Source organism: Paraburkholderia phymatum (assembly GCF_038900715.1).
GTDB lineage: Bacteria > Pseudomonadota > Gammaproteobacteria > Burkholderiales > Burkholderiaceae > Paraburkholderia > Paraburkholderia phymatum_A.
This window is the reverse complement of the sequence record NZ_JAYMRZ010000018.1, coordinates 56230-171572: the sequence shown is the minus strand read 5'-3', so window position 1 is coordinate 171572 and position 115343 is coordinate 56230. Positions and strand designations below refer to the sequence as shown.

Here is a 115343-nt window from a genome sequence, read left to right as displayed (position 1 = left end):
GGTGCGGATCACGAAATCGCCGATGGGCACGATGAGGCCCGTCGACTCGGCGACGGGAATGAACTCGTTCGCGGGAATCAGACCGTGCTGCGGATGGTTCCAGCGCACGAGCGCTTCGAAGCCGGTGATGCAGCGGCGCGCCAGATCGATTTTCGGCTGATACGCGAGGAACAGCTGCTGGTCGGCGAGCGCGACGCGCAGTTGCTGCTCCCACTTCATCAGATGGTCCGCGCGATGCGACAGATGCGGCGAGTAGAACTGATAGCAGTTCTTGCCCGCGTCCTTCGCGCTGTACATCGCGAGGTCGGCCTTCTTCAGCAGATCGATTTCGCTTTCGTTCGCCACCGAGTAGAGCGCGATGCCGATGCTCGCGTGCAGCACGAACGAACTGCCGCGCACTTCGAAAGGCTTCGCGAACACGTCGGAGATCACTTCCGCGAGCATCACCGAGCGCTTCTCGACATCGTCACCCTTGAGCACGACGACGAACTCGTCGCCGCCGATGCGCGAGAGGGCGCCCGCATCGGCGACGGCATCGGCGAGACGCGCGGCCGTCATCTGCAGCACGATGTCGCCCGCGTTGTGGCCGAGCGTGTCGTTGACGGTCTTGAAGTTGTCGAGGTCGATGAAGAGGATTGCCAGGCGGCCGACGTTCATCGGCTGCGCCACGTCGTGACGCAGGCTTTGCAGCGTCGAGTAGCGGTTGCGCAGGCCCGTGAGCAGATCGAACTCGACGAGATGCGTCATCTCGCGCTCGCGTCCGAGCAGCTTGCCGATCAGACCCGTGGCGACCGCGAAGAAGCCGAGCATCGCGAGCGAAATGAAGCTCGCCATCAGCAGATAAACGTTGCGCGTGTGGTTGTAGTCGGCGAACTCTTCGGCTTGCGACAGACCGACCAGCACGCCGAGCGGATAGCCGTCGATATGCCGGTACGACACGATGCGCGTGACGTTGTCGATCGAATCGACGTAGGTGCCCGACACGTGCTCCGAAGTCGGATAGACGCCCGTCGCCGTGAACACGCCCGGCGAGCTTTCGGAATTGCCCGTGCGGCGCGCGAGTACGGCGCCGCTGTCGGAGATCACGGCGATCACGCCGTCGCGCCCGATGGCCGCGTTGTTGTAGAAGTCGGTCGTGAAATAGCTCGGGTCTTCCGACACGACCACGACACCCGCGAACGTGCCGTCGGGATGATTCAGGCGGCGCGTCATCTGCAAGGTCCAATGGCCCGATACGCGGCCGAGCACCGGCTTGCTGATGAAGAGCTGATCGTCGTTCTCGTGCTCGTGAACCTTGAAGTGCTCGCGGTCGGAGAGATCGATCGGCTTCGGATTGGTTTCCGAAGTGTTCGCGATGAGCTTGCCGCGCTCGTCGATCAGCGACACCTGTACGAGCGTTTCGCTTTGCACGACGCCTTTTTCGACCGTGCTCGTGAGATCGAAACGGCCCGGCGATTTTTCGAATTCGTATTTGACGAAGCGCGTGATCTGATCGACCTGGTGAATGGCCTTCACCGTATGCTGTTCGAGCGCCGCCGACAAAATAGCAGCCGACGCCATCGCCTCGCGATACGTCGTGTCCTTCTCAACCGACAGGCGCGCGAAGATCACCGTCCACAGCAGCACGAGCACCAGCACGCCGAGCGCGGGAATCGCGAGCAGCGCACGCCGGCGCGTACCGGCCGGATCGAGACGGTGCCTGACGTCGCGCGCGGAAGAGAGGCGGAACTGATTCATCGGATAGACCGTGACCCTGTGCGTTGCGGCTGTGCTTGCGTTTCGGTGCTTGCGTTGCGAACGACTGCGCGAATGTTAAAACCGGCTGCATCGAATGGGTTGATATGCCGCAACTGCTGCGGGAAGCAGGGCGTGGTGGCGAGCCAGACCACCCGGTTGGTCAACGGTTACGTTTTTGATATTACTGAATGGCCAATAATTAAGAAAGGCCTCGCGCATCGGGTATACGCTGGGCTCGGTGGGCATGCGAACGAATCATGCGCGCATTGCCTCTGCTGGCCTGACAGGCGCGCCGGGCGGGCGTTTGAAAGATTGAGTCGAAAGCGTCCGGTGTTTCAGGAATCGCGTGAATGGATCGGCAACAGCCATTATGGCAACGAGGCCATTCATGCTGCCTGCATGAATGGCCTCGAGTGTGTGCAATTGGCTTTTTTGTATCGGTGTTTGTGCTTTTCTATCACACCGATTTTTAGAAAATTCAGATGACGCGCGAATGTCAATTCCGGCAACAACGCGAACGGTTGTAGCGCGAACGGTTACTGCGTTTATGGCAGCCTGAAAGTGCCGTCGACGATCGTCACCGATGCGCCGCCAATCCACGTCTTCCCTGCCGCGTCGTCGTAGCGAACGTAGACATCGCCCGCGCGGCCTAGCGCCGTGCCCTGGCGCACCGTGTATTGCGCACCGGGCCGGCGGTTCTGCTGCGTGAGCAATCCTGCCAGCGCGGCGTTTGCGCTGCCCGTCACAGGGTCTTCCCCAATGCCGAGGCCGCCGCCCATCATCAGGCAGCGCACCTCGAAGGTCGCGGGGCCATTCGTATCGTGCGGGCCGTACGCCGCGATGCCGTGCGCGCCGACCGTCTTCGCGACACGCTCGAACAGTGTGGCATCCGGATCGAGCGCGAGACACGCATCGGCAGAATTCATACGGACGACGAGCCATTGCGGGCCGTTATCGACACCGTAGGGCTGCGCCGTGTAATCGATTGCATCGCTGCGCAACGCTCGGGCGAGCGCCGGGTATTCGCTTTCGGCGAGCGGCGTCACGCGTGCGGGCGGCGCGGCGAAAGCCCACACGTTGCGTTGGCTATCTTCTTCCGTCAATTCGATCAGGCCCGCAGCGCATTGCTGGACCATACGTCCCGGTTGCATCGGCCGATTGCCGGCCTCGCGCCACGCGTGCGCAGTGCCGAGCGTCGGATGGCCGGCGAACGGCAGCTCGCCGCGCGTCGTGAAGATGCGCACGCGATAATCCGCCGACGGGTCGGTCGGCTTTAACAGGAAGGTCGTTTCCGACAGATTCGTCCAGCGCGCGATCGCTTGCATCTGTTCGGCGTCGAGTCCGTCCGCATCGAAAACCACGGCAAGCGGATTGCCTTTGAACGGCGCCGACGTGAACACGTCGACTTGTTTGAAGCGAACGGTTTTCTCTTGCATCGTTTGTTTCCTGTTCGGTGTTCTGCATGGTTGCGTGTTGTGCCGGCACAACTTCAACTGGGCGGCCAGCGCGACAGTGACGCCACAAAAAAACACGCCGTCGATGACGCGTTCACGTCATCGACGGCGTGCCGGCGTCGAAGCTGCGATGAAGGCGCTCGCAACGAGCGCCCATACATGCGATACGCGCCGCTTATTGCACCTCGGCGATCAGCTCGATCTCGACACACGCGCCGAGCGGGATCTGCGCGACGCCGAATGCCGAGCGCGCATGCTTGCCGCGCTCGCCGAACACATCGGCGATCAGCTCCGATGCGCCGTTCGTCACGATGTGCTGCTCGGTGAAATCGAGCGTCGAATTGACGAGGCTCATCAACTTGACGATGCGCGTCACGCGGTTCAGATCGCCGACGTGCGCGTGCAGCGTCGCGAGCAGATCGATTGCGATCGAGCGCGCCGCGGCCTTGCCTTCTTCGGTCTTCAGCGTGTCGCCGAGCTTGCCCGCCCACACCTTGCCGTCCTTCTTCGCGATGTGTCCGGACAGATACACCGTGTTGCCGCTTTGCGCGCTCATCACGTAAGCGGCGGCGGGTGCGCCTGCTACGGGCAGTTCGATGCCCAGTTCCTTCAGCTTGTCATACACATTCGATTGAGCCATGACGTGTCCTTGTCGGTGAATGGAAAGAGTCGTTCGCGATGCGCTTACACGCGCGCGCGAATCAGTTCAGCGAGACGCGCAATGCCCTCGTCGATCTTCGCGGGCGGCACGGTCACGAACGACAGGCGCAACGTGTTCTGCTGCGCGTCGTTCGCGAAGAACGGACCGCCCGGCACGAACGCGACGTTTTGCGCGACGGCTTCTTCGAGCAGCTTCATCGAGTCGATATGCTTCGGCAGCGACACCCAGATGAACATGCCGCCTTCCGGACGGTTCCACGTGACGCCTTCGGGCATGTAGCGCTCGAGCGAACCGAGCATCGCCTCGCACTGGTCGCGATACAGCGCGCGAATTTTCGGCACGTGCGTATCGAGGAAGCCGTCCTTCACGACTTCATGCACGATGCGCTGCGTGAAGCTGGGCGTGTGCAGGTCGGTGGCCTGCTTGGCCTGCACGAGCTTGAAGTGCAGTTCTTCGGGCGCAATGATGTAGCCGATGCGCAGACCCGGCGCGAGCACCTTCGAGAACGAGCCGAGATGCACGATGTGATCGGGCGCCATCGACAGCATCGTCGGCAGCGGTTCGCCCTTGTAGTCGAGCGCGCCATACGGATCGTCTTCGATGACGGGGAAGGGCGCCGATTTCGCGAACTCCGCGAGCGCGCGGCGGCGCTCGACGGGCAGGCGTCGTCCCGTCGGATTCTGGAAGTTCGGCTGCGCGTAGAGAAGGCGCGCGCCCTTCGTCAGTTCCGGCGTGAGACCTTCGGGGATCAGGCCGTTGGCGTCGGTGGGCACCTGCACGTAGCGCGGCTCGTACATCGAGAACGATTGCAGCGCGCCGAGGTACGTCGGCGTTTCGACGAGCACGGGGCTTTCCGGGCACACCAGCACCTTGCCGAGCAGATCGAGCGCCTGTTGCGAGCCCGTCGTGATCAGCACCTGCGACGGACGGATTTGCGCGCCGTTCACCGAGTAGCGTCGCGCGACCCATTCGCGCAGCGGCATGTAGCCTTCCGTCGCGCTGTACTGAAGCGCGGCGGCGGGCGAATCGCGCAGGATGCGGTCGGAGGCCGCGCGCATTTCCTCGGCCGGGAACGTAGCCGGCGAAGGCAGACCGCCCGCGAACGAAATGACCTCGGGCCGCTCGGTGACCTTCAGGATTTCGCGGATCGCCGAGCTGGTCAGCTTGCGAGCGCGTTCGGATAATTGCCAGGTCGGGGCATTGAGGTCGCTTTGATTCATGGGTCTCCTCGTCGGTATGGCTTGAACAGGTGGTCGGTCAAAAAAGCGATTATCGCGCGAACTCGTCAGACGGCGCGAACGGGCCGTGCGGCCGTGCGCACGGCAGTCTTGCGGCCGAGCATCACGGTGGCGATCACGGCGGCGGCGAAGATCCACGTGATGGGCGCGACGTCCTCGCCGAAGAAGAGGGCCGAAAACGCCATCGTGAAGAAGATCTGCAGCAGCTGAACCTGGCCGACGCGCGCGATGCCGCCCATCGCGAGGCCCGCGTACCACGCGAAAAAGCCGATGAACTGCGAGAACAGCGTCACGTAGCCGAACGCGAGCCACGTCTTCAACGCGACGGGGCCGGGATGCGTGACGTGCTGCTCCCAGCCGAGCCACGCAACGGGAATCAGCAGGAACGGCGCGGACACGGCGAGCGCCCAGCAGATCACCTGCCAGCCGCCCATCTGCCGCGCGAGCCGCGCGCCTTCCGCGTAGCCGAGCGCGCCGATGCCGACGGCGATGAGCATCAGCAGGTCGCCCGCCTGGAATGCGCCGCCGCCCGCCTGCAACGCGAACGCGACGGCGATCGCGCTACCCGCGACGGCGCTCGCCCAGAACGCCTTCGACGGCCGCTCGTGCGACAGCCACGCCGCGTAGATCGCGACGCACAGCGGCTGCAAGCCGTTGACGACGGCGCCATGCGACGCGGGCACGCTCTTCATCGCCCACGCCGAGAACACGGGAAACGCGATGATCACGCCGAGCGACACGACAGCGAGGGCCTTGAGCTGCGGCCAGGTCGGCAGCTTTTCACGGCGGATCGCGAGCAGCACGGCAGCGGGAACGGAAGCGGCGAGCGCGCGCCCCAGGCCGTTCAGCAGCGGGCTGAATTCGGCGACGACGATGCGGGTCATCGGCAGTGTCAGGCTGAAGATCATCACGCCGATCAGGCCGAGCAACATGCCTTGGGTTTCGCGCTTCATTGTTTCCGTCTCTCCATGCGTGTGGTTATTTGAGAGTGCGCAGGCCGCTCGGGGTTTCGATTTCGGCGACGAGGGAGGGCGCGCCGTCCGTGCTTTCGAGCGCGATCAGTTGCTCCGCGCCGAGCCACTGCAGTTGCTGCGCGACGAGATCCGCGCGCGGATGCCAGCCCTTCAGCGACTTGAGCAGCAGGCCCGTTTCCGGCAGCACCGTCGACGGATGGCGCGGCGTGTCCCATTGAATCAACGACGGCACGATGCCGTCGCCCGCGCCTTGCCATGCGGGGAACGCGCCGTCGTCGGCGACGGTGAGGCTCCACGTCAAATCGCCGCGCGTCATCGGCACGACAGTAGGGATGCGCTGCGGATACTGCTGTTGCCACAGCGCGAGATGCTTCGGCCGCTCGACGCGCGCGACCCAGTGCGACAGATACGGACCGTCGGCGAGCCGCGCGTGCGTCGCGGGATCGTCGAGCGCGAACAGGCGTGGCCGCGCGTTCGCGGTGTCCTGAGCATCGGGATCGATCGCGATGACTTCCAGATACGCGCCGCCCCACAGGTTGAGCAGCCGGTTGTGCGTGCGCATCGACGGATGCGCGCCGCCGCCCGACGGCGCGATGCCGAGCGTATCGGCGACGTATTGCGTGCCTTCGTCGAGCGTGCGGGCGGAAACAACGAGATGGTCGAGTTGTAGCGTGTGTGCGGTCATGGCTGCAAGGGGACGGTCGGTCGGCTGGGAGCCGCTACGGCAGGCAACTGTCTGCCGGATGCCGGGCCACCAGGGTTAATTGTAAGAATAACCGTTCGGCGCGGCCGGACCATGCGCAGTGCGGCAAGGCCGGTATCGGCGGGCTTTGCGCCGCCGTCCGATAAAGCGGGCAATGGGAAAACAGCAGCAGCGTCGAATCAAATGTACCGGCAGTGACCGGCACAGTAACGGTACAATCGGCTCGATACTGTTCGGTACAGTTGTCCGGTCACATCGCCGACCGTTCGACCGCGCATGCCGTTCAGCGGCTGCGGCCTGTTGCGCTCGTTCCGCGACGGCCGCCAGGCCTGTTTTCCGTTGCCGTTTCCGACGTTGCCCTTGCAGCGCATAGCTGGAGTCCGCCATGTCCGTCCCGCTCGACCTGATTCCCGCCCCCCACGACGCGTCGGCGCTCACGCTCGTCGATCAGCTCGTCCAGTGGGCGCGCCGCCGCATCGAAGAGCGCGTGTTCCGCCCCGGCATGCGCATGCCGTCGATCCGCAAGCTCGCGCTCGACAAGGGCGTGTCGCGCTTCACGGTCGTCGAGGCGTACGAGCGGCTCGTCGCGCAGGGCTATCTGGATTCGCGGCGCGGCTCCGGCTTCTACGTGCGCGAGCGGCTTGCGGGCCCGGTGCCCGTCGAGCGCCGTCTTTCGTCCAATGCCGCGGCCGATGCGGCGCCCGCGCCGAGCACGATCGACGTCGTCTGGCTGCTGCGCAACATGCTGCACACGTCGACGCGTCCCGAGCGCGGACCGGGCCTCGGCTATCTGCCGTCGCGCTGGCTCGACGGCGAGCTGATCACGGGCGCGCTGCGCACGCTCGGCCGGCAAAGCGGCGCGCAGATGCTCGGCTTCGGCACGCCGCAAGGCTTCTTGCCGCTGCGCCAGCAGTTGCAGACGCGGCTCGAAGAGCTGGAGATCGGTGCGTCGCCGGAACAGATCGTGCTCGTGTCCGGCATCACGCAGGCGATCGACCTGATCGCGCGGCTCTACGTGCAGCCGGGCGATACCGTGATCGTAGGCGATCCGGCGTGGTTCCAGATGTTCGGGCGCTTCGCGTCGCAGGGCGCGCGTCTCGTCGGCATGCCGTACACGCCGGACGGCCCCGATCTCGACGCGCTCGAAACGCTCGTGCAGACCTGGCGCCCGAAAATGCTCGTGATCAACTCGGTGCTGCAAAATCCGACGGGCACGTCGCTGACGGCGGCGCAGGCGTTCCGCATCTTGCGGCTTGCGGAGGAATACGACTTCATCGTCGTCGAGGACGACATCTACGGCGACCTGTGTCCGCCGGGCTTCGCGGCGACACGCCTCGCGAGCCTCGACCAGCTGCGGCGCGTGATTTACCTTGGCAGCTTCTCGAAGACGCTCGCGGCGAATCTGCGGGTCGGCTTCATGGCGTCGTCGCTGGACGTGGCGAAGGCCGTCACGGACCAGAAAATGCTCGTCGGCATGACGACGCCCGAACTGAACGAGCGCGTTCTGTACAAGATCCTGACGGAAGGGCACTACCGGCGGCACGTCGAGCGGCTGCGCGCGCGGCTCGACGGCGTGCGCGACAAATCCGTGCGGATGCTCGAAAAGACGGGGCTGCGCCTGTTTCTGACACCTGCGGCGGGCATGTTCGTGTGGGCGGATACGGGCGTCGACGCCGATGCGCTCGCGGCCGCCGGCCACGAGGAAGGCTTCTTGCTGACACCGGGAAGCCTGTTCTCGCCGCAGCAGTCGCCGACCACGTGGATGCGCTTCAACGTCGCGAATTGCGGCGATCCGGCGCTGCCGGCGTTTTTGTGCGGCTATCTGGACAGCGTCGCGCGCCGCGCTTCATGACATGAAGCCTCTTGAATCGGCGGCGCGCGACCCCATCTGAGCGCGCAACGTCCGTGTCGCGCGCCGCCGGCACGGGCATCGTCTGCTTCGAATCAACCTGCAACAGAAAGGGAAAACGACCATGGCACAAGAAACCATGAGCTTCCAGGCAGAAGTGAAACAGCTTCTGCACCTGATGATTCACTCGCTGTACAGCAACAAGGAAATCTTCCTGCGCGAACTGATTTCGAACGCATCGGACGCGGCGGACAAGCTGCGCTTCGAAGCGATCGCGAACAACGCGCTGTACGAAAACGATCCGAACCTGCGCATCCGCGTGTCGTTCGACAAGGCGGCGCGCACGGTCAGCATCGACGACAACGGCATCGGCATGAGCCGCGACGAAACGATCTCGCATCTCGGCACGATCGCGCGTTCCGGCACGAAGGAATTCTTCGGCAAGCTGTCGGGCGACCAGCAGAAGGATGCGGCGCTGATCGGCCAGTTCGGCGTCGGTTTCTATTCGGGCTTCATCGTCGCGGACAAGATCACCGTGGAGACACGCCGCGCCGGCCTGCCGGTCTCGGAAGGCGTGCGCTGGGTGAGCGCGGGCGAGGGCGATTTCGCGGTGGAAACGATCGAGCGCGCGCAACGCGGCACGACGATCACGCTTCATCTGCGCGCCGACGAAGACGAACTGCTGTCCACGTACAAGCTCAAGTCGATCATCCAGAAGTACTCGGATCACGTCGCGCTGCCCATCCTGATGCAGAAGGAAGAGTGGGACGCCGAGAAGAGTGAGATGGTCGCGAAGGACGAAGACGAGACCGTCAACCAGGCGAGCGCGCTGTGGACGCGCGTGAAGAACGACATCACCGACGAGCAGTACAAGCAGTTCTATCAACACCTGTCGCACGATCACCAGGACCCGCTGACGTGGACGCACAACCGCGTCGAAGGCCGCAGCGAGTACACGCAGCTGCTGTATGTGCCGGCGCATGCGCCGTTCGATATGTGGAACCGCGATCATCGCGGCGGCCTCAAGCTGTATGTGAAGCGCGTCTTCATCATGGACGACGCCGAGCAATTGCTGCCCTCGTATCTGCGTTTCGTGAAGGGCGTCGTCGATTCGAGCGACTTGCCGCTGAACGTGTCGCGTGAATTGCTGCAGGAAAGCCGCGACGTGAAGGCGATCCGCGAAGGCGTGACCAAGCGCGCGCTGTCGATGCTCGACGAGCTGGCGAATTCGGAAGAAGCCGCCGGCAAGGAAAAGTACGCGACGTTCTGGAAGGAATTCGGTCAGGTGCTGAAAGAAGGCATCGGCGAGGACTTCTCGAACAAGGAGCGCATCGCGAAGCTCGCGCGCTTTGCATCGACGCATAACGACTCGTCGGAGCAGAGCGTGTCGCTGACGGATTACGTCGCGCGGATGAAGCCCGAGCAGACGAAGATCTACTACGTGACGGCGGATACGTATCAGGCCGCGAAGAACAGCCCGCATCTCGAAGTGTTCCGCAAGAAGGGCGTCGAAGTGCTGTTGCTGACGGATCGCGTCGACGAATGGATGCTGTCGTTCCTGCAGGACTTCGACGGCAAGCCGCTGCAAAGCGTCGCGCGCGGCGACCTCGATCTCGGCCAGCTGAACGACGAGGAAAAGCAGGCGCAGGAGAAGGTCGGCGAAGAGCTGAAGCCGCTCGTCGAGCGCATGAAGGAGACGCTCAAGGACAAGGCGAAGGACGTGCGTCTGACGTTCCGCCTGACCGATTCGCCGTCGTGCCTCGTCGCCGACGAAGGCGAGATGAGCGGCTACCTGCAGCGCATGCTGAAGGCTGCGGGCCAGAACGCGCCGGCGATGCACCCGATTCTCGAGGTGAATCCGGAACATGCGCTGGTGAAGAACCTCAGCGCCGACAACGCGAATTTCGACGACTGGTGCCATCTGCTGTTCGATCAGGCGTTGCTGGCCGAAGGCGGCTCGCTCGAAGACCCGGCGAGCTTCGTGAAGCGCACGAATGCGCTGTTGCTGGCGCGCTGATGCGCGTTCCCCGATAAGGGGCGAAGAGAGGAAATGCGCTGCTTCGGCAGCGCATTTTTTTTGCGTGCGCCGTATGCGCGGCGATGTGCGCTTAGCGCTGTGGCGACGCGCTATTCAGCTTGCGCACCTGAGCAAGCACCGACCCCGCGAGTTCCTTCGCTTCGGCGCATGCATGCGCATCGCCGAGCACGTGCGCGGCGATCTTGCCGATGGCCGCGCTCGTGTGCTTCGTCGTGTGACGCTGCGCGAGCGCGGAGGCGGCGAGTTCCTTCTCGATCTTCGATGCGGCCGAGCGCTTGAGCACGATCGCGGCGAGATGCGCGACGCGGTCCGACGTGGCTTTGTCCTGAGCGGTCAATTGAAGCTCCCTGGTGATGGATAAAAGGCCGTGCATGAGTGCGCGGCGCTCGCCGGTTATCTTCATCGATCGGCGGGCGGTTTGAACGGCGAACGGTCCGAACCGCGTGGCGGAACGGTCGGTGAATTCATGCGGACATGGCGTCTCGAAGGCCTGCTTTTTCTGGCGACCCTATAATGCCGGCCATGTCTATTCGTTTCGATGCTGCCGACGCCCATTGGCGCGTCGCGCCCCTTCCAGGTTTGTCGACCGATCAAAAAGACTGGCTCACGCGCGGCGGTTCGCTGACGGCGCACTTGCGCACGCTCGGCGCGGTGGTCGTGCGCGTGACGCGCGAAGCCGTCGATCTGCCTTATGAAGACGAGTACGCCGCACTCGGCATCGCGCCGCGCACGCCTGTGTGGGTGCGCGAAGTGGCGTTGTCGGTGGACGGCACGCCGTTCGTCGCCGCGCACAGCATTGTGCCGCTCACCGCGAGCACGGGCGTCTGGCAGGCGATGCGGCGTCTGCGCACGCGGCCGCTCGCGGAGCTGTTGTATAGCGACAGCAGCGTGTCGCGTTCGTCGCTGGTGAGCCGGCGCGTGACGGCGCGGCATCCGCTGCATCGGCTCGCGTCGAAACAAACAGGCGACGCGCGCGTGCATGCGCTCGTCGCGCGGCGTTCGGTGTTCGAGCGCTATGGCGAGCCGCTGATGGTCACCGAATGCATGCTGCCCGCGCTGTGGGTAAAGCTCGCGATGCGCGACGATGGGCGCGCATTCGGGCAGATCGCGCAGCCCGTGCCGCGCGATCATGGCCAGGCGCTCGATCACACGGCATCGCGCGCCGACGTGAACGCAAAACGCGTCGATAAGCGTGCCGACAGGCGTGTCGACAAACGCGATGAGGCACGCTGATGCTGCGCGGCTTTCCTCCCGTCGTCGCCGAAAGCACGCATACGCTGATACTCGGCAGCTTTCCTGGCGAAGCGTCGCTCGCGGCGACGCAGTACTACGCGCATCCGCGCAATCAGTTCTGGCGTTTGCTCAGCGCAGTGATCGGCGAACCGCTGCCCGAACTCGATTACCCGACTCGCCTCGAACACCTGTTGAAGCACGGCGTCGGCGTGTGGGACGTGCTGGCCGCCTGCACGCGCGAAGGCAGTCTCGATGCCGCGATCCGCAACGCGACGCCCAACGACTTCGCATCGCTGCGCGAGTACGCGCCGAAGCTCGCGAAAGTCTGCTTCAACGGCAAGACGGCGGGCCGCTTTGCGACCGTGATCGGCGCTGCCGGCTACGAAACCCTCGTGCTGCCGTCGTCGAGCCCAGCGAATGCTATGCTCTCGTTCGACCAAAAATTGCGCCTGTGGCGCGACATCCTTACATGACGAAACTGATCAAGCGCGCTTCGGCCGAGGCGCGTGCTTTCCGCAACAAAGAATCCGCAGTCTCGAAGCAAAGAATCTCGCGCGCGAAAACGCGTGCCGCGCGTGACGAAGACGACTTCGCCGGCGTCGCGAAGGCCTCGATGATCGAAGCGCCGCGCAAGCCGCGCTTTGCGCCCGTCACGTTCTCGGAAGAGGGCGGCGTGCGCTATCTGCACTTCGGCACGGAATGGGTGCAGGGCGCGATGCGTCTGTCGAAGCCCGATCACATCGAACTCGAATACGCGCAGCAGATGATGGCCTGGCTGCTGTTTCTCGAAACGCCCCAGCGCATCGTGCAGCTCGGACTCGGCACCGGCTCGCTGACGAAGTTCGCGCACCGCTTCCTGAAGCGCGCGCAGGTCGAAGCCGTCGAACTGAATCCCGCTGTCGTGATCGCGGCGCGCACGATGTTCGGCCTGCCCGCCGACGACGCGCGTCTCAGCGTGCGCGAGACGGACGCATGGGAGTTCGTCAACGACCGCGCGAACCACGGCACGGTCGGCGCATTGCAGATCGATCTGTACGATGCGACGGCGCGCGGCCCGGTGCTCGACAGCGTCGCGTTCTATCGCGCGGCGCGCGCGTGTCTGGCGCAAGCGGGCATCGTCACCGTGAATCTGTTCGGCGATCATCCGAGCTTCGTGCGCAACATGAAGCGGCTGAACGAAGCCTTCGACGGACGCGTCGTCGCGTTGCCGGAAGTGCACGACGGCAACCGCATCGCGATTGGGTTCTCTGGGCCCGCTATCGACGTGCCGTTCACGCAGTTGCAGGCGCGCGCGAAGCTGCTCGAAGCGCAGCTCGCGTTGCCGGCGCGCAAGTGGGTCAAGGGCTTGCAGGAATCGACGGGCCAGAACGGCACGTTCGCGGTCTGACGCGCTCCGGCATTCGAACGGAAAGGAACGCAACAAGCGACGCCAAAGCGAACGGCGTAGGCCCCGCACTGGTGCAACGCCTGCGCGCAACCGCCGTGCCATCGACGGCACGGCGGCATCAAGGCGGCTATGCAATGCGGCTCTGGCTCAACGGCACCCAAATCGACGGGAGATAAAGCCGCCCGTCCAACGAAGCGGCAGAAGTTTCCGCTTTAGTCTGCCGCCCCACATTCCCCGACGATTCTCTATTGACAACACCGTTGCGTTTAGGGTCAGCCCTGCTTGACCGGTCGTTCGCCACTCCGATACTCTTTCGATGCTTTCGGGGAGCCTGAGCTGTTACCCACAGCCGGGTCCATCTGCCCGCCAAACACGGGCCACAATTCAATAAAAGGAAAGAGGAGACGTCATGGCTCACGACGCCGCCGCCAACAAGGCCAGCAAGCACTGGCTCTGGCTGTTGCTGCTGCCCTGGATCGCGATGATCTGGGTGCCGTCATACAACAAGGTCGAACCGCAACTGTTCGACTTCCCGTTCTTCTACTGGTATCAGCTGCTGTGGGTGCTGATCAGCGCCGTGATCACCGCGCTGGTGTACTTCAAGACGAAGACCCGCTCGAAGGGAGGCGCACGATGAATGCAATCGCAACCTTCGTCTTCGTTCTGTTCTTCATCGGCGTCACGATTCTCGGCTTCGTCGCGGCCCACTGGCGGCGCGGCGACCTCGCGCACCTGGAAGAGTGGGGCCTCGGCGGCCGGCGCTTCGGCACGGTCGTCACGTGGTTCCTGCTGGGTGGCGACCTTTACACCGCGTACACGTTCATCGCCGTGCCGGCGCTCGTGTTCGGCGCGGGCGCGACGGGTTTCTTCGCGCTTCCCTATACGATCCTGATCTATCCGTTCGCGTTCGTCGTGTTCCCGAAGCTGTGGAGCATCGCGAAGCGTCATGGCTATGTCACGTCCGCCGACTTCGTCAACGCGCGCTACGGCAGCCGCATGCTGGCGCTCGTCGTCGCCGTGACGGGCATCGTCGCGACGATGCCGTACATCGCGCTGCAACTGGTCGGCATCGAAGTGGTGATCGGCGCGCTCGGCTTCGATACGACGGGCTTCGTCGGCGATCTGCCGCTGATCATCGCGTTCGCGATCCTGGCCGCCTACACGTACACGTCGGGCCTGCGCGCGCCGGCGATGATCGCCGTCGTCAAGGACGTGCTGATCTACATCACGATCGGCGCCGCGATCATCGTGATTCCGCCGCAACTCGGCGGCTTCGGCCACATCTTCAGTGCGGTGCCGCCCGCCAAGCTGCTGCTGAAGGCGCCGGACGTGTCGAGCCTCAACGGCTATAGCGCATACGCGACACTGGCAGTGGGATCGGCGCTCGCGCTCTTCCTGTATCCGCACTCGGTGACGGCGATTCTGTCGTCGTCGTCGGGCAATACGATCCGCCGCAACATGGCGATGCTGCCCGCATACTCGCTCGTGCTCGGCCTGCTCGCGCTTCTCGGCTTCATGGCGCTCGCAGCGGGCGTGAAGGACATGCCGGAGTTCGCGCCGTACTTCAAGGCCTTCGGTCCGAACTTCGCGGTGCCGGCGCTGTTCCTGCACTTCTTCCCGTCGTGGTTCGTCGGCGTCGCATTCGCGGCGATCGGCATCGGCGCGCTGGTGCCTGCCGCGATCATGTCGATTGCAGCGGCGAACCTGTACACGCGCAACATCCACAAGGAGTTCGTCAACCGCAACATGACGCACGAGCAGGAAACGAACATCGCGAAGCTGGTCTCGCTGATCGTGAAGGTGGGCGCCGTCGCGTTCATTCTCGGCCTGCCGCTCACGTATGCGATCCAGCTGCAGCTGCTCGGCGGCATCTGGATCATCCAGACGCTGCCCGCGATCGTGCTCGGTCTCTACACGCGCGTGCTCGACTATCGCGGTCTGCTGCTCGGCTGGGCGGCGGGCATTGCCGTCGGCACGTGGATGGCGATCTCGCTGAAGCTCGCGGGCTCGATCTACACGATCCACATCGGCGGTCTGGCGATTCCGGGTTATGCGGCTGTCTGGTCGCTGATCGTCAACCTCGTGGTGTCGATCGTTGTCAGCATTGCCGTGCGTGCAGCGGGCATGAAGCACGCTGAAGACCGCACGCGGCCGGAAGATTATCTGGACCATCCCGTCGAAAGCTGATCGCGCCGTTTGCGCGGTCCGCATCACACGAAGCCCGCAGCCGATGCTGCGGGCTTTTTCGTTCGCGCGGGGCGGCCCGGCGGTTTCCTGCCGACGCTGCTCACATCGTTTATGCTCGTTTGGTGGCTTCGATCCGACGAGAGATAACCGATGGCTCTAGCCGACCCGCATTCGAATCCGTCACGCAAGCGCAGCGACAAGCCGCCCGTCTCGAGCGACGCCGTCACTGCGCGCCTCGCGCCGCGCCGCACGCGCATCGGACGGATCGCGCGCGCGATCACGTCGCCGTACTATCGCTACCGGCACGCGAAGTTCTTCCATAGCCTGCGCGTGGGTCTCGCGATGCTCGTGTCGATTCTCGCGACGACGGGCATCGACATTCCGCATGGCATCTGGTCGTCGGTGACGCTGCTGGTGGTGATCGGCGGGTTGCAGCATCACGGCAATATCCGCAAGAAGGCGGCGGAGCGCGCGGCGGGCACGCTGCTCGGCGCGGCGCTCGGGCTCGCGCTGATCCTGCAGCAGAACCTGTTCGACTCGCTGCCGCTCACGTATGTGCTGATGTCGGTGATTGCCGCCGTCTGCGCGTGGTTCGCGATCGGCACGGCAGGTTACGTCGCGCTGCTGACGGCAATCACGATGTGCATCGTCGCGGGCCACGGCGACAACATGATCGACACCGGTCTGTGGCGCACGCTGAACGTGCTGATCGGCATCGTGATCGCGCTCGCGTTTTCGTTCGCGCTGCCGCTGCACGCAACCTATTCGTGGCGCTATCTGCTCGCCGACAACCTGCGCGAGTGCGCGCGCCTCTACACGCGAATGATGACGGGCGTGCCCATCGGCAGCGACGAGCAGGTGGCCGCGTTCATCCGCATGGGCAAGCGTCTCGTGCAACTGCGCTCGCTGATGCCGTCGGTGGCGAAGGAAATCGACTTGCCGATTGCGCGGCTCGACGACATCCAGCGTCTGCATCGCTCGATGCTGAGCGCGCTGGAGATGCTGTCGACGGGCACGCTCGCGCACGCGGAAATACGCGAAGCGTTTGCGCGCGAGTGCGGCGACGAGACGAACGCGGTGCGCCTGACGCTGCTTGCGAGCGCGCGTGCATTGCGTTTCGCGGGCGCGACGCAGTTCGGGATGCCGGAGGCGGTTTCAGCGGAGACGCTGGCTTGCCCGCCTGCCGAAGCGACGGCGACGGCGACGGTACAAAGCGTCGAGAATATGACGGGTGCGCAGGCTTCGCGCAAAGAAATGGCCCCTGAATTGCAGGGGCCATATTGGCTCGCGCAGCGCTTCGCGGAACAGGCCGAGCACATGCGCGCGTTGCTCGCTGCTGCCGAGCCGAACTGGAATATCGAAGGCGGGGACCGCGAGCATGCCGCGCGCTGATCCGCTTACCGGCTCGATATTCGGCGTCGGGATCAGCTCGGGTGCTTGTCGCCTTCGTGCGGGTTCGTGACCATCCACATCACGCCGAATTTGTCGATGGCCATACCGAAGCCGGTGCTCCAGAACGTTGCCTGCCACGGCATCACGACGTTGCCGCCTTCCGAAATCGCCTTGAACGTCTTTTCGCCTTGCGACGGATCGTCGACGGTGATCGACAGGCTGTAGCCCGAGTGCGTCACGGGCGTTCCGTCGCAATTGCCATCCGACGCCATCAGTTCCGTCGAACCGATTTTGATCGTCGAATGCATGATCTTTTCTTCGGTGCCGGGGCGGATCGGCTGCTCGGGGCTCGGCGGCGCATCCTTGAAGCGCATCTGGAACAGCACTTGCGCGCCGAGCTTTTCACCATAGAACTTCAGCGCTTCTTCACAGCGGCCATTGAAAAACAGATAGGGTTGGACTTGCATCGATGTCTCCACTCAATTGACATGTCGTTCCATGCGAACGCGCAGCGACGCATTCGTGTCAACGATTGTAGTCGTCGCGGGAGCGTCGAATGTGAAACTGTGTTGACCGAAGCAATGCGCGCGGCGGGCTGACAGTGTGAGAAGAACTCGCAAGACGGCGTGCGGAAAAAGCGCATAAAAAAACGCGCGCAGCCTTGCGGGCCGCGCGCGCTTTTGTTGCGCAGTGAAAGGAGGCGACGCCGATCAGCGCAGCGCGTCGATCACCTTTTCGAGCTTGATCGCGTCCGCGGCAAACACGCGGATGCCTTCCGACAGCTTTTCGGTCGCCATCGCGTCTTCGTTGACGAGGAAGCGGAACGACGGCTCGTCCGTCGGCACGCGCGCGATTTCGGCGTTCTTGCTGGCTTCCGGCGACAGCTTGCGCTCGACCTTGTCGGTGCTGTCGTGCAGCTTTTGCAGCAGATCAGGGCTGATCGTCAGCAGATCGCAGCCGGCCAGTTCGGTGATCTGGCTCGTCGTGCGGAAGCTCGCGCCCATCACTTCCGTCGGGTAGCCGAACTTCTTGTAGTAGGCATAGATGCGGCGCACCGACTGCACGCCCGGATCGTTCGCGCCGCCGTCACGCGCTTCGTCCCAGTTGCTGCCGGCGCTCTTCTTGTACCAGTCGTAGATGCGGCCGACGAACGGCGAGATCAGCTGCGCGCCCGCTTCCGCGCACGCGACGGCTTGCGGCAGCGAGAACAGCAGCGTCATGTTGCACTTGACGCCTTCCTTCTGCAGCACCTCGGCCGCGCGGATGCCTTCCCATGTGGACGCGAGCTTGATCAGCACGCGCTCGCGGCCGATGCCTTGCGCTTCGTACATCTTGATGAGTTCATGCGCCTTGTCGATCGACGCTTTCGTGTCGAACGACAGTCGTGCGTCGACTTCCGTCGATACGCGGCCCGGGACGATCTTCAGGATTTCGGTGCCGAAGGCGATCAACAGGTGGTCGATGATTGCGCTGACGGGCTTCGACGCGTGGTCGCGCACCGTCTTTTCGAGCAGCGGCTTGTATTCGTCCTTCTGCACGGCCTTCAGGACCAGCGACGGGTTCGTCGTCGCGTCCTGCGGCTTGTATTGCGCGAGTTGCTGGAAGTCGCCGGTATCCGCGACGACCTTGGTGTATTGCTTGAGTTGATCGAGTGCAGTAGTCATGTCGAGCCTTCGCTTCGGGGCGCACGCGCGCCATGGTCCAGGGAAATGATGACGCCGCGCGAGGCCGCCGGCAGCCCGCAAACGGCCACGCATGAGCGTCACCGGCAGTGTCCACGCCGCAAGCCGGAAATGTTACCGTGGAACGCCGCCCGATACTTCTATTCTATGGCGGATTGGGTGATGCTGGTTTGACAGGTACGCCCGCCCGTCCGTTCGCGCCACGGCCCTAGGTGCTTTCCGCCTTTGGAGCCGGCTGTCGCCTGGCCATGCGGTCTTGCATGCGCGCCCAGCGGACGCGCGCCATCATGCGCGCCGCGCGTTCAGCACGAATTGCGTGACGAGGCCCGCGACGAGCCCCCAGAACGCCGAACCGATCGACAGCAGCGTGAGCCCCGAGGCCGTCACCATGAACGTGACGAGCGCGGCTTCACGCTGCCTTGCGTCCTGCATCGCGTTCGTGAGCCCGCTCATGATCGAGCCGAACAGCGCGAGCGCCGCGACGGACACCACGAGCGCTTTCGGCAGCGAGCCGAAGAGGGCCGCGATCGTCGCGCCGAAGATCCCCGCGATCAGATAGAACATGCCACACCAGACGGCCGCCATATAGCGCTTCGAGCGGTCTTCGTGCGCTTCGCGGCCCGTGCAGATCGCAGCCGTGATCGCGGCGAGATTCACGCCGTGCGAGCCGAACGGCGCGAGCAACAGCGACGCGACGCCCGTCGTCGCGATCAGCGGCGCGGACGGCGTCGGGTAGCCATCGGCGCGCAGCACGGCGATGCCGGGCACGTTCTGCGAGGCCATCGCCACGACGAAAAGCGGAATGCCGATGCTGACGATCGCCGACAGCGAGAACGCGGGCACAGTCAGTACGGGCACGGCGAACGCGACGCGGAAAGCGCTGAAGTCGAGCAGGCCGAGCGCGCCTGCAACGGCCGTGCCGACCACGAGCGTCGCGGGAATCGCATAGCGCGGCGCGAAACGTTTGATCGCGAGGTAGGTGAAGAACATCGCGAGCACGAGCGCCGTCTGGAATTGCGCGGCGCGAAAAATCTCGATGCCGATCTCGAACAGGATGCCCGCCAGCAGCGCCGCCGCGATGCCCGCCGGAATCTTTTTCATCAGCGTATCGAACCAGCCCGTGAGGCCCACGACCGTCAGCAGCAGCGCGCAGACAATGAATGCGCCGATCGCTTCGGGATACGCGACATGCGGCAGCGACGACACGAGCAGCGCCGCGCCCGGCGTCGACCACGCGATCACGATGGGCGCGCGAAAGCGCAGCGACAGTCCGATCGTGCACAGCGCCATGCCCATCGACAGCGCCAAGATCCACGAGGAAATCTGCGCATCGGTCAGATGCGCGGCGCGGCCTGCCTGGAACATCAGCACGAGCGAGCTCGTGTAGCCCGTCATCATCGCGACGAAGCCGGCGACGAGCGCGGACAGCGACGTGTCGGTGAATGGCCTGAGCGGGGCGCGCGTGGCCGTGGAGAAATCGGGGGAAGAAGGGGTGGTCATCCTGCGTGTCTCTTATCGTGCGTTATGGTGGTGCGTTATGGTGGTGCGTTATGGCGGTGCGTTATGGCGGTGCGTTATGGCGGTGCGTTATGGCGGTGCGTTATGGCGGTGCGTTGTGGTGGTGTGTTGTGCGAGGTGCATCAATGGGCGATGCGTTGTTGCAGCGCCGTTGACGCGCGGCGCGCCAACGAAGCGCGAGCGGGCGCGCTGCGTCCGCTATCGTCGCCCCGAGTTCGGACGTCGAAGACGGGTGGAGCTTACTTGCTTAGCACGCGCATCGCGGTTTCGAGCCCGGCGAGCGTGAGCGGGTACATCCGGTGGCCGAGCACCTCGCGGATCACCGAAACCGATTGCCGATACTCCCACAAGCCTTCGGGCTCGGGATTGAGCCACGCGTGATGCGGGAAATGATCGGCGATCCGGCGCAGCCACACGGCGCCTGCTTCGGCGTTGTTGTACTCGACCGAGCCGCCCGGCTGCAGCACTTCGTACGGGCTCATCGTCGCGTCGCCGACGAAGATCAGTTTGTAGTCGGGCGTGAACTTGTGCAGCATGTCCCACGTCGCGAGCCGCTCGACATGCCGGCGGCGGTTGTTCTTCCACAGGAAGTCGTAGACGCAGTTGTGGAAGTAGTAGAACTCGAGGTGCTTGAACTCGGCCTTCGCGGCCGAGAACAGTTCTTCCGTGCGCTTGATGTGATCGTCCATCGATCCGCCGACGTCGAGCAGCATCAGCACCTTCACGTTGTTATGCCGCTCGGGGACCATCTTCAGGTCGAGCCAGCCGGCGTTCGCGGCCGTGCTGCGGATCGTGTCGGGCAAGTCGAGCTCTTCGGCGGCGCCTTCGCGCGCGAAGCGCCGCAGCCGGCGCAGCGCGACCTTGATGTTGCGCGTGCCGATCTCGACCTGATCGTCGTAATCGCGATACGCGCGCTGGTCCCACACCTTGACGGCCGTCCGGTTGCCCGACGAGTCGCCGCCGATGCGAATGCCCTCCGGGTTGTAGCCGCCGTTGCCGAACGGCGACGTGCCGCCCGTGCCGATCCATTTGCTGCCGCCTTCGTGACGGCCTTTCTGTTCGTCGAACAGTTCTTTCAGGCGCTCCATCAGCTTGTCGAGGCCGCCCATCTTTTCGATCTGCGCCTTTTCTTCGGCGCTCAGGTCGCGTTGCAGCTTCTTCTTCAGCCAGTCGAGAGGGACGTCGAATGCGAGATCGGATTTCTGCGCGACGCCGTTGAAGTACGCGCCGAACGCCTGATCGAACTTGTCGAAATACTGTTCGTCCTTCACGAGCGTCATGCGCGCGAGGTAGTAGAACTCGTCCAGCGACGGCTGGATCACGCTTTCCTTCAGCGCTTCGAGCAGCGTCAGGTACTCCTTCACGGAGACGGGCAGCTTCGCGGCGCGCAGCGTGTAGAAAAAGTCGATCAGCATGCCGTCGTCTCCGGGGCTTTCCGCGTGGATGCCTTCTATCAGCGGTCAATCAGCGGTTGTTGCGGTTCATGAACACGAGCCGCTCGAAGAGGCTCACGTCCTGCTCGTTCTTCAGCAGCGCGCCGTGCAGCGGCGGCACGATCTGCTTCTGGTCCTTCGAGCGCAGCGCTTCGGGCGGAATGTCTTCCGCGAGCAGCAGCTTCAGCCAGTCGAGCAGCTCCGACGTGGACGGTTTCTTTTTCAGGCCCGACACGTTGCGCAATTCGAAGAAGCTTTCCATCGCGGCACGCAGCAGGTCCTGCTTGATGCCGGGATAGTGGACTTCGACGATCTGCTGCATCGTTGAGGGATCGGGGAACTTGATGTAGTGGAAGAAGCAGCGGCGCAGAAACGCGTCGGGCAGTTCCTTCTCGTTGTTCGACGTGATGATGACGAGCGGCCGGTGCTTCGCCTTCACGAGCTCGTGCGTCTCGTACACGTAGAACTCCATGCGGTCGAGCTCGCGCAGCAGATCGTTCGGGAACTCGATGTCGGCCTTGTCGATTTCGTCGATCAGCAACACGGACTGCTGGTCCGAGTCGAACGCTTGCCACAGCACGCCCTTGACGATGTAGTTGCTGATGTCCTTCACGCGCTCGTCGCCGAGCTGCGAATCGCGCAGACGCGAAACCGCGTCGTATTCGTACAGGCCCTGTTGCGCTTTTGTCGTGGACTTGATGTGCCACTGCAGAAGCGGCATGCCGAGAGCCGCCGCGACTTCCTCAGCGAGCATGGTCTTGCCCGTGCCCGGCTCGCCCTTGATGAGCAGCGGGCGCTTGAGCGTCATCGCGGCGTTGACCGCGAGCTTGAGATCGTCGGTGGCGACGTATTGCGATGAGCCTTCGAAACGCATGACTGGACGCCCGTTCGGGAAAAATTCCAGTATAAGTCAGAAGCCCTGTTGTGCTGAATCGCGCTCCAGTATGGTGTCAGCCGCGTCGCACGGTGCGCGGAACGCGTGTCCGGATGCTCGGGCGATGCGGTGTAAGGTGTCGTGCGGTGTCGTGCGGTGTCATGTGCGGTTCGCCTCAGTGCCCGAAAAAGCGGCAGATGTGTGGTCGAGGCGCGCGTGAACTGGCGATCGAACCCTGTCGCGCAGCCTGCGTGAGCAGCCTGTTCGGCCTGCGGCAATGTGCCGCGCCCCGACGAACGTCGAATGCGCTAAGACGCCTGAGGCGTGCGCTGCGCGCCGCTCGCTGCGGCGCTTGGGCGGCAAAGGGCGCGGGCTCCCGTCCGGTGGACGCCCGGCGCGGCGTCGCGGTACAATTGGGCCGATTTTTTTGGCCTGCGTGGCAACCCGACAAGTAAAACGGCGCAGGTCGTCGCCTTTTCGGGCGCCCGTTTCCCCTCAAGCCAGGTTAGAAGAGCTATGAACAAATTCGTCGGCAAACATGTCGTGATCGCAGCGATGTCGGTGCTCGCGGGCTTAGCGTCAACTGTGCAGGCAGCGGATATCGTCGGCAATGCCAAGGCGGGCCAGGGCAAGGTCGCGATGTGTATCGGCTGTCACGGTATTCCTGACTATCGAACGGCGTACCCCGAGGTGTATCGGGTGCCGATGCTGGGCGGCCAGAACCAGACCTACCTCGAGAACGCGCTGCACGCGTACAAGAAGGGCGATCGCCATTTCGAAACGATGCACGCTGTCGCGACGTCGCTGTCCGATCAGGACATCGCCGACATCGCCGCGTACTACGCGTCGCAGACTTCCTCTTCGAAGAACAATCCCGACAAGTGATCGTCGTCCCGACCAGGGCGGCTCATTTGCTCGTCCGGTTCGCGGGTCGCAATCAGATTGCATGGGACGGTAGCAAGCGCAAAAGCGCCCCCGTCGACACAGGAGAATTCATGAAGAAGCACCCACACGCACTTCATACGGTGGTCAAGGCGGCTTGCGCGACGCTCGCGCTGGCCGGTTTCGTCGTCGCTTCGAATGCGGCGCACGCGGCGGATGCCGGCAACGGCAAGGTGCTCGCGGAGAGCCACAACTGCGCGGCCTGCCACGGCCCGAACCTGAACAAGCCGGTGAGCCCCGAATATCCGAAGCTCGCGGGCCAGCATGCCGACTACATCTACTGGGCGCTGCGCCAGTATCAGATGGGCACCGGCAATCCGCATCTCGGCCGCAACAACGCGATCATGCAGGCGCAGGTGCAAAGTCTCTCGCAGGGCGACATGAAGGACCTCGCGGCCTACATCGAATCGCTGAATGGCGATCTCGTGCAGAAGAAGTAATCGGCACGCAATCTGCTGACGGCTCACGACAAAGCAAACACCCCGCATGCGCGGGGTGTTTGCTTTGGTGCGACGGACGTCGCGCGTGACGTGACGAGACTCGGCGCGTGCGCGTCAGGCGCTCAATCGCGCGACGCGCGGCGCTCGATACGTTGCAGATAGGCGTCCGTATCGGGCGGCGTGTTCGTGCGCTGCGCTTCCCAGATCGTTTCGCCGAGGCATTCCATGATCGCGTGCTGCGCGTCGTGCGTCGAGCCGAGGCGCGCGGCGAGGCGGTCGTGTGCCGCGCGGATGCCGGGCGGCTGATCGATCGACAACTGCTCGCTGATGGCCAGATGCATCGACAGATGCAGGAACGGATTGGTCTGTCCGCGCTCGGGCGAATAGTCCTGTGCCGATGCGGCGTCGGGGTCGGCCAGCTCGGCGTGATATTCGGGGTGCTCGACGATCCAGTCGGCGGCGATGGCTTCGAGCGGCGTCAGGATCTCACCCGCGCGCTGCTTGCGCCAGGTGTCGGTGAAAAAACGGCGGACTTCGTCGCGGCTGGGATTGAACATCGATGGACTTCGGGCGGTAAGGGCGAGTGGAGCCGGATGCGGCGAGGCGCGCATGGCAGACCGTCGACGACGGACCACACACGCGAACGCTCATTTTACGCCGCGACCGTGCTGCCCGCTGACGGACGGCTCGGGGAGGCAGGGCTGGGCTGGGCGGGGCACGGTTGCGGGTGAAATACGCTCGCTGCGAAACGCGAAACGCGAAACGCGAAACGCGAAACGCGAAACGCGAAACGCGAAACGCGAAACGCGAAACGCGAAACGCGAAACGCGAAACGCGAAACACGAAACACGAAACACGAAACACGAAACACGAAACACGAAACGCGAAAGCTCAAAGATCGGGCGGCGGCGTCTTCTGCTTGAACTCGCACAGCGGCTCGATCACGCAGTGCCAGCATTCGGGCCGGCGCGCCTTGCACACGTAGCGCCCGTGCAGAATCAGCCAATGATGCGCGTCGTGTCTGAACTCGGCCGGTGTGAACTTTTCCAGCGCCAGTTCGACGGCGCGCACGTCCTTGCCGGGCGCAAGCCCCGTTCGATTGGCAACCCGAAAGATGTGCGTATCGACGGCGATCGTCGCATGGCCGAACGCCGTATTCAGAATGACGTTCGCCGTCTTGCGGCCGACGCCCGGCAGGCTCTCCAGCGCGTCGCGGTCCTCGGGCACTTCGCCGCCGTACTGATCGAGCAGGATGCGGCACGTCGCGATCACGTTCTTCGCTTTCGTGCGATAGAGGCCGATCGTCTTGATGTAATCGGCGACACCTTCCTCGCCCAGGTCGAGCACTTTCTGCGGCGTATTCGCGACGGGAAACATCCGGCGCATCGCCTTGTTCACCGATACGTCCGTTGCTTGCGCGGACAACATTACGGCAATCAGCAACTCGAACGGCGTCGAGTACTCGAGCTCCGTCGTCGGATGCGGATTGAGGCTCTGAAGCGTCTCGTAGATCGCGCGTCGTTTGTTCGCATTCATTCGGCGAGGTCAGGGCTTGTCAGGTTGATCGTTGTCTGGCTTGGGTGCCGATTCGGCGTCGTCGCGCGCAATGCCGAGCCGCCGACGACGCGCTTCAGCTTCATCGATCTGCGCCTGTGTGTCGGCGCTCACGTTCGTCGTGTTCTGCGGCCCCAAGCCTTGCGCCGCGTTTTCTTCCTTCTTCTTGCGCGCGCGTTCGAGCGCGGCCTGGATGATCGCGCGTTTTTTCGCTTCGGCGTCGTTGGCGGGAGCGCTTGCGGGTGTTGGCGCGGCAACGCCTTCCGTCGTTGCAGCCGGTGCTTCTGTTGGGCGCGAGCCAACGGTCGGCCCCGGCGGTTCGGCGGCGGCCGCTGCACTCGACGCGCGCCTTGCCGCTGCGCGCGCTTCGGCCGCATCGCGTTCGGCGGCGAGGCGCGCCTGGCGACGGTCGTGGCGCGCGCGTGCCGCGTCGGCCTCTTGCTGCGTCCACGCGTCCCAGCCCGTCTTGTCGCCCGTGACGGGAATCATCGCGATGCAATCGACGGGGCAGGGCGGCACGCACAGGTCGCAGCCCGTGCACAGTTCGGCGACCATCGTGTGCATCTGCTTCGGCGCGCCGACGATGGCATCGACGGGACAGGCCTGCGTGCACAGCGTGCAGCCGATGCACAGGTTCTCGTCGATGAATGCGACAGGGCGCGCTCGCTCGACGCCGTTCTCGGGATTGATGGGGATCACCGGCTTGCCGAGCAATGCGGCAAGCCGCGCGACGCCTTCGGCGCCGCCTGGCGGACACTGGTTGTAGTTCGCTTTGCCGTCCGCGATCGCTTCGGCGTAGGCGCGGCAGTCCGGATAGCTGCACTTCGTGCACTGCGTCTGCGGCAATAAATCTTCGATGCGGTCGGCGAGTGTTTGGGATTGTGTCACGGTCAAGACGTGGGACTTCGTGGGGCTTGCTGTCACAGATTGCTCGCGTTGCTGTCACGCGCGCCCCGATGGGTGCGACTTCAACGGTGCGACAAATTCAGTTCAGAAACTCGCGCTGAAATTCAAACACTGCGACAGCATAGATCGTGCGCGAACCGCATTAATGTTCTCAATAATGTTCTCAAAATTGAGAGCGTTGCGGCGAGAGCAATCGGCAATCGGTCAAAAGCACATTATCGCCGATTTCCCCAGTTGTTATTACTGAAGCATGTGCCATAATCAAAACGCTTTTCAGTATGACCGCAGGAGGGTGTTCCACCAACCAGCCCGCGCAGCGCCGCCGTTGCAAGGCCATGCAAGAGGACGGCGGGCGATCCGGATAACGCGGCTCACAAAGCACATGCCACCATGAATCAGCCGAAAATCAAAAGAGATCCTGAAGGCACCCGTCGCCGCATTCTGCTCGCGGCGGCCGAAGAGTTTGCGAATGGTGGGTTGTTCGGCGCGCGCGTCGATCAGATTGCCCGCCGCGCGGAGACCAATGAACGCATGCTGTACTACTACTTCGGTAGCAAGGAGCAGCTATTCACGGCGGTCCTCGAGCACGCATTCAGCGCGCTCACGGAAGCAGAGCGCACATTGGATCTCGCAGGCGTTGCGCCTGTCGAAGCCGTGACGCGTCTCGCGCATTTCGTGTGGGACTACTATCGCGACCATCCGGAATTGCTGAGGCTCGTGAACAACGAGAATCTGCACGAGGCGCGTTATATGCAGAAGTCCACGCGCATCCGTGAAATGATTTCGCCGATCGTCGCCACGCTGGGCTCGATTCTTGAACGCGGACAGCGCGCGGGGCTCTTTCGCACCAACGTCGATCCGCTGCGTTTTTACGTGACGCTCTCGGGCATGGGCTACTACATCGTGTCAAACCGCTTCACGCTCGAAGCGACGCTCGGCCGCGACTTCAGCTCCGCCGGCGAGCGCAGCGAAGTCATGCAGATGAATACCGAGATCCTGCTCGCGTATCTGATGCGGCGTTAAGTTTTCGTCCCAACGAAAAAAACGGCCTCGTGAGAGGCCGTTTTGCTATCTGCCAGCATTGCGCCAATCGGCGCATTGCTGGTGACTCGTCGCGTCAGGCTTCGACGTGCTCTTCCGTCTTGCGCGCGCTCCTCGCGCTGTGTTCGAGGATGAAGTCGCGCAGTTGCGGATAGATGATCGTGCGCCAGCGGCGGCCCGAGAAAATGCCATAGTGTCCGCACTTTTCCGCCGTGAAATGGCGGCGGCTCTTCTCGGGAATGCCTGTGCACAAATCGTGCGCGGCGCGCGTCTGGCCGTCGCCGGAGATGTCGTCGAGCTCGCCTTCAATCGTGAATAGAGCCGTCTTCTTGATGTCCTGCGGACGCACGGGTTCGCCGTCCACGACCCATGTGCCCTCCGCAAGACGGAACTCCTGGAACACGACTCTGATCGTCTGCAGATAGTACTCGGCGGCCATATCGAGCACCGCGTTGTATTCGTCATAAAAAGTGCGGTGTGCTTCGGCATCTTCTTCGTCGCCGCGCAGAAGGCTTTGATAGAAGTCCCAGTGCGACGCCGCGTGGCGTTCCGGATTCATCGCGACAAAGCCGGTGTGCTGCAGAAAGCCCGGGTACACCTTGCGGCCGAAGCCGGGATAGTTCGAAGGCACGTTATAGATCACGTTGTTTTCGAACCATTCATACGAATGCTGGGTCGCGAGCGAATTGACGGACGTGGGGCTCTTGCGAGCGTCGATCGGGCCGCCCATCATCGTCATCGTGCGCGGCGTGTCTTCGCCGCGGCTCGCCATCAGCGAGATGGCGGCGAGCACGGGCACCGTCGGCTGGCACACGGAGATCACGTGCAGGTTCTTCGCGCCGATGTGGCGGACGAATTCCTGGATGTACGCGATGTAAGTGTCCAGATCGAACGAGCCGTCTTCGAGCGGCACCATGCGCGCGTCGATCCAGTCCGTGATGTACACCTTGTGGTCCTGCAGAAGCGTGCGCACGGTGTCGCGCAGCAGCGTCGAATGGTGGCCCGACAGCGGCGCGCACACCAGCACGACGGGCTCTTCCTTCAGTTGCGTGACGGCGTCGCTGTCGTCGGAATAGCGCTTGAAGCGCAGCAGGCGGCAGAACGGCTTTTCGACGATCGTCTGCTCGACGATCGGAATGTTGCGGCCGTCCTTGACGATCTGATGCAGGTTGAACTCTGGCTTTTCGTAATCCTTCCCGAGGCGGTACAGCAGCTCGTAGCCGGCGGACAGGCGCGTGGCGCCTGGCACGTAGGCGAACGGACTGGCCGGATTCGCAAACGATTTCGAAGCAGCCTGAGCCCAGGCGGTAAGCGGGCTGAGGAGTGCCCGCTGGAATTCGTGAAATTGGTAGAGCATGGGGGCTCCGGCGTTAAGCGGTTCGCGCCCGGCAGCGTGTTTTGGAGCGCGGCGACGAGGCGGGCCGTTTTTGGTTACGTTGGAATTTGTTAGTGGCGAATGGCGACGATTATCGGCCGTCTGCTTGATTCGATGATATAGAAGGCATACGATTTGTGCAATGCAACAACAGTTCGTTAGCGCACGCTTCGCATGTCATATCCACGTCATCGTCAAAGCGCGTGTTTTCTTTAGACGACAGGTGACGATTGCATACCAGCATCTGGCGTGCCAGCCGGCGGTTCCCGGCCTTGTCCGTCGTGGGGCGGCTGGCCCGCCGCGCTTGCCATGCCTTGTTCGTGCTTCATCAGGTTCAGCCCTGTATGAACGAGGGCCACATGGGAAAACCCTTGTGGAAAATTACCGACAAGCCGTCCGGAAATGGGATCGTATTCCTCGGCGAGCAGCCCGACATCGTTGGCGAGCGCCAGCAGCCGCTCGTACATCTCGCGCGCTTGCGCGACACGCCCCTGTAGCGCGAGGTTGTCGACCATCCAGAAACTGCACGCGAGAAACGTCCCTTCGCCGGGCGGCAGGCCGTCGTCGACTTCCGTCGTGCGGTAGCGCAGCACGAGGCCGTCGTGCAGCAGATGCTTTTCGATCGCGTCGACGGTGCCCGCGACGCGCGGGTCCGACGGCGGCAGAAAGCCGAGCAGCGGCATCAGCAGCACGCTCGCGTCGAGCGCGTCGCCGCCGTAGGTCTGCGTGAACGCGTTGAGTTCCGGATTCCAGCTCTTCGCGCAAACATCCGCGTGAATGCGCGCGCGCGTCGCGCGCCAGTCGTCGAGCGGCGCGGGCAGATCGAACGCTTCCGCCGATTTGACCGCGCGATCGAACGCGACCCACGCCATCACCTTCGAGAACGTGAATTGCTGACGTCCGCCGCGCGTTTCCCAGATGCCTTCGTCGGGTTCTTCCCAGATCGTTTCGAGGTGCTTGAGCATCGCGCACTGCACGTTCCACGCGGTTTCGTCGGCCTGCAAGCCGCCGACGCGCGCCAGATGCAGCGCGTTCATCACTTCGCCATACACGTCGAGCTGCAACTGGCCGACGGCGTTGTTGCCCACGCGCACGGGCTTCGAGCCTTCGTACCCCTGCAGCCAGTCGAGTTCGAACTCCGGCAGCCGGCGTTCGCCCGCCAGGCCGTACATGATCTGCAACTGTTCCGGCGAGCCCGCCATCACGCGGCCGAGCCACGAGCGCCATGCGCGCGCTTCGTCGTAGTAGCCGCCACGCATCATCGCGAGCAGCGTGATGGTCGCGTCGCGCAGCCAGCAGTAGCGGTAGTCCCAGTTGCGCGAGCCGCCCATCCGCTCGGGCAGCGACGTCGTCGGCGCGGCGACGATGCCGCCCGTCGGCTCGTAGGCGAGCGCCTTGAGCGTCAGCAGCGAGCGACGGATCGCGGGCGCGTATTTGCCCTCGACGGTGCCGCGCGCGGCCCATTCGAGCCAGTAGTTCTCGGTGCGGGCGAGGGCAGTATGCGGATCGTGCGCGGGCGGGACGCGCAGATGCGACGCCGAATAGGTGAGCGAGAACGGCACGCGCTCGCCTTCGGAGACGGTGAACTCGGCGACCGTCTTCATGTTCTCGCCGCGCAGATCGACGGGCGTGCGCAGCGCGACGGTGTCAGGGCCGGCGATCGCCTTGATGCCGCTGTCGCGCGTGAGGCGGCTGACCCATGGAATCGAAAAGCCGTAGTCGAAGCGCAGCACCAGTTCCATGCGCATCTTCACGGTGCCGCGCTTGCCGACGACGATGCGGATCATCTCCGACCAGCCATTGCCGGGCGGCATGAAATCGATCAGCGTCACGGCGCCATCCGGGGTCTCGAAGTCGGTTTCGAGGATCAGCGTTTCGCCGCGATAACGGCGGCGCGTCGAGCGCGCGTAACCGGGCTGGCCCGGCGTGCCGTCGCCGCCCTGGTGCTCGTCGTGGGCGCGCTGCGCCGGGGCTTTCGTGCGTTGTGCCGCGGATTTCGTGTGGGTTTTGCCGGCTTCGCTTCGGGCTGCTTGCGCGGGAGGCTTTCCGGCTTGTCTTGGGACGGGCTTTTCGTCCGGCTTCGGCTTCGCGCTTGCGTCCGATGTCGTGCAGTCCGATTCTTCTTCGTGCTGTTGCGCAGCGGCATGCGTGTCGTCGCGGGAGGCATCGGAGGAATCGGCAGCATCCGTGTCGGCGGCCGGCGCGATCAGCCAGCGGCCGTTGTCGTCGGTGCCGAGCAGGGCGGCGAAGCAGGCGCCCGAATCGAAACGCGGCCAGCAAAGCCAGTCGACGGAGCCATCGCGGGAAACCAGCGCGGCCGTATGGCCGTCGCCGATGAGTGCATAGTCTTCGATACGTGCAGGCATGATAAAGCGGTCTATAGCGGTCGGTCAGCGTGTAATAAATACGCTCCCGCACAGCGCCAGACGGTGCGCGAGCGTCGTTGTTACCTGACTCGCGCGATACGTTTTGGTTCGTACACCAGCGAGCATTTCGAGTATTGGCAATCTGCGTATTGGGTGCTTACAATCGATTCGAACATGACTTCTGACGAATCGCAGCCCACCGGCGCCCGGTGTTGCAGCATGCAGCACAGTGCCGATTTCGAGGAAATAAAGCCATGCTGAGCCCGTCGAAATCCGACTGCATCACGATTCTCTCCGCTGCGAGTGAACTGCCTGACGACTCGCTCCTGCCACTCGACTTCCGCACGCTCGGCCTTACTCGCAACGGGATGGAAACGGCCGCGGCATTTCTGATCGAACGCGCCTGCTTCAAGCGCCATAGCGAAGCCGACGGTCATTATGCCGTCGGTGGGCTGTCATTGCAGGGACGCTGGCGCCTCGACCAACTTTCGAACGGTTGACGCACGCTAGCGCCCGCCGCGCTGCCGCGAAAGACATGCGACGAGCATCCGGACCGTGCAACAGGCGGTCCGTGCGTCGACACGCGTGTCGATGCGCGCTGCGTCTGCGCTGAGATTCGTTCGACACCGCGTGCGCTTGCAGCGCCGCAGGCGTTCGCCTCGCGCAAGCTCGCCATGCGTGAAGAATCGAAGCAAAGCAAAGCAAACCAAGGCACTCCGCGTGGGCGCCCGCCCGCACGCTTCAGAAGTGCATTGTGCCGCCGACGCCGAACAGCCCGATCAGGCCGATGATGATCAGATACAGCGCGACGATGTAGTTGAGCAGACGCGGGACGATCAGGATCAGAATGCCGGCGATCAGCGCGACGAGCGGGCCAAGGGTGACATGGATGTTCATGGCGACTCCTTTGTTGGACTTGACTGCTGTGAGCGACAACCTGCGCGCGCCCGCGTGACTGTGCGATCGCGAGCAACGCTTCTATACTTGCCCCAACTACAACATCGACGACCAGCCCCCGCCACGAGGGCGCGCAGCGCGACGGCCGCCGTCGCCATGCAGCCGTCACGATAACGGCACGATATCGGCACGCTTCGATCGAGCCGCGCGGCAGACCAGCGACACGCACAATCCGAATAACCCGTCTCGCCAGGAGGTCGTCATGCAGCGTCGTACACGAGGAGTAGCGTGTGCCGTGCCACAGTCTTTCAATTGCCCGGTTTCCCTACGTTCGGCCGGCTCTCGCTCCCGTCCCGCAGTACGTTCGATGATAAGAGGATTGACACTCATGGTATCGATTGCCTCGCTTGCCTCGTTTTCCTCGCTTGCCGGTACGCAGGCCTTCGCGCAAGGCACGGCCGCCGCGCCCGCCGACGGCGTCTACGATCTGATCGTCGGCACCTATACGGGGCCGAAGAGCGAGGGCATCTACGTCTACCGCTTCGATACGAAATCGGGCGACGCGACGCAGGTATCGTCGATCAAGACCGACAACCCGTCGTATGTGATCGCGACGCGCGATGGCCGCCATGTCTATTCCGTCAACGAGCAGCCTGGCGACAACGGGCCCGCGACGCAGCGCGGCGGCATCAGCGCGTTCGCCTTCGATGCGAAGAGCGGACAGCTGACGTTCCTGAACCGCGTATCGTCGGATGGCAACGATCCGTGCTATCTGAGCATTTCGCCCGACGGTAAATATCTGACAACTGCCAACTATTCCGTTGCCGCGAACCCAGGCGGCAGCTTCGCCGTGTTTCCGCTGCAGGCGGACGGCCAGGTCGGCGCATCCGTGCTGACCGTGCACCACGAGGGCGGCGGTCCCGTGAAGGGGCGCCAGGACAACGCGCACGTGCATTCGACCGTGTTCTCGCCCGACGGCAAGTATCTGTTCGCGCAGGATCTCGGTACCGACAAGCTCTATTCGTACCGCTACACGCCCGACGGCAGCCGCGGCCTGTTCGGCCCGACCGAGCGGCGCTATACCGACGTGAAGGCCGGCTCCGGTCCGCGGCACCTCGTGTTCGGCGCGGACGGCAAATATGCGTATCTGACGAGCGAGCTGGCCGCAACCGTCACCGTGTTCCGTTACGACGACGGCAAGCTCACGCAGCTGCAAGTCGTGCCGATGACCAGGCCCGGCTTCAAGGGGCAGGTCGCAGCGGCAGCGATCCATCTGTCGCCGGACGGGCGCTTTCTTTACGCGAGCAACCGGGGCGACGCGAACGAAATCGTCATCTACGCTGTCGATCCCGGTAACGGCCATATCCGCGAGGCAGGCCGTCAGTCGACGCTCGGCAAGGCGCCGCGCGAGTTCTCTATCGATCCGACGGGGCAATGGCTGATCGCGGGCAACCAGAACAGCGACACGGCCTACGTGTTCCGCCGCGATCAGCAAAGCGGCTTGCTGGAAGCGAATCCGAAACGGATCGATCTCGGATCGCCGGTCGACTTCAAATGGGTGTCGCCGTCCTGATTGCCGTGACCTCAGCGATCCGGACGAGTTTGCCGGCATGTCGCCGGTTGTGATCGGCTGTGATCGGTTGTGCTGCCGGCTGGCACGTACAACAACGGAACGCACGATGAGAACGACGCTAACCAGGAGAAGACCGAGGTCGAGGACAAAGACAACGACGAGGGCGAGGGCTGCGCTCATCGCAGCGGGCGCGATGTGGGGCGCGTCCAGCGGGTTCTTCAGCGCGCCTGCATTCGCGGAGGCGAACTGCAGCTATTCGACGGAATGGCTCGCGGGCGCCTGCCGGCGCATCGAGCGCGTCGCGAAACAGGGCACGTGGGATCTCTACGTGACGGGCTATGGCTGGCACATCAACGGCTATACGGAAGAGGAGCGCAAGTCGCTCAATTCCCGGTCGTGGGGCGGCGGCGCGGGCAAGCACTTCACCGACGAAAACGGCAACGAGGACATCCTGTTCGCGTTCGTGTTCCTCGATTCGCACGAGAACCCGGAGCCGATCGGCGGCTGGGCGAGACAGTGGTACACGAAGCCCGTGGCGGGCGGGCTGTCGCTCGGCGGCGGCTATTTCGCGGGCTTCACGGCGCGCGAAGACGTCGCGCATTACCTCCCGGTTCCGCTCGTGTTGCCCGTGGGCTCGATCCGCTATCGCAAGGCGTCCGTGATGGGGACGTTCATTCCGGGCATCCCCGGCGTCAACAAGGGCGATGTCGCGTTCTTCTGGGGCCGCTACGAGTTCTGATGGCGCGCTTGCGATTGCCGGGGATGCGGCCCGTCGACCGAAGGCGGCTTACTCGGCAGGCCCCGGCGCGAGCACTTCGCGGCTGCCGTTGATGCCCATCGCCGACACGAGTCCCGCCGTTTCCATCTGCTCGACGAGGCGCGCCGCGCGGTTATAGCCGATGCGCAACTGCCGCTGCACCGCCGAAATCGACGCGCGCCGCGTGCGCACGACGAACGCGACGGCTTCGTCGTAGAGCGGATCGGCTTCTGCATCCGGCGTCTCGCCGAACAGGTCCTGACCCGCGCCGCCGCCGTCCGTTGCCGGGCCGTCGAGAATGCCCTCGACGTATTCCGGCTCGCCGAACTGCTTCAGATGCTCGACGATGCGATGCACTTCCTCGTCGGCGACGAACGCGCCGTGCACGCGCTGCGGGTAGCCGGTGCCGGGCGGCAGGAACAGCATGTCGCCCTGGCCGAGCAGCGACTCGGCGCCCATCTGGTCGAGAATCGTGCGCGAGTCGATCTTCGACGACACCTGGAACGCGACGCGCGTCGGAATGTTCGCCTTGATGAGGCCGGTGATCACGTCGACGGAAGGGCGCTGCGTCGCGAGAATCAGATGGATGCCCGCCGCGCGCGCCTTTTGCGCGAGACGCGCGATCAGCTCTTCGATCTTCTTGCCCGCAACCATCATCAGGTCGGCCAGCTCGTCGATCACGACGACGATCAGCGGCAGCGGCGACAGCGGCTCGGGCGCGTCGGGCGTCAGCGAGAACGGGTTGCCGATTTTCTTCTCTTTTGCCTCGGCGTCGCGGATCTTCTGGTTGAAGCCTTGCAGATTGCGCACGCCGACGGCCGACATCAGCCGGTAGCGCTTCTCCATTTCACCGACACACCAGTTGAGCGCGTTGGCGGCGAGCTTCATGTCGGTGACGACAGGCGCGAGCAGATGCGGAATGCCTTCGTACACGGAAAGCTCCAGCATCTTCGGGTCGATCATGATGAGGCGCACGTCTTCGGGCGTCGCCTTGTACAGCAGCGAGACGATCATCGCGTTGATCGCGACGGACTTGCCCGAGCCCGTCGTGCCCGCGACCAGCATGTGCGGCGCCTTCGCGAGATCGGTGACGACGGGGTGCCCCGTGATGTCCTTGCCCATCGCGAGCGTCAGATTCGACGCGGACTTCTGATAGACGTCGGCTTGCAGGATTTCGGAGAGACGGATCGTCTGCCGCTTTGCGTTCGGCAGTTCGAGACCCATGCAGGTCTTGCCGGGAATCGTCTCGACGACGCGGATCGACGTGAGTCCGAGGCCACGCGACAAATCCTTCATCAGCCCGACGATCTGGCTGCCGCGCACGCCGAGCGCCGGCTCGACCTCGAAGCGCGTGATGACGGGGCCCGCCGATGCGCCGACGACCGTCACGGGTACCTTGAATTCCTGCAGGCGCTGCTCGATCAGCGCGCTCGTTTCGGCGAGCCCTTCTTCGCTGACGGGCTCGGCGTCGGCCGATGCGGGCGCGAGCAGATCGAGGCCCGGCAGTTCGATGTGCGAGGCCGACGGCGCGTGGAACTCGAACGCGGGACCGCTGTGGCCGCGCACGGCAGGGCGGGGCGCGGGAGCTTGCGGCGCGTCTTCGGCGTCGGCGTCGGGCATCTGGATCGGTGCCGGCGCTTCGCCGTGCGCGGGCGCCGCTTGCGCGAGGCTGTCGGCGGCGTGCTGGACAGGCGCTTGCGTCGGTGCGACGGATGCCGCGCCGGGGAAGCGGACGATGTTCGACGATACGTGCGCTGCGGGCTCTGTTCCGTGGTCAGACTGTTCGATATCGGACGCGTTGCCGACGACGGCGAGCGGGGCGATCGGATGCAGCGGCGTGACAGGAGCGTCGTACTCCGACGCGTTCGATACGGCCGCGCGGTCATGGCTGGAAGCTGTGCGCAGCAACGTGACGGATTGCGTGATCGCATCCCATGGCGCGAGCCTGGAGGCGGCGGCTTCGTGCGCCTGCGCGTGATCGGGTTGCTGACCTGCTGTTTCCGTCGCGGATTCGGCTTCTTCGTCGGCAGTGTGTGAATGAGCCGCAGCCGGATGCTCGCTTTGCTGGTCGAGCTGGTTCGATGCCGATTCGTCGCCGGTCGCCGGTGTTGATTCGGCGGAGGGCGTTGTCGTTGCTGTATGCGCCGCGTCAGCTGGCTCGTGATCGACGCGGGCTGCCGGGATTTCGTTCGCTGCGGACGATAACGGCGTTGGCCTCGCCGGTTCGGTGGCCGGCTCTGACGTTCGATTTTGTGTCGCGACGTGCGCAGCGCTCACGTGCGGTTGCGGCTCGTCTCCGGGTGGCGCCGATTCGGGCGCCGCAGTGTGCGGCTGTCGGGTGTCGGCGACCACGTTCGCCGGCGCGTGCGGCGCCTCGGTGCGCGTTGCAGCGTCTTCGTTCGTTTCTTCCAAAGATGCCGCAGCCGCTGCCGTATGCGCGACGGGCTCTATCGCGTGTGAAGCGTCCGGGCTTTGCTCGGCCGTCGAATCGCTTGCATCCGCCGATAGGGGAGGGGGCGCGTCTACCTTTTCGGTTTCGTGAGCGGTCAAGCTCGCCGCTTCGGCTGCAACATTCGCTGCGCTCGCTCGCGGCTCATCTTCGGATGCGGCACCTTGCACGATAGCGGTAGCTCTCGTGGCATTGGCGACAGCAGACGGCTGCGTGTGCGCAACCGCGTCGGCTGCATCGGAGTGCGGCGCGAACGTTGACGCATCGCCGGCATGACGGGTGCCGATGGCCGCTTCGAGTGCCGACACGGCCTGATCGACGGCGGTGACAGCGGTGACAGCCGCGACGTTAGCGGCCATGCCGCTGCCCGCGACGCCAGCCGCTGCATGCATGCCCGTCTGCGGAACGGAAGCCACGGGAGTCATCGGCGCTACGGGCGCTACGGGAGCCATCGGCGCGGCAACCGCCGGCGTCCGCGCGGCAGCAGCCTGATCGACGGCCGCTGCCGAAGGCAGCGTTTCGACGATCCGGGATGCGTCGCCCGCCGAGCGCCGCGCGAGACTCGCGCCCGCGAGCGTCGTCCAGCGCGCGGCGTTTTCCTCGATGCTTCGCAAGGTTTCCTGCACGCTCGTCGTGGGCGCGGCAGGCTGGGCAGGCGGATTCGCCCGCGTATACGCGGGCGCGCGGAACTGCGACATGTCACGGCGCGCGGTCGACAGACCAGGCGGGGTTGCAGGACGCGTCGCCTGGACTGATGAAGCAGGCCCGGTCGAAACGGACTGGCGGCTCTGCGGCCGGCCGCTCTGCGCGAGCGTGGCCGCGCGCAACGACGCCGCGCGCGCCGACGACACAGCAGGATTCACCGATACGCCGCGCGCGGCCGCCTGGGCCGCCGCCGCTTTCGACGATTGCAGCGCCGCCGTGCTGCCGAACACGGTCGGCGGCGTGGCGGCGACGCGCGGGCTTTCGATCGACGCCGGGATGCTCTCGCGCGCATGCGGGCGCTGCGCGTCGGCGCTGAGCCAGCCGGCGGGCGCCGTGGGTTCGGCAGGCGTCCACGGCGTCGGGCGATTCGGCTGACGGCCGGCGCCGGCCGCGCGGCTTCCCGCGACGCCGCCCGTCATTCCGCTTGCTATTCCGCCCGTCATGCCGCTCGCAACCGCGCTCTTCCCGCTTGCCGTCCCGCTCGCGGCCGCACTCGTTCCAGTTGCTGTCCCGCTTGCTGTCCCGCTCATCCCGCGCACACTACCCGCAGCCGCCGCACCGAACGACGATCCCGCCGATGCGCCCGAAGGCATCCCCATCGCCTCTTGCGCCGCACCCGCGCTCGCGGCACCAGTGGCCGCCGCGGCATTCGAGCCGCGCGCGGTCGAAGGCGGTCGCCATACGGTCGGCCGCGCGTAGCGCCCGTTGTTCTTCGGCGCCATCGTGTTGATGGGCGCGCTGCTATGCGCAGGCGCCGAATCGGCGGCGGCGCGGTGATGGCCGCGCGGCTCGTCGTCGCGCGCGCGCTTCGACAGGCCGAGCCCGAACGCGTCGTTCGCCCACGCGACGACCGACGACCACCTGAATCCGATCAGCCACGGCAGCGCGAGCCCGAGCAGGCCGAGCATCACGAGCGGCGTCGCGATGCGCCCCATCAGGCGCGTGAGCCCCGAGGCCAGCGCGTGACCGAACGCATCGAGCCCCTGCGCGCCGATCAGCGACGCCTCCAGCGTGCAGCTCGCGACCAGCACGCAGACAAAGCCGAGCCACAGCCTGATCGTGCCCGGACCGCGCAGCCCCGCGCCGCCCGGCAGCACGGACTTCACGAGACGCCACACGAGGGGAAGAAACCAGACGGCGGAAGCGCCGAACCAGCCGAAAACTACCGTTTGCATGCTAGACATCAACGAATGACGGGCGCGCGCTCGCGCAACCCGTCGAGTTTAATCGGACGAAGCATTGTGCTTCGAAGGCCGGTGTCGCGTGCGGCGCGCGGGCATCGGCGCGCGATGCAGCGGCAACGCACGAGCGGGCGCCCCGACACGTATCGGGGGCACGCATCGCGCGAAGTGCGGACGCTCGCCGGCCGCGCCGTCATTGGCCGCGCCGCGCGAACACGAGTGTGTCGCCGTTGTCGAGGATCAGTTGAAGTTGCTGCGGCTTGCGCATGTCGACGCCCGAGTGCTCGACATGTGCGAGCGCATCGAGATACGCGGCTTCGATCTTGCCGCCCGGCGTCGCGCACGCCATGCGCGTACCCGCGAGCGGGCCGAAGCTGAGCTTGCCGTCCTTCAGCATGTAGGTGCCCGTATAGCGGTTGCAGCCCGAGAAGCCGCTTGCGCGGCGCTGGCCGCTTTCCGTCGACAGCACGAGCGTGACCGGTTCGCCGCTCGCGCCGCCCGGCACCTCGCGCGTGCCGCCGCCGGAGACCTTCCAGCCGCTCAGTTGCCAGTCGGTGTTGTCGAGCAGCTGCGTGGCCGCCGGGTTGAAAGGATCGGGCGGCGCGGCTTCCACGTCGGGATGCTTCGGCATCGCGCAGGCGGCGAGCAGCGCGGCCATCGATACGGCGGCGAGCAGCGCCCGTGAAGTCGTCGCGTTGCCCGCGCGGCGCAGGAACGATGCCCACGATGCGGCGTCCGGTGCATTCGACGATGCGCCGGATGTTGCGTTCGAGCTAGCGTCGCGTGGCGTGGCGGACGTGGGCTGCATGTCGTCGTTCCTCTCTAAACTGGCGAAGGCGTAAGGGTATCGCACTACGCTTGCCGCACGCGAGCGCAAACGCGCGCGGCGAAACGCACAGGCGCGCCTGGGCGCGGCATAGGCGAAATGCTCGGCGGCGCGGATGCGCCCCATGCACGATGCATCGCTTCGGCCGTTGCAATTCGCCGGCTCGAAGGGCGGCCTGCGGACGGTTTATCGGCATGCGAGGCGCGCAGGCGCAGGGGCCGCGCATGTTAACATCGCCGCAGTCATTCATTCCACCCGCGTTTCGTAAAAATTCCCTGGAGTTTCCATGCAGATAGGCCAACGCATCGGCACACCGCTTTCGACTTCCGCCACGCGCGTCATGCTGCTCGGCGCGGGCGAACTGGGCAAGGAAGTGATCATCGCGCTGCAACGGCTCGGCGTCGAAGTGATTGCGGTCGATCGTTACCCGAACGCGCCGGGCCATCAGGTCGCGCACCGCGCGCACGTGATCGACATGACCGATGCGAAGGCTTTGCGCGCGCTCGTCGAGCAGGAGCGCCCGCATCTGATCGTGCCGGAAATCGAGGCCATCGCCACCGACGCGCTCGCCGCGATCGAAACCGATGGCGTAGCCGAAGTGATCCCGACGGCGCGCGCGACGCAGTTGACGATGAACCGCGAAGGCATCCGCCGTCTTGCCGCCGAGGAACTCGGCCTGCCGACTTCGCCGTATGCGTTCGCCGATTCGCTGGAAGAACTGAAGGCGGGTATCGCGAAGGTCGGCTATCCGTGTGTCGTGAAGCCGGTGATGTCGTCGTCGGGCAAGGGGCAGTCGGTGCTCAGGAGCGACGCCGACGTCGAAGCGGCATGGCAGTACGCAATGGCAGGCGGGCGCGTGAATTACGGGCGCGTGATCGTCGAAGGCTTTATCGACTTCGAGTACGAGATCACGCAGCTGACCGTGCGCGCAATCGACCCCGCCACGCAACAGACCTCGACGTACTTCTGCGATCCCATCGGCCACGTGCAGGTGGCGGGCGATTACGTCGAATCGTGGCAGCCGCAGCCGATGAGCCCGCTCGCGCTCGAACGCTCGCGCGAAGTCGCGCACAAGGTGACGGCGGCGCTCGGCGGCCGGGGCCTGTTCGGCGTGGAACTTTTCGTGCGCGGCGATGACGTATGGTTTTCGGAAGTGAGTCCGCGCCCGCACGACACAGGGCTCGTGACGCTCGCGTCGCAGCGACTGTCCGAGTTCGAGTTGCACGCGCGCGCGATTCTCGGTCTGCCCGTCGATACGTCGCTGCGCGCGCCGGGCGCATCGGCCGTGATCTACGGCGGGCTCGACGAAGCGGGCATCGCGTTCGAAGGCGTCGCTCAGGCGCTCGCCGTGCCGGATGCGGATCTGCGCCTGTTCGGCAAGCCGGAGAGCTTTGCCAAGCGCCGCATGGGTGTGGCGCTCGCGACGGGGCAGGACATCGGCGAAGCGCGGCAGCGCGCGAAGCAGGCAGCGACGGCTGTGAAGCCGGTGTCGGCGAAGTAGTCGGTGCGTAGATGCGGCGCAGGTGAGGAGCAACGCGTGAAAGCGAAACGCGCAGGTGGTGTGCAACGCGGCGGACTCGTGCGGCGTGCCGCGCTGCTCGCATCGGCCGTCGTGTTGATGGCGACGCTTGGCGGCTGCGGTCTTGCTGCCGCGCCGTGCCGGATTGCATCGGCGGGGCTGAAGATCGTGCCCGTGGTCGGTCATGCCGCCGCCGCGCCGACGGACGCATGCGCCGACGTGATCGATCCTTGAACCGCGCTTGAGCAGCGCTTGAGCAGCGCTTGAAGCGCGCTCGTCAGCGGCCGGCCGCGCAATGGTGGTCGTGGGAATGGCAGTGTCGATGCGTCATCCAGAAACGAGGCTTTCGATGAGCTTGAGGCGGTATGCGTTGATGGGCGTGCTGACGATCGCCGCCGTGTCCGGTGCGGCCGGCGCTGCAGACTTGATGCCGCTGCCGGACATCAGGACCACGCATCGCGTGACGCAGAAATACACGTGCGCGACGGGCCGCATTCTGCATGTCACGTATCTGAACACGAGCAACGGACAGAGCTTCGCGATCCTGCCCGTCAAGGGCAAGCAGATGCTGTTCGTCAACGTGCTGTCGGGCTCGGGCGCGAAGTATCAGGCGGCGAGCTATACGTGGTGGACGAAAGGCCCGCAGGCCACGCTGTACGACGCGATGCTCGGAGAGAATGCGCCGCCGATGCTGTCCGATTGCGTGACGATCGTGCGCTGATGTTCCGCTAATGCGTTGCTGATGCCTGGCTGATGCCTGGCTGATGCCGCTCGGTGCAGTTACGCCCGCGCCGGGCCGGACCCTCGTTCTTCTATCCCGTCCCTCGCGCCTCACGCGCGCTCGCCGGTCGATCGCGGCCACAGCGGCCTGGTCCACGCACCGTGGACGCACGCCGACACGATTTCCCCACCCGGAGTAAGCTGTTTGCCACGCACAAGCCGCGCCTCTTCCTGATGCCGTTGCGCGGCTGTCATCGTTTTCGATCATCCTTGTCCGCGCGCCGCGACGGTGGCGTGGTCTGCGTTCGTTCGTCAAGCGAGACTCTCCATGAAAGCATCGGATCTGTTCGTCAAATCGCTGGAAGCGGAAGGCGTCGAGTACGTGTTCGGCATTCCCGGCGAAGAAAATCTCGATCTCCTCGAATCGCTGCGCCGCTCCCGGATCAAGCTCGTCCTCACCCGCCACGAACAGGCGGCCGGTTTCATGGCCGCGACCTATGGCCGCCTCACGGGCCGCACGGGCGTCTGCCTGTCGACGCTCGGTCCGGGCGCGACCAACTTCGTGACGGCGGCCGCGTATGCGCAGCTAGGCGGCATGCCGATGCTGATGGTCACGGGCCAGAAGCCGATCAAGTCGAGCAAGCAGGGCCACTTCCAGATCGTCGATGTCGTGCGGATGATGGAGCCGCTCACCAAGTACACGCGGCAGATCGTGTCGATCGGCAATATTCCCGCGTCGGTGCGCGAGGCGTTCCGTCAGGCCGAAGAAGAGCGCCCGGGCGCCACGCATCTCGAACTGCCCGAGGACGTCGCGCACGAAGAGGGCGACGGCAAGCCGATTCCGAAGAGCTACAGCCGCCGGCCCGTCGCCGAAGAGAAAGCCGTCGAGCGCGCGGTGAAGGCCATCGCCGACGCGAAGCATCCGATCCTGATGATCGGCGCGGGCGGCAACCGCAAGACCACGCGCAAGATGCTGCGCGAATTCGTCGACCAGATCGGCGTTCCGTTCTTCACGACGCAGATGGGCAAGGGCGTGATCGACGAATCGCATCCGCTGTGGCTCGGCAACGCGACGCTGTCGGACGGCGACTTCGTGCACCGCGCGATCGATCACGCGGACTGCATCATCAACGTCGGCCACGACGTGATCGAAAAGCCGCCGTTCTTCATGCGCGGCGCCGACGCGGGCGAGAAGACGGTGATTCACGTCAACTTTCTCGGCGCGGAAGTGGACCCCGTGTACTTCCCGCAGATCGAAGTGGTCGGCGATATCGCCAATGCCGTGTGGCAAATGAAGGAGGCGTTGCAGGGCAAGGGCGAGCATTGGGACTTCGCGCGCTTCAAGGAGATCAAGGAACATTTCGAGGCGCATCTCGTGAAGGGCCAGCAAGACGACCGCTTCCCGATGTACCCGGTGCGCATCGTGAACGACGTGTACGAGACGACGCCCGTCGACGGCATCATCTGTCTCGACAACGGCATGTACAAGATCTGGTTCGCGCGCTACTACCGCGCGCACGAGCCGAACTCGCTGCTGCTCGACAATGCGCTCGCGTCGATGGGCGCGGGGCTGCCGTCCGCGATCGCGACGAAGATCGTGCTGCCCGAGCGCAAGGTGATGGCCGTGTGCGGCGACGGCGGCTTCATGATGAATTCGCAGGAACTCGAGACGGCCGTGCGCCTGAAGCTCGATCTCGTCGTGCTGATCCTGCGCGACGACGCGTTCGGCATGATCCGCTGGAAGCAGGAGAACATGAATTTCCCCGACTACGGGATGACGCTCAAGAACCCCGATTTCGTCGATTACGCGAAGAGCTATGGCGCGCAAGGACACCGGATCGCGTCGGCGGCCGAGTTCGCGCCGCTCGTGCGCGAATGCTTCGCGACGCCGGGTGTGCATGTGATCGACGTGCCCATCGACTACTCGGACAACGAGCGCGTGCTCAATCGCGAGATCAAGCGGCTGTCGGCGCAGCTTTGACATGTCGCCGCATTTTCCCGGCGCGCGGTGCGGCGGATGCGGAACGGCCGTTGCTGCGCTCCTTTGATCGGATCAAGGAGAACGTGTCATGTTGCAGAAGAGTTACCCGTACTACCTCGCGAACGTCGCGGTGGCCGCGAACACCGATCTCGAAGTCACCGACAAGTTCAGCGGCGAAGTCGCGACGCGCGTCGCGCTCGCCGATGCGGCCGCGATCGACAAGGCCATCGGCCTCGCCGTCGCCGCGATGCCGGAGCTGCGCGCGTTTCCGCCGTTCAAGCGCCAGGCGGTGCTCGAACATTGCGTGAAGCGCTTTCGAGAGCGCTTCGACGAACTGGCGATGGCGCTGTGCATCGAGGCAGGCAAGCCGATCAACGATTCGCGCGGCGAAGTCACGCGCCTGATCGATACGTTCAAGGTCGCGGCGGAGGAATCGGTGCGCATCGACGGCGAGATCGTCAACCTCGAAATCTCGCAGCGCGCGAAGGGCTATCACGCGTATGTGAAGCGCGTGCCCATCGGGCCGTGCTCGTTCATCTCGCCGTTCAACTTTCCGCTGAACCTGGCCGCGCACAAGGTCGCACCCGCTCTGGCCGCCGGCGTGCCGTTCGTGCTGAAGCCGGCGAGCCGCACGCCGATCGGCGCGCTGATCATCGGCGAAGTGCTCGCGGAAACCGATCTGCCGAAGGGCGCGTTCTCGATCCTGCCCGCGCATCGCGACGGCGCCGATCTCTTCACCACCGATGAGCGCTTCAAGCTGCTGTCGTTCACGGGCTCGCCCGCCGTCGGCTGGGACCTGAAGGCGAAGGCGGGCAAGAAGAAGGTGATCCTGGAACTGGGCGGCAACGCGGCCGCGATCGTCGATGGCGATCAGCGCGACAAGCTCGATTACGTCGTCGATCGGCTCGCGTTCGGCGCGTTCTATCAGTCGGGGCAAAGCTGCATCGGCGTGCAGCGGATTCTTGCGCACGCATCGCTGTACGACGCGCTGCGCGAGAAGCTGATCGCGAAGACCAAGTCGCTCAAGATGGGCGATCCGAAGGACGAAAAGACCTTCGTCGGGCCGATGATCTCCGAGTCGGAATCGCGGCGGCTCGCGGGCTGGATGGACGGCGCGGTGAAGGCGGGCGCGAAGATCGTCGCGGGCGGCAAGGTGGACGGCGCGATGTTCGAGGCGACGCTGCTCGAAAACGTCGGACTCGACACCGATCTGTACCGGAAGGAAGCGTTCGGGCCCGTCGCGATCCTCGAAAAGTTCGACGATTTCAAAAGCGCGCTTGCGACCGTCAACGACAGCGACTTCGGATTGCAGGCCGGCGTCTTCACCGATTCGCTCGCGCATGCGCATCAGGCGTGGGACGAACTGGAAGTGGGCGGCGTGGTCATCAACGATGTGCCGTCGTTCCGCGTCGACAACATGCCGTATGGCGGCGTGAAGGACTCGGGACTCGGACGCGAGGGCATCCGCTACGCGATCGAGGACATGACGGAGCTGCGCCTGATGGTGATGCGCGAGACGTGGTGAAAGCGGTGGAAGGGCAGCGGCGCAAGCTGCTGGTGGCTGCCTTCGGCAGCTATGGGTTGCTGCGGGCTGCTACGGGCCGCCGCTGGACGGCTGCCGCGTCACGCAGCTGTCAGCGTGCTGTCACCGGATTGACGCGCTCGACGTCTACGCTGCCCGCGTCGGAAGGCGGTCCGCCCCGCTGGATGGGCGGGGCAGGCTGCGGCGCCAACCTATCCGGGGCGGCGCGGCCCGCATGGCATGAAAACAGCCCGGAAGCCGAAGTGCTACAATACCGCCCTTTCCGGCGGATGTTTCCGCCGGCCGGAGCCGGCCGCATGCTTGCCGATACCTGGTACCTGGTGATACCAGGGCGGGTCTCGTGATGGACGCCGTGGCTCCGCCTTCATCCTGATGCCCTCCGCGGCCCCGGCCGCTGCAGAAGAAGCTGCAAGAGAGTTTGAGCGGACGCCCGGGCGCCCGCCTTTGGCAACGCGCAAGCGGTTCCGCCCAAGCGCATTTTTAGCGAAAGCCACCATGTCCGACACAGCAACCACGCCCAGCACCGTGACCTTCGACCAGTTCGGTCTTCACGCCGACATCCTCAAAGCCATCGCGGAACAGGGATACACGACGCCGACGCCGATCCAGGCCGCGGCGATCCCCGTCGTGCTGGGCGGCCGGGACGTGATGGGCGCCGCGCAGACGGGCACGGGCAAGACGGCGGGCTTCTCGCTGCCTATCATCCAGCGTCTGCTGCCGCTCGCGAACACGAGCGCATCGCCGGCCCGTCACCCCGTTCGCGCGCTGATCCTCACGCCGACGCGCGAACTCGCCGACCAGGTCGCCGCGAACGTGCAGTCGTACGCGAAGCACACGGCGCTGCGCAGCGCCGTCGTGTTCGGTGGCGTCGACATGAACCCGCAATCGGCGGAGCTGCGGCGCGGCGTCGAAATCCTGATCGCGACGCCGGGACGCCTGCTCGACCATGTGCAGCAAAAGACGGCCAATCTCGGCCAGGTGCAGATGCTCGTGCTCGACGAGGCCGACCGCATGCTCGACATGGGCTTTCTGCCCGACCTGCAGCGCATCCTGAACCTGCTGCCGAGCGAGCGTCAGACGCTGCTCTTCTCGGCAACTTTTTCGCCGGAAATCAAGAAGCTCGCGTCTACTTATCTGCGCAACCCGCAGACGATCGAAGTCGCGCGCAGCAACTCGACGGCGACCAACGTCACGCAGATCGTCTTCGAAGTGGCCGAAGGCGACAAGACGGGCGCTGTCGTGAAACTGATCCGCGAACGCAGCCTCAAGCAGGTGATCGTGTTCTGCAACAGCAAGATCGGCGCGAGCCGTCTCGCGCGCCAGCTGGAGCGCGACGGCGTGGTCGCGACGGCGATTCACGGCGACCGCTCGCAAAGCGAACGGATGCAGGCGCTCGACGCGTTCAAGCGCGGCGAAATCGAAGCGCTGGTGGCGACGGATGTGGCGGCGCGCGGTCTCGATATCGCCGAACTGCCTGCCGTGATCAACTTCGATCTGCCGTTCAACGCGGAAGACTACGTGCACCGGATCGGCCGGACGGGCCGCGCCGGCGCATCGGGCGATGCGCTGTCGCTGTTCAGCCCGAACGAGCGCAAGCAGCTCGCCGACATCGAGAAGCTGATCAAGCGTCCGCTGGACGTGCAGCGTCTCGCCGTCGATACGCCCGTGCGCCATCATCACGACGAGCGCGGCTCGCGGCGCGACCGCGACGACCGCGGCGGCCGCCGTCGCACGGGCGCGCACGAGCGTCCGTCGCATGGGGCGCATCATCGCCAGCAGCCCGTCGACGATTTCTTCTTCAAGCCATACGAGCCGTCGCCTTCGGCCGTGTCGGCTTCCGCGAAGCGCGAAGAAGCGCCGGCCGCGCCGCAGAAGCCCGCTTCGAAGCAGCCGCTCGCCGCGCTGCTGGGCGGTTTCGGCATGCCGCGCAAGACGACTTCTTCGAACTGATATCGCTTGAACGCCAACGGCGGCACGCCGGGCGGCGGGACTAGCTGAAAACGGCGCCATTGCTGGCGCCGTTTTCATTCCTCTTCAAGTTCTCTTCATTCTATTCATCGCACCGCGAGGGACGTTCAGCGTTTCACGCGCTCGGACCACGCCTCGATCGCTTCGGCGTAAAACGCTTCTCGCGACAACGCAGCCGTCCCGCTCAGCCTCAATCCCAGATGCAACGCTGCGTCGTTGAGCGCGACGAGCGGCCGGCTTGCGTCGAGCGCGAGCGCTCCCGTCTGCTTGCTGAGCTTTTCTCCATCGGCATTCGTGACGACGGGCACGTGAAGATAAGAGGGCGTCGGCACGCCTAGGCACTGTTGCAGATAAATCTGACGCGCCGTCGAGTCGAGCAGATCCGCGCCACGCACGACATGCGTGATGCGCTGATCAGCGTCGTCGACGACGACAGCGAGCTGATACGCCCATTGATCGTCCGCCCGGCGCAAGACGAAATCGCCGACTTCCGTTGCGAGATTCTGCGTCTGCGGGCCTTGCCAGCGATCGTCGAACGTCACGATGGCGGCATCGCCGTCGGGCACGCGCAAGCGCCACGCGCGCGCCGGCTTCCCGTTCAGGCCGTTGCGGCAGGTGCCGGGATAGGCGAGCGTCGTATGGCGCGCGTGCGCATGCACGAGCGAATCGGCGATCTCCTTGCGCGTGCAGCCGCACGGATAAACGAGCCCCGTCGATTGCAGGCGTTCGAGTGCCTGCCGATAAAGCGGCATGCGCCAGCTTTGCCAGACGGGCGGCTCGTCGGCGACCATGCCGAAGCGCGCAAGTGTTTCGAGAATATCTTCTGCTGCGCCGGGGACGGTGCGCGGGCCGTCGATGTCTTCGATCCGCACGAGCCACGTACCGCGATGCGCGCGCGCGTCGAGCCAGCTTGCGAGCGCGCTGACCAGCGAACCGAAATGCAGCGGGCCGGTCGGCGACGGGGCGAAACGTCCGCGATAGGCTGTCATGCCGCGAACGTCAGCATCGAACCGTCACAGCGTGTGCGTGCGGGTTACGCCGCGCGCGCCGCGCTGGCGTGTTGCGCCTGCGGATGACAGGCGGCGCAGGTCTTGCCCGGCACGTAGTACGGCGACTTCTGATCTTCCGGCGCGACGACCGCGCGGCAGCCGAAGCACTGCACGGTGGCCGTCGGCTGCAGATTCGGATCGAGCGAGGTGCGATAGTCGAACACGAAGCACTCGCCGTTGTAGTGCGCGCCGCCCACTTCCTCGAAGTACTTCAGAATGCCGCCTTCCAGCTGGTAGACGTTTTCGATGCCGACATCCTTCATGTGGATCGCCGCCTTCTCGCAGCGAATGCCGCCCGTGCAGAACGACACGACCGTCTTGCCTTCGAGGTCCGCGCGGTTCTGCTCGATCACTTCCGGAAACTCGCTGAACTTCGTGATGCGGTAATCGAGCGCGTTGTCGAACGTGCCGACATCGATTTCGAACGCATTGCGCGTGTCGAGCATCACGACGGGGCGGCCTGCGTCGTCGTGGCCGCGGTCGAGCCACGCTTTGAGCGTGCGCGCATCGACGGCGGGCGCGCGGCCCAGTTCCGGCTTGATGGCCGGCTTCTTCATCGTGATGATTTCGCGCTTGAGCTTGACGAGCATCCGGCGGAACGGCTGCGTCTCCGACAGGCTTTCCTTGAACTGAAGCTCGGCGAATTTGCCCTCGAACAGAGGATCGTGACGGATGTAGTCGATGAACTCAGGCACTTGCGCGATTTCACCGGCGATAAACAGGTTGATGCCTTCTGGCGCGAGCAGGATCGTGCCGCGCAAGCCGAGTTCGTTGCAGCGCGCGGTGACGAGCGGCCGCCATTCGACCGTCTTGTCGAGCGTCGAGAACTGGTAGGCCGAGAGATTCAGGATATTCATGCTGGTCCAGCGATAAAGCGCCGTGCCCCGGCGCGCGTCGATGGCGGGCGCAGCACGTGTACGGCAGGGAATGGGTGCGAGTCCGTATTATCCCTCATCCTGCGGATCGCTTCGCAATCCGCCGGGCGGCATATTGACTTGCGCGCGAATAGCCCGAATGGCCGACCCACATGCGCGCGGATCGCCGCCCTGAAAGACCCGCGCGCGAGCCCGCCTGGCCGGACGGCCAACGGTCTGGTTCGGGGCTGTTTTGCCGAAATTTTTCGGGAGGGCGGGGTTACAATGTCGCCCATGTCAGATCCCCGCTTCGTCCATCTCCGCGTTCACTCCGAATTCTCGATTGCCGATGGCATCGTGCGCCTCGACGACGTCGTCGTCGCCGCTGCCAAAGACGGTCAGGGCGCGCTCGCGCTCACCGATCTCGGCAACGCATTCGGTCTCGTCCGTTTTTACAAGGAAGCCCGTGACAAAGGGGTCAAACCCATTGCGGGCTGCGATGTCTGGATCACGAATCCCGACGACCGCGACAAGCCTTCGCGTCTTCTGCTGCTGGTCAAGAACAAGACCGGCTATCTGAACCTGTGCGAACTGCTGTCGAAGGCTTGGCTCACGAACCAGTATCGCGGACGCGCGGAAGTCGAGGCAGCGTGGCTCGAAAGCGGCCTCGCCGACGGACTGCTTGCGCTGTCGGGCGCGCAGCACGGCGACGTGGGCATCGCGCTCGCGGCGGGCAACGAGGAAGCCGCAAAGCGCAATGCGTCGCGTTGGGCGAAGGTCTTTCCGAACGCGTTCTACATCGAACTGCAACGCAGCGGGCAGCCGGGCGCCGAGACTTACGTGCAGCAGGCGGTCGCACTGGCCGCTTCGCTCAAGCTGCCTGTTGTCGCGACGCATCCGCTGCAGTACATGACGGCCGACGACTTCACCGCGCACGAAGCGCGCGTGTGCATTTCCGAGGGCGACATGCTCGCGAATCCGCGTCGCCAGAAGCGCTTCACGACCGACCAGTACTTCCGCACGCAAGAGGAAATGGCCGCGATGTTCGCGGACATTCCGTCCGCGCTCGCGAACACCGTCGAAATCGCCAAGCGCTGCAACCTCACGCTCGAGCTCGGCAAGCCGAAGCTGCCGCTGTTCCCGACACCGGATGGCATGTCGCTCGACGACTATCTGGTGCAGCTGTCGAAGGAAGGGCTGGAGAAGCGTCTCGAACAGTTGTATCCCGATCAGGCCGAACGCGACGCGCAGCGCGAGACTTACTACGCGCGCCTCGACTTCGAATGCGGCACGATCATCAAGATGGGCTTCCCCGGCTACTTCCTGATCGTCGCGGACTTCATCAACTGGGCGAAGAACAACGGCGTGCCTGTCGGGCCGGGCCGCGGCTCGGGCGCGGGCTCGCTCGTCGCCTACGCGCTCGGCATTACCGACCTCGATCCGCTGCGCTACAACCTGCTGTTCGAACGTTTTCTGAATCCGGAGCGGGTGTCGATGCCCGACTTCGATATCGACTTCTGCCAGCACGGCCGCGATCGTGTGATCCAGTACGTGAAGGAGAAGTACGGCGCCGATGCCGTGTCGCAGATCGCGACGTTCGGCACGATGGCCGCGAAGGCGGCCGTGCGCGACATCGGGCGCGTGCTCGATCTCGGCTACATGTTCACGGACGGCGTCGCGAAGCTGATTCCGTTCAAGCCCGGCAAGCATGTGACCATCGCCGACGCGATGAAGGAAGAGCCGCTGCTTCAGGAGCGCTTCGACAACGAAGACGAAGTGCATCAGTTGCTCGAGCTCGCGCAGCGCGTGGAAGGCCTGACGCGTAACGTCGGCATGCACGCGGGCGGCGTGCTGATCGCGCCCGGCAAGCTGACCGACTTCTGTCCGCTCTATACGCAGGGCGACGAAAGCGGCGTCGTGAGCCAGTACGACAAGGACGACGTCGAAGCCGTCGGCCTCGTGAAGTTCGACTTTCTGGGCCTGACCACGCTGACCATTCTTGACTGGGCCGAGCGCTATATCCGCCGCCTCGATCCGTCGAAGGAGAACTGGTCGCTCTCGCAAGTGCCGCTCGACGACCCCGCGTCGTTCGCGATCCTCAAGAAAGCGAACACCGTCGCCGTGTTCCAGCTGGAAAGCCGCGGCATGCAGGGCATGTTGAAGGACGCGCAGCCCGACCGCTTCGAGGACATCATCGCGCTGGTCGCGTTGTACCGTCCGGGACCGATGGATCTGATCCCGAGCTTCTGCGCGCGCAAGCACGGCCGCGAAACCGTGGAGTATCCGGACCCGCGCGTCGAGCCTGTCCTGAAAGAGACCTACGGCATCATGGTCTACCAGGAGCAGGTGATGCAGATGGCGCAGATCATCGGCGGCTATTCGCTGGGCGGCGCCGACCTGCTGCGCCGCGCGATGGGCAAGAAGAAGCCCGAGGAAATGGCGAAGCATCGCGAGATCTTCGCCGAGGGCGCCGCGACGAACGGCCTCACGCGCGAGAAGTCGGACGAGATCTTCGACCTGATGGAGAAGTTCGCGGGCTACGGCTTCAACAAGTCGCACGCGGCCGCGTACGCGCTGCTCGCGTACTACACCGCGTGGCTCAAGGCGCACCATCCCGCCGAATTCATGGCGGCCAACATGTCGCTCGCGATGGACGACACGGACAAGGTCAAGATCCTGTTCGAAGACTGCCTCGCGAACAAGATGGCCGTGCTGCCGCCGGACATCAATCTGTCCGCGTATCGCTTCGAGCCGGTCGCTGAAAGCGACGGCAAGCGCTCGCGCACGATCCGCTATGGCCTAGGGGCGATCAAGGGCAGCGGCCAGAACGCAATCGAAGAAATCCTGCGCGCGCGCGAAGACGGTCCGTTCGTCGATCTCTTCGATTTCTGCAACCGTATCGATCGCCGCATCGTCAACCGTCGCACGATCGAGGCGCTGATTCGCGCGGGCGCATTCGATTCGCTGCATCTGAATCGCGCGCAACTGCTTGCGTCGGTGTCGCTCGCGATGGAAGCCGCGGATCAGGCGAGCGCCAACGCGATGCAGGCGGGACTGTTCGACATGGGCGATGCGCCGTCGCAAGGCCATGAGCTCGTCGACGAACCGGTGTGGCCGGACAAGCGCCGCCTGCAGGAAGAAAAGACGGCGCTCGGCTTCTATCTGTCGGGCCATCTGTTCGATGCCTACAAGGACGAAGTGCGGCGCTTCGTGCGGCAGAAGATCGGCGAGTTGAAGGAAGGGCGCGACAAGCTGGTGGCGGGCGTCATCGTTTCGCTGCGCACGCAGATGACCCAGCGCGGCAAGATGCTGATCGCGCTGCTCGACGACGGCACGGGCCAGTGCGAAGTGACCGTCTTCAACGAGCAGTTCGAGGCGCACAAGCAGCTCTTCAAGGAAGACGAGCTGCTCGTCGTGCAGGGCCAGGCGCGCAACGACGCGTTCACGGGCGGCATCCGCTTCACTGTCGATACGCCGATGGATCTCGGCCGCGCGCGCACGCGCTATGCGCAGGCGGTGAAGGTGCGGATGAACGGCAACGCGGACGCCCACGCGCTGCGGCGTGTGCTCGAAGCACATTGCGCGAAGCCGGAAGATGCCGAAAGCGCTGCGCCGGCTGCCGCGTCGAGTCGCGGCGGTCGTGGCGGTCAGTATGGGCAGAACGGCCAGAGCGGGGACATGGGCCGTGGGCAGCGCCCATCCGCGCCGATGCCTAACGGTCTCGCGGTGCAGATCGTCTATCGCAGCGACAACGCGGAAGGCGAGGTGCGGCTCGGCGACGCGTGGCGCGTGAAGCCGACGGACGAATTGCTCGCCGCGTTGCGCAACGAGTTTTCGGGCAGCGCGATCGAGATCGTGTACTGAGTGATCGACTGATTCAATGAGAGGCCCGCTCGCGCGAGCGGGCCTCAGTTTCGTTCAGCGCCCTGAAGCGTCCTCGCGGCCCAGTTGCGCGAGCTTCACGAACCGGTAGTACACGGTTTCCGCATTGAACATCGCGATCATGAAGCCGGCGCGCCCGTCGAGAAACCCGCGCCGCAGCAGGTACGTCCGCACGAATGCCCACGCGCCTCTTGCGACGGCCTTGCCGAAGCCGCCCCGTTGGCCGGCCGCGTGACGCTGCTGCGCGCCCAGCGTCGAATACGCGTCGAGCTTGCGCAACACCGTCTCGAAGTCTTCGTATGAGTGATGCATCAGCTTGCCTTCGAGGCGCTTCGCGGGCGTGTCGAACACGAGCCGCTCATGCACGAGATCGTCGGAAAAGCGCGCGGCGCCGCGTTTGAAGAGGCGCGGAATCCAGTCCGGATACCAGCCGCTGTGACGCACCCAGTGACCGCAAAACGCCGACAGCCGGTCGATCGCGTAGACATCCGCGACGGGCGCGGCGAGCGCGCTCGCAATTGAGACGGCCAGTTCGGGCGTCACGATTTCGTCCGCGTCGATCGACAGGACCCACGTCGTGTCGAGCGCGTCGACGGCGCGGTTTTTCTGCGGGCCGAAACCCGGCCAGTCGGCGTGCGTGAGTACGCGGGCGCGATGCGCGCGGGCGATCTCGACGGTGCCGTCGGTGCTGCCGCTGTCGACGACGACGATTTCGTCGGCGAACGCGACGGCCCGCAGACATTCGTCGAGCCTGCGCGCGGCATTCTTCGTGATGATGGCGACGCCGAGCGTGGGTTGTGTCATGCGAGTCGAAAGCGGGAGAAAAGGCGGACGGCGCGCGCTGTGCTGCTGAAGCGCCGCCGAGAGCCCAGCGAAGGTTGCGCAAGTATACACAGCACCGCGCACATCACAGCGCACAGCACGGCGCACAGCACTGCGCGCACCACGGCCCGCGCTACTGAAAGGGCCAACCCGGCCAACAGGCACGACAAGCCGGGCCAATCCGCCGATGCGGGCCTTGACCGCCATTCGGCCGACCCGGGATAGCAATCCGGACGGTTTACAATGTCGCATTTGCAAATCCGCCCGAGGGCGGTTCATGGACGCGCCGGGACGCCGCGAAGCGCGTCCGCATTTCCAGAGGATCTCTTGAGCGCCAAGCCAACGTTAAGCAAGCCCATCGGCTCGGGTGAAGTATCGTCGTCAGTCGTCGTGCTGCGCCGTCTGTGGCCGCATGTGAAGCCGCTCATCTGGACCGTCATCGCCGCCATCGCGACGATGGGCGCCGTCGCCGCCACCGAGGCCGGCATTCCCGCGCTGCTCAAGCCGCTGCTCGACCATGGCTTCGGCTCGCACGGCAGCGACAGCGCGAAATGGTACGTGCCGCTCGCCGTGATCGGCCTCGCGCTCGTGCGCGGCGTCGCGCAGTACGCGTCGGGCTATCTGCTGTCGTATGTATCGAACCGCATTCTGCTCGACCTGCGGCTCACGATGTTCAACCGGATGATCCACGGCAGCGTCGCGTTCTTTCAGCGCGAGACGGCGAGCACGGTGATCAACGCGATCGTCTTCGAGGTGAACCAGATCCTGAACGTGTTGACGGGCGTGATGGTCACGCTGGTGCGCGATTCGCTGACGGTCGTGTTCCTGCTCGGCTATCTGTTCTATCTGAACTGGCGCCTGACGCTGATCGTCGCCGTGCTGCTGCCGGGCATCGGCTGGCTGGTCGGCAAGATCAACCGGCGGCTGCGGCGGCTGAACCGCGAGCACCAGACGCTCACGAACGAGCTGTCGTACATCGTCGAGGAGACGGTGGGCGGCTACAAGGTCGTCAAGGTCCACAACGGCGAGCAATACGAAATCGACCGCTTCACGCAGATGAGCAAGCGCCTGCGTGGATACTCGATGCGCATGACGGTGTCGGGCGGTCTCGCGCAGCCGCTCACGCAGTTCCTCGCGTCGATCGCGCTCGCAGTTGTCATCACAATCGCCGTCGTGCAGTCGTCGCACGATCAGACGACGGTCGGCGGCTTCGTCGCGTTCGTCACGTCGATGCTGCTGATCATTTCGCCCCTCAAGCACCTGATGGACGTGAACCAGCCGCTGCAACGCGGCATGACGGCAGCCGAGCTGATTTTCGGGCTGATCGACGAGCCGTCCGAGCCGGAGGGTGGCGGGCGCAAGCTGGAGCGCGCGACGGGCGAGGTCGAATTCCGCGACGTGTCGTTCATGTACGGCGCGAGCGGCCCGATGCAGCGGCAGACGCTCGATACCGTGTCGTTCAAGGTCGCGCCGGGCGAGATGGTCGCGCTGGCGGGCCCGTCGGGCAGCGGCAAGACGACGCTCGTGAACCTGCTGCCGCGCTTCTTCGATCCGAGCGGCGGCGAGGTTCTCGTCGACGGCGTCGCGCTGCCCGAGTACGGCATTCACGAGCTGCGCAGCCAGATCGCGATGGTGAGCCAGGATGTCGTACTCTTCAACGACACGATCGCGAACAACGTCGCGTATGGCCAGCCGGCCGACGCCGAGCGCGTGAAAGCGGCGTTGCACGCGGCCAATCTGTGGGACACGGTGGCCGCGATGCCGAACGGCATCGACACGCTGATCGGCGATAACGGCATGATGCTGTCGGGCGGCCAGCGTCAGCGGCTCGCGATCGCGCGCGCCGTCTACAAGGACGCGCCCATCCTGATTCTCGACGAAGCCACGTCCGCGCTCGATTCCGAATCCGAGCGCCACGTGCAGGCCGCGCTCGAAACGCTGATGAAGGGCCGCACGACGCTCGTGATCGCGCACCGCCTGTCGACCATCGAGCGCGCGGACCGCATTCTGGTGCTCGACGCGGGGCGCATCGTCGAGCGCGGCAGCCATCGCGAACTGCTCGCGCAAAACGGGCTGTACGCGCATTTGCATCGGATACAGTTTCAGCAGCATGCGGCGTGAGTGGATGCGCGCGCGCATCGCTGACCGCGCGGCGCGGCGGATCGGCCCGTCCGCGCCCGTTGCCGCCAATGTGCCGCATTTGCGCGGCGCATGTGGCCATCATGCCCGTTCGATCGACGCTCCGGCAAAGCCCCTTCAATGCTAAAAATCGGAATCTCCGCCAACGCGCTCAAGTACAGCGGCGGCCTCGAACGCTATGCGATGGACCTCGTGCGCGGATTCGCAGGCATCGGCATCGAGCCCGCGTTCTTCGCGCGGCGCTTCGACATGACGGTGCCGGAGAGCGGGCTCGTCGAGCGTCATCGAATCCCCGTGTCGTGGCTGCCGGGCAAATGGCGCGACGTGTGGTTTTCGGCCCGTCTGCGACGCGCGCGCCGCGCCGCGCGCGTCGACGTGCTGATCGGCTGCAACCGCGTTGACTCGTCGGATATCGCGATCTGCGGCGGCACGCACATCGGCTTTCTGCGCGCGACGCGCCGCCCGACGAAGCGTTCGGACCGGCGGCAGATCGAACTCGAAAAGCGCCAGTACGAACGCTCGGCGGTGATCGTCGCGCATTCCGATCTGATGCGCGACGAGCTGATCGAGCTGTACGGCGTCGACGAAGCGAAGATCGAAGTGCTCTATCCGCCCGTCGACGGAGCGCGCTTCACGCCCGTCGACCCCGCGACGCGCGCCGCCCTGCGCAAGCGCTACGGCTTTGCCGACGACGAAATCGTGCTGCTGTTTCCGTCGAGCAGCCATCAGCGCAAGGGCTTGCCGCTGATCGAAGCCGCGCTGCGCGACATCGATCCGCGCGTGGTCGTCGCCGTCGCGGGCCGGCCGCTCGACAGGCCGGCGGAGCGCATCCGCCATATCGGCTACGTGCGTGAAATCGAAGACTGCTACCGTGCCGCGGACTTCACGATCCTCGCATCCGAATATGAGCCTTTCGGACTGGTCGGCGTCGAGTCGGTGATGTGCGGCACGCCCGTTATCTTCCCGTCGACGATCGGCTGCTGTTCGGCGATTGCCGGGCAGGCGAAGTTCGTTTTTGCGCACGGCGACGTGGCCGCGTTGCGGGCGGCGATCGAGCGCGCAGTGAAGACGTCATCGGCCAAAGCGCATGCCGCCGCCGGCCCGCGCGCGCCTGCCGGCTCCGTGCTCTACGACACGGGCGTGGCGGCTCACGTTGCGACGCTTTTGAAGCTGGCGCAGCGCGTGAGCCGCGCCCGCTAGCCGTTTGCGGGACTGGGATTGGAGGGCCACATGGTAAAATCAGGCGCTTCTGATGCAGATTATTCGTCGAACGATCGCGTATTTCGGGTGACGGGCAACGGAAGTCATTGCGCGCTTTTTTTGCGATAAGTTGCGCTCACGTATCAGCGGGCATCAGAGATGACACCGTCGGAAATGTTTTGTATGAGAGAAGTGCGGCCTGCTGTCACTGAGGTGAGGAGCAGACGGGAATCGCTGGAGAGGGCCAACGCGGCGATCACCCAATGAGCCGACTGTCCGGACGTATCCGAATCTTTGCGCGCGCCGTTCCGCGGCTCGCGCTCAAGCCATTGCGCCGCAGGCCCGCCGCACCGGCGCGCATCCTGATTGCCCACCATCTGCTGCTTGGCGATACGCTGCTGCTGACGCCGTTGCTGGCGAAGCTGCGCGCGCAGTATCCGCAGGCGGACATCGTGCTTGCGTGCCCGAAGCCGATTGTGCCGCTGTATGCCGCGCGGCCGTTCGACGTCACGGCGTTGCCGTTCGATCCGCGCGATCTGTCGACGGTGCAGCGCGTGTTGCGCTCGGGCCCGTACGATCTGGGCATCGTCGCCGGCGACAACCGGCACAGCTGGCTCGCGCTCGGCGCGGGCTGTCGCTGGATCGTTGCGCATGCAGCCGATGTGCCCGCATGGAAGAACTGGCCCGTCAACGAACACATTCCGTATCCGTCCAAGCCCGCCGCGTGGGCCGACCTTGCGACGGAGCTGGTGGACGGCGAGCCGCCGCGCCACTACCGGACGCAGGATTGGCCGGCGCCCGCCGCTGCCGCCGTGTTGGACGATCGGCTGACGCAACGGCCGTATGTCGTGCTGCATCCGGGCGCGAGCACGGCCGTCAAGCGCTGGCCGGACGCGCGCTGGCGCGAAGTCGCGCAATACGTTGCCGGCCTCGGATACATGCCCGTATGGAGCGGCGGCCCCGGCGAAACCGATCTGATTCGCCGCATCGATCCCGATCCCGAGCACCCGAATCTGGCGGGACGGCTCGGGCTCGGTGAACTGTGGCATCTGTTCGCCGGCGCGCGTGCGGTGGTGTGTCCCGATACGGGCGTTGCGCATCTGGGGCGTCTCGTCGGCGTGCCGACGATCGCGCTCTTCGGTCCCGGCAATGCGCTGATTCACGGCGCCGGCCAATACTGGAGCGACGTACCGTTCGTGCCCGTCACGATCGCCGATATGCCGTGCCGTGACGAGCCGTTTATTTTTCGCCGCGAGGTGCCGTGGGTCCGCCGTTGCGACCGCAACGCCGAGACTTGCGTCGACTGGCGCGGCGATCACGCTGCGTGCATGGGTCGCCTGACGGTCGATTCCGTCTGCCGGGCGTTGAGCGATGCACTGGGAGTCTCATGAAAAACTTGGCGGCGCGCGGAGAGCGCGTGCTTTGGGTTGCCTGCCCGATCATCCTGTTTGCGGTCATGTTCGGACACATGACCGCGATCGTCTATAACGGTCTCGCGCTGCTGGCCATCGGCACGCTATGCGCCGCGTGCGCACCGGACACGCCGTCGCTGCGCCGCTGGCCGCTCGTGCTGCCGATCTGCGCGTGGGCGGCATGGGCGCTGGCTGCCGCCGTCGTGTGGTCGCGCGCGCAGCCCGTCAGCGTGCATCAGTGGTTCGACGAGATTCTCTATCCGTTGGTCGCCTTTCTCGGCTTCTGGGTCGTCGGCAGCCGCACGCAGCGGCCGACGTCCTTCGTCGCCGTCACGTGGATCGCCGCCGCGTTGCTGGCGCTCACGAGCATCGTGAACTGGGGCCATCTGCAGCCGCCCACGGCCGATACGTTCCTGCTTCACTACTACAACCGCGTCGGCCACACGAGCACGCTGGCCGTCTTCGCGATGCCGCTCTTCTCCGGCGTGATGCTGCGCGCGCGCTGGCGGGCAGTCGGCATGACAGGGCTCATCCTGTGCCTGTTCGTCGGGCTCGCCACGCTCAACCGCTTTTTCTGGCCCGCTGCGGCGATCACGCTGCTGGTCGCGCTGTTTCCGTTCTATCGCAAGCGCATGCTGATCGCGGGCGTTGTGTGCGTCATCGCAGCCGCCGCGGCGCTCGGAAGCCTCGAACTCAGCGCGCGGCTGCGCTACGGCGACGCGGCGCCGCGTCCGGCGCAAGGCGACTTCCACATCGGCGGACATCAGATTTATCTGCCGCCCGCGCTGGTCGGCATCGGCGACACGGTGTCGAACGACACGCGTCCCAAGCTGTGGGCGTTCTACGAGCGTGTGGGCACGGAGCATACGTGGACGGGCATCGGTTTCGGCAAGCCGCTTCCGGGCATCGCCTATCGGAACCAGATGCCCGCGAGCCTGCTCACGCTCGAGCCTCAGGCGCTGACACATGCGCACAATCTGTTCATCAACACGTGGTTGCAGACGGGGATCATCGGCCTCGCGCTGCAATCCGTGCTGCTGCTCGCGCTCGTCGCGCGCTTCTGGAATGTGCGTCACGTCGAGCCGCTCGTCAGCGCAGCGGGCATCGCGCTCGTCGCAGGGATGCTCGCGAAGAACCTGACGGACGACTTCATGTGGCAAACGACGATTCTCGCTTTCTGGTCTTTCTCCGGTCTGCTGCTGGGCATCGGCGAGCGCAGCCGCGAAACGCGCAAGGTGATGTCATGACGCTCCGCCACGAATCCCGCAAACCGGTTGCCGCCAACCATGCGCCAGAGCCGGCTGCCGACGGCGCGCCGTTGCGCATCCTGTTCCACATCAACGACTTCGGCAAAGGTGGTACGGAAACGTCGTTGCTCGCGTGGCTCAATGCGTTGGACCGACGGCATTTCGCGCCGGCCGTCTCGGTTGCATATCCGACCGACGATCTCGCGTTCTGGCAGGCCCATTCGATTCCCGCCGATGTCCCCGTCTACGTGCTGGCGGAGCCGGGCTGGATGCACGGCACGCATCTGATCGCGCGCAAGCGCAAGTTGAAGGGCGCGAAGAAGCTCTATCACAAGCTGTTGACGTATGGCGTCGTCAGGCCGCTGGCCGCGCGCCGCTTCACGCGCATCGCGCGAAGCTTCGACATCGTGTGCGACTACGATTTTTCGCTGCGCCATCTGGCTGGCCGCTGCGACGTGCCCGTGGTCGGCGTGAGCCATTTCAGTCTTGCAACCCGCATCGGCAACCGCGGCGCGCGCTTTCTCGCGCGACGCATGAACCAGTACCGGCGCTATGCCGCCGTCGCGATGATCACGCCCGCGATGGCGCGCGAAGCCGAGTCGCTCTTCGGCAGCGACCGGCTCAACCTGGTCGAGTTGCCCAACGTGATCGACATTGCGCGAATCCGGCGCGACGCGACGGCAAGCGTCGACTATCCGGCGAATCCGTACATCGTGTCGGTGGCAAGGCTCGACGAGGGGCAAAAGGATACCTCGACGCTGTTGCGCGCGTTCGCCGAAGTCTGCCGACGCGCCGCGACGCCGCTCGACCTCGTGCTGATCGGCGAAGGCCGCGACCGCGCGAAGCTGGAGCAGCTTGCGGCCGAGCTGGGCATCGGCGCGCGCGTGCAGTTCCTGGGCTTTCGCGCGAATCCGTTCCCGTACATACGGCGCGCCGAGATGCTGGTCCTGAGCAGCCGCTACGAAGGCTGCCCGATGGTGCTGGGCGAAGCGATGGCGATCGGCACACCCGTCGTTTCCGCCGATTGTCCGACGGGGCCGCGCGATCTGTTGGACGGCGGCGACGCGGGCCTGCTCGTGCCGCCAGGCGATGCCGGCGCGATGGCGGCGGCGATCGAGCGTCTGCTGACGGACAGCGCGGCACGCCGGGTGCAGATCGAAAACGCCAACAGGAAGGTGGCGTCCCTTGCGCCGGAAAACGCAAGCCGACGCATGCTGCAACTCGTGCGGCGGCTTCGCGGGATGAAGTAAAGGTCGACGCGATGAGCGGCTGACGCTGCGATCGTGTCACGCTGGGTGCGTGCGTGCGAACGTGCATGCGCATGCGCCTATGCGATGCATGCGGTCATTGCGCTCTCTCCGGTGACAGGCGCCTCGCTGCTACGCGCGCCAGACGCTAGACGCCGCTCGTCACCAGCGATAGCACCGACAGATCCGGGTGCGTTCCTTCGACGATGCTCTTGCCGACGTGCACGGCTTCATACGTCGCATCGTCGAGCGTCTTGAACGACTCCTCGCCATCCGCGTGAAACGGCACCGTGTGGCCGGGCAGTTTCGGGTCCGCGCCGGGGTGGCACACGTAGCCGATGTACGTGTAGCGCTCGCTGCCATCCTTCGGGGACGGCGCGACGTGAATCTCGAAGCCTTCGTATTCGACCGTCTGCCAACGCAGGGTTACGGCGTCGTCGGACATGATTGCCTCCGTGCAAGGCGGGCGCGTCGATTGGCCTGTGGGTAACGGGCGAGACTGACGCTGCGCCGCGTGTCATGCGCCGCGGTGCGCGGCGCGGTGATGTCGAATGGTTCAGCGCGAATGGCGCGGCATGATGTTCGGCGACAGTGCGATCAATGCCGATGCCGCATGCGTTCCCACCAGCGATGTCCGTCGAAGCGGCCCAACATCCTGTCGCGAGGGGGGTGATCGCGCCGCCACTGATGCGATAGCAGCGTCGCGATGACGGCCAGCACGACGATGCCGACCACGATGCTTACCATTGATTCAGCCATGGCAGGCCTCCGTCTATTGCAACTGCATACAGAAAGTCTAGTTGATTTGTTAGAACAGGGCGGCCGATGCCCTGTCCACGCTTTCCTCGACGCCGTCCCCGATCAATCTTTGTAACGCCTACACGGAACCGATTGAAATTCAGTATCGCTCGTCGATGCGACGCGCATCGGCGGAACGGTTTTCATCGTCGGAAACGAGCGCTTCGAGGCCGAAAAGCCACGCGACGCCGAACGCGAAAATGCCGGCCGCCGAGCGCTTCGGCAGCGTCGGGGTGTTGCCGGGAGGTGCCCCGCGAAGCCTGTCGTAGCAGGCTTCTGGCAAGGGTTCCGGGTCGTCGGTGTACTCGAATTGTTCTGTGTGCATGTCGCCTCCGCGTGTGGTGTCAGTGCTTGGAGCAATTACTGTGCCACGGGAGGGGTAGGTGGGGACGGGCGATGGGGTTACATCAGCACGATGTCGTATTGCTCTTGGCTCAAATTCGACTCGACCTGCAACGACACCGGCTTGCCGATGAAATCGATCAGCATCGCCAGATGCTGGGATTCTTCCTCGAGGAACAGATCGATGACCTGCTGCGACGCCACCACGCGAAACTCGCGCGGATTGAACTGGCGCGACTCGCGCAGGATTTCGCGAAGCACGTCGTAGCAGACGGTGCGCGCCGTCTTCACCTGGCCCTTGCCCTGGCAGACAGGACAAGGCTCGCACAGCACGTGCGCGAGCGATTCGCGCGTGCGTTTTCTCGTCATCTCGACGAGCCCGAGTTGCGAGAACCCGTTGACCGTCACGCGCGTGCGGTCGCGCGCGAGCGCCTTCTTCAGTTCGTTGAGCACCTGGTCGCGATGCTCGGCGTTTTCCATATCGATGAAGTCGATGATGATCACGCCGCCCAGGTTGCGCAGCCGCAGTTGACGCGCGATCGTATGCGCCGCTTCGAGGTTGGTCTTGAAGATCGTATCGTCGAAATTGCGCGCGCCGACGTAGCCGCCCGTATTGACGTCGATGGTCGTCATCGCTTCCGTCTGGTCGATCACGAGATAGCCGCCCGACTTCAGATCGACGCGCCGCGACAGTGCTCGCTGGATTTCCGTTTCGATGTTGTAGAGATCGAAAAGCGGGCGCTCGCCGGTGTAGTGATGCAGCTTCGACGACACGGCAGGCGTGAACTCCGCTGCGAACTCCGAGAGCATCTGATACGTCTCGCGCGAGTCCACCTGAATGCGCGTGGTCTCGTCGTTGACGAAGTCGCGCAGCACGCGCTGCGCGAGATTCAGGTCCTGATAGAGCAGGCTCGTGGCCGGCATGCGCTGCGCCTGCGAGAGTATCGTCGCCCACGTCTTGCGCAGATACGCGACATCGGCGGCCAGCTCTTCGCTCGTCGCGTCTTCGGCGATGGTGCGCACGATGTAGCCGCCTTTCTCGTCGACGGGCAGCACCGATGTGAGCCGCGCGCGCACGGCCTCGCGCTCCGCTTCGCTTTCGATCTTCTGCGAGATGCCGATATGCGGCTCCTGCGGCAGATAGACGAGCGTGCGCCCCGCGATGCTCACCTGCGTGGAAAGCCGCGCGCCCTTGGTGCCGATCGGGTCCTTGACGACCTGGACCATCAACGTCTGCCCTTCGAAGACGATCTTCTCGATGGGCTGATGCGGCGCCGGTTGTTGCGTTTCGCCCGCAAGCCGTGGATGCCAGATATCGGCGACATGCAGGAACGCGGCACGCTCCAGACCGATGTCGATGAACGCCGACTGCATGCCCGGCAGCACGCGCACGACCTTGCCGAGATAGACGTTGCCGACTCGCCCGCGCGACAGCGTGCGTTCGACATGAAGCTCCTGCACTGCGCCCTGCTGGACCAACGCGACGCGCGTCTCCTGTGGCGTGACGTTAATCAGGATTTCTTCGTTCATGGTGTTGTTAGAAGTCGATGCGGGCCGCGCGCAGAAGGGCAGCGGTTTCAAACAATGGCAAACCCATGATACCTGAATAGGACCCGTCGATATGCTCGATGAACTCCGCTGCGCGCCCCTGAATGCCATACGCGCCTGCCTTGCCGAGCGGCTCGCCGCTCGCCGCGTAGCGCCGCAACGCATCGCTTTGCACCGCAGCAAATCGCACGCGCGATACCGACAGCGCGGGCTTCAGCAATTCGCCCTGTGCATCGACCACGGCAACGGATGTCAGCACCTCATGATCGCGGCCGGCGAGACGCGTGAGCATCGCGACGGCATCGTCGGCATCGACGGGCTTGCCGAGAATCGCGTCGTCGATCGTGACGGTTGTATCGGCAACGAGGACGGGCGCGTTCGCATGGCCTCCCGCCACCAGCCGCGCGCGCGCCGCCTGCGCCTTCGCGATGCACACGCGCATCACGTAGTCGTGCGCGCGCTCGCCGGGCAGTTCGGCTTCGAGCGCTTCGGCATCTTCATCGGGACGCGGCAGCAGCAGTTCGAAGCGCACGCCGAGTTGGGTCAGCAGTTCCTGACGGCGCGGGCTTTGCGACGCGAGATAGACGAACGGCCAGGCAGCAGCGGACGAAGTGGACATGGATCGGTATTCAACGGAAAGAGAAGGGTGCAGCTTCGGCAACCCGAAGCGGACGACAGGTGGTGAGCGTACCAGACGAGGCGGGCGCCGCGCACCTGGCCGTTCGGCCAGGTTGTGCCCGGTGATGCGCGGCCGGAAGATGGCCGGCATGTTCAGACCCGAGGTTCAGGCCCGATGATACGGATGATTCTGCGTGATGGTCCACGCGCGATACAACTGTTCGGCAAGCAGCACGCGGACCATCGCGTGCGGCAGCGTGAGGCTCGACACGCGCAGCATCATGTCGGCGCGCGCCTTCAGTTCGGGGTCGAGCCCGTCGGCGCCGCCGATCAGAAACGCGACGTCGCGTCCGTCCTGCTGCCAGGAGGGAAGCGCGTTCGCGAGCTGCATCGTGGTCCAGTCCTTGCCGCGTTCGTCGAGCGCGACGATGCGCGCGTTCTTCGGCAGCGCGGCTTCGATCTTCTGCCGCTCGGCAGCCATCACGCTCTCGGCGGAGCGTCCCGACGAGCGTTGCTCGGGCTTGATCTCACGCAGTTCGATGCGCAGTTCGGGCGGCATCCGCTTCGCGTATTCGTCGAAGCCGGTCGCGATCCAGTCGGGCATCTTGTGGCCGACCGCGAGGATATGCAGTTTCATCGTCGGGATTGCGCCGGGTCAGATGAGTGCGCAGCCGAGGGCGTGGCCCACGGCTCGAACGGCGCCAGCGCCGCGCTCACGAGCGGCGGCGTGCGGACGCCTTGCGTGCGGGGCGCGCGACGGGCGCTTCTTCTTCGTCTTCATCGTCGATCGGTTCGGACGGACGGGCGCCGCCGAACGGGTTCGGCGTGGACAGCTTCACGCGCACCGGCTTGTCGCCCCAGATCTCTTCGAGGTTGTAGTACTGGCGCAGCGCCGGTTGCAGGATGTGCACGACGGCATCGCCGCAATCCACGAGCACCCATTCGCCGATGTCTTCGCCTTCCGTGCTGACGATGTCGCCGCCCGCTTCCTTCACTTTTTCGCGCACGCTGGAGGCGAGGGCCTTGGTCTGCCGGTTCGACGTGCCGCTCGCGACGATCACGCGGTCGAACAGTTCGGTCAGGTGGCTGGTGTTGAACACCCGAATGTCTTGCGCCTTCACGTCTTCGAGACCGTCGACGATTGCGCGTTGCAGCTTGCGTATATCCATGGTTTACCGGTGGTACAGATGATGTTGAACAATATAGTCCCACACCGCGGTGGGGACATGACTCTGCGCGGACAGGGCAGTGCCGTTCCCGGCGCCTGCCGTGCCGTCCGCGTGGTTTTCGAGCGATGCACGCAGGAGCGCGCGGATGTCGGTCGCCGACACATCGAATGCCAGCGACGTGTCGATCAGCAGATGGCCGGACGGCGTCGCTTGCAGAACGTCCGCATCCGCGGCGCGCTGCGCGATCGTCGCGGCGACGGCGGGCGGCACGGCTGTCACGTCGAAGCCGGGGCGCGTCGCGGCGGCGATATGCGCGTAGTCGAAGAGGCGCTGCCAGTCGTGCCACGTATCGAGCCGCACCAGCTGATCCGCGCCGATCAGCAGCGCAATCGACGCATCGGTGCCTTCGCGTTCCCGCCAGCGCTGCAGCGTATCGATGGTATACGTGGGGCCGTCGTGCTGGATCTCATCCGTCGCGACGCTGACGGTCACGCCCGGCAGCGTCAGCGTCGAAGCGGCGGCGCGTGTCATCGCGAGCCGATGTTCGGCCGCCGACACGTCCGCCTTCTGCCAGGGCTGCCCAGCCGGCATCAGCACGAGTTCGGTCAGCTTCAGCACGTCGGCGAAACGTCGCGCGAGCGCGAGATGGGCGTCGTGGATCGGATCGAACGTGCCGCCGAGTATCCCGATGCGGCGGCGCAGCGCCCCTCGCGAGGCGGCGTGTTGAGCGGTCGAATTCAGTTGCGGTTCCTTTGCCTGTCGGTTGGAGCGGGCGACGTACGGGTAACGAAGCGGCGGCGCCCGTCAGACCCACTCGCGGGCCACGAGAAAATCGCTGTACAGGCGCGCTTCCGGCGTGCCCGGCTCGGGCTGCCAGTTGTAGCGCCAGTTCACGACGGGCGGCATCGACATCAGGATCGACTCCGTGCGGCCACCGCTTTGCAGGCCGAACAGCGTGCCACGGTCGAACACGAGGTTAAATTCGACGTAGCGGCCGCGCCGGTAAGCCTGAAAATCGCGCTCGGCTTCGCCGTATGCAATGTCGCGGCGTTTTTCGATGATCGGCATATACGCGTCCAGGAACGCGTCGCCGACGCTCTTCACCATCGCGAACGACTGCTCGAAGCCGGGCTCCGCGTAGTCGTCGAAGAAAATCCCGCCGATGCCGCGCGGCTCGTTGCGATGCTTCAGGAAGAAGTAGTCGTCGCACCAGCGCTTGAAGCGCGGGTACAGGTCGTCGCCGTATGGTTGCAGCGCGTCGCGGCATACGCGGTGAAAATGCCGTGCGTCTTCCTCGAAGCCGTAATAGGGCGTGAGGTCCATGCCGCCGCCGAACCAGAACACGGGCGCTTCCCCTGCCTTCGTGGCAACGAGCAGCCGCACGTTCATGTGTACCGTCGGGCAGTACGGGTTGCGCGGATGCAGCACCATCGAGACGCCCATCGCTTCGAAACCGCGTCCCGTCAACTGCGGACGCAGTGCGCTGGCCGAGCCCGGCAGCGCATCGCCTTGCACGTCCGAAAAGCCGATGCCCGCCCGCTCGAAGAACTGGCCGCCTTCGAGGATGCGCGTGCAGCCGCCGCCGCGCAGCTTGTCGCCGGGCGCGCGCTGCCAGCTGTCGGTGGCGAGCGGCGTGCCGTCGAACGCGCCGAGCGTGTCGGCGATCTTCGTCTGCAAACCTTGCATCCAGGCCCGGACGACGTGGGCATCGTTGGCGTCGTGAATCGAATCGGTCATATGGTTGGGGCGCGGCACGTCGAAACGCTGGCGCAGTCGAAGTTCAATGGGACTTCATTGGGCCTATATCGGGCTTTGGTCAGGCCCTGGTCGGGCCCTGCTCAGGCCGTCAGCGGCGGGTGCGCCGGCTGTCGCCGGGGCGGGCGGAACACAGCCCGTGGTTGCTTACAAATGCCGCTGCCAGCGTCAAGTGTAGCGCCGGCGCGGCTCGACGACCCGGAAAGGGCCAGAAGCGGCCCGAAGCGAGCCCAAAATCGAACCCGGACCGAACCGAACCCGAACCCGGACCGAACGGCCCCGCAAGGCCGCGCTGAGGCGAGTTCGCCGCGCCCGCGTAGCGTGCGCCTGCCGGGACAGGCAGGCTCAGTTGTGCTTCCGGTTGGCCGCGCGATAACCGATGTCGCGGCGATATTGCATGCCGTCGAACGAGATGTGATTGATCGCTTCGTACGCGACCGACTGCGCGCTGCGCACCGAATCCGCGAGACCCACGACGCACAGCACGCGCCCGCCCGATGTCGTCAGCTTGCCGTCCGCGAGCGTCGTGCCCGCGTGGAACGTGACGGCGTCGGCGGTTTCCGGCGGAATGCCGCTGATGAAATCGCCCTTGCGCGGCGCGTCCGGATAGTTGTGCGCAGCCAGCACGACGCCCAGCGCCGTGCGGCGGTCCCATTCGAGGTCCACCGTATCGAGCGTGCCCGCGATCGCCGCTTCGACGACCTTCGAGAAGTCGCCCTTCAGGCGCGACATGATCGGCTGCGTTTCCGGGTCGCCCATCCGGCAGTTGAATTCGAGCGTCTTCGGGTTGCCTTGCGCGTCGATCATCAGGCCGGCGTACAGGAAGCCCGTGAAGCGGATGCCTTCCTGTTCCATGCCGCGCACGGTCGGCAGAATGATTTCGCGCATCACGCGCGCGTGCATTTGCGGCGTGACGATGGGCGCGGGCGAGTACGCGCCCATGCCGCCCGTGTTCGGGCCCTGATCGCCGTCGAGCAGACGCTTGTGATCCTGGCTCGATGCGAGCGGCAACACATGCTTGCCGTCGACCATGACAATGAAGCTCGCTTCCTCGCCGGCGAGGAACTCTTCGATGACGACGCGCGCGCCCGCATCGCCGAGCTTGTTGTCCGACAGCATCATGTCGACGGCGGCGTGCGCTTCTTCCAGCGTCTGCGCGACGACCACGCCCTTGCCGGCCGCGAGGCCGTCGGCCTTGATGACGATGGGCGCGCCCTTGGCGTCGATGTATTCGTGCGCGGCCGCCACGTCCGAGAAGGTTTCGTATTCGGCGGTCGGAATCGCATGGCGCTTCATGAACGCCTTCGCGAAGTCCTTCGAGCTTTCGAGCTGCGCCGCCTCGCGCGTCGGGCCGAAAATTTTCAGGCCGCGCGAGCGGAAGATGTTGACGATGCCCGCCGCGAGCGGCTGCTCCGGACCGACCAGCGTGAACGCGATCTGCTCCTGCTCGACGAAGTCGGCGAGCGCGTTCGGGTCGGTGATGCCGACGTTGCGCAGACGGTCGTCCTGCGCGGTGCCGCCGTTGCCGGGCGCGACATAGACGAGCTGGACGCGCGGCGATTGCGCGAGCTTCCATGCGAGCGCATGTTCGCGACCGCCGGAACCGACGACGAGTAACTTCATGTGATTCCCCGAATACTAAAAACCGTGAACGGCCCGCGCGGCGGCGCGAGCCGTGGATATCTGCCTCTACCTTCGCACAACGCGAACGCCACGCCTGTGATGCAGGCAACTGAGCGGGACAATGTGGCGGAAATCGCCTGGATGCCGTGCGGCCCGTGCGCGCGTCGTGTCGCACCGGTGCAACGCGAGTGGAGCGGGGAGCGCGGCAACGGCCCGGACATGGGCGGCGCGCTCACCGTCGGCCTCACTCGTCGGCGATTGCCGCGTTTGTATAGACTTCCTGCACGTCGTCCAGGTTTTCCAGCGCGTCGAGCAGCTTCTGCATCTTGACGGCGTCGTCGCCCGTGAATTCGACTTCCGTCTGCGGCTTCATCGTCACTTCCGCGAGTTCCGCCTTGAAGCCCGCGGCTTCGAGCGTGCTCTTCACCTTCGGGAAATCGTTCGGCGGGCAGATCACTTCGATGCTGCCGTCGTCGTTCGTGACGACGTCGTCGGCGCCCGCTTCGAGCGCGGCTTCCATCAGCTTGTCTTCGGGCGTGCCGGGCGCGAACAGGAACTGGCCGACGTGATCGAACATGAACGACACCGAGCCGTCCGTGCCCATGTTGCCGCCGAACTTCGAGAACGCGTGGCGCACTTCCGCGACGGTGCGCGTGCGGTTGTCCGTCATCGTGTCGACGATGATGGCCGCGCCGCCGATGCCGTAGCCTTCATAGCGGATTTCCTCGTAGCTCGCGCCGTCGACGCCGCCCACGCCGCGCTGGATCGCGCGGTTGACGTTGTCCTTCGGCATGTTGGCGTCGTACGCCTTGTCGACGGCGAGCCGCAGACGCGGGTTCGAGTCGATGTCGCCGCCGCCCATGCGCGCCGCGACCTGGATTTCCTTGATGAGCCGCGTCCAGATCTTGCCTTTCTTGGCATCGGCCGCTGCTTTCTTATGCTTGATGTTGGCCCATTTCGAATGACCCGCCATACGTTTCTCCGTCGCGCGCGCCAGCGGGGCGCACGCATAGTGCAATAGTCGTTGCGATTTCGGGCGGCGGTGCGCATTCGCGCTCGCGCCTCGATGTCAGTCTGGTCGCACCCTGGAACGCGCCAGAATGGCGCCGTGAAAGCGTCGCGGGATCGACGGAAGCGGCCAAAGCGCCGCAGTTGGCGTCGTCAGTACAGTAGCCGGTGAAGGCGCAAACCGGGGTAGGAATGCCGCAAAGCGATGCCAGCAGGGTGAGCTGCCCGTTCAACGGACAGAGCGCGATTTTATCACGCCGGGGGGCGGCTTCTGTAGGGGAAGGATGCGGATTCGCTCGGGGCGGCACGAGCACGTCCTTGCCGTGCCGCCCCGAGCGGCCTGTCTGTCGACGCGCTGCCAGCCGGGTTCTTCAGCCGATTTCTCTAGCCCATCTGGTCAGCGGCTGTTGTCAGCCGCCTTGTCGGTGGCTTTCGTCAGTTCTTTGTGCCGAACAGCCGGTCGCCTGCGTCGCCGAGACCGGGAATGATGTACGCATGCTCGTTCAGGTGCGAATCGAGCGACGCGACGTACAGCTTCACATCCGGATGCGCGTTCTGGAACACCTCGACGCCTTCCGGTGCGGCGACGAGCGCGAGGAACGAGATGTTCTCGCCCGCGACACCGCGGCGCTTCAGCACGTCGATCGCGTGCACGGCCGAATAGCCCGTCGCGACCATCGGATCGCACAGGATGAAGATGCGGTCTTCGAGATCGGGCAGGCGCACCAGATACTCGACGGGACGGTGAGCGTCGTCGCGATACACGCCGATATGGCCGACGCGCGCCGACGGGATCAGCTCGAGCAGCCCGTCCGACATGCCGACGCCCGCGCGCAGCACGGGCACGATCGCGAGCTTCTTGCCGGCGATCACGGGCGCGTCGATGTCGACGAGCGGCGTGCTCACGCGTCGGGTCGTCATCGGCAGGTTGCGGGTGATTTCATAGCCCATCAGCAGCGTGATCTCGCGCAGCAGCTCGCGGAACGTCCGCGTGGACGTGTCGCGGTCGCGCATGTGCGACAGCTTGTGCTGGATCAGCGGGTGATCGAGGATGAAAAGATTGGGAAAACGGCTGTCCTGAGTCATGACGTGGCGCCTCGCGGCGGTAAGTGGGCTGTGCTGTCGATGGAGAGCGGCGCGGCGTTTCGCGGCCCCGTTTTGCAGCCCGTCTCGGGAAGTGAGGGGCGACGGAGGGCGGCGGACGCGTGCGCCATGGCTGCGAGTTTACCGGAAGGGTGGCGGAAAGAGACTGGAGATTGTGGAAAGGAATCGAAGCGGGACCGAAGCGGGACCGGAGCTGGACCGGGGCGACCTCCGGCAGCGACGCGTCGATTCTTCTAGAATCGGGGGACAGTTGACCGACCGCGAGCGCGACGCGTCGATACGCATTGCGCGCATCACATAAGGAAAAAGCACATGGATCTGGGAATCGCAGGCAAGACTGCGCTGGTTTGCGCAGCGAGCAAGGGACTGGGACGCGGCTGCGCCGAGGCGCTGGCGGCGGAGGGTGTGAACGTGACGATCGTCGCGCGCACGGCGCAAACGCTCGACGCGACGGCGGCCGATATCCGCGCGAAGACGGGCGTCGACGTGAAGGCCGTGGCCTGCGACATCACCACGCCCGAAGGCCGCGCCGCGGCGCTCGCCGCGTGTCCTCAGCCGGACATCCTCGTCAACAACGCGGGCGGTCCGCCGCCCGGCGACTTCCGCAACTTCACGCACGACGACTGGATTCGCGCGCTCGAAGGGAACATGCTCACGCCGATCGAGCTGATCCGCGCGACCATCGACGGGATGATCTCGCGCGGCTTCGGCCGCGTCGTCAACATCACGAGCTCGTCGGTGAAGGCGCCCATCGACGTGCTCGGCCTGTCGAACGGCGCGCGTTCGGGCCTGACGGGCTTCGTCGCGGGCGTCGCGCGCAAGGTCGCGCCGCACGGCGTGACGATCAACAACCTGCTGCCGGGGCTGTTCGATACGGACCGCATCGCCGTGACGTTCGACGCGCAGGCGAAGTCGCAGAACATTTCCGTCGACGAAGCGCGCGAGCAGCGCATGGCGACGATTCCCGCGCGCCGCTTCGGCACGCCCGACGAATTCGGCCGTGCGTGTGCGTTCCTGTGCAGCGTGCATGCGGGCTATATCACGGGACAGAACTGGCTGCTCGACGGCGGCGCTTATCCCGGCACGTTCTGAGCGTGCCGCGCGCGCTTTCGCAATGGCAACGACGACGAAGACAACGCCCATAACGAACATAACGACAACGCAAGAGGAGCAATGACATGGCAACACGCGTCGCGCTGATCGCGCACGATCACAAGAAGGACGACATCGTCAGGCTGGCGGGCGAATACGTCGACACGCTCGCGCGCTGCGAGCTGATCGCCACGGGCACGACGGGCTCGCGCATCGCCGATGCGCATGGGCTGAAGGTCGAGCGGATGCTGTCCGGCCCCAACGGCGGCGATCTGCAGATCGGCGCGCAACTCGCTGAAGGACGGGTCGACGTGGTGATCTTCCTGCGCGACCCGATGACGCCGCAGCCGCACGAACCGGACATCAACGCGCTGGTGCGCGCGTGCGATGTGCACAACGTGCCGTGCGCGACGAACATCTCGACCGCGCGGATGATCCTCGACGATCTGACACTGCGTTTTTCGCAGCAGGTCTGACGGCGTCGTCCGCGTTCATTCAGGCAGGCATCACGAACGAATCTGGAGAGAAGATGGTCAAGGCAATTCGATTCGACAAGACGGGCGGCCCCGAAGTGATGAAGTGGGTCGACGTCGAGGTGGGCGAGCCGGGCAACGGCGAAATCCGCATCAGGCAGCATGCGGTCGGCCTCAACTATATCGACGTGTATTTCCGCACGGGCCTGTATCCGTTGCCGCTGCCGGGCGGGCTCGGCATGGAGGCGGCGGGCGAGGTGCTCGCCGTCGGCGCGGGCGTGACGGACCTGAAGGCCGGCGATCGCGTCGCGTATGTCGCGCGGCCGCCGGGCGCGTATGCGCAGGAGCGCGTGCTGTCCGCCGCGCAGGTCGTGAAGCTGCCGGATGCGATCAGTTATGAAGACGCGGCGTCGGTGATGCTGCAAGGGCTGACGGCGCAATACCTGTTGCGCCGCACGTATCCGGTGAAGGCAGGCGACACGATCCTGATCCAGGCCGCTGCGGGCGGCGTCGGCCTGCTCGTGTGCCAGTGGGCGAAGGCGCTGGGCGCGACGGTGATCGGCACGGTCGGTTCCGACGAGAAGGCGGCCATCGCGAAGGCCCACGGCTGCGATCATCCCATCGTCTATACGCGCGAGAACTTCACGAAGCGCGTGCGCGAGATCACGAACGGCGCGGGCGTGCCCGTCGTGTACGACTCGATCGGCAAGGACACGTTTACGGCTTCGCTCGATTGCCTCGCGCCGCTCGGCATGTTCGTGAGCTTCGGCAATGCGTCGGGCCCGCTGCCGCCGATCGATTCGTCGGAATTCGCGGGGCGCGGCTCGCTGTTCTTCACGCGGCCCACGCTCTTCACATACATCGGCAAGCGCAGCGATTACGACGCGATGGCGGGCGAACTGTTCGACGTGATCGCGTCGGGCAAGGTCAAGACGAGCATCAACCAGCGCTACGCGCTCGCCGATGTGGGCAAGGCGCATGAGGATCTGGAAGCGCGCAGGACGACGGGGTCGACGGTTTTGCTGCCGTAGGGGCTGCTTGGTCGAAAAGAAGGCCGCTTCACGTATCGCGTGAAGCGGCCTTTTTCGTTTACCCGGGCAATGACACGACATAGCCGCCCGTATAAGGGGCGGCTTTGTCGATTATGAGCGCGGTGATTCTTGCGGTCTTACTCTTCGGCCGGCGTGAACTTCACGAATGGCTTCAGGCCGGGATTCGACAGCGCGAGCAGATTGAGCGTCGCACCGCCGAACCGCCGAGCGAATTCATCATCGAAAGCGTTGTTGTAGTCCGCCGCCGGTAGCTCCAGTGGGAATTGACGTTGTGTGACCGCAAGTACCGCATCGACCTCAAGCGTGTAGGAAACGAGTGCTTGCTTGTCTTCCGACCACATGATTACCACGCACTTCTTGTCCGGATGATTCGCCATCAATAGCCCCTGCATTCCTGATAGTTCATAAACGCGCGCTGCGAGCAAGCGTCCATGAAACGCTGTCCTCCCATCGCGCTCCGATATGCCGTGCATTCGTCGATGTCGCGCTCATATTGCGCAAAGCACCTGGCCTCTTGCTCTTCACTGACGCCGCGTGCCGCAATGTCTTGCGCATCATCGCTTACGCCGTCTTCGCTGTATTCAAACGGCTGCTCATCCCCGAGCAGTGTTGATGTGACGTCGTCAGCATTGTCGTCGTTGCCAACGCTCGTATTCAACGCGGCACGCGCGGCCTTCAACTGCGACTCTACAGTAGACGGATCGTATGGCCCTCTCAGGACCGGCTCGCCGTCCCATATCAAAAGTCCCGGCCCCGCGTCCCGGAAGGCGGCCCACGTCGTGCTGCCACTGTTGCCGGATGCGCCGCCGCCCGACGCTGACGGTCCGTGCAGCGGCACGGGCATTGGCCGGTACGTTTGAGGAAGCGAGCGCCAGTCGCGGTTGATGACGGGCACAAGCATTTCGTTGCGGACGGCTTGCTTGAGGGCACGCTCGATGCCGGCATTATCGGTCGGCAGATTCCAATGGGCGACGTTCAGATGTTGGCTGAGGAACGAGCCGATCGCGTCGATGTCGGCGCGTATCGTTCGCCTGAAATCATAGTTGGGCCGGAAATACCGTTCGAAGGCGGATTTGTCGTCCTCGATCTGGCGCTCACGCTCCCTGCGAGTATCGCCGTCGGTGAAGGGGTCCCAGAACCCACCGGAGGAACTGTAGAACTCGCTGGCAAGCACAAGCATGCATTGCCAGGTTCCGATATTCAGCGGGACATTAAGGCTGTTGTAGCTCATAGGCAAGATCCATAGGTTTGCCGGATTGCGGGCTAGATGCGTTGTCCGTCGAGCGTAAGAGAAAAGCCAGCGCTTCGGCGTCGCCGCGTGGCAATACGGCTTGTGATTTGCGTTGACGGTCCCTCCGATGCACTGTGCTCACGGGCATGGCGAGAGGGCTAAACATCGTACGCAAGGGGCTCGCGACCGACTGTCATGTTTTGTCAATCTCGACGCAACTGACCGAAATCGGCACCCCCACGCCTCCGATTTGCCGCGCAATTTCCGTTTACGCCATTTTTATACCCCTCACCCAACCTTTGACCAGCCCTTTACGCCGATCGGCATAACGTTGCGGGCATCCATCGCCCTACATTTGGAGAACATGAAATGGATGTGCTGTACGTCGGGGGCATCGCGCTTTTCGCTGCGCTGACCTTTGGATTGATCGCCGGATGCGAGCGGCTCACACGCTATAGCCGCGGTCAGGGAGCGCGCTCATGATCTGGATCCTCTGGCTATCGGGGGCGGCGACCGCGCTGCTCTTCGTTTATCTCGTCTATGCGCTGCTGCGCGCGGAGGACATTGAATGAACTTCAACAATGTTCTGCAGCCGGCGATCTTCATCGTCGTGCTGCTCGCGCTGGCCGTGCCCGTCTCGCGCTATCTGACGCGCGTGATGGACGGCACGTCGCGCGTCGTCAAACTGGGCGGACCGCTCGAGCGTCTGCTGTATCGCGTCGCGGGCGTCGATCCGACGCATGAAATGGGCTGGAAGCAGTACGCGATCGCGACGATCGCGTTCAACGTATTGGGCCTCGTGTTCCTGTACGTGCTGCTGCGCGTGCAGGGCTGGCTGCCCGGCAACCCGCAGCAGTTCGGCGCGATGACCGTCGACGGCGCATTCAACACGGCCGTCAGCTTCGTCACGAACACGAACTGGCAGGACTACTCGCCGGAGCAGACGGTCGGCTATCTGGCGCAGATGCTCGGCCTCACCGTGCAGAACTTCCTGTCGGCGGCGACGGGCATCGTCGTCGTGATCGCGCTGGTGCGCGGCTTCGCGCGTCATACCGCGCAGACCATCGGCAACTTCTGGGTCGACATCACGCGCGTGACGCTCTACGTGCTGCTGCCGATGGCCGCGATCGTCGCGGCGCTGCTGATGAGCCAGGGCGTGATCCAGAACTTCGAGTCTTATCAGGAAGTGCCGACGCTGCAAACCACCACGTACCAGGCGCCGAAGACGGACGCGCAAGGCAACGCGGTGAAGGACGCGAAGGGCAACCCCGTGATGGTCGATACGCCCGTCAAGTCGCAGACCATCGCGATGGGCCCCGTCGCCACGCAGGAAGCGATCAAGATGCTCGGCACGAACGGCGGCGGCTTTTTCAACGGCAACTCGGCGCATCCGTACGAGAACCCGACGCCGTTCTCTAACTTCGTCGAAATCTTCTCGATCCTGATCATTCCCGCCGCGCTGTGTCTCGTGTTCGGCCGCATGATCGGCGACGGCAAGCAGGGCATCGCCGTGCTTGCGGTGATGACGATCGCGTTCGCCGTGTGCATCGCGGGCGAGATCGGCGCGGAGCAAAGCGGCAATCCGCTCTTCACGACGCTGCACGTCGATCAGTCCGCGAGCGCGCTGCAAGCGGGCGGCAACATGGAAGGCAAGGAAACGCGCTTTGGCATCGCGCAGTCGGGCATCTTCACGGTCGCGACGACGGCGGCTTCGTGCGGCGCCGTCGCCAACACGCACGACTCGCTGACGCCGCTCGGCGGCCTCGTGCCGATGCTCCTGATGCAACTCGGCGAAGTGATCTTCGGCGGCGTGGGCTCGGGTCTGTACGGGATGCTCGTGTTCGCGATGCTGGCGGTGTTCGTCGCGGGACTGATGATCGGCCGCACGCCTGAATACGTCGGCAAGAAGATCGAAGCGTACGAGATGAAGATGGTGTCGATCGTCGTGCTGCTGACGCCGCTGCTGGTGCTCGTCGCGACGTCGATTGCCGTGCTCACCGATGCGGGCAAGGCGGGCATCCTGAATCCGGGCGCGCATGGCTTCTCCGAAATTCTCTATGCGTTCAGCTCGGCGGCCAACAACAACGGCAGCGCATTCGCGGGCCTCACCGTGAGCACGCCGTTCTACAACTGGCTCACGGCGATTGCGATGTGGTTCGGCCGCTTCGGCACGCTCGTTCCCGTGCTCGCGATCGCAGGCTCGCTCGCCGCGAAGAAGCGCATCGCGGTGACGGGCGGCACGCTGCCGACGCACGGCCCGCTCTTCGTCGTGCTGCTGCTCGGCACGGTGCTGCTGGTCGGCGCGCTGACCTACGTGCCCGCACTCGCGCTCGGTCCCGGCGTCGAGCATCTGATGATGATCGCGGGCCATTGACGAACTGTCTGTGCCACGTAAGAGACGCACAAAACAGGCGAAGCAATTAGAGGAAGAAATGACTGACCATTCCGCTACGCGGTCCATGTTCGATCCGGCGCTCGTGCGCCCGGCGATCGTGGACTCCTTCAAGAAACTCAAACCGCACACGCAGTTCCGCAATCCGGTGATGTTCTGCGTGTATGTCGGCAGCATCCTGACGACGATCCTCTGGATCGCCGCGCTGATGGGCCAGGCCGAGGCGCCCGCGGGCTTCATTCTCGCGGTGTCGCTGTGGCTGTGGTTCACGGTGCTGTTCGCGAACTTCGCCGAAGCGCTCGCCGAAGGGCGCTCGAAAGCGCAGGCGGCCTCGCTGCGCAGCGCGAAGAAAGACGTGATGGCGAAGAAGCTCAACGAGCCGCATCCGAAGTCGCCGATCCGCATCATGACGGCGTCCGATCTGCGCCGTGGCGATGTCGTGCTCGTCGAGACGGGCGACACGATTCCCGCCGACGGCGAAGTGATCGAAGGCGTCGCGTCTGTCGACGAATCGGCGATCACGGGTGAATCCGCGCCCGTGATCCGCGAGTCGGGCGGCGACTTCTCGTCGGTGACGGGCGGCACGCGCGTGCTGTCGGACTGGATCGTCGTGCGCGTGACGGCCAATCCTGGCGAAGCGTTTCTCGACCGCATGATCGCGATGGTCGAAGGGGCGAAGCGTCAGAAGACGCCGAACGAAATCGCGCTGACCATTCTGCTCGTCGCGCTGACCATCGTGCTGCTGCTCGCCACGGCGACGCTCTTGCCGTTCTCGATGTTCTCCGTCGAAGCGGCGAAAGCGGGCCATGTCGTGACGATCACGGCGCTCGTCGCGCTGCTCGTCTGCCTGATTCCGACTACGATCGGCGGGTTGCTGTCTGCGATCGGCGTGGCGGGCATGAGCCGCATGATGCAGGCGAACGTGATCGCGACGTCGGGCCGCGCGGTCGAAGCCGCAGGCGACGTCGACGTGTTGCTGCTCGACAAGACGGGCACGATCACGCTCGGCAACCGCCAGGCGTCGGCGTTCATTCCCGCATCGGGCGTGACGGAAGAAGCGCTCGCCGATGCCGCGCAACTGTCGTCGCTGTCGGACGAAACGCCGGAAGGCCGCAGCATCGTCGTGCTCGCGAAGCAGCGCTTCAATATCCGCCAGCGCGACATGGCGACGCTGCATCCCATCTTTCTCGCGTTCAGCGCGCAGACGCGCATGAGCGGCGTCGATTTGCCCAGCCGCGAAATCCGCAAGGGCGCCGCCGATGCCGTGAAGCATTACGTCGAAGCGCACGGCGGCCGCTTCCCGGCCGATGTGTCGAACGCGGTGACAGAAGTCGCGCGTCGCGGCAGCACGCCGCTGGTTGTCGCAGAGAAGGGCGAGGGTGGTGCGCGCGTGCTCGGCGTGATCGAGCTGAAGGATGTCGTGAAGGGCGGTATCAAGGAGCGTTTCGCCGAGCTGCGCAAGATGGGCATCAAGACGGTGATGGTGACGGGCGACAACCGGCTGACGGCCGCGGCGATCGCAGCGGAAGCGGGCGTCGACGATTTCCTCGCGGAAGCGACGCCGGAGACCAAGCTCGCGACGATCCGCGCGCATCAGGGCGAAGGCCGGCTCGTCGCGATGACGGGCGACGGCACTAACGACGCCCCGGCGCTTGCGCAAGCCGATGTGGCCGTCGCGATGAACACGGGCACGCAGGCCGCGAAGGAAGCGGGCAACATGGTCGACCTCGATTCGAATCCGACCAAGCTGATCGAGATCGTCGAGATCGGCAAGCAGATGCTGATGACGCGCGGCTCGCTCACGACGTTCTCGATTGCGAACGACGTCGCGAAGTACTTCGCGATCATCCCCGCGGCATTCGCGACGACGTACCCGGCACTGAACGCGCTGAACGTGATGCATCTGGCAACGCCGACGTCCGCGATCATGTCCGCGGTGATCTTCAACGCGCTGATCATCGTGCTGCTGATTCCGCTCGCGCTCAAGGGCGTGAAGTACCGGCCGCTCGGCGCGGCGATCCTGTTGCGCCGCAATCTGCTGGTCTATGGCTTGGGCGGCATCATCGTGCCGTTCTTCGGGATCAAGCTGATCGACATGGTGCTGGCCGCGTTCGGCTGGGTCTGATGCGCGCGACGATAGACAGATAAAGGAAGCTGAATCATGAAATCGCTTTTTCGTCCGATGCTCGTGATCTTCACCGTGCTGACGGCGCTCACGGGTCTCGCGTATCCCGCCGTGATGACGGCGTTCGGCCAGGCCGTCTTTCACGACAAGGCCAACGGCAGTCTGATCGAGCATAACGGCAAGGTCGTCGGCTCGCGGCTGATCGGCCAGCAGTTCGACGCGCCGCAGTACTTCTGGGGCCGCCTGTCGGCGACGACGCCGATGCCGTACAACGCGCAAGGTTCGAGCGGCTCGAACCTCGGCCCGATCAACCCGGCGCTCGCCGATGAAGCCAAAGGGCGCCTCGATGCATTGAAGGCGGCCGGTCACATGTCCGCCGGCACGGCCGTTCCTGTCGATCTGGTGACGTCGTCGGGCAGTGGACTCGACCCCGAGATTTCGCCTGCGGCGGCCGCATATCAGGTCGAGCGCGTGGCGGCGGCGCGCAAGATGAACGCGAACGATGTTGCGGCGCTTGTTGACCGCTATACGCGCGGTCGGCAGTTTGGTTTGTTCGGTGAGGCGCGGGTGAATGTGCTCGAGTTGAACCTCGCGCTTGATGAGGCGCAGCACGGGTGATTGAGTGTGGGGTGTTGTTTTGCCCTTATCGCGGGCATCCGCGATGCGCCTCGCGGCGCGGGCGTTGCCCCTGTGCGGGGCGGCACCTACTTTTCTTTGCCGCCGCAAAGAAAAGTAGGCAAAAGAAAGCGGGCTAACACCGCCAGTGCTCTGTATTACCCACGGGCTCTCAACGTCCCCGTGTTTAGTGCGGCAGTGTGCTGGCTTGTGTTCATTGCCAACGCTCTAGCTAAACGCCTCACCCGCTTCATGCACGCGTGGCACGGCTAAGGGCATCGGCTGTTTCAGCGCCGCACGTCGGTAGTGAATGAGGTTGCTGTGTCGTACAGGAAGCCGCCCGCACTTGTAGCCGCATCGCGTAGCGAGGGTGTCCTGTGCGGTGCGAATGCCTACACACAGTTTGCCGCAAAGGGGCGGGGGAATCTTCGATGTCGCGGGCTGCAACGCGGGTGCATGAGGCAGGTGAGGCATCGAATAAATGCGTGGGCAACGCGCACGAGATAGCATGCTGTCGCATGAAGTATGGGGACGTTGAGAGCCCGTGGGTAATCGTCAAGCACTGGCGGTGTGAGCCCGCTTTCTTTGCTTACTTTCTTTGCGGCGGCAAAGAAAGTGAGTGCCGCCCCGCACAGGGGCAACGCCTGCGCCGCGAGGCGCTAAAGCGGATGCCAGCGGCACGTTAAAAAGACCAACGCGTCGCAGACAAAAAACAATCGCCGTCGCAGACAGAAAAAACGTGCCACCATACCCGCACGGAAGTGCAAACAAATACACGATGCCATGTCCCGCCCCGACCCCGACGAACTCCTCGACAAACTCCAGCGCGAAGAAGAAAAACGCCAGCGCGGCAAGCTGAAGATTTTCTTCGGCGCGTCGGCGGGCGTCGGCAAGACCTACGCGATGCTGCTCGCCGCGCGACGCCGCAAGGAAGAAGGCGTCGATGTCGTCGTCGGCATCGCGGAGACGCATGGCCGCGGCGAAACTGCGGCGCTGCTCGAAGGCCTCGACGTCCTGCCGCTCGCCCGCATCGAATACCGCAACAGGCTGCTAGCCGAGTTCGACCTCGATGCCGCGCTCGAACGCAAGCCGCAGCTCATCCTCGTCGACGAGCTCGCGCATTCGAACCGGGCCGCGCCAGGCGTCCAGGGCGCGCGCCACACGAAGCGCTGGCAGGACGTGTACGAACTGCTCGACGCGGGCATCGACGTCTATACGACGGTCAACGTTCAGCACCTCGAAAGCCTCAACGACGTGGTCGGCCAGATCACGGGCATCCGTGTGTGGGAGACGGTGCCCGACCGCGTGTTCGATCGCGCGGACGAAGTGACGCTCGTCGATTTGCCCGCCGAAGAACTGCTCGACCGCATGCGCGACGGCAAGGTCTACATGCCGCAGCAGGCCGAGCGCGCGGTGCGCAATTTTTTTCGCAAGGGCAACCTGATCGCGCTGCGCGAACTGGCGCTGCGGCGCACGGCGGATCGCGTCGATGCGCAGATGCGCGAGTATCGCGCGGACCGTTCGATCCAGCGCATCTGGCAGGCGCGCGAACGTCTGCTGGTGTGCGTCGGGCCCGGCCCCGAAGCGCCGCTGCTGGTGCGCGCGGCTGCGCGTCTCGCGGCGAGCCTGAAGGCCGACTGGATCGCCGTCTATGTCGAGACGCCGAAGCTGCAGCGCCTGCCGGACGCGCACCGCAAACGCACGCTCGACGCGCTCAAGCTCGCCGCCGAACTCGGCGCGGAAACGGCGACGCTCGCGGGCGCGGACGCCGTCTCGACGCTGATCGGCTACGCGCGCGTGCGCAACGTGTCGAAGCTGGTCGCGGGCGGCTCGGCGGCGATGGGCGTCGCGCGCTGGCTGCGCCGGCCGTTCGGCGAGCACCTCGCGGAACGCGCAAGCGATCTCGACCTCACGCTGATCCGCGCGAGCAGCGATGAAGCGGAACGGACGCAGGGTTTGACGCGCGACCGCCGCGCCGACCAGGAAGTACGCGCATGGCGCGAAGCGTTGAGCGTCGCGCGCAACCGCCATTCGCCGCCGCGCAGCTACGCGTGGGCGCTCGCGATCTGCGCGGGCGTGACGCTGGTCGCGAGCCAGCTGATCGATCGCATCGACCTCGCGAATCTCGTGATGCTGTACCTGCTCGGCGTGATCTTCACGGCGGTGAAGCTCGGCCGCGGACCGGGCGTGATGCTGTCGTTCCTCTCCGTCGCGGCGTTCGATTTCTTTTTCGTACCGCCGCGCATGTCGTTCTCCGTCAGCGACACGCAATACCTGCTGACGTTCTTCGGCATGCTGCTGACCTCGCTCGTGATCGGCCATCTGACATCGACGTTGCGGCGCGAAGCAAGCGTCGCGCGCCGTCGCGAGCAGCGCACGAGCGCGATGTACGCGATGGCGCGCGAACTGGCGGCCGCGCTGACGACGGAGCAGATCGTCGGCATCGGCAGCCGGCACGTGAGCGAGGTGTTCCGCGCGCGCGTCGCGGTGCTGTTGCCCGATAGCGCAGATCAGGTGAAGCAGAAGATCGACGATCCCGACGTGAGCATCATGCTCGATGCCGCTTCGCTCGACGTCGACGTCGGCCAATGGGTCTACGACCAGCAGAAGCCGGCGGGCCACGGCACCGATACGCTGCCCGCCGCGAAGGCGCTCTATCTGCCGCTGCGCGCGCCGATGCGCACGCGCGGCGTGCTCGCCGTCGCGACGCAGGACGAGCGCGAGCTCGACGTGCCCGAGCAGCAGCGCATGCTCGACGCGTTCGCCGCGCAGATCGCGCTCGCGCTCGAGCGCGTGCATTACGTCGATATCGCGCGCGATGCGCTCGTCAGCATGGAGTCGGAGCGGCTGCGCAACTCGCTGCTGTCGGCGATATCGCACGATCTGCGCACGCCGCTCACGGCCATCGTCGGCTTTTCGTCGATGCTCGCCGCGCAGCGCGAGGCGTCTGCCGATGGCGCGAATGCGGCGCAAGGCGAGCTCGTCGACGCGATCCACGAAGAAGCGCTGCGCATGACGGGCATCGTCACGAACCTGCTCGACATGGCGCGTCTGCAGGCGGGCGGCCTGAAGCTGAACCGGCAATGGTCGCTGCTCGAAGAGACGGTCGGCTCGGCGCTGCGCGACTGCAAGCGCACGCTCGCGCGGCATCCCGTGCAGGTTGCGTTGCCCGCCGATCTTCCACTGCTGCAAATCGACGCCGTGCTGATGGAGCGCCTCTTCGCGAACCTGTTCGAAAACGCGGCGAAGTATGTGCCACCCGATACGCCGCTCGTGATCGGCGCGCAGCGCATCGACGAGAACGGCAAGCCGTTCGTGCGCGTGACCGTCGACGATATGGGCCCCGGTCTGCCGCCCGGCATGGAAACGCGCATCTTCGAGAAATTCACGCGCGGCGAGAAGGAATCGGCGAAGCCGGGCATCGGCCTAGGGCTCGCGATCTGCCGTGCAATCGCCGAGGCGCATGGGGGTAGAATCGGCGCGGCCAACCGCGTCGCCGCCGATGGACGCGTCGAGGGCGCGCGCTTCTGGTTCACGCTGCCCGTCGAGACGCCGCCGCCCGGACCCGACGATGCGGCATCCGCGCTGCCGGAGCCTGACGAAGCCGCTGATTCTACCGAAGCCGCCGATGCCCCCGATACCACCGATTCCGCGCCCCGTGCAACGCCAGCGTCTGACACGCAAAAAGCGACGGAATCGCCGGAACCGCATAATCGACAGCAAGCCGACACGCATCCGCATACCCATTCATGAGTGACCTGAGCATCACCGTCGTACTGATCGAGGACGAGCAGCAGATCCGCCGCTTCGTGCGCGCGTCGCTGGAAGGCGAGGGCATCGTCGTGCACGACGCGCCGACGGGCAAGCAGGGGCTGATCGAAGCAGCCACGCGCAAGCCCGATCTCGTGATCGTCGATCTTGGCCTGCCCGACACCGACGGCCTCGACGTGATCCGCGAACTGCGCGGCTGGAGCGAGTTGCCCGTGATCGTGCTGTCGGCGCGCACCCAGGAAAGCGAGAAGGTGGCCGCGCTCGACGCGGGCGCCGATGACTATCTGACCAAGCCGTTCGGCGTCTCCGAACTGCTCGCGCGGATTCGCGCGCATCTGCGCCGGCGCAACCAGGGCGGCGCGAACGAAACGCCACAGGTGCATTTCGGCGGCGTGACCGTCGATCTCGCGCTGCGCCAGGTCTCGCGCGACGGCGAGCCCGTGCATCTGACGCCGCTCGAATACCGGCTGCTCGCGACGCTCGTGCGCCACGCGGGCCGCGTGCTCACGCACCGGCAACTGCTGCGCGACGTGTGGGGGCCGTCGCATGTCGAGAGCCATCACTATCTGCGCATCTACATGGCGCATCTGCGGCAGAAACTCGAACGCGATCCCGCGCAGCCCGAGCACATCGTGACGGAGACGGGCGTCGGCTACCGGCTCGTGGGCGTCGTCTGAGGCGGCTGCATCGCCATATCCGCCGGCGTATGGCAGACGGAGAAATGGCGCCCATCTTGATATAATTGCGCCCAGCAAGGACGACCTTGCTGCATCCGCTTTCAACGGGGACGGCCCCACTCACACTGGGCGTTCGTCTCGTGTCCTGGATTCTTCTCTTTATCGCCGGTCTGCTGGAAGTTGCGTGGGCGGCCGGTCTCAAGTCATCCGAAGGTTTCACCCGTTTCTGGCCGTCGGTGTTCACCGTCGTGACGGCGCTCGGCAGCTTCGTGCTGCTGGCGATGGCCATGCGCCAATTGCCGCTCGGCACCGCTTACGCCGTCTGGACGGGCATCGGCGCCGTCGGCGCATTCATTTTCGGCATCGTGATGATGGGCGAGGCCGTGACGGCCGCGCGGGTCGGCAGCGCGGTGCTGATCGTCGTCGGGCTGATTGGACTCAAACTGTCGTCGGGGCACTGAGCGCCGGCCTTTCGGCGCGCCGCCGGTCATCGGCCTGTCGCCGGAGCGTCGTCCACCCGTCGCTCGCCCTTCGTTGGCACACCCGTTCAAAAAAGTGCCGCAAAGATGCCACAAATGCCCGCAAAGCCCATGCGGCCGTCGAATTGACGTGGCTATAATGAGACGGAAATCATCCTGAAATTGCTCCGCGCGGCCTTGATGCGCGGATCCGGCGGCTTCGGCACGGCGGAGCCCCCTGGCTTCCTGATCCCGAGCGCAGGCCGCCGGAACTGACGGCACGCGACGCGCGCCTCGGAGGCGGCCATGCTTGAACCTCTTTCGCTTGCGGCGGGCTTGTCGTGGGGCAGCGGCTTGCGTCTGTACCTGACCGTGCTGATCGCGGGCGTTTTCGGACGCACCGGCATCATCCATCTGCCCGATACGCTGTCCGTGCTGCAGTCGCCGTTGGTGATCGGCGCGGCGGCCGTCTTGACCCTCGCTGAATTTCTCGCCGACAAGATCCCCGCGTTCGACTCGTTGTGGGACGCGATCCACACGTTCATCCGCATTCCGGCGGGCGCCGTGCTGGCCGTCGGCGCGCTCGGCCACGCCGATCCGTCGCTGATGACGATCGCCGCGCTGGCGGGCGGCACGCTCGCGGGCGCGTCGCATCTGACGAAGGCGGGCACGCGCGCGCTGATCAACCTGTCGCCGGAGCCGGTGTCGAATGTCGTCACGTCAGCGGCCGAGGACGGGCTCGTGTTCGGCGGCCTGTTGCTCGCGCTGTTTGTCCCCGTGCTGTTCCTCGTGCTGCTCGTGGGCTTTCTGGTGCTCGCGAGTTGGGCGCTGCCGCGTCTGTGGCGCGGCGTGCAGGGCGGCTTTCGCGGCATGGCGACGCATATGGTGTCGCGACTCGCGAGGAGCCGACACGATTGAGCGAAGCCGAACGCGTCACCACTCAGGCTCCCCCCGAGCTTCCGCCTGAACGCCCGAAGCGGCCTGCATCCGCGCACCGGCTGTCGCTGGGCCATCTGCTGCATCAGTCGTTGCGCATGACGGCGCGCGACTGGCGCGCGGGCGAGCTGACGATGCTGCTGTTCGCGCTGGTGCTGGCCGTCGCGGCGCTGTCGAGCGTCGGCTTTCTCGCGGACCGTCTGCATCAAGGGCTCGAACGCGACGCGCGGCGCATGATCGCCGCCGATTTCGTGGTCCGCGCCGATCATCCCGTCGATGCGCAATTCGCGCAGCAGGCCAGGACGCTCGGCCTCGAAACGGCGACCACGGCAATCTTCCCCAGCATGGTCAACTCGACGGCGGCGCAGCCCGTCTCGCGGCTCGCGGCGGTGAAGGCCGTGTCGCCGGGTTATCCGCTGCGCGGCGCGTTGCGGATCGCGCTCGCACCCGGCGCGCCCGACCGCGAAGTGCGCGGCATTCCCCCGCCCGGCGACGTATGGGTCGATCAGCAACTGCTCGACGCGCTGAAGCTGCATATCGGCGACAAGGTCAAGGTGGGCGGACGCGACTTCACGATCGGCGCGCTGATCACGCGCGAACTGGACCGCGGCTTCGCGTTCGTCAATTTTTCGCCGCGCCTGATGATGCGCGCCGACGATCTCGCGTCGACGGGACTGCTCGGCTACGGCAGCCGCGTCACGTACCGGCTGCTGGTGGCGGGCGGCGACAAGCCCGTCGCGTCGTTTGCGACGTGGGCGCACGAGCGCGTCGACAACGGCAAGATGCGCGGCGTCGCGCTGGAGTCGCTGCAAGACGGCCAGCCGCAGGTGCGCGAGACGCTCGATCGCGCGAGCCACTTCCTCACGCTCGTGTCGCTGCTGACGGCGCTGCTCGCCGCCGTCGCGATCGCGATGGCCGCGCATCGCTACATGCGGCGGCATCTCGACAGCTGCGCGGCGATGCGCTGCCTCGGCGCGAGCCAGCGGACCTTGCGCGCGCTGTTCGTGTTCGAATTCGCCGGACTCGGTTTGCTCGGCGGCATCGCGGGCGTCGTGCTCGGCTTCGGCGGGCATCTCGCGCTCTTCTGGTGGCTCGGCAGCCTGATCGACGTGACGCTGCCGTATCCGACTATCTGGCCCGCGCTCGAAGGCATCGCGGCCGGGCTCGTGCTGCTGATCGGCTTTGCGCTGCCGCCGCTGTTGCCGCTCACGCATGTGCCGCCCGTGCGCGTGCTGCGCCGCGAGTGGGGCGAAGAAGGTCGCACCGCGTGGGCCGCGTACGCGCTCGGCATCGCGCTGTTCGCGGGCCTGCTGATTCTCGCGGCGGGCGAGCTGAAGCTCGGCGGCATCGTCGCGGGCGGTTTCGCGGGCGGCCTCCTGGTGTTCGCGCTGATCGCGCGCGCCGCATTGTGGAGCCTGTCGCGCATCGTGCGCAGCGAGCGCTTTCATATCGGCATCGGCTGGCGCTATGCGCTCGCGTCGCTGGAGCGGCGCGCGAACGCGAGCGCGCTGCAGATCACGGCGCTCGCGATCGGCCTGATGTGCCTGCTGCTGATTGCGATGACGCGCAACGACCTGATCGAAGGCTGGCATCGCTCGACGCCGCCCGATGCGCCGAACGAGTTCATCATCGACATCCAGCCCGACCAGCGCGATGCGATCACGCAGTATCTGGGCGCGCATGGCTTTGCGGGCATCGAACTGGCGCCGATGGTGCGCGGCCGTCTGGTCGCGATCGACAACAAGCCCGTCAACCCGAACGACTACAAGAGCGAGGACGCGCGGCGTCTCGTCGATCGCGAGTTCAACCTGTCGTACACGACGCAGCTGCCCGACGACAACCGGATCGTGTCGGGCGAGTGGTACGGCGATGCGTCGAAACCGCAGATATCGATCGAGCAGGGACTCGCGAAGCTGCTCAACGTGAAGGTCGGCGACACGATGCGCTTCGACGTGACGGGCCTGCAAATCGAGGCGCCCGTGACGAGCGTGCGCAAGCTCGACTGGGGTTCGTTCAAGGTCAACTTTTTCGTGGTGATGCCGCCCGCAGCGTTGAAGGACTATCCCGCGACGTTCATCACGAGCTTCCATGTGCCGCCCGAGCAGCACAGGGTGATCGACGGGCTGGTCGGCCAGTATCCGAATCTCACCGCGATCGATACGGCGCCGATTCTCGCGCAGGTGCAGCGCGTGATCGGCCAGGTGATCGGCGCGGTGCAGTTCCTGTTCGCGTTTACGCTGGTTGCGGGCGTGCTCGTGCTGTACGCAGCGCTGGCGGGCACGCGCGACGAGCGTATGCGAGAATCGGCGCTGCTGCGCGCGCTCGGCGCATCGCACCGGCAGGTGCGGGCGGTGCAGATCGCGGAGTTCGTCGTGGTCGGCGCGCTGTCGGGCCTGATGGCCGCGCTCGGCTCGCAACTGATCGGTTTCATTCTCGCGACGCGTGTGTTCGATTTCACGATCGAATTCAATCCGTGGCTGCTGCCGACGGGCATCGCGGCGGGCGTCGCGTGCGCGGCCGTCGGAGGGTGGATCAGCTTGCGTCATGTGCTGATGCGGCCCGCGCTGCAATCGCTGCGCGACGCGTGAGAAACGTGTCAGAAGCGCGCGTCCTTTGATGCATCGGCGCGAACGCGCGATGCCTTTGTGTTCCTCTTGAATGTGTAGTTGCCCGTATGACTGATCCGATTGACGAAGCACCGTCGCAGCCGACGGCCTTCGAACTCGTGGGCGGCGAGGCGCGCGTGCGCGAACTCGTCGACCGTTTCTACGACCTGATGGACCTCGAAGCCGATTTCGCCGGCATTCGCAAGCTGCATCCGCCGACGCTCGAAGGCTCGCGCGACAAGCTGTTCTGGTTCCTGTGCGGCTGGCTCGGCGGCCCCGATCTCTACATCAGCCGCTTTGGCCATCCGCGTCTGCGCGCGCGGCATCTGCCGTTCCAGATCGCATCGAGCGAGCGGGACCAGTGGCTGCGCTGCATGGCGTGGGCGATGGAAGACGTCGGCCTGCCCGAGCCGCTGCGCGAGCGTCTGCTGCATTCGTTCTTCGATACGGCCGACTGGATGCGCAATCATCCGGGCTGACGCGTCGCGCGTCGTTAAAGCGTCGCGTCGAAACGGCCGGTACAGTTCCGCCGCGCGCGCTCCGATGTGAACGCGGCGGACATTGGCGATCCCGGCATAATGTCCGGCACGAACAAAGAATCAGGAGACACCCGATGACGACCCGCGCACTCTTTCGCGACGACGCCTATCTGACCCACTGCGACGCGTCCATTACCGCGATCGACGAACAGGGCATCCATCTCGACCAGACGGTGTTCTATCCGCTCGGCGGCGGCCAGGCGGGCGACGCGGGCGTACTGACGCTCGCCGACGGCACGCGCATCGAGATCGCCGACACGCGCAAGGCGGCATTCGAAGGCGCGACGCCCGACGACGCCGTCCACGTTCCCGCGCCCGGCCAGGAAGCGCTGCTCGCGCAGCTTGCCGTCGGACAGCAGGTGACGGCGCGGATCGACTGGGAGCGCCGCTATCGGCACATGCGCCTGCACACGGCGAGTCACCTGATGTGCGCGGTGCTGCCGTATCCCGTCGACGGTTGCAGCATCACGTCTGCCTACGCTCGCCTCGACTTCGCGACCGTCGAGCCGATCGGACGCGAGCAGGTGGAAGCGCGGCTCGCGGAACTGGTGGGCGGCGCGCACGACGTCGCGACGCAGTGGATCACCGACGACGAAATGACCGCGCGCCCCGAACTCGTGCGCACGATGAGCGTGAAGCCGCCGATGGGGTTGGGGCGCGTGCGGCTGCTGCGCATCGAAGGTGTCGATCTGCAGCCGTGCGGCGGCACGCATGTGCGCAATACGCGGGAGATCGGCGCGCTGCGCGTCGCGAAGCTGGAGAAGAAGAGCGCGCGCACGCGACGGCTGGTGCTGGAGTTCGCGTGAGCGCGCGAATCGACGCAGCCGCCGGGTCGACGCAAGGCGACTACGCGTCGCTCGACGCGCGTGCGCGCGACGTGCTCGACTGCTGGTTCGGCGCGCCCGGCTCGGATGAATACGGCACCGACCGCAAGTGCTGGTTCAAGCGCAGCGACGCGTTCGACGCGATGCTGCGCGAGCGCTTCGGCGCGCTGATCGAAGCGGCGCTCGCGCATGAACTCGACGCGTGGCTCGCTACGCCGCTCGGCTCGCTCGCGCTCGTGATCGTGCTCGATCAGTTCACGCGCAACTGTCATCGGCATACGGCGCGCATGTATGACGGCGATGCGCAGGCGGTCGGCATCGCGCGCCGAATGGTCGAAGAGGGCAGCGACCTGTTGCTGCCGACCGTCTATCACCGCGCCTTCGCGTACATTCCGTTCGAGCACGACGAAACGCTGGAAAGCCAGCGCGAAGGCGTGCGCCTGTACGCGCTGCTCGAAACGCAGGGGCTGGACCCATCGTATGCGCGCTCGGCCGTGCGGCATGCGAAGATCGTCGAGCGCTTCGGGCGATTTCCGCATCGCAATGCGCTGCTCGGCCGTCCTTCCACCGAAGAAGAAATCGCGTTCTTGCGCGAGCCGGGGTCGTCGTTCTGAGCGGTATGAGTAGACGCCCGGCCAGCGACCGGTAAAGTCGCTCAGAACCGGTAGGCAGGATTCTTCGGAGCGAAAGTCGACGCATCGAACGCCTTCGGCGTCACGCTTTCCAGCACGATTTTCTCGAACAGCTGCCCGTCGTTGTCGTATGCCTCGACCGTACGGAAGTAAGGCCAGCGCAGATCGAGTCCGAGCGTCTTCTTCTTCGCGTAGAACCCCGACGCGCCGTTCTTGACCTCGTAGGTGAGCGCGATCACGCGCACGCCGTCGATCGTTCGCACTTCGATGCTCTGCGGACGCAGCGCGCCGGCATCCGCATATTTTGTCGCTTCGTCGACGAACTGTGTCGCGATGAACTCAGTGCCGAGATCCCGCACGGAATGATTCGACTGCGCTCGCGCGAGCGAGCCGTCGATCGACGTCCAGATGGGCATGATGTTCAACATGCCGCCGAGATGCCCATACATCGCATCGCTGCGCTTCGTCTCGTCGTAGATCGCTTCCTGTCCCGCGTGCGGGCCGTCGGGCAGCCACGTCATATAGATGCGCAGCGGTTCGCGCGTCATCCTCACGAGCATGTGATCGGGCCGCGTCGTCCATTCACCCTTGATGCGCTCCTGACGACGCATCGTGAACTCATACGACGGATAGCCGTTCGGTCCTTCCTTCACATAGCGCGGCACCGTCTGCGGATCGAGCGCCTGGAATAGCGCGACCAGTTGCGCGTCGTCGAGCTTCGCGATCGCTCCCGTTTGCGCGGCTTGGCGCAGCCAGCGCACCTGCTGCTCGACAGCGAGCTTGCCCACGAGCGCGGGCGCGACGTCGGCCGTTCGCGCGTCCGTGAGTTGCGCCAGCGCCGGATGGACGGCGCTCGAAGCAATCGCGGCCAGCGCCGCGTACATCAGCCATCGTTTCGCGCGCTGTGAGCGTCGACCGTCCGCGCGGCGAATCCGTTGGCCAGACACAGTGTCATGCACGATGTGTTCTCCATCGCGACTGTCTTCACGCAGTCGCGGCTGTTTGCAAAGCCCCTAGTCTCATCGATCTTTGATCAATATGCTGTAGGGATATTTCGGATATCAAAGGAAAAGATAGGATTTAAGACTATTCGTATATCAGATGGCCGCAGAGGTTCTGTATCGTTCGCCGCCTAAAGAATTCGGATTCCAAAATTGTCCGCAATAACCACTACCGCGATACAGATAGATCGGCTCTGCAAGTCATATCGGCTCGACAGCGTGCAGGTCGTCGGGCTTGCCGATGTCTCCGTCCGGATCGCATCGAATGCGCTCACTGTGCTGAGCGGACCGTCGGGCAGCGGCAAGACCACGCTGCTCAACATGATGGGTTGCATCGACCGGCCCGACAGCGGGCGCGTCGTGATCGACGGGCAGGACACGAGCGAGCTCGCCGACGATGCGCTGTCGGACTTCCGCGCGCGCCAGATCGGCTACGTGTTCCAGAACTTCAATCTGCTGCCCGTGCTGTCCGCGTATGAAAACGTCGAATATCCGCTGCTGATGGCGCGTCTTGCGGCGCGCGAGCGGGCGCGGCGCGTCGCGGAACTGCTGGACGCCGTCGGGCTCGCGGACAAGGCACAGCGGCGGCCTGGTCAGTTGTCGGGCGGCGAGCGTCAGCGTGTTGCGATTGCGCGCGCGCTCGCCGCCGAGCCGACGCTCGTGCTCGCCGACGAACCGACTGCGAATCTCGACAGCCACACAGGCGCGGCGATCATCGACCTGATGCGCCAGATGCAGCGGCAGCGCCGCGTATCGTTCGTGGTGTCGTCGCATGATCCGCAGGTCCAGGCGGCCGCCGACGAACTCGTGCAGATCCGCGATGGCCGCATCGTGCATCACGAACGCGCGCTGCGCGCAATCGGGGGTGTCGCGGTATGAAGCAGGCACTGACCCTCGCGCTGCGTAATCTGCAGCGCAACGGCCGCCGCTCGGTCACGACGTTGCTCGCGATCGTCGTCGGCGTGTGCGCGATTCTGCTGTTCGGCGGCTTCAGCAAGGACATCACGCTCGGCATGCAGACGGACATCGTCCGGCACAGCGGTCATCTGCAGGTGCAGCGGCGCGGCTATTTCGCGTATGGCATCGGCAACCCGACGGCCTATGGCATCCGCGATTACGCGAAGGTGATCGACGTATTGCGCAACGACCCCATGCTGCGCCCGATGGCGCTCGTCGTCACGCCGACGCTGCAACTGGGCGGCGTCGCGGGCAACTTCGATGCGGGCGTGTCGCGCACCGTGTACGCGGAGGGCACGGTTCCCGCCGATCAGACGCGCATGGAAGCGTGGAACGACTACGGGTTTCCGCTCGATCGCGAAGCGTCGCCGCTGCAAGGCACGGCCGACGATGCCGCCGTCATCGGCGAAGGGCTCGCGCGCGTGCTGCAACTTTGCGCGCCGCTGCACGTGAAGGATTGCGCGATGCCGCAGGCGCTGCTCGACGACCGCAAGCAGCGCGAGACGGACGCCGCGCCCGCCGACGTGCTCGCGCTCGCGGCGGCCGAAGCGTCGAGCGCGACGAAGGCGCCGGCGGTGGCCCGCATCGACATGCTCGCGACGAGCGTGCACGGCGCGCCGAACGTCGGCGGCTTTACGGTGGTGAAGGGCGAGCAGCAGGGCGTGAAGGAGCTGGACGACATCTATCTCGCGCTGCATCTGGCGGGCGCGCAGCGCCTCGTCTACGGCGCGGACGAGCCGCGCGTGACGGCAATCGAAGTGCAGCTGAAGCACACGGGCCAATTGCCCGCCGCGCAGCGCCGCATCGAACAGCTGCTCGCCGCGCAGTTTCCCGATCAGCCGATGGAAGTGCTCGACTTCGCGACCCTCAATCCGTTCTACGGACAGACGAACTCGATGTTCGACGTGATCTTCGGCTTCGTGTTCGTGCTGATCAGCGCAATCGTGCTGTTCGTCATCACGAACACGATGAGCACGGTGGTCGTCGAGCGCACCGTCGAAATCGGCACGCTGCGCGCAATGGGCAATCGCCGCAGCGACATCCAGCGGCTTTTCGTCTGCGAAGGGCTGCTGCTCGGCGTGTTCGGCACGGCGGCGGGCGTCGCCGTTGCGCTGCTGCTCGCGGCCTTGATTAATCGCAGCGGTCTCACGTGGACGCCGCCCGCGCGCGTCGACTCGATCGCGCTGACCGTGCGCGTGTGGGGCGAATGGCGGCCGATCGCGCTGACGTTCGCGACGCTCGCGTGTGTGGCGGTGCTGTCCGCATGGTGGCCCGCGCGGCGCGCGGCGCGGCTGTCGATCGTCGATGCGCTGCGCCATGTCTGAGTTGTTGTTCTTGTCGTTGCCCTTGTTCTGTTCTGTCGGGAGTGGGTTCGTGCGTCGTCTGTTATTTGCCGGGTTGTTGTCCGGTGTGCTGATTTCGGGGGCGTTTGCCCAGGCCGCGCCGGATGCGCAGCGGATGCTCGCGGCAAGCGACGCGATCCGTTCGCCGTCCAGCCCCTTCGTGCTGAATGCCGCGCTGACGGAATACCGCGCGGGCAAGCAGGTGGATTCGAATGCGCTGTCGATCTGGTCGAAACCCGATGACGGCGGCGGGACGTACCGCACGCTGGTGCGCTTCGAGGCGCCCGCGCGCGACACCGGCAAGCTGATGCTGAAGAACGGCAACGACCTGTGGTTCTACGATCCCGCAAGCCAGGCGAGCGTGCGCATTTCGCCCGATCAGCGGCTGCTCGGCCAGGAATCGAATGGCGATGTCGTCACGACCAATTTCGCGCACGACTACACGGCGACGCTCAAGGGTACGGAAGACGTGATGGACGGCGACCGGCAGACGCGCCGCTGCAACTCGCTTTCGCTGACGGGCAACGTGCCGGGCCTGACGTACAGGCGCATCGACATGTGGCTCGATGCGCAATCCAGCCGGCCCGTGAAGGCGAAGTTCTATTCGGAAAGCGGCCGGCTGCTGAAGACGGCGTTCTATCGCAGCTATGCGCCGCAGCTCGGCGCCGAGCGGCCGACCGAGATCGTCATCATCGACGGGCTCGATTCGAGCTGGGTGACGGTGCTGCGTTTCTCGAACTACGCGTGGCACGAGATTCCCGATGCGTGGCTGCAGCGCGATTACGTGCCGCGCTTCAAGCCGCAATGAGCCTGACGGGTTCACGAGGGCTGACGTCGATTGCGCTCGCTTCGCTTGTTGCGTTCGCTTCGTGGCTGCCGGATGTGGCCTTGGCGGCTGCGGCGGGAGACGACGGCGAAGCGGCCGCCTCCAATGACGTCGTTGATGACGCGCAGGTTTTGCCCGCCACGCCCGCCGATGCGGCCAACCCAGCGGACACAACGAACACAACGAACGCATCGGCCGCCGCCGATGCCGCCGCACTGAGTCTCGCCGACGCCGTGCCGGTTGCCTCTGCGCCATCGCCTGCCATACATCCGTGGAAGTTCTTCGTGCAGGACGCCGTGCGCGAGAGCGGCTATCGCGATGCGCCGTCGTCGCTGCGCAATCAGCTGTCGTTCGATCTGCTGTATCAGCAGGCCATCGTGCCTTCGGTGAGCGTGAACTTCTCCGCGCGTTTCGATCGCTTCGATCCGCTGTCGCGATCGGCGGCGCCGCACCGGAGCGAAAGCACGATCCGCGAGGCGTTCGCGTCATGGAACGTGACGCCACTGACGGGCGTCGACGCGGGGCGCATCAACGAGCGCCTCGGCGCGGCCGTCGGCTACAACCCGACCGATTTCTTCAAGGCGGGCGCCGTCGACCTCGACGTATCGCCGGACCCGGAAAGCCGCCGCACGAACCGCCTCGGCACGGTCGGCGTGCGCGCACAGCATCTGTGGGACGGCGGCTCGGCGCAATTTCTCTTTTCTCCACGGCTCGCGAGCTACAGCGCACCCGGCAATCCGTTTGCGTCGTCGGATCTGCAGCGCACGAACGGCGTGAACCGGTGGCTCTTCGTCGGCAGCCAGCGCGTGTCGGCGTCGGTGCAGCCGCAACTGCTCGTGTATGGCGAGCAGGGGCAAGCGCCGCAGGTGGGCCTGAACCTGAGCGTCGTGCCGGCTAATTCGGTAGTCGCATACGCGGAATGGACGGGCGGGCGCCGTGCATCGCTGATCGGCCGTTCGACGGGCGTCGACGATCGCGCGTTTCGCACGAGCTCGACCATCGGCGCGACGTGGACGACGCCGCTCGATCTGTCGATCACGGCCGAGTTGCAGAGCAACGGCGCGGGCGCGACGCCTTCGCAATGGCGCGCGTTGCAGTCGAACGATCCGCGCGCGTGGGGCAGCGCGGTGCAAACGGGCGTCGCCTCACAGGATCTGCCGACGCGTCACGGCGCGTTCGTGATGGCGATCTGGCGCAACGTCGGCATTCGCCGGCTCGATTTGTCCGCGTTCGTGCAGGCCGATCAGGGCGGCGGCCGTCAGGCCTGGCTGGAACTGCGGCGCCACTACGACCGCTTCGACGTCGCATTGCAGTTGCAGCGCCAGGGCGGCCCATCGTGGAACCGCTACGGCGCGATGCCCGAATCGCGCAGCGTGCAGATGCTCGCGACGTTCTACGAATAAATAAAAGCGTACGCGCGCGGCGTGCCGGCGCGGCGAACACAACTCAAGAACCACACTCAACAGGACAGGAATACTGATCATGCGCGATATCGCGATAGTAGGCATGGCATGCCGTTTCCCGGCGGGGCTCGACGATCTCGACGCGTTGCTGGCGGCGCTCCGCCAGCGCACGGTGACGGCCGGCCCGGTGCCCGCCGACCGCTGGGACGCGGCACGCTACTACGCCGCTGACGAAAGCGCCAAGGGCAAGGCCTATGTCGACAAGGCCAACTTCCTGAAGCAGGACATTCGCGCGATCGACGCGGGCTTCTTCGATCTGCCGCCGCGCGTCGCCGAAAATCTCGATCCGATGCAGCGCCTGTTGCTCGAACTGATCTGGGAGGCGTTCGAGAACGCGGGCCTCGATCTGACCGCGCATGCGGGCAAGAGAGTTGGCGTGTATGTCGGCGGCTTCATGCTCGATCACATGATCACGCTGATGCAGCCGGCCAACCGCGCGCGCCACAACGCGAATACGGCGGCGGGCATGATGATGACGATGCTGTCCAACCGGCTTTCGCATGCATTCGATCTGCGCGGGCCGAGCCTGTCGATCGACACCGCGTGCTCGTCGTCGCTGGTTGCGTTCAGCTATGCGTGCCGCGACATCTGGAACGGCGACTGCGAGATGGCCGTGGTCGGCGGCGCCAACGTGATGACGCGTCCCGAGTACCCGATCGGCATGTGCAAGGGGCAGTTCCTGTCGCGCGACGGCCAGTGCAAATCGTTCGATGCGCGCGGCGACGGTTATGGCCGCGGCGAAGGCGGCGGTGTCGTCGTGCTGAAAACGCTGGAGCGCGCGCTCGCCGACGGCGACACGATACTCGCGACGGTCGCGGGCGCGGGCGTCAATTCCGATGGCCGCACGCCGGGCATCTCGATGCCGAGCGCCGACGCGCAAAGCGCGCTGATCCGCGAGGTGTGCGAGCGCTTTGCGATCGACGTGTCGAAGGTTCGCTATGTCGAATGCCACGGCACGGGGACGGCGGTGGGCGACCCGATCGAGGCCGAGTCGATCGGCTCCGTGTACGGCGCGGGTCGCGTGGGCGACGAGCGCGTCGTGCTCGGGTCGATCAAGAGCAACATCGGGCATCTGGAGGCGGGCGCGGGCATCGCGGGCATCATCAAGGCCGTGCTGTCGCTGATGCATCGCGAGGCGTTCCCGCTCGGCAATCTGCAAACGCCGCATCCCGGCATCGACTTCGAGAAGCTCGGCGTGCGTCTCGCCGATGCGCCGATCAGGCTCGCGCATGAAGGCGAGCCAGACGGCGAGCCGTTCCTCGTCGCGGTCAATTCGTTCGGCTATGGCGGCACGAATGCGCACGTGGTGCTGCGCTCGGCGTCGAACTTCGACGGAGCGCGTAACGCGCGCGCGCATGCCGACGCGACTCGTCGTCCGGCGGGCTTTCCGTCGATGCTGCCGCTCTCCGCGCGTCACCCGGAAGCGCTCAAGGCGCTGGCGCGACGCTATCGCGCGCTGCTCGCGCAGCCGGAGACGAAGCTCGACGACCTGCTGTATTCCGCCGCGCTGCGCCGCGCGCATCTCAGCGAGCGCGCCGTCGTGCTGGGCGCCGACCGCGCGACGCTCGGCGCCGCGCTCGACGCGCTCGCGCAGGGCGAAAAGAGCGAATGCGTCGTGACGGGCCAGCAGGCGCCGCAAGGCAACGCGCTGCCCGTGTGGGTGTTCACGGGCATGGGCCCGCAATGGTGGGCGATGGGCCAGCAGCTCTATCGCGAGGACGCCGTGTATCGAGCGGCCGTCGACGAGGCGGACGGCATCTTCCAGCGTATCGCCGGCTTCTCGGTTCTCGTCGAGATGCTGAAGGACGAGCGCGAATCGCAGATCACGCGCACCGTGTATGCGCAGCCTGCCAACTTCCTCGTGCAGTGGGGCATCGTCGCGATGCTGCGCGCGGCGGGCGTGACGCCGGGCGCGGTGGTGGGCCACAGCGTCGGCGAGGTGACGGCGGCCGCCGTTAGCGGCGCGCTCAGTCTCGATGACGCGCTGCGCGTCGCTTACGAGCGCAGCCGCCTGCAGGCGCGCACGGCGGGCACGGGCAGCATGCTCGCCGTGGGCGTCGGGCCGCAGGCGCTGACGGACACGCTGAAGCAATACGAAGGCCGCATCGAAATCGCCGCCGTCAACGGGCCGAACACGATCACGCTCGCGGGCGAAACAGCGGCGATCAGGCAACTCGCGGCGGACCTGTCGCAGCGCGAGATCTTCAACCGCGTGCTCAACGTCGAGGTGCCGTATCACAGCTATCTGATGGAGCCGATTCTCGGCGAGCTGACGCAGCGGCTTCAATCGATCGTCGCGCGCGAGCCGTCGATTCCCGTCGTGTCGACCGTCACCGGCAAGCGCTTCGAAGGTCCGGCGTTCGGCGCCGGCTACTGGGCGAGGAACGTGCGCGAGCCCGTCTCGTTCATGCAGGCCGTGCAGGGCCTGCTCGACGAAGGCTTTGTCACGTTCGTCGAAGTGGGACCGCACCCGGTGCTGTCGTCGGCGCTGCGCGATTGCGCGAAAGTGCGCGTGAACGAAATCCGCCTCGTCGAAACGCTGCGCCGTAACGAAACGAGCCACGAGCCCGAATGCGCGCGCGTGCATCGCGCCGTCGCGCAGATCTTCGCGAGCGGGGCCACGATCGACTGGACGCCGCTCAACGGCAACGGCCGCCTCACCGCGCTGCCGAACTATCCGTGGCAGCGCGAGCGCCTGTGGCTCGAATCCGATCGGGCCGCGTATCAGCGCGTCGGCCCGACCGACCGGCCGCTGCTCGGCAACGAGCACTATCCCGCGCATGATGTCTGGATTAACGATCTGGAGCATCAGAACCTCGCGTGGCTGAAGGACCACGTCGTATCCGGCACGCCGATCATGCCGGCGGCCGGCTACATCGAGACGCTGCTCGAAGCGGCTGCCACGCTGCATCCCGACGCGCCCGGCTGGACGGTCTCCGACGTCGCGATTCACGCGCCGCTCGTCATGGCGGGCGATCGCGCGATCGATTACGTGTGCGCATATGAGCGCGGCACGCGCGGTGTCGCGATCCGCAGCATCGAAGGCGGCAGGATCGGCGAGGGCACGCTGCATCTGACGGGCACGGTCGCGGCATTGAAGGCCGCCGATGCCACGCGTGTCGATATCGAGGCGCTGAAGGCTACGCTCGATCGCCCCGTCGATGCGCAAGCCTTCTATCGCGAACTCTCGCGCATGGGGCTGCAATACGGTCCCGCGTTCCAGTCGATCCGCTCGCTGCACAAGGCGGCGTCCGGCGGCCGTGTGCTCGTGCGCATCGAATGTCCGGAGGATCTGCCGCGCGACGGCTACCGCGCGCATCCGTCGATGCTCGATGCGTGCTTCCAGGCGCTGGTCGGCATTCTCGACGACAGCGATTCGACCTGGTTGCCGACAGGCTTCGGCGAGATGCGCGTGCTCGCGCCGTCGCTGCCGATGGCGTACTGGTGCGAGGCCGTGCGCGTGAACGCGACGCCTCGGCACGTCGACGCCGATCTCACCATTGCCGACGACAGCGGCCGCGTGCTGGCCGTGATTCGCGGGATGCGCGTGACGGCGTCGTCGGCGAAGCTCGAACGCACGGATGCATGGGGCGATCCCGTGAAGCTGCAGATGCTGCGCTACGAATGGTCGGACGGCGCGCGCCTGCCGGAGCCGAAGCGGCTGGGCCACTGGCTGATCGTCGAGGACGATGCGGCAAGGCAGACGGCCGACACGATCGCGGCCGGCTTCGAAGCGTTCGGCGTGCCGATGTGCGCGCGTCTGAACGTTGCGGCGTACGTCGAGATGCGCAACGGCCAGCGCGCGTTGCGTGCCGATGCGAACGCTGCGATCGGCGCCGCGCTCGACGAAGCGGGCCCGTTCGATGGCGCGGTTTTCCTGCACGGTCTGAATGCGTGCAGCGAGAGCGACGATCCGACGGCGACGGCCGCACTGCTGCTGATGCATGCCGTTACGAAGCATCTGGCCGCATCGCCCGCGCCGCAGCGTCCGCGCGCTTACGTGGTCACGCGCGCGGCGTTCGACACGACACAGCAAGGCGCGCACGTCGAACCGGCGCAGACAGCGCTCAATGGCTTTGCGCGCGTCGCGTTCAACGAGATCGAAGGCATGCGTTTTTCGAGCATCGATCTGTCGGCGGCGGCGAGCGCGGACGATATCGATGCCGCGATCCTCGAATTGCTGTGCGATGCGCCCGAAGACGAAGTCGCGATCCGTCGCGGGCAGCGCCTGTTCAGCCGGCTGACGGCGAATCCGTGGCTCACGCAGCCGCTCGTCGAGACGGTCGCGCCCGACGGTGGCCGCAGGTTGCTCGTGCGCGCGCTGGGTGAGCGCCAGGACGACGACGCGAACGCGGGCAGCGTGAAGCTGATCGAAGTGACGCACGAGCCGCTTGCCGATGAAGGCCTCGAACTGAAAATCGAAGCGCTGGCGCTGACGAGCCGCGCGCTGCGCGCGTCGACGGGCGACCGGTTCGACGACGATTTCGTCGACGTAGTGGCGACGGTGAGCGGCATCGGTTCGAACGTGACGGATCTGCGCGAAGGGCAGCGCGTGTACGGACTCGCGCCCGCCGATTTCGCGACGCATATCCGCGGTCCACGCGCCGCGTTCCATCTGACGCCGTTGTCGGATCATGCGACGCCCGCGTCGGTGCTGATTGCCGCCAGCCGTGCAGCCGTGGCGACGCGTGTCGTCGAACAGGCCGATCTCGGCGCGCATTCGCATGCGCTCGTGCTGGCCGACGAAAGAGGCGTCGCGGTCGCGGCGGCGCTGCGCGCGCAAGGCGTCGACGTGACGCTGGTCGCGGCTGACCCGGCGGCTGCGCAGGAAGGCGTGCTCGCCGCGACGCACGACGCGATCGAGCGCGCGTGCGCCGAACGCACGCAAGGCCGTGGCTTCGATGCGATCGCCGCGCCGCTGTGCGACTGGGCCGAGCGATTCGGCTGGCGCGCACTGGCGGCGGGCGGCGTGCTGATCGACACGGCCGCGCGCGCCCGTCCCGTGACGATGCCGCGCGCTTCGTCGTCGGTCGTGCGCGCGGATCTGACCGTGCTGACGCAGCGTGCCGGACGATTTGCATCTGCATTGCAGCGCGCCGTCGCGCGCGCCGAACGCGGCGAGCTTGCGAGAACCGACAGCCTGTCGGTGTCGCTCACCGATCTCGCGACGCGCAAGCTCGCGCTGCCGGACAGCGAGGTTTCGCTGATCGTGCGCTTCGACGATGCCGCGACACCATTGCCCGTTCAAGTACACGAGACCGTCGCGTTCGATCCCGACGCGACATATCTGGTGACGGGCGGACTCGGCGGCTTCGGTCAGAAAACGGCGCGCTGGCTCGTCGATCATGGCGCGCGTCATCTCGTGCTCGCGTCGCGCAGCGGCGCCGATACGGCGGAGCGACGCGCGTTCGTCGACGACCTCGCAGCGCGCGGCGTGCAGGTGCTCTGCGTGCCGTGCGACGTGTCCGACGCCGCGCAGATGCGCGATCTGTTCGGCGTCATTGCGCGTGCGGGGAAGCCGCTGCGCGGCGTGTTCCATTCGGCCGCCGTCATCGTCGACGAACCGATCGTCGAGCTGAGCCCGCAGAACCTCGTCGCCGTGATGCGCAGCAAGGCCGAAAGCGCGCGCCTGCTGCACGAACTCACGCGCGGCATGCAGCTCGATCATTTCGTGCTGTTCTCGTCGATCGCGAATCTGGTCGGCAACAGCCGGCAGGCGAGCTATGCGAGCGCGAACGGCTACCTCGACGGGCTTGCGTGGCATCGTCATTCGCTCGGCCTGCCTGCGACCAGCATCAACTGGGGGGCGATTGCCGACGTCGGCGTCGTCACGCGCGACGAAAAGCTCGAGCAGTTCATGCGCTACATGGGGCTGCGCGGGATGGAATCGGCGGAAGCGCTCGGCTGGCTTGAGCGCGCGATGCGCCGCGGCGTGCCGCAACTCGGCGTGACGCTGATCACGAACTGGGCCGACTGGGGCCGTTACGAAACCTTGGGCAGCCAGTCGCCGCGTTTCGCGGAACTGATCGCTGCCGACACGAACCGCGATGCCGGCGCGCGCGACGTGCTGAAGGCAGAGCTTGCCGCGCTGCCCGGCTCCGAGCGCTTCACGGTGCTCGCGGGACTGGTCGCGTCGCTGATCGCCGACGAACTCGAAACGTCTGCGGAAGGCATTCCGATCGACCGGCCGATTCTCGACCTCGGCGTCGATTCGCTGATGGCCACCGAAATCCAGCTGGTGCTCGATCGCGATCTGGGCATCAGCGTATCGGTGCTCGAGATTCTCGACGACCTGACGATCCGCGCGATCGTCGACAAGACGCTTGCGTCGTTCGGCTGGGGCGATGCGGATGAAGCCGCGCCTGCGCTGGCGGAGAAGTCGGCATGAGCGGGCGGCTTCGCAACACGATCGGCGACAGCCGGCACATGGAGGAGACACATCGATGACGACTGGATCGCATATCGAGCGGCTGCGCGCGCGGCTGCTCGGCAAGACGGGTGCGCCGCGCGCGGACGCCGATGCGGACGCGCCGCCCGCCGTGGACAGGCGCGTGACCGTCAAGCCGGAGCACTACGACTTCGCACACTTTCCGGAGATGCGCGAGTACGCGAACACGCGCTGGTACTACGACAACCAGGGCTTCGAATGGAACATGTTCCGCGAGCACGTGGGCGTGACGAGTGCCGAAGTCGAGATCGACGGGCGGCGCATGATCAACTTTTCGTCGTACAACTATCTCGATCTTGCGGGCGATCCGCGCGTGAAAGAGGCCGCGAAAAAAGCCATCGACGACTACGGCACGTCGACGGGGTCGGGGCGCATCATCGTCGGCGAGATACCGCTCTTCGGCGAGTTCGAGCGCGAGCTTGCCGATGTGCTCGGCGTCGAGGCCGCCGTGATGGGCGTGAGCGGCTGGGGCACGAATGCGGGCGCGATCGGCTATCTCGCGCGCAAGCAGGACCTGATCCTGTATGACGAGCTGGTGCACAACAGCATGCTGACGGGCGCGAAGATCAGCGGCGCGCGGCGTTTTGCGTTTCCCCACAACGACTGCGGCGCGCTGGATCGTTTGCTGAGCGAGCATCGCGGACAGTACGAGCGCGTGCTGATTCTCACGGAAGGCGTGTTCAGCATGGACGGCGACATCCCCGACGTGCCACGGCTCATCGACATCAAGCGGCGTCACAAGGCGCTGCTGATGGTCGACGAAGCGCATTCGATGGGCGTGATCGGTCCGCGAGGCCTCGGTGTCGTCGATCACTTCGGCTTGAACGGCGCGGATATCGACATTCACTTCTCGACGCTGTCGAAGTCGTTTGCGACGATAGGCGGCTACGTGGCAGGGCGCAAAGAGCTGGTGACGATGCTCAAGCACTACGCGCCGGGCATCGGCCTTTACATCGCGTCGCCGAACCCGGCCAACGCGGCTGCTGCGCTCGAGGCGCTGCGCATCATGCGCGCCGAGCCCGAGCGCGCGCGCAACGTGGTCGCGATCGCCGACTATTTCCGCGAGCGCGCGCAGGCGGCGGGCCTCGACATCGGGCCGAGCCATGCTTCCGCCGTCGTGCCCGTGATGATCGCGGAGTCGGAGACGGCGTTATGGCTCGCGGCGCGCCTTTTCGACAACGGCGTGTTCGCGTTTCCGATGATTTTTCCCGTGGTGCCGCGCGACGCCGCGCGTCTGCGATTCTTCCTCAACACGGCGCACACGCGCGAGCACGTCGACAGGACGATCGCGTTGCTCGCGCAACTCAAGGCCAGCGCGCCGCCTGCGAAGGGGCTCTTTTGAAGCAGATCCGTTTCGATACGTTCGGACCGCCCGCGCTGGTGGCGCGCTGCCACGAAATGGCCGATCCCGGTCCGCCGGCCGCGTGGGAAGTGGTTGTCGACATCGATGCCTGCACGATTACGCCCGCCGATCTCGCGCGGCTCGCGGGGCGCTATGGCGAGCTGCCGACGCTGCCCGCGACGCTCGGACTCGAAGGCGTGGGACGTGTGACGGCGTGCGGCGCGTCGGTGAAGACGCTGTCCGTCGGCGACCGCGTGATCGTCGTCGGCAACGACAACTGGTGTCAGCGCAGGCGTTTGCCCGCCGCGATGCTCCACAAGGTGCCCGCGCATCTCGACGTGCTGCAGCTCGCGGCGCTGAAAGTGAGCGCATGTACGGCGCTCGAACTGGTGCGGCGCGCGGCGCCCCTCGCGCGCGGCGACTGGATCGTGCAGACGGCGCCGCTATCGAGCGTCGGACGCGCGGTGATGCAGATCGCGCGGCACGACGGCTTGCGCACGCTCAACGTCGTGCGGCGTCCCGAGGCCGTCGCCGAGGTGCTTGCGGCAGGCGGCGACGCCGCGGTCGAAGACGGTCCGCCGCTCGCCGACGCCGTGCGCCGCGCGACGGACGGCGCGCCGCTTTCGATCGCGCTCGATGCGGTGGGCGGCGACGGCGTGGCGCGGCTCGCCGCGCTGCTCGCGCGCGGCGGCACGCTCGTCAACTATGGGATGCTGTCCGGACAGCCGATGCGCATCGACTGCGAGCACGCGATTTTCGGCGGCATCACGGTCAAGGGTTTCTGGCTGACGCAGCGGCTTTCGCGCATGTCGCTCGCGCAACGCGACGCACTGATCGGCGAGGCCGTCGATCTGCTCGAACGCGGCGTGTTGCAGACGCAGGTGTCGGCCACTTTCGCGCTCGATGCGATCGGCGAAGCGTTGCGGCATGCCGATCAGCCGGGACGGCGCGGCAAGGTGTTCTTGCTGCCGAACGGCCCGTTGCCAGGGCCTTTATGCGCGCCGTCATCCGGCGAGACAGCTATGGGCAACGCACGCATTCGGTCGCGGCAAGGCGCGGACGAAAGCACGCTCGCAGTGGGTTGACTGCACGCTGATCGGGCGAGCGGCGGCGGTCAACGCGAGCGGGCCGGAAGAAAAGAAATCAGCGGCCCGCGCTCACATCGAGCAGCGCGCCGTTCACATACGACGCCGCATCGCTCAACAGCCAGACGATCGCCTCGGCGACTTCCTCGGCCGTGCCCGGACGGCCCAGCGGCGTTTGCGCACCGAGCACGGCGGCGCGATCGGGGCGCCCGCCGCTCGCGTGGATGTCGGTGTCGATCAGGCCAGGGCGCACCGCATTCACGCGCACGCCTTGCGGGCCGAGTTCCTTCGCGAGGCCGATCGTCATCGTATCGACGGCGCCTTTCGAGCCCGCGTAATCGACGTACTCGTTCGGCGACCCGAGCCGCGACGCCGCCGACGACACATTGACGATCGCGCCGCCATGTCCGCCGCGATCCTTCGCCATGCGCCGCGCCGCTTCGCGCGCGCACAGATACGCGCCATACACGTTGACGTCGAACATGCGCTTCAGGCGCGCGGCGTCCATGTCGGCGAGCGGCATCGAAGGCGCGACTATGCCCGCGTTGTTCACGAGCGCATCGACGCGGCCATACGCGCTTTCGAGCGCATCGAACATCGCGACGACCTGCGCTTCGTCGGCGACATCGCCCGCGATCACACGCGCGTGGCCGCCCGCGCGCCCGACTTCGGCGGCGGCTTCTTTGGCGGCGGCTTCGTTGGCCGCGTAGTTGATGCCGACCGACCAGCCGCGCGCGCCGAGCAGGCGCGCCGTCGCGCGGCCGATGCCGCGGCTCGCACCCGTGATCAGAACCACTTTCATCGTGTGTGCCTCATCTGTGCGTGATGTGTGCCCGATGTGTCCTGCCGACGAGAAAGCACCGCGCGCCGCGCGTCAGATGCGCTCGCGCCGGTCCGCCCACTTGTCGCGCGCGGGCGGCTGATAGCGCTGCAGCTTGGCGATCAGCGCGGCGGGGTCGTTGTCTATTTGCAGGATGTCGAAGTAGGTCTGACGCATGAAGCCTTCCTGCACCGTGTGCTCCAGCAGCGAAATCAGCGGATCGTAGAAGCCGTCGATGTTCAGCACGGCCACCGCCTTCTGGTGATAGCCGAGCTGCGCCCACGTGTAGACCTCGAACAGCTCTTCGAGCGTGCCCGCGCCGCCAGGCAGCGCGACGAACGCGTCCGACAGGTCGGCCATCATCTTCTTGCGCTGATGCATGTCGGGCACGACGTGCAGTTCCGACAGGCCGTCATGGCCGACTTCCTTGTTGACCAGTAGCTCGGGAATCACGCCGATTGCGCGGCCGCCCGCGGCCATCACTTCATCGGCGATCACGCCCATCAGGCCGACCTTGCCGCCGCCGTAGACGAGCGACAGGTTCGCGTCGACGAGCGCGCGGCCGAACGCCTTCGCGGCGTCGCGATACAGCGGTTTGGCTCCGTCCGACGAGCCGCAATACACACAGACTGCCTTCATCTTCAACTTTCCTTTGATTCGTTGCGAGGTTCGCGCGGCGGCAGATAGTCGTAGAACTCGCGCTGCGGATGCTTGCCCGACACCAGATCGTCGAACAGCTCGCGCGAGCGGCCGCGCAGATACGGCGCCATCAACGACACGATCTGCACGCTCACCTGATGCAGCTCGGCGCGGATCGCCTCCTGCTCGTTGTACTTGCGCGGGTTCATCACGAACTGATACGACAGCCAGTACGTCGCGATCACGCCGATGTTGGTCGCGATCACCTTGATCTCGTCGGGCGTCGCGACCATTTCGCCGTCGGCGACGAGCTGCTCGCAGAACTGGCTCGCGAAGCGCACCTTGTGGCTGATGATCTGCTTGAAGTGCGTTTCCAGCGTGCGGTTGCGCGCGAGCAGATCGTTCAGGTCGCGATACAGGAAGCGGTAGCGCCACGTGAAATCGACCATGTACTGCAGATACGACCACATCTCGTCGATGGTCGCGCGATGGTCTTCCGGAAAACGCAGACGCTTTTCGATCTCCTGCTCGAACTGGCTGAAGATGCTGTTAATGATGTCGTCCTTGTTGCGGAAGTGGTAGTACAGGTTGCCTGGACTGATCTCCATTTCCTCGGCGATCGTCGTCGTCGTGACGTTCGGCTCGCCGATCTCGTTGAAGAGCTTCAACGATAGTTCGAGAATCCGTTCGCGCGTGCGGCGGGGAGGTTTGGCTTCCATATCGTCCGGCCCTGGTTAACGGGCGTCCGCGATGCCTCGTGCTACGGCATGCTCTTCCGCCCAGTCTGGTTGGCTGTTTTTGAGACTATCGAACGATTATAAACCGACCGTTCTATACCCAGAACGCGCGCTTCTGTATGGCGCGGATGCGGCGGCATGAATGGGCTTGCAGGGACTCGGAGCGTGTGCGCTCGCGTCTTGCGCGCGGCGGCTGGCGCCCCGATTCGAATCACCCGCCGAGCCACCCGCCGACCCAGTGGACGACGAGCGGCCCGACGATCAGCGCCCAGGTCATCACGCACATGAAGAGCGCGACCATCACGGCCGCGCTGCCGAGATCCTTTGCGCGCCGCGACAGTTCGTGGCGTTCGAGCGAGATGCGGTCGATGGCCGCCTCGACGCTCGAATTGAGCAGCTCGACGATCAGCACGAGGAACACGGAGCCGAGCAGCAGCACGCGCGACACGGGCTCGACGGGAACGACGATGCCGCACGGCACAAGAATGGCCGCAAGGGTCAGCTCCTGGCGAAATGCGCTTTCCTCGCGGATCGCGACGCGAAAGCCCGCGAACGAGTTCTTCATCGCGTGCCATGCGCGCGTGATGCCGCGATTGCCTTTGTATGGATTGAACGGCAGCGGCGCGAGGGGATCGTCGGGGCCGAGCGGCTCGTGCGGATCATGCGGTTCCGCGCGCGTGTCGCCGTGGACACCGGCGCCGGCTTCGGCTTCGATGTCGGTCTCGATCAGCGTGTCCTCTTCGGATGGCGCGGAATCGCGCGGTATCGACTTGCGCGTCGTGGATGACATGGGAGATGGCTTGCGTGCTGGACCGGGTTGAGTATGTCCAGCATAGCGCGACTGCGGCGCGCCGTCGTCATGCCGTGCGTTCACATCGCCGAAAGGCTCGCGGTCCGGCTCGACGGCCGGACCGCCTTCAGACGCGATGGTTTCTGCGTCGCGCAGCGATTCCTGCGGGGCGCGCAATGCGTTCGATTGTCTCGTTTGCATGGGCGTGGCGGGAAGTGAGGGCGCTCGCGCGTCGGGCCGTGCGCTTCGGATACACGCTTCGGATACGCGTTATGCGGCGGCGTTTTCCTCGCTGTAGGCGGCGCGCGGCAACGGCTTCAGATGCGCGGCGAACTGTTCGGAGGCGGCCGTCCACGAGAAGCGCTCGGCCCACTCGCGCGCACGGCTGCGGTCGATCTTCAGCGCTTCGAGACACGCTTCGCGCAGGTCTTCGTGCATCGCGCCCGCGCCGCCGTCGCCGAGCACGTCGATGGGGCCCGTCACGGGATACGCGGCGACGGGCGTGCCGCACGCGAGCGCTTCGAGCAGTACGAGGCCGAACGTGTCGGTGCGGCTCGGGAACACGAATACGTCGGCGGCTGCGTAGACCTTCGCGAGCTCGGCTTGCGTCAGCACGCCGAGATAGTTGACGGCGGGGTAGCGCGACTTGAGTTCGGCGAGCGCCGGGCCTTCGCCCGCGACCCACTTCGAGCCGGGCAGATCGAGCTTCAGGAACGCTTCGACGTTCTTCTCGACGGCGACGCGTCCGACGTACAGAAAGATCGGCCGTGCCGTGTTCAGCACCTTCGAGTCCATCATGTGGAAGATGTCGAGATCGACGCCGCGCGTCCACAGCACGACGTTCGTGAAGCCGTATTTTTCGAGGTCCGCCTTCACGACGGGCGTCGGCGCCATCACGGATAGCGACGGCTTGTGGAACCAGTGCAGGAAGCGATACGTCCACGCAAGCGGAATGCCGAAGCGCGCCTGCACGTACTCGGGAAAGCGCGTGTGATACGCGGTCGTGAACGGCAGCTTGTGCTCGATCGCATAAGCGCGCGCGGCGAGTCCGAGCGGGCCTTCCGTCGCGATGTGCAGCGCGTCCGGCTGGAATGCGTCGATGCGCTCGCGCAGATGGCGCTTCGGCAGCAGCGACAGGCGGATCTCGGGGTACGTCGGGCACGGAATCGTCTTGAACTCGAGCGGCGTCAGCAGATCGACCTTGTGGCCGATCTCCGTCAACTCGCGCGTCGTGTTCTTCAGCGTGCGGACGACGCCGTTGACCTGCGGCTCCCACGCATCGGTGACGATCATGATCTTCATGCAGTTGGCCCTCTCGTAGTGGTGGTTGTGTGCGGTCATGCCGTCGCGCGGGCCTTCGACGCGGTCGCTTGCGGCGAGCGGATCACGGTCCAGTAGATCACCTTCAGTTCGCCCTCGTATGTCTCGACGAGCGCCGACAGGCTCTCGACCCAGTCGCCGTCGTTGCAGTACAGCACGCCGTCGATCTCGCGGATCTCGGCCTTGTGGATGTGCCCGCAGACGACGCCATCGCAGCCGCGGCGGCGCGCTTCGTCGGTCATCACGCGCTCGAACGACGAGATGAAGTTGACGGCGTTCTTCACCTGATGCTTCAGGTACTGCGACAGCGACCAGTACTGGAAGCCGAGCTTGCTGCGGATGCGGTTGAACCAGCGGTTCAGCACGAGGATCAGCGTATAGAGCGTGTCGCCGAGATACGCGAGCCACTTCGCGTGCTGGATCACGCCGTCGAACAGATCGCCGTGCACGATCCACAGCCGCTTGCCCGTGAGCGTCGTGTGGAACGCTTCGCCGCGCACGTGGATGTCGCCGAAAGCGAGATCGCAGAACTGGCGCGCCCCTTCGTCGTGATTGCCGGGGATGTAGACGACCTGCGTGCCCTTGCGCGCCTTGCGCAGCACCTTCTGCACGACGTCGTTGTGCGCCTGCGGCCAGTACCAGCCCTTCTTCAGTTGCCAGCCGTCGATGATGTCGCCGACGAGGTACAGATACTCCGATTCGTTGTGCCGCAGGAAATCGAGCAGGTACGGCGCCTGGCATCCGCCCGAACCGAGGTGAATGTCGGAGAGCCAGATCGTGCGATAGCGATGCGAGTTCTCGTGATCGTCATCGTGATGGCTTTCGTTGGGCGACGGCGGCGTCGGCAGATGCGGAATCGGCGGCAGGGTTGCCGAAGGAGAGCGGGGGCCGAAAGCGACGGGATCGACGCTCGGGCCAGTCTGGCGGAAGAGGGAAGTCGCGGACGTGTTGTTGTCCATGGCTCACGCGTCGAGTTGCAGTACCCGCATTCCGCCATCGCCGCATGACGGAGCCGTGACATTCACGAGAAGTTCTTATTACGTATCGCGGGGTGTCGGCTCGATGCAACGCAACATGCCTTGCGCGGATGCTGCGGGTGCGCGATCGGGCTTCGGGAAAGCCCTGGCCGTCTGTGTCTTGTGCTGATGTAAGCGATTGCATATCCTCTGAAACGTTTCAATCTCTGCGCACGATCGAGAACACGAGACCAGCCGGGCGACGAACCGGACATCGAAAAAGGGGCTGACGAAACATGGGCGAATCCGAGCGGCTTTTGCCGACACTGCGCGACGTGGCCAATGCCGCCGAAGTCTCGGTGGGCACGGCGTCGAAGGTGTTGTCGGGCGTGCCGGGCGTGAGCGAAGCGCGCGCGCAGCGCGTGTGGGACGCGGCGCGCCGGCTCGGCTATCGCCGCAACGGCATCGCCGCCGACTTGCGGCGCGGCAGGCCCAGTTCGATCGGCTTCGTGCTCCCCGATCTCACCAATCAGTTTTTCGTCGACATTGCGCGCGCGCTGGAAAACCGCGCGCTGGAGCACGGCTACCGCCTGATCATGGCCCACGCCGACGAGGACCCTGAGCGCGAAATGGAGCGTATCCGCTTCGTGATGTCGCGCCAGGTGGCGGGCATGATCATCATTCCGTGCCGCGGCTACGAACACGCGATCGAAGAAGTGCGCGAGTGCAATGTGCCCCTCGTGATGGCCGACCGCGTCGACGATTCCTTTCCCGCCGATACCGTGACGACGGACAGCCACGCCGCGTCGTTCGCCGGCACCGAGCATCTGATCGGGCTCGGCCACAAGCGCATCGCGTTTCTCCTCAACACGCTCGAACTCGTGAACTCGCGCGAGCGCGCGGACGGCTATATCGCCGCGATGAAGCGCGCGGGACTCGGCGCTCATATACGCGTCGTCGAATGCGGAATGACGGCGGCGGAGATCCACGCATCGACGCTCGAAGTGCTGTCGAATGCCGTGCGCCCGACGGCGCTCTTCGCGGGCGGCAACGTGACGACGCTCGGCGCGTTGCGCGCGATCCGCGACGCCGATCTGCGCCTGCCCGAAGACATCTCGCTGCTGTCGTTCGACGACGCGCCGTGGATGTCGGTGCTGCGTCCGTATCTGAGCTCGATCCGTCAGCCGGTCGAGGCGATCGGCCATGCAATCTGGCAGCTGATGCTCAAGCTGCTGAACGGCGAGCGCAATGCGCCCGTGCATCTGAGCTTCAAGGCCGAGCTGCTGGTGCGCGAGAGCACGGCGCCCGTGCCCGTCGAACAGTCGGAGTTCGAGGAGACCCGAACAAATTAAAACGTTTCAATCGCGGTAGAGCAGGCAGAAGCAGTAGTAACAGCAGCAGAGCAGCGGAGCAGATGCAGGAGAAAGAGACGCACGAACCGCGCATCACGTAATGCGCAACGACAGCAACTACCTTGCATGGGACCGGAGCGAGGCGCGAAAGCGCCGGGCTCCGGATCGACAGGAGACACAAAGATGAACCGCAATCGCCGTCTGATTACTGGCGCGCTGTTATCGGCGCCTTTCGCCGGGATGTTGATGAAAGCCGGCTATGTGCACGCGCAGGGCAAGAAGTACCGCTTCGGGTTTTCGCAGGTGACGACCGTCGAGCCGTGGCGCGTCCAGTTCAACAAGGACATGAAGGCCGAGGCGGCGAAGCATCCGAACGTCGAGCTCGTCATCGCCGATGCGAACGACCGCACCGACAAGCAGAACGCCGACATGGAGAACTTCATCGCGCAGAAGATGGATGTGATCTTCATCTCGCCGAAGGAGTCGGCGGGGCTCACGGGCGTCGTCGAGAAGGCGTTCAAGGCGGGCATTCCCGTGTTCGTGCTCGACCGCGAGGTGAACGGCGACCAGTACACGCAGTTCGTCGGCGGCGACAACGTGCTGATCGGCAAGGGCGTGGGCGAGTTCATCGTGAAGACGCAGGGCGGCGCGGGCAAGGCGAAGGGCAATATCGTCGAGGTGTGGGGCGGCTTCGGCACGCAGGCTTCGCACGACCGGCACGACGGCATGATGTCGTTCGTCGGCAAGGAGTCGGGGCTGAAGATCGTCGGGCAGCGCGTCGATTGCGACTGGAAGCAGGACAAGGCCTACGATTACATGAAGACGGTGCTGCGCGTGAATCCGCAGGTCGATCTCGTGTTCGCTCATAACGATCCGATGGCGTATGGCGCGTATCTCGCCGCGAAGGACGCGGGGGTCGAAAAGAAGATCAAGTTCGTCGGCGCGGACGGGCTGCCGAACGAAGGCGCGGTATGGGTCGAAAAGGGCATTCTGACGGCGACGTTCGTCTATCCGACGCCGGGCGGCGAAGCGCTGCGCCAGGCGCTGAAGATGCTCGGCGGCGAAAAGATTCCGAAGAAGGTGATCATGCCGACGCAAGGCATCTTCGCCGACAACGCCAAGCAGTTCGTCGCGAGCTGAGTCGACGCATTGAGCCGACGTAAATGAGTCGGCGTAAAGCGCGCGCAACGGCGGCCACGAACGTTGCGCGTGCTTCATACGCCACTTTGCATACCACTTCACATCACCCACGAAGAAGCAGCGGATGGAATCCATGACGCCGACCGCAACCAGTCTCGATCCACCTCTCGCGCAGGAGCGCGCGCCCGCGAGCGCGACGCCGCTCGTTGCCGCGACGCGCATTTCGATCGCGTTCAACGGCAGCCCTGCGCTCACCGACGTCGATTTCGACATCATGCCGGGCGAAGTGCATGCGCTCGTCGGCGAGAACGGCGCGGGCAAGTCGAGCCTGATGAAGATACTGGGCGGCCTGTATCTGCCCGATGCTGGCTCCATCGAAGTAGCCGGCGCACCCACCGATTTTAGAACCACGGCCGATGCGATGGATGCCGGCATCGCGATCATCCACCAGGAGCTGAATCTGGTGGACAGTCTTTCCGTCGTCGACAACCTCTTTCTCGGCAAGGAAATCACGACGCGCTTCGGCTTTCCCGATCATCGCGCGATGCGGGCCAAAGCGCGCGACGTGCTCGCGCAACTGCAATTCAGGCCGTCGCCGGATGCGCTCGTCGGCGCGTTGCGGATCGGCGAAAAGCAGTTGATCGAGATCGCGAAGGCGCTGCTCGCCGACGCGCGCGTGCTCATCATGGATGAGCCGACCTCCGCACTCTCCGACACCGAAACGCATGCGCTCGCGGTGCTCGTGCGCGCGTTGCGCGAGCGCGGCATGGGCATCGTGCTGATCAGCCATCGCCTGCACGAAGTGTTCGATCTCGCCGATCGCGTGACTGTGCTGCGCGACGGCCGCCATATCGCGACGCTGCCGATGAGCCGCGTCGAATCGGCGGAACAGCTGGTGTCGATGATGATCGGCAAGAACTTCGTCGCGCCGCATCGCGAGTCCGGCGAAGTGCGCGCGGCCGCCGACACGATGGTCGCCGTGCGCGATCTCACGCTCTTTGGCGAACATCGACCCGTCGTCGACGGCGTGTCGTTCGAAGTGCGGCGCGGCGAGGTGTTCGGTTTGTCGGGCCTGCTCGGCGCGGGCAAGACGGAAATTCTCGAATCGCTGTATGGCGTGTCGTCGTATCGCGTATCGGGCGCAATCGAGATCGGACCGGCTAAGCGCGTGTTCAGAACGCCGGCGGAAGCCGTCGACGCGGGCGTTGCGTTCGTCACCGAAGATCGCAAGAAGGATGGGCTGATCGTCGATCAGTCGGTCGAGGCGAACTTCATGCTGCCGAGTCTCGCGCACATCGAAGGCTTTCCGTTCTACCGGCCTCGCGCGATCGCGCGACGCGTGGCCGCGCAGGCGAAAGCGTCGAACGTGAAGCACGGCGGCGCGTCGTCGCCCGTCGCGACGCTTTCGGGCGGCAATCAGCAGAAGCTCATCATCGGCAAGTGGCTGATGACGCAGCCCGCGATTCTGCTGCTCGACGAGCCGACGCGCGGCGTCGACGTGGCCGCGAAGGCCGAAATCTATAGCCAGATCCTGCAGGCGGCGCGCAGCGGATTGACGGTAGTGGTCGCGAGTTCGGAGATCGACGAACTGATGCTGATGTGCGACCGCATCCTCGTGCTGTGCGAAGGGCGCGCGCGAGGCGTGCTCGAACGCGAAGCGTTTTCCGCCGATGAACTCGTGAAGCTGGCATCGCCATGATGCCGATGGAGCCCCGAACATGCTGAAGACCAACGAACATCCGATGAATGCAATGCCCGATACGCGGCAGCAGCGTCTGCGCGCGTGGCTGACGAACGTGAAGTACTACCTGGGGCTGATCGTGCTGCTTGCGCTAGGCGCGCTGACGTCGCCGCATGCGGCGGACGGCAGCAATATTTTTCTGTCGTCGGCGAATTTCTCCGATGTGTTTCGTCAGGTGGCGAACGTCGGCGTGATGTCGGTGGGCATGACGCTCGTGATCATCACGGCGGGCATCGATCTGTCCGTCGGCTCGGTGATGGGCTTCGGCAGCGTGCTCACCGCGATCCTGCTCACGACGCCCGGCAGCAACGCGGCTTCGTGGACGTCGCTCGCACTCGATGCCGCGAGCGTGTTCGCCGTCGTCTATATGGCGAGCGGCATGTTCGCGCGGCGCATGCGTGCGGGTGTCAGTGCTCATGCGGGTGCTCATGTCCATGGGTCGCGAGGCGAGCGGCATCGCGCCGTTCGCGCGGGTGTCGCTGCGCTCGTCGCGCTGCTCGCATGCGGCTACGCGTGGCATCAACTGCCGCAGAAGGCGTCGCTGCTGACGGTGCTCTGGATGGTGCCGCTCGCGGGCCTCGCGATCGGCGCGATCAATGGCTTCATCATCACGCGCGGACGCATGCAGCCGTTCATCGTGACGCTCGCGGCGATGGTCGGCGTGATGGGCGTCGCGCGGCTCGTCGCCGGGCAGGATACGGCCGTCTATTCGATCTACAGCGGCAGCAACGCGACCACCGACATCGAAAATCTGCGCGCGTTGCTGTTCGGCATCGTGCCCGTGCCTGCGCTCTTTTTCATCGTGATCGCGCTGATCGCGGACTTCGTGCTCAATCGCACGGTGTTCGGCAAGTACCTGTATGCGATCGGCGGCAACGAGAAGTGCGCGCGCATTTCGGGACTCAAGGTCGATCGCCACAAGATCGCCGCGTATGCGATCTCGGGCATGCTCGCGGCGCTGGTCGGCGTGCTGTACGCGGCGCAGTACCGGCAGGGAAAGGCGGATGCGGGTGTCGGCTGGGAACTCGATGCGATCGCGG

The 115343-nt window shown here is 65.3% G+C and carries 98 protein-coding genes (2 of these 98 only partly in view); 54 read left to right on the top strand and 44 right to left on the bottom strand.

The features are described from left to right. The 6 genes from VSR68_RS29035 to VSR68_RS29010 form a co-directional block, all read right to left on the bottom strand. Window positions 1-1737: the 5' portion of a bifunctional diguanylate cyclase/phosphodiesterase gene (locus tag VSR68_RS29035; protein WP_342943133.1), read on the bottom strand. 633 nt of this gene lie to the left of the window's left edge; the window shows 1737 of its 2370 coding nt (coding positions 1-1737); the start codon lies at window positions 1735-1737; its stop codon lies beyond the left edge, outside the window. 545 nt (window positions 1738-2282) lie between these two features. Beyond that, window positions 2283-3173, bottom strand: coding sequence for a PhzF family phenazine biosynthesis protein (locus VSR68_RS29030; RefSeq protein WP_342943132.1), 891 nt, complete (start codon window positions 3171-3173; stop codon window positions 2283-2285). A gap of 193 nt (window positions 3174-3366) precedes the next feature. Next, on the bottom strand, window positions 3367-3831 hold the full coding sequence (locus VSR68_RS29025; RefSeq protein WP_090864494.1) for a RidA family protein: 465 nt from the start codon (window positions 3829-3831) through the stop codon (window positions 3367-3369). A gap of 44 nt (window positions 3832-3875) precedes the next feature. Next, window positions 3876-5072, bottom strand: coding sequence for a PLP-dependent aminotransferase family protein (locus tag VSR68_RS29020; protein ID WP_342943131.1), 1197 nt, complete (start codon window positions 5070-5072; stop codon window positions 3876-3878). Between the two features lie 65 nt (window positions 5073-5137). Then, window positions 5138-6043, bottom strand: a complete 906-nt coding sequence (locus tag VSR68_RS29015) for a DMT family transporter (RefSeq protein WP_342943130.1) — start codon at window positions 6041-6043, stop codon at window positions 5138-5140. 25 nt (window positions 6044-6068) lie between these two features. Further along, on the bottom strand, window positions 6069-6749 hold the full coding sequence (locus VSR68_RS29010) for a VOC family protein (RefSeq protein ID WP_342943129.1): 681 nt from the start codon (window positions 6747-6749) through the stop codon (window positions 6069-6071). Window positions 6750-7152: 403 nt separating this feature from the next. Between VSR68_RS29010 and VSR68_RS29005 the strand changes: the two genes are divergently transcribed. Together VSR68_RS29005 and htpG are read left to right on the top strand one after the other, a co-directional pair. Beyond that, window positions 7153-8619 carry a PLP-dependent aminotransferase family protein gene (locus VSR68_RS29005; protein WP_342943128.1) on the top strand — a complete coding sequence of 489 codons (1467 nt, stop codon included), beginning with the start codon at window positions 7153-7155 and terminating at the stop codon, window positions 8617-8619. Window positions 8620-8740: 121 nt separating this feature from the next. Continuing rightward, on the top strand, window positions 8741-10633 hold the full coding sequence (gene htpG, locus VSR68_RS29000) for a molecular chaperone HtpG (RefSeq protein WP_342943127.1): 1893 nt from the start codon (window positions 8741-8743) through the stop codon (window positions 10631-10633). A 91-nt stretch (window positions 10634-10724) separates the two neighbouring features. Here the strand turns inward: htpG and VSR68_RS28995 are convergent, their stop codons facing one another. Further along, the gene (locus VSR68_RS28995; protein ID WP_342943126.1) at window positions 10725-10991 is read right to left on the bottom strand and encodes a hypothetical protein; all 267 of its coding nucleotides are present in this window, start codon (window positions 10989-10991) and stop codon (window positions 10725-10727) included. Between the two features lie 185 nt (window positions 10992-11176). Between VSR68_RS28995 and VSR68_RS28990 the strand changes: the two genes are divergently transcribed. From VSR68_RS28990 to VSR68_RS28965, 6 genes are all read left to right on the top strand, one after another. Next, the gene (locus VSR68_RS28990) at window positions 11177-11887 is read left to right on the top strand and encodes a chorismate--pyruvate lyase family protein (protein ID WP_342943125.1); all 711 of its coding nucleotides are present in this window, start codon (window positions 11177-11179) and stop codon (window positions 11885-11887) included. Continuing rightward, the gene (locus VSR68_RS28985) at window positions 11887-12360 is read left to right on the top strand and encodes a DNA-deoxyinosine glycosylase (RefSeq protein WP_342943124.1); all 474 of its coding nucleotides are present in this window, start codon (window positions 11887-11889) and stop codon (window positions 12358-12360) included. The genes VSR68_RS28990 and VSR68_RS28985 overlap by 1 nt, the downstream gene beginning before the upstream one ends. Next, entirely contained in the window at window positions 12357-13274 is a 918-nt protein-coding gene (locus VSR68_RS28980) for a spermidine synthase (protein WP_342943123.1), read from the top strand. Before VSR68_RS28985 ends, VSR68_RS28980 begins: the two co-directional genes overlap by 4 nt. A 409-nt stretch (window positions 13275-13683) precedes the next feature. Then, complete coding sequence (locus VSR68_RS28975) at window positions 13684-13911, top strand: DUF3311 domain-containing protein (protein ID WP_087734490.1); 228 nt, start codon at window positions 13684-13686, stop codon at window positions 13909-13911. Beyond that, window positions 13908-15461: a monocarboxylate uptake permease MctP gene (gene mctP / locus VSR68_RS28970; RefSeq protein ID WP_342943122.1), complete on the top strand. Its 1554-nt coding sequence runs from the start codon at window positions 13908-13910 to the stop codon at window positions 15459-15461. The genes VSR68_RS28975 and mctP overlap by 4 nt, the downstream gene beginning before the upstream one ends. Before the next feature lie 150 nt (window positions 15462-15611). Continuing rightward, window positions 15612-16853 carry an FUSC family protein gene (locus tag VSR68_RS28965; RefSeq protein ID WP_342943121.1) on the top strand — a complete coding sequence of 414 codons (1242 nt, stop codon included), beginning with the start codon at window positions 15612-15614 and terminating at the stop codon, window positions 16851-16853. Window positions 16854-16885: 32 nt separating this feature from the next. On the opposite strand, the gene VSR68_RS28960 is transcribed toward VSR68_RS28965, so the two are convergent. The 5 genes from VSR68_RS28960 to VSR68_RS28940 all read right to left on the bottom strand — a co-directional run bounded on the left by VSR68_RS28960 (window position 16886) and on the right by VSR68_RS28940 (window position 22360). Next, window positions 16886-17320 (bottom strand): VOC family protein, encoded by a 435-nt coding sequence (locus VSR68_RS28960; RefSeq protein WP_342943120.1) that lies wholly within the window; start codon window positions 17318-17320, stop codon window positions 16886-16888. A 243-nt stretch (window positions 17321-17563) separates the two neighbouring features. Next, window positions 17564-18517, bottom strand: coding sequence for a transaldolase (gene tal, locus VSR68_RS28955; RefSeq protein ID WP_342943119.1), 954 nt, complete (start codon window positions 18515-18517; stop codon window positions 17564-17566). Between the two features lie 303 nt (window positions 18518-18820). After that, window positions 18821-20035 (bottom strand): benzoate/H(+) symporter BenE family transporter, encoded by a 1215-nt coding sequence (locus VSR68_RS28950; RefSeq protein WP_342943118.1) that lies wholly within the window; start codon window positions 20033-20035, stop codon window positions 18821-18823. A 257-nt stretch (window positions 20036-20292) separates the two neighbouring features. Further along, complete coding sequence (locus VSR68_RS28945; RefSeq protein ID WP_342943117.1) at window positions 20293-21468, bottom strand: VWA domain-containing protein; 1176 nt, start codon at window positions 21466-21468, stop codon at window positions 20293-20295. Between the two features lie 49 nt (window positions 21469-21517). After that, window positions 21518-22360 carry a MoxR family ATPase gene (locus VSR68_RS28940; protein ID WP_342943116.1) on the bottom strand — a complete coding sequence of 281 codons (843 nt, stop codon included), beginning with the start codon at window positions 22358-22360 and terminating at the stop codon, window positions 21518-21520. A 516-nt stretch (window positions 22361-22876) separates the two neighbouring features. Between VSR68_RS28940 and VSR68_RS28935 the strand changes: the two genes are divergently transcribed. Together VSR68_RS28935 and VSR68_RS28930 are read left to right on the top strand one after the other, a co-directional pair. Next, a complete protein-coding gene (locus VSR68_RS28935; protein ID WP_087734498.1) occupies window positions 22877-23245 on the top strand; it encodes a c-type cytochrome in 369 nt (122 codons plus the stop codon). 110 nt (window positions 23246-23355) lie between these two features. Continuing rightward, entirely contained in the window at window positions 23356-23742 is a 387-nt protein-coding gene (locus tag VSR68_RS28930; protein WP_342943115.1) for a c-type cytochrome, read from the top strand. 122 nt (window positions 23743-23864) lie between these two features. Here VSR68_RS28930 and VSR68_RS28925 read toward each other — a convergent pair whose 3' ends face one another. The 3 genes from VSR68_RS28925 to rsxB form a co-directional block, all read right to left on the bottom strand. Further along, window positions 23865-24299, bottom strand: coding sequence for a DUF1841 family protein (locus VSR68_RS28925; protein ID WP_028365591.1), 435 nt, complete (start codon window positions 24297-24299; stop codon window positions 23865-23867). Between the two features lie 334 nt (window positions 24300-24633). Then, window positions 24634-25278 carry an endonuclease III gene (gene nth, locus VSR68_RS28920; protein WP_090864476.1) on the bottom strand — a complete coding sequence of 215 codons (645 nt, stop codon included), beginning with the start codon at window positions 25276-25278 and terminating at the stop codon, window positions 24634-24636. Between the two features lie 9 nt (window positions 25279-25287). Then, window positions 25288-26184 (bottom strand): electron transport complex subunit RsxB, encoded by an 897-nt coding sequence (rsxB, locus tag VSR68_RS28915; protein WP_342943114.1) that lies wholly within the window; start codon window positions 26182-26184, stop codon window positions 25288-25290. 408 nt (window positions 26185-26592) lie between these two features. Between rsxB and VSR68_RS28910 the strand changes: the two genes are divergently transcribed. Further along, window positions 26593-27225: a TetR/AcrR family transcriptional regulator gene (locus VSR68_RS28910; protein WP_342943113.1), complete on the top strand. Its 633-nt coding sequence runs from the start codon at window positions 26593-26595 to the stop codon at window positions 27223-27225. Window positions 27226-27319: 94 nt separating this feature from the next. Here VSR68_RS28910 and VSR68_RS28905 read toward each other — a convergent pair whose 3' ends face one another. Next, complete coding sequence (locus VSR68_RS28905; protein WP_342943112.1) at window positions 27320-28600, bottom strand: polyhydroxyalkanoate depolymerase; 1281 nt, start codon at window positions 28598-28600, stop codon at window positions 27320-27322. A gap of 230 nt (window positions 28601-28830) precedes the next feature. Further along, entirely contained in the window at window positions 28831-30984 is a 2154-nt protein-coding gene (locus tag VSR68_RS28900) for a glycoside hydrolase family 15 protein (protein ID WP_342943111.1), read from the bottom strand. A gap of 254 nt (window positions 30985-31238) precedes the next feature. Here VSR68_RS28900 and VSR68_RS28895 point away from each other — a divergent pair, with 254 nt between their 5' ends. Continuing rightward, a complete protein-coding gene (locus tag VSR68_RS28895) occupies window positions 31239-31484 on the top strand; it encodes a hypothetical protein (protein WP_342943110.1) in 246 nt (81 codons plus the stop codon). Between the two features lie 241 nt (window positions 31485-31725). Here the strand turns inward: VSR68_RS28895 and VSR68_RS28890 are convergent, their stop codons facing one another. Next, window positions 31726-31881 carry a DUF3096 domain-containing protein gene (locus VSR68_RS28890; protein ID WP_087734508.1) on the bottom strand — a complete coding sequence of 52 codons (156 nt, stop codon included), beginning with the start codon at window positions 31879-31881 and terminating at the stop codon, window positions 31726-31728. Between the two features lie 262 nt (window positions 31882-32143). Here VSR68_RS28890 and VSR68_RS28885 point away from each other — a divergent pair, with 262 nt between their 5' ends. Both VSR68_RS28885 and VSR68_RS28880 read left to right on the top strand, forming a co-directional pair. Then, window positions 32144-33454, top strand: coding sequence for a lactonase family protein (locus VSR68_RS28885; RefSeq protein ID WP_428983598.1), 1311 nt, complete (start codon window positions 32144-32146; stop codon window positions 33452-33454). 193 nt (window positions 33455-33647) lie between these two features. Beyond that, window positions 33648-34193 (top strand): antimicrobial peptide resistance and lipid A acylation PagP, encoded by a 546-nt coding sequence (locus tag VSR68_RS28880; protein ID WP_342943108.1) that lies wholly within the window; start codon window positions 33648-33650, stop codon window positions 34191-34193. Window positions 34194-34241: 48 nt separating this feature from the next. On the opposite strand, the gene VSR68_RS28875 is transcribed toward VSR68_RS28880, so the two are convergent. Both VSR68_RS28875 and VSR68_RS28870 read right to left on the bottom strand, forming a co-directional pair. Continuing rightward, window positions 34242-38540, bottom strand: a complete 4299-nt coding sequence (locus VSR68_RS28875; protein WP_342943107.1) for a DNA translocase FtsK — start codon at window positions 38538-38540, stop codon at window positions 34242-34244. Window positions 38541-38739: 199 nt separating this feature from the next. Further along, window positions 38740-39354, bottom strand: coding sequence for an META domain-containing protein (locus VSR68_RS28870; RefSeq protein WP_342943106.1), 615 nt, complete (start codon window positions 39352-39354; stop codon window positions 38740-38742). Between the two features lie 304 nt (window positions 39355-39658). Between VSR68_RS28870 and purT the strand changes: the two genes are divergently transcribed. The 7 genes from purT to VSR68_RS28835 all read left to right on the top strand — a co-directional run bounded on the left by purT (window position 39659) and on the right by VSR68_RS28835 (window position 47085). Then, window positions 39659-40873, top strand: a complete 1215-nt coding sequence (gene purT / locus VSR68_RS28865) for a formate-dependent phosphoribosylglycinamide formyltransferase (protein ID WP_342943105.1) — start codon at window positions 39659-39661, stop codon at window positions 40871-40873. A gap of 78 nt (window positions 40874-40951) precedes the next feature. Next, on the top strand, window positions 40952-41125 hold the full coding sequence (locus VSR68_RS28860; RefSeq protein ID WP_342943151.1) for a DUF6726 family protein: 174 nt from the start codon (window positions 40952-40954) through the stop codon (window positions 41123-41125). 115 nt (window positions 41126-41240) lie between these two features. After that, window positions 41241-41612, top strand: a complete 372-nt coding sequence (locus VSR68_RS28855; RefSeq protein WP_342943104.1) for an MliC family protein — start codon at window positions 41241-41243, stop codon at window positions 41610-41612. A 327-nt stretch (window positions 41613-41939) separates the two neighbouring features. Beyond that, window positions 41940-43592, top strand: a complete 1653-nt coding sequence (locus tag VSR68_RS28850; RefSeq protein ID WP_342943103.1) for an acetolactate synthase large subunit — start codon at window positions 41940-41942, stop codon at window positions 43590-43592. A gap of 88 nt (window positions 43593-43680) precedes the next feature. Beyond that, window positions 43681-45117, top strand: coding sequence for an aldehyde dehydrogenase family protein (locus tag VSR68_RS28845; RefSeq protein ID WP_342943102.1), 1437 nt, complete (start codon window positions 43681-43683; stop codon window positions 45115-45117). Continuing rightward, window positions 45114-45479, top strand: coding sequence for a hypothetical protein (locus tag VSR68_RS28840; protein ID WP_342943101.1), 366 nt, complete (start codon window positions 45114-45116; stop codon window positions 45477-45479). The genes VSR68_RS28845 and VSR68_RS28840 overlap by 4 nt, the downstream gene beginning before the upstream one ends. Before the next feature lie 151 nt (window positions 45480-45630). Next, window positions 45631-47085, top strand: a complete 1455-nt coding sequence (locus VSR68_RS28835; RefSeq protein ID WP_342943100.1) for a DEAD/DEAH box helicase — start codon at window positions 45631-45633, stop codon at window positions 47083-47085. A 125-nt stretch (window positions 47086-47210) separates the two neighbouring features. On the opposite strand, the gene gluQRS is transcribed toward VSR68_RS28835, so the two are convergent. Then, on the bottom strand, window positions 47211-48092 hold the full coding sequence (gene gluQRS / locus VSR68_RS28830; RefSeq protein WP_342943099.1) for a tRNA glutamyl-Q(34) synthetase GluQRS: 882 nt from the start codon (window positions 48090-48092) through the stop codon (window positions 47211-47213). 44 nt (window positions 48093-48136) lie between these two features. After that, entirely contained in the window at window positions 48137-49009 is an 873-nt protein-coding gene (locus VSR68_RS28825) for a sulfurtransferase (RefSeq protein ID WP_342943098.1), read from the bottom strand. Window positions 49010-49291: 282 nt separating this feature from the next. On the opposite strand from VSR68_RS28825, the gene dnaE reads away from it, so the two are divergent. Further along, a complete protein-coding gene (gene dnaE, locus VSR68_RS28820; protein ID WP_342943097.1) occupies window positions 49292-52870 on the top strand; it encodes a DNA polymerase III subunit alpha in 3579 nt (1192 codons plus the stop codon). 54 nt (window positions 52871-52924) lie between these two features. On the opposite strand, the gene VSR68_RS28815 is transcribed toward dnaE, so the two are convergent. After that, entirely contained in the window at window positions 52925-53692 is a 768-nt protein-coding gene (locus tag VSR68_RS28815) for a glycosyltransferase family 2 protein (protein WP_342943096.1), read from the bottom strand. 345 nt (window positions 53693-54037) lie between these two features. Here VSR68_RS28815 and msbA point away from each other — a divergent pair, with 345 nt between their 5' ends. The 5 genes from msbA (at window position 54038) to VSR68_RS28790 (ending at window position 60958) form a co-directional block, all read left to right on the top strand. Beyond that, window positions 54038-55831 (top strand): lipid A export permease/ATP-binding protein MsbA, encoded by a 1794-nt coding sequence (gene msbA / locus VSR68_RS28810; protein ID WP_342943095.1) that lies wholly within the window; start codon window positions 54038-54040, stop codon window positions 55829-55831. Window positions 55832-55969: 138 nt separating this feature from the next. Beyond that, window positions 55970-57049: a glycosyltransferase family 4 protein gene (locus VSR68_RS28805; RefSeq protein ID WP_342943094.1), complete on the top strand. Its 1080-nt coding sequence runs from the start codon at window positions 55970-55972 to the stop codon at window positions 57047-57049. 263 nt (window positions 57050-57312) lie between these two features. Further along, window positions 57313-58440 carry a glycosyltransferase family 9 protein gene (locus tag VSR68_RS28800; protein ID WP_342943093.1) on the top strand — a complete coding sequence of 376 codons (1128 nt, stop codon included), beginning with the start codon at window positions 57313-57315 and terminating at the stop codon, window positions 58438-58440. After that, window positions 58437-59708 (top strand): O-antigen ligase family protein, encoded by a 1272-nt coding sequence (locus VSR68_RS28795; RefSeq protein WP_342943092.1) that lies wholly within the window; start codon window positions 58437-58439, stop codon window positions 59706-59708. The genes VSR68_RS28800 and VSR68_RS28795 overlap by 4 nt, the downstream gene beginning before the upstream one ends. Next, entirely contained in the window at window positions 59705-60958 is a 1254-nt protein-coding gene (locus VSR68_RS28790) for a glycosyltransferase (protein ID WP_342943091.1), read from the top strand. The genes VSR68_RS28795 and VSR68_RS28790 overlap by 4 nt, the downstream gene beginning before the upstream one ends. A 145-nt stretch (window positions 60959-61103) precedes the next feature. Here VSR68_RS28790 and VSR68_RS28785 read toward each other — a convergent pair whose 3' ends face one another. The 12 genes from VSR68_RS28785 to upp all read right to left on the bottom strand — a co-directional run bounded on the left by VSR68_RS28785 (window position 61104) and on the right by upp (window position 70902). Continuing rightward, entirely contained in the window at window positions 61104-61400 is a 297-nt protein-coding gene (locus VSR68_RS28785; RefSeq protein ID WP_342943090.1) for a hypothetical protein, read from the bottom strand. A 152-nt stretch (window positions 61401-61552) separates the two neighbouring features. After that, window positions 61553-61714 carry a hypothetical protein gene (locus VSR68_RS28780; RefSeq protein ID WP_342943089.1) on the bottom strand — a complete coding sequence of 54 codons (162 nt, stop codon included), beginning with the start codon at window positions 61712-61714 and terminating at the stop codon, window positions 61553-61555. A 139-nt stretch (window positions 61715-61853) separates the two neighbouring features. Further along, window positions 61854-62078 (bottom strand): hypothetical protein, encoded by a 225-nt coding sequence (locus VSR68_RS28775; protein WP_342943088.1) that lies wholly within the window; start codon window positions 62076-62078, stop codon window positions 61854-61856. 77 nt (window positions 62079-62155) lie between these two features. Continuing rightward, the gene (gene rng, locus VSR68_RS28770; RefSeq protein ID WP_342936362.1) at window positions 62156-63625 is read right to left on the bottom strand and encodes a ribonuclease G; all 1470 of its coding nucleotides are present in this window, start codon (window positions 63623-63625) and stop codon (window positions 62156-62158) included. A gap of 7 nt (window positions 63626-63632) precedes the next feature. After that, a complete protein-coding gene (locus tag VSR68_RS28765; RefSeq protein WP_342943087.1) occupies window positions 63633-64262 on the bottom strand; it encodes a Maf family protein in 630 nt (209 codons plus the stop codon). A gap of 165 nt (window positions 64263-64427) precedes the next feature. Beyond that, the gene (gene rlmH, locus VSR68_RS28760; protein ID WP_152762356.1) at window positions 64428-64898 is read right to left on the bottom strand and encodes a 23S rRNA (pseudouridine(1915)-N(3))-methyltransferase RlmH; all 471 of its coding nucleotides are present in this window, start codon (window positions 64896-64898) and stop codon (window positions 64428-64430) included. A gap of 76 nt (window positions 64899-64974) precedes the next feature. Further along, a complete protein-coding gene (rsfS, locus tag VSR68_RS28755; RefSeq protein ID WP_342943086.1) occupies window positions 64975-65430 on the bottom strand; it encodes a ribosome silencing factor in 456 nt (151 codons plus the stop codon). 3 nt (window positions 65431-65433) lie between these two features. Then, complete coding sequence (locus VSR68_RS28750; RefSeq protein ID WP_342943150.1) at window positions 65434-66171, bottom strand: nicotinate-nucleotide adenylyltransferase; 738 nt, start codon at window positions 66169-66171, stop codon at window positions 65434-65436. A 63-nt stretch (window positions 66172-66234) separates the two neighbouring features. Beyond that, a complete protein-coding gene (gene hemF, locus VSR68_RS28745) occupies window positions 66235-67167 on the bottom strand; it encodes an oxygen-dependent coproporphyrinogen oxidase (protein ID WP_342943085.1) in 933 nt (310 codons plus the stop codon). Between the two features lie 363 nt (window positions 67168-67530). Then, window positions 67531-68808, bottom strand: coding sequence for a phosphoribosylamine--glycine ligase (gene purD / locus VSR68_RS28740; RefSeq protein ID WP_342943084.1), 1278 nt, complete (start codon window positions 68806-68808; stop codon window positions 67531-67533). 244 nt (window positions 68809-69052) lie between these two features. Then, window positions 69053-69781 (bottom strand): YebC/PmpR family DNA-binding transcriptional regulator, encoded by a 729-nt coding sequence (locus tag VSR68_RS28735; protein ID WP_342943083.1) that lies wholly within the window; start codon window positions 69779-69781, stop codon window positions 69053-69055. A 470-nt stretch (window positions 69782-70251) separates the two neighbouring features. Further along, entirely contained in the window at window positions 70252-70902 is a 651-nt protein-coding gene (gene upp / locus VSR68_RS28730; RefSeq protein WP_090864440.1) for a uracil phosphoribosyltransferase, read from the bottom strand. Window positions 70903-71232: 330 nt separating this feature from the next. On the opposite strand from upp, the gene VSR68_RS28725 reads away from it, so the two are divergent. The 3 genes from VSR68_RS28725 (at window position 71233) to VSR68_RS28715 (ending at window position 73516) form a co-directional block, all read left to right on the top strand. Then, complete coding sequence (locus VSR68_RS28725; protein WP_342943082.1) at window positions 71233-72012, top strand: SDR family oxidoreductase; 780 nt, start codon at window positions 71233-71235, stop codon at window positions 72010-72012. Window positions 72013-72098: 86 nt separating this feature from the next. Further along, entirely contained in the window at window positions 72099-72488 is a 390-nt protein-coding gene (locus VSR68_RS28720) for a methylglyoxal synthase (RefSeq protein ID WP_342943081.1), read from the top strand. 53 nt (window positions 72489-72541) lie between these two features. Then, window positions 72542-73516, top strand: coding sequence for a quinone oxidoreductase (locus VSR68_RS28715; protein ID WP_342943080.1), 975 nt, complete (start codon window positions 72542-72544; stop codon window positions 73514-73516). A gap of 137 nt (window positions 73517-73653) precedes the next feature. On the opposite strand, the gene VSR68_RS28710 is transcribed toward VSR68_RS28715, so the two are convergent. Then, a complete protein-coding gene (locus tag VSR68_RS28710) occupies window positions 73654-73914 on the bottom strand; it encodes a hypothetical protein (protein WP_342943079.1) in 261 nt (86 codons plus the stop codon). Next, window positions 73914-74768, bottom strand: a complete 855-nt coding sequence (locus VSR68_RS28705) for a hypothetical protein (RefSeq protein WP_342943078.1) — start codon at window positions 74766-74768, stop codon at window positions 73914-73916. The genes VSR68_RS28710 and VSR68_RS28705 overlap by 1 nt, the downstream gene beginning before the upstream one ends. A gap of 369 nt (window positions 74769-75137) precedes the next feature. Between VSR68_RS28705 and VSR68_RS28700 the strand changes: the two genes are divergently transcribed. The 13 genes from VSR68_RS28700 (at window position 75138) to VSR68_RS28640 (ending at window position 90325) form a co-directional block, all read left to right on the top strand. Continuing rightward, complete coding sequence (locus tag VSR68_RS28700) at window positions 75138-75251, top strand: potassium ABC transporter ATPase (RefSeq protein ID WP_087734543.1); 114 nt, start codon at window positions 75138-75140, stop codon at window positions 75249-75251. After that, entirely contained in the window at window positions 75248-75340 is a 93-nt protein-coding gene (gene kdpF / locus VSR68_RS28695) for a K(+)-transporting ATPase subunit F (protein WP_087734544.1), read from the top strand. The genes VSR68_RS28700 and kdpF overlap by 4 nt, the downstream gene beginning before the upstream one ends. Then, window positions 75337-77142 (top strand): potassium-transporting ATPase subunit KdpA, encoded by a 1806-nt coding sequence (kdpA, locus tag VSR68_RS28690; RefSeq protein ID WP_342943077.1) that lies wholly within the window; start codon window positions 75337-75339, stop codon window positions 77140-77142. Before kdpF ends, kdpA begins: the two co-directional genes overlap by 4 nt. Before the next feature lie 58 nt (window positions 77143-77200). After that, window positions 77201-79285, top strand: a complete 2085-nt coding sequence (gene kdpB, locus VSR68_RS28685; RefSeq protein ID WP_342943076.1) for a potassium-transporting ATPase subunit KdpB — start codon at window positions 77201-77203, stop codon at window positions 79283-79285. 36 nt (window positions 79286-79321) lie between these two features. Further along, window positions 79322-79903: a potassium-transporting ATPase subunit KdpC gene (kdpC, locus tag VSR68_RS28680; RefSeq protein ID WP_342943075.1), complete on the top strand. Its 582-nt coding sequence runs from the start codon at window positions 79322-79324 to the stop codon at window positions 79901-79903. Between the two features lie 780 nt (window positions 79904-80683). After that, window positions 80684-83653, top strand: a complete 2970-nt coding sequence (locus VSR68_RS28675; RefSeq protein ID WP_342943074.1) for a DUF4118 domain-containing protein — start codon at window positions 80684-80686, stop codon at window positions 83651-83653. Beyond that, on the top strand, window positions 83650-84348 hold the full coding sequence (kdpE, locus tag VSR68_RS28670) for a two-component system response regulator KdpE (RefSeq protein ID WP_342943073.1): 699 nt from the start codon (window positions 83650-83652) through the stop codon (window positions 84346-84348). Before VSR68_RS28675 ends, kdpE begins: the two co-directional genes overlap by 4 nt. Window positions 84349-84488: 140 nt before the next feature. Then, window positions 84489-84809, top strand: a complete 321-nt coding sequence (sugE, locus tag VSR68_RS28665; RefSeq protein WP_342943072.1) for a quaternary ammonium compound efflux SMR transporter SugE — start codon at window positions 84489-84491, stop codon at window positions 84807-84809. Between the two features lie 303 nt (window positions 84810-85112). After that, the gene (locus tag VSR68_RS28660) at window positions 85113-85724 is read left to right on the top strand and encodes a DUF4126 domain-containing protein (RefSeq protein WP_342943071.1); all 612 of its coding nucleotides are present in this window, start codon (window positions 85113-85115) and stop codon (window positions 85722-85724) included. Between the two features lie 116 nt (window positions 85725-85840). After that, a complete protein-coding gene (locus VSR68_RS28655; protein ID WP_342943149.1) occupies window positions 85841-88330 on the top strand; it encodes an ABC transporter permease in 2490 nt (829 codons plus the stop codon). A gap of 86 nt (window positions 88331-88416) precedes the next feature. Next, window positions 88417-88827 carry a group II truncated hemoglobin gene (locus VSR68_RS28650; protein ID WP_342943070.1) on the top strand — a complete coding sequence of 137 codons (411 nt, stop codon included), beginning with the start codon at window positions 88417-88419 and terminating at the stop codon, window positions 88825-88827. Window positions 88828-88961: 134 nt separating this feature from the next. Continuing rightward, window positions 88962-89693 (top strand): alanyl-tRNA editing protein, encoded by a 732-nt coding sequence (locus VSR68_RS28645; protein ID WP_342943069.1) that lies wholly within the window; start codon window positions 88962-88964, stop codon window positions 89691-89693. Beyond that, entirely contained in the window at window positions 89690-90325 is a 636-nt protein-coding gene (locus VSR68_RS28640; protein ID WP_342943068.1) for a DUF924 family protein, read from the top strand. The genes VSR68_RS28645 and VSR68_RS28640 overlap by 4 nt, the downstream gene beginning before the upstream one ends. A 41-nt stretch (window positions 90326-90366) precedes the next feature. On the opposite strand, the gene VSR68_RS28635 is transcribed toward VSR68_RS28640, so the two are convergent. Next, window positions 90367-91227 carry a DUF1571 domain-containing protein gene (locus VSR68_RS28635; protein ID WP_342943148.1) on the bottom strand — a complete coding sequence of 287 codons (861 nt, stop codon included), beginning with the start codon at window positions 91225-91227 and terminating at the stop codon, window positions 90367-90369. 279 nt (window positions 91228-91506) lie between these two features. On the opposite strand from VSR68_RS28635, the gene VSR68_RS28630 reads away from it, so the two are divergent. The 7 genes from VSR68_RS28630 (at window position 91507) to VSR68_RS28600 (ending at window position 104808) form a co-directional block, all read left to right on the top strand. After that, window positions 91507-92223, top strand: coding sequence for an ABC transporter ATP-binding protein (locus tag VSR68_RS28630; protein WP_342943147.1), 717 nt, complete (start codon window positions 91507-91509; stop codon window positions 92221-92223). Continuing rightward, complete coding sequence (locus VSR68_RS28625; RefSeq protein WP_342943067.1) at window positions 92220-93626, top strand: ABC transporter permease; 1407 nt, start codon at window positions 92220-92222, stop codon at window positions 93624-93626. Before VSR68_RS28630 ends, VSR68_RS28625 begins: the two co-directional genes overlap by 4 nt. A 49-nt stretch (window positions 93627-93675) precedes the next feature. Then, window positions 93676-94452, top strand: a complete 777-nt coding sequence (locus VSR68_RS28620; protein ID WP_342943066.1) for an outer membrane lipoprotein-sorting protein — start codon at window positions 93676-93678, stop codon at window positions 94450-94452. Beyond that, window positions 94449-95873 (top strand): hypothetical protein, encoded by a 1425-nt coding sequence (locus tag VSR68_RS28615; RefSeq protein WP_342943065.1) that lies wholly within the window; start codon window positions 94449-94451, stop codon window positions 95871-95873. The genes VSR68_RS28620 and VSR68_RS28615 overlap by 4 nt, the downstream gene beginning before the upstream one ends. A 79-nt stretch (window positions 95874-95952) precedes the next feature. Beyond that, window positions 95953-102321, top strand: coding sequence for a type I polyketide synthase (locus VSR68_RS28610; protein WP_342943064.1), 6369 nt, complete (start codon window positions 95953-95955; stop codon window positions 102319-102321). Between the two features lie 55 nt (window positions 102322-102376). After that, window positions 102377-103723 carry an aminotransferase class I/II-fold pyridoxal phosphate-dependent enzyme gene (locus VSR68_RS28605; protein WP_342943063.1) on the top strand — a complete coding sequence of 449 codons (1347 nt, stop codon included), beginning with the start codon at window positions 102377-102379 and terminating at the stop codon, window positions 103721-103723. Beyond that, window positions 103720-104808 carry a zinc-dependent alcohol dehydrogenase family protein gene (locus VSR68_RS28600; protein WP_342943062.1) on the top strand — a complete coding sequence of 363 codons (1089 nt, stop codon included), beginning with the start codon at window positions 103720-103722 and terminating at the stop codon, window positions 104806-104808. Before VSR68_RS28605 ends, VSR68_RS28600 begins: the two co-directional genes overlap by 4 nt. 58 nt (window positions 104809-104866) lie before the next feature. Here VSR68_RS28600 and VSR68_RS28595 read toward each other — a convergent pair whose 3' ends face one another. The 6 genes from VSR68_RS28595 to VSR68_RS28570 form a co-directional block, all read right to left on the bottom strand. Then, window positions 104867-105610, bottom strand: coding sequence for an SDR family oxidoreductase (locus tag VSR68_RS28595; RefSeq protein ID WP_342943061.1), 744 nt, complete (start codon window positions 105608-105610; stop codon window positions 104867-104869). Window positions 105611-105682: 72 nt separating this feature from the next. Continuing rightward, the gene (locus tag VSR68_RS28590; protein WP_342943060.1) at window positions 105683-106267 is read right to left on the bottom strand and encodes a TIGR00730 family Rossman fold protein; all 585 of its coding nucleotides are present in this window, start codon (window positions 106265-106267) and stop codon (window positions 105683-105685) included. A gap of 2 nt (window positions 106268-106269) precedes the next feature. Then, window positions 106270-106986, bottom strand: a complete 717-nt coding sequence (locus VSR68_RS28585) for a TetR/AcrR family transcriptional regulator (protein WP_087733310.1) — start codon at window positions 106984-106986, stop codon at window positions 106270-106272. A gap of 229 nt (window positions 106987-107215) precedes the next feature. Continuing rightward, window positions 107216-107995 carry a diacylglycerol kinase gene (locus tag VSR68_RS28580; RefSeq protein WP_342943059.1) on the bottom strand — a complete coding sequence of 260 codons (780 nt, stop codon included), beginning with the start codon at window positions 107993-107995 and terminating at the stop codon, window positions 107216-107218. Between the two features lie 69 nt (window positions 107996-108064). Then, window positions 108065-109096, bottom strand: a complete 1032-nt coding sequence (locus tag VSR68_RS28575) for a glycosyltransferase family 1 protein (protein WP_342943146.1) — start codon at window positions 109094-109096, stop codon at window positions 108065-108067. A gap of 35 nt (window positions 109097-109131) precedes the next feature. Then, window positions 109132-110073, bottom strand: coding sequence for a UDP-2,3-diacylglucosamine diphosphatase (locus VSR68_RS28570; protein WP_342943058.1), 942 nt, complete (start codon window positions 110071-110073; stop codon window positions 109132-109134). A gap of 293 nt (window positions 110074-110366) precedes the next feature. Here VSR68_RS28570 and VSR68_RS28565 point away from each other — a divergent pair, with 293 nt between their 5' ends. From VSR68_RS28565 to VSR68_RS28550, 4 genes are all read left to right on the top strand, one after another. After that, window positions 110367-111422, top strand: a complete 1056-nt coding sequence (locus VSR68_RS28565; RefSeq protein WP_342943057.1) for a LacI family DNA-binding transcriptional regulator — start codon at window positions 110367-110369, stop codon at window positions 111420-111422. A gap of 183 nt (window positions 111423-111605) precedes the next feature. Further along, window positions 111606-112562, top strand: coding sequence for a substrate-binding domain-containing protein (locus VSR68_RS28560; protein WP_342943056.1), 957 nt, complete (start codon window positions 111606-111608; stop codon window positions 112560-112562). Window positions 112563-112695: 133 nt separating this feature from the next. Next, window positions 112696-114261: a sugar ABC transporter ATP-binding protein gene (locus VSR68_RS28555; RefSeq protein WP_342943055.1), complete on the top strand. Its 1566-nt coding sequence runs from the start codon at window positions 112696-112698 to the stop codon at window positions 114259-114261. Window positions 114262-114280: 19 nt separating this feature from the next. Continuing rightward, window positions 114281-115343, top strand: partial view of an ABC transporter permease gene (locus tag VSR68_RS28550; RefSeq protein WP_342943054.1) — the 5' portion only. The gene runs 269 nt beyond the window's last position; the window shows 1063 of its 1332 coding nt (coding positions 1-1063); its start codon is at window positions 114281-114283; the stop codon falls past the right edge of the window.

What these genes read in the sequence shown, in the direction of transcription:
- VSR68_RS29030 (WP_342943132.1), bottom strand. Translation starts at nt 3,173, where the DNA reads ATGCAAGAGAAAACCGTTCGCTTCAAACAAGTCGACGTGTTCACGTCG.
- VSR68_RS29025 (WP_090864494.1), bottom strand. Translation starts at nt 3,831, where the DNA reads ATGGCTCAATCGAATGTGTATGACAAGCTGAAGGAACTGGGCATCGAA.
- VSR68_RS29020 (WP_342943131.1), bottom strand. Translation starts at nt 5,072, where the DNA reads ATGAATCAAAGCGACCTCAATGCCCCGACCTGGCAATTATCCGAACGC.
- VSR68_RS29015 (WP_342943130.1), bottom strand. Translation starts at nt 6,043, where the DNA reads ATGAAGCGCGAAACCCAAGGCATGTTGCTCGGCCTGATCGGCGTGATG.
- VSR68_RS29010 (WP_342943129.1), bottom strand. Translation starts at nt 6,749, where the DNA reads ATGACCGCACACACGCTACAACTCGACCATCTCGTTGTTTCCGCCCGC.
- VSR68_RS29005 (WP_342943128.1), top strand. Translation starts at nt 7,153, where the DNA reads ATGTCCGTCCCGCTCGACCTGATTCCCGCCCCCCACGACGCGTCGGCG.
- htpG (WP_342943127.1), top strand. Translation starts at nt 8,741, where the DNA reads ATGGCACAAGAAACCATGAGCTTCCAGGCAGAAGTGAAACAGCTTCTG.
- VSR68_RS28990 (WP_342943125.1), top strand. Translation starts at nt 11,177, where the DNA reads ATGTCTATTCGTTTCGATGCTGCCGACGCCCATTGGCGCGTCGCGCCC.
- VSR68_RS28985 (WP_342943124.1), top strand. Translation starts at nt 11,887, where the DNA reads ATGCTGCGCGGCTTTCCTCCCGTCGTCGCCGAAAGCACGCATACGCTG.
- VSR68_RS28980 (WP_342943123.1), top strand. Translation starts at nt 12,357, where the DNA reads ATGACGAAACTGATCAAGCGCGCTTCGGCCGAGGCGCGTGCTTTCCGC.
- VSR68_RS28975 (WP_087734490.1), top strand. Translation starts at nt 13,684, where the DNA reads ATGGCTCACGACGCCGCCGCCAACAAGGCCAGCAAGCACTGGCTCTGG.
- mctP (WP_342943122.1), top strand. Translation starts at nt 13,908, where the DNA reads ATGAATGCAATCGCAACCTTCGTCTTCGTTCTGTTCTTCATCGGCGTC.
- VSR68_RS28965 (WP_342943121.1), top strand. Translation starts at nt 15,612, where the DNA reads ATGGCTCTAGCCGACCCGCATTCGAATCCGTCACGCAAGCGCAGCGAC.
- VSR68_RS28960 (WP_342943120.1), bottom strand. Translation starts at nt 17,320, where the DNA reads ATGCAAGTCCAACCCTATCTGTTTTTCAATGGCCGCTGTGAAGAAGCG.
- tal (WP_342943119.1), bottom strand. Translation starts at nt 18,517, where the DNA reads ATGACTACTGCACTCGATCAACTCAAGCAATACACCAAGGTCGTCGCG.
- VSR68_RS28950 (WP_342943118.1), bottom strand. Translation starts at nt 20,035, where the DNA reads ATGACCACCCCTTCTTCCCCCGATTTCTCCACGGCCACGCGCGCCCCG.
- VSR68_RS28945 (WP_342943117.1), bottom strand. Translation starts at nt 21,468, where the DNA reads ATGCTGATCGACTTTTTCTACACGCTGCGCGCCGCGAAGCTGCCCGTC.
- VSR68_RS28940 (WP_342943116.1), bottom strand. Translation starts at nt 22,360, where the DNA reads ATGCGTTTCGAAGGCTCATCGCAATACGTCGCCACCGACGATCTCAAG.
- VSR68_RS28935 (WP_087734498.1), top strand. Translation starts at nt 22,877, where the DNA reads ATGAACAAATTCGTCGGCAAACATGTCGTGATCGCAGCGATGTCGGTG.
- VSR68_RS28930 (WP_342943115.1), top strand. Translation starts at nt 23,356, where the DNA reads ATGAAGAAGCACCCACACGCACTTCATACGGTGGTCAAGGCGGCTTGC.
- VSR68_RS28925 (WP_028365591.1), bottom strand. Translation starts at nt 24,299, where the DNA reads ATGTTCAATCCCAGCCGCGACGAAGTCCGCCGTTTTTTCACCGACACC.
- nth (WP_090864476.1), bottom strand. Translation starts at nt 25,278, where the DNA reads ATGAATGCGAACAAACGACGCGCGATCTACGAGACGCTTCAGAGCCTC.
- VSR68_RS28910 (WP_342943113.1), top strand. Translation starts at nt 26,593, where the DNA reads ATGAATCAGCCGAAAATCAAAAGAGATCCTGAAGGCACCCGTCGCCGC.
- VSR68_RS28905 (WP_342943112.1), bottom strand. Translation starts at nt 28,600, where the DNA reads ATGCTCTACCAATTTCACGAATTCCAGCGGGCACTCCTCAGCCCGCTT.
- VSR68_RS28900 (WP_342943111.1), bottom strand. Translation starts at nt 30,984, where the DNA reads ATGCCTGCACGTATCGAAGACTATGCACTCATCGGCGACGGCCATACG.
- VSR68_RS28895 (WP_342943110.1), top strand. Translation starts at nt 31,239, where the DNA reads ATGCTGAGCCCGTCGAAATCCGACTGCATCACGATTCTCTCCGCTGCG.
- VSR68_RS28890 (WP_087734508.1), bottom strand. Translation starts at nt 31,881, where the DNA reads ATGAACATCCATGTCACCCTTGGCCCGCTCGTCGCGCTGATCGCCGGC.
- VSR68_RS28885 (WP_428983598.1), top strand. Translation starts at nt 32,144, where the DNA reads ATGCAGCGTCGTACACGAGGAGTAGCGTGTGCCGTGCCACAGTCTTTC.
- VSR68_RS28880 (WP_342943108.1), top strand. Translation starts at nt 33,648, where the DNA reads ATGTGGGGCGCGTCCAGCGGGTTCTTCAGCGCGCCTGCATTCGCGGAG.
- VSR68_RS28875 (WP_342943107.1), bottom strand. Translation starts at nt 38,540, where the DNA reads ATGCAAACGGTAGTTTTCGGCTGGTTCGGCGCTTCCGCCGTCTGGTTT.
- VSR68_RS28870 (WP_342943106.1), bottom strand. Translation starts at nt 39,354, where the DNA reads ATGCAGCCCACGTCCGCCACGCCACGCGACGCTAGCTCGAACGCAACA.
- purT (WP_342943105.1), top strand. Translation starts at nt 39,659, where the DNA reads ATGCAGATAGGCCAACGCATCGGCACACCGCTTTCGACTTCCGCCACG.
- VSR68_RS28855 (WP_342943104.1), top strand. Translation starts at nt 41,241, where the DNA reads ATGAGCTTGAGGCGGTATGCGTTGATGGGCGTGCTGACGATCGCCGCC.
- VSR68_RS28850 (WP_342943103.1), top strand. Translation starts at nt 41,940, where the DNA reads ATGAAAGCATCGGATCTGTTCGTCAAATCGCTGGAAGCGGAAGGCGTC.
- VSR68_RS28845 (WP_342943102.1), top strand. Translation starts at nt 43,681, where the DNA reads ATGTTGCAGAAGAGTTACCCGTACTACCTCGCGAACGTCGCGGTGGCC.
- VSR68_RS28835 (WP_342943100.1), top strand. Translation starts at nt 45,631, where the DNA reads ATGTCCGACACAGCAACCACGCCCAGCACCGTGACCTTCGACCAGTTC.
- gluQRS (WP_342943099.1), bottom strand. Translation starts at nt 48,092, where the DNA reads ATGACAGCCTATCGCGGACGTTTCGCCCCGTCGCCGACCGGCCCGCTG.
- VSR68_RS28825 (WP_342943098.1), bottom strand. Translation starts at nt 49,009, where the DNA reads ATGAATATCCTGAATCTCTCGGCCTACCAGTTCTCGACGCTCGACAAG.
- dnaE (WP_342943097.1), top strand. Translation starts at nt 49,292, where the DNA reads ATGTCGCCCATGTCAGATCCCCGCTTCGTCCATCTCCGCGTTCACTCC.
- VSR68_RS28815 (WP_342943096.1), bottom strand. Translation starts at nt 53,692, where the DNA reads ATGACACAACCCACGCTCGGCGTCGCCATCATCACGAAGAATGCCGCG.
- VSR68_RS28805 (WP_342943094.1), top strand. Translation starts at nt 55,970, where the DNA reads ATGCTAAAAATCGGAATCTCCGCCAACGCGCTCAAGTACAGCGGCGGC.
- VSR68_RS28800 (WP_342943093.1), top strand. Translation starts at nt 57,313, where the DNA reads ATGAGCCGACTGTCCGGACGTATCCGAATCTTTGCGCGCGCCGTTCCG.
- VSR68_RS28795 (WP_342943092.1), top strand. Translation starts at nt 58,437, where the DNA reads ATGAAAAACTTGGCGGCGCGCGGAGAGCGCGTGCTTTGGGTTGCCTGC.
- VSR68_RS28790 (WP_342943091.1), top strand. Translation starts at nt 59,705, where the DNA reads ATGACGCTCCGCCACGAATCCCGCAAACCGGTTGCCGCCAACCATGCG.
- VSR68_RS28785 (WP_342943090.1), bottom strand. Translation starts at nt 61,400, where the DNA reads ATGTCCGACGACGCCGTAACCCTGCGTTGGCAGACGGTCGAATACGAA.
- VSR68_RS28780 (WP_342943089.1), bottom strand. Translation starts at nt 61,714, where the DNA reads ATGGCTGAATCAATGGTAAGCATCGTGGTCGGCATCGTCGTGCTGGCC.
- VSR68_RS28775 (WP_342943088.1), bottom strand. Translation starts at nt 62,078, where the DNA reads ATGCACACAGAACAATTCGAGTACACCGACGACCCGGAACCCTTGCCA.
- rng (WP_342936362.1), bottom strand. Translation starts at nt 63,625, where the DNA reads ATGAACGAAGAAATCCTGATTAACGTCACGCCACAGGAGACGCGCGTC.
- VSR68_RS28765 (WP_342943087.1), bottom strand. Translation starts at nt 64,262, where the DNA reads ATGTCCACTTCGTCCGCTGCTGCCTGGCCGTTCGTCTATCTCGCGTCG.
- rlmH (WP_152762356.1), bottom strand. Translation starts at nt 64,898, where the DNA reads ATGAAACTGCATATCCTCGCGGTCGGCCACAAGATGCCCGACTGGATC.
- rsfS (WP_342943086.1), bottom strand. Translation starts at nt 65,430, where the DNA reads ATGGATATACGCAAGCTGCAACGCGCAATCGTCGACGGTCTCGAAGAC.
- hemF (WP_342943085.1), bottom strand. Translation starts at nt 67,167, where the DNA reads ATGACCGATTCGATTCACGACGCCAACGATGCCCACGTCGTCCGGGCC.
- purD (WP_342943084.1), bottom strand. Translation starts at nt 68,808, where the DNA reads ATGAAGTTACTCGTCGTCGGTTCCGGCGGTCGCGAACATGCGCTCGCA.
- VSR68_RS28735 (WP_342943083.1), bottom strand. Translation starts at nt 69,781, where the DNA reads ATGGCGGGTCATTCGAAATGGGCCAACATCAAGCATAAGAAAGCAGCG.
- upp (WP_090864440.1), bottom strand. Translation starts at nt 70,902, where the DNA reads ATGACTCAGGACAGCCGTTTTCCCAATCTTTTCATCCTCGATCACCCG.
- VSR68_RS28725 (WP_342943082.1), top strand. Translation starts at nt 71,233, where the DNA reads ATGGATCTGGGAATCGCAGGCAAGACTGCGCTGGTTTGCGCAGCGAGC.
- VSR68_RS28720 (WP_342943081.1), top strand. Translation starts at nt 72,099, where the DNA reads ATGGCAACACGCGTCGCGCTGATCGCGCACGATCACAAGAAGGACGAC.
- VSR68_RS28715 (WP_342943080.1), top strand. Translation starts at nt 72,542, where the DNA reads ATGGTCAAGGCAATTCGATTCGACAAGACGGGCGGCCCCGAAGTGATG.
- VSR68_RS28710 (WP_342943079.1), bottom strand. Translation starts at nt 73,914, where the DNA reads ATGGCGAATCATCCGGACAAGAAGTGCGTGGTAATCATGTGGTCGGAA.
- VSR68_RS28705 (WP_342943078.1), bottom strand. Translation starts at nt 74,768, where the DNA reads ATGAGCTACAACAGCCTTAATGTCCCGCTGAATATCGGAACCTGGCAA.
- VSR68_RS28700 (WP_087734543.1), top strand. Translation starts at nt 75,138, where the DNA reads ATGGATGTGCTGTACGTCGGGGGCATCGCGCTTTTCGCTGCGCTGACC.
- kdpF (WP_087734544.1), top strand. Translation starts at nt 75,248, where the DNA reads ATGATCTGGATCCTCTGGCTATCGGGGGCGGCGACCGCGCTGCTCTTC.
- kdpA (WP_342943077.1), top strand. Translation starts at nt 75,337, where the DNA reads ATGAACTTCAACAATGTTCTGCAGCCGGCGATCTTCATCGTCGTGCTG.
- kdpB (WP_342943076.1), top strand. Translation starts at nt 77,201, where the DNA reads ATGACTGACCATTCCGCTACGCGGTCCATGTTCGATCCGGCGCTCGTG.
- kdpC (WP_342943075.1), top strand. Translation starts at nt 79,322, where the DNA reads ATGAAATCGCTTTTTCGTCCGATGCTCGTGATCTTCACCGTGCTGACG.
- VSR68_RS28675 (WP_342943074.1), top strand. Translation starts at nt 80,684, where the DNA reads ATGTCCCGCCCCGACCCCGACGAACTCCTCGACAAACTCCAGCGCGAA.
- kdpE (WP_342943073.1), top strand. Translation starts at nt 83,650, where the DNA reads ATGAGTGACCTGAGCATCACCGTCGTACTGATCGAGGACGAGCAGCAG.
- VSR68_RS28660 (WP_342943071.1), top strand. Translation starts at nt 85,113, where the DNA reads ATGCTTGAACCTCTTTCGCTTGCGGCGGGCTTGTCGTGGGGCAGCGGC.
- VSR68_RS28655 (WP_342943149.1), top strand. Translation starts at nt 85,841, where the DNA reads ATGACGGCGCGCGACTGGCGCGCGGGCGAGCTGACGATGCTGCTGTTC.
- VSR68_RS28650 (WP_342943070.1), top strand. Translation starts at nt 88,417, where the DNA reads ATGACTGATCCGATTGACGAAGCACCGTCGCAGCCGACGGCCTTCGAA.
- VSR68_RS28645 (WP_342943069.1), top strand. Translation starts at nt 88,962, where the DNA reads ATGACGACCCGCGCACTCTTTCGCGACGACGCCTATCTGACCCACTGC.
- VSR68_RS28635 (WP_342943148.1), bottom strand. Translation starts at nt 91,227, where the DNA reads ATGTACGCGGCGCTGGCCGCGATTGCTTCGAGCGCCGTCCATCCGGCG.
- VSR68_RS28625 (WP_342943067.1), top strand. Translation starts at nt 92,220, where the DNA reads ATGAAGCAGGCACTGACCCTCGCGCTGCGTAATCTGCAGCGCAACGGC.
- VSR68_RS28615 (WP_342943065.1), top strand. Translation starts at nt 94,449, where the DNA reads ATGAGCCTGACGGGTTCACGAGGGCTGACGTCGATTGCGCTCGCTTCG.
- VSR68_RS28610 (WP_342943064.1), top strand. Translation starts at nt 95,953, where the DNA reads ATGCGCGATATCGCGATAGTAGGCATGGCATGCCGTTTCCCGGCGGGG.
- VSR68_RS28605 (WP_342943063.1), top strand. Translation starts at nt 102,377, where the DNA reads ATGACGACTGGATCGCATATCGAGCGGCTGCGCGCGCGGCTGCTCGGC.
- VSR68_RS28595 (WP_342943061.1), bottom strand. Translation starts at nt 105,610, where the DNA reads ATGAAAGTGGTTCTGATCACGGGTGCGAGCCGCGGCATCGGCCGCGCG.
- VSR68_RS28590 (WP_342943060.1), bottom strand. Translation starts at nt 106,267, where the DNA reads ATGAAGGCAGTCTGTGTGTATTGCGGCTCGTCGGACGGAGCCAAACCG.
- VSR68_RS28585 (WP_087733310.1), bottom strand. Translation starts at nt 106,986, where the DNA reads ATGGAAGCCAAACCTCCCCGCCGCACGCGCGAACGGATTCTCGAACTA.
- VSR68_RS28580 (WP_342943059.1), bottom strand. Translation starts at nt 107,995, where the DNA reads ATGCAAACGAGACAATCGAACGCATTGCGCGCCCCGCAGGAATCGCTG.
- VSR68_RS28575 (WP_342943146.1), bottom strand. Translation starts at nt 109,096, where the DNA reads ATGAAGATCATGATCGTCACCGATGCGTGGGAGCCGCAGGTCAACGGC.
- VSR68_RS28570 (WP_342943058.1), bottom strand. Translation starts at nt 110,073, where the DNA reads ATGGACAACAACACGTCCGCGACTTCCCTCTTCCGCCAGACTGGCCCG.
- VSR68_RS28565 (WP_342943057.1), top strand. Translation starts at nt 110,367, where the DNA reads ATGGGCGAATCCGAGCGGCTTTTGCCGACACTGCGCGACGTGGCCAAT.
- VSR68_RS28560 (WP_342943056.1), top strand. Translation starts at nt 111,606, where the DNA reads ATGAACCGCAATCGCCGTCTGATTACTGGCGCGCTGTTATCGGCGCCT.
- VSR68_RS28555 (WP_342943055.1), top strand. Translation starts at nt 112,696, where the DNA reads ATGACGCCGACCGCAACCAGTCTCGATCCACCTCTCGCGCAGGAGCGC.